This window comes from Mesorhizobium sp. B2-9-1 (assembly GCF_006439455.1).
Classification (GTDB): domain Bacteria; phylum Pseudomonadota; class Alphaproteobacteria; order Rhizobiales; family Rhizobiaceae; genus Mesorhizobium.
In genome coordinates, this window is record NZ_VFTP01000005.1 from 227108 (window position 1) to 314304 (window position 87197).

General features: G+C 64.4%; 88 protein-coding genes, 1 tRNA gene and 1 pseudogene (1 of these 90 cut by a window edge). 38 read left to right on the forward strand and 52 right to left on the reverse strand.

The genetic code is table 11. The features are described 5' to 3' along the window. The 11 genes from FJW05_RS13090 to FJW05_RS13140 all read right to left on the reverse strand — a co-directional run. On the reverse strand, positions 1-743 hold the 5' portion of the coding sequence (locus FJW05_RS13090) for an ABC transporter ATP-binding protein (RefSeq protein ID WP_140632506.1). 322 nt of this gene lie to the left of the window's left edge; the window shows 743 of its 1065 coding nt (coding positions 1-743); the start codon lies at positions 741-743; the stop codon falls past the left edge of the window. 16 nt (positions 744-759) lie between these two features. Further along, positions 760-1551, reverse strand: a complete 792-nt coding sequence (locus FJW05_RS13095) for an ABC transporter permease (RefSeq protein WP_140632509.1) — start codon at positions 1549-1551, stop codon at positions 760-762. Beyond that, on the reverse strand, positions 1548-2342 hold the full coding sequence (locus FJW05_RS13100; RefSeq protein WP_224524636.1) for an ABC transporter permease subunit: 795 nt from the start codon (positions 2340-2342) through the stop codon (positions 1548-1550). The genes FJW05_RS13095 and FJW05_RS13100 overlap by 4 nt, the downstream gene beginning before the upstream one ends. Positions 2343-2528: 186 nt before the next feature. Then, on the reverse strand, positions 2529-3635 hold the full coding sequence (locus tag FJW05_RS13105; protein WP_140541890.1) for an ABC transporter substrate-binding protein: 1107 nt from the start codon (positions 3633-3635) through the stop codon (positions 2529-2531). A 246-nt stretch (positions 3636-3881) separates the two neighbouring features. Beyond that, the gene (locus FJW05_RS13110) at positions 3882-5054 is read right to left on the reverse strand and encodes an iron-containing alcohol dehydrogenase (RefSeq protein ID WP_140632512.1); all 1173 of its coding nucleotides are present in this window, start codon (positions 5052-5054) and stop codon (positions 3882-3884) included. A gap of 17 nt (positions 5055-5071) precedes the next feature. Further along, positions 5072-6457, reverse strand: coding sequence for an aldehyde dehydrogenase family protein (locus tag FJW05_RS13115; protein WP_140632515.1), 1386 nt, complete (start codon positions 6455-6457; stop codon positions 5072-5074). Between the two features lie 19 nt (positions 6458-6476). Next, entirely contained in the window at positions 6477-6896 is a 420-nt protein-coding gene (locus FJW05_RS13120; protein WP_140632518.1) for a type II toxin-antitoxin system VapC family toxin, read from the reverse strand. Continuing rightward, positions 6886-7335, reverse strand: a complete 450-nt coding sequence (locus FJW05_RS13125; protein WP_181164932.1) for a helix-turn-helix transcriptional regulator — start codon at positions 7333-7335, stop codon at positions 6886-6888. Before FJW05_RS13125 ends, FJW05_RS13120 begins: the two co-directional genes overlap by 11 nt. 57 nt (positions 7336-7392) lie before the next feature. Further along, the gene (locus FJW05_RS13130; RefSeq protein WP_140632524.1) at positions 7393-8763 is read right to left on the reverse strand and encodes a glutamine synthetase family protein; all 1371 of its coding nucleotides are present in this window, start codon (positions 8761-8763) and stop codon (positions 7393-7395) included. Between the two features lie 87 nt (positions 8764-8850). After that, positions 8851-10386 (reverse strand): amino acid permease, encoded by a 1536-nt coding sequence (locus FJW05_RS13135; RefSeq protein ID WP_140632527.1) that lies wholly within the window; start codon positions 10384-10386, stop codon positions 8851-8853. Between the two features lie 23 nt (positions 10387-10409). Then, complete coding sequence (locus FJW05_RS13140; RefSeq protein ID WP_140632530.1) at positions 10410-11228, reverse strand: N-formylglutamate amidohydrolase; 819 nt, start codon at positions 11226-11228, stop codon at positions 10410-10412. 148 nt (positions 11229-11376) lie between these two features. On the opposite strand from FJW05_RS13140, the gene FJW05_RS13145 reads away from it, so the two are divergent. Then, positions 11377-12201: a MurR/RpiR family transcriptional regulator gene (locus tag FJW05_RS13145; protein WP_140632533.1), complete on the forward strand. Its 825-nt coding sequence runs from the start codon at positions 11377-11379 to the stop codon at positions 12199-12201. 83 nt (positions 12202-12284) lie between these two features. Here FJW05_RS13145 and FJW05_RS13150 read toward each other — a convergent pair whose 3' ends face one another. The 6 genes from FJW05_RS13150 to FJW05_RS13175 form a co-directional block, all read right to left on the reverse strand. Beyond that, a complete protein-coding gene (locus tag FJW05_RS13150; RefSeq protein WP_140632536.1) occupies positions 12285-12692 on the reverse strand; it encodes a GtrA family protein in 408 nt (135 codons plus the stop codon). After that, positions 12689-13507 (reverse strand): ChbG/HpnK family deacetylase, encoded by an 819-nt coding sequence (locus FJW05_RS13155; protein WP_140632539.1) that lies wholly within the window; start codon positions 13505-13507, stop codon positions 12689-12691. The genes FJW05_RS13150 and FJW05_RS13155 overlap by 4 nt, the downstream gene beginning before the upstream one ends. After that, on the reverse strand, positions 13504-14472 hold the full coding sequence (locus FJW05_RS13160) for a glycosyltransferase family 2 protein (protein ID WP_140632542.1): 969 nt from the start codon (positions 14470-14472) through the stop codon (positions 13504-13506). The genes FJW05_RS13155 and FJW05_RS13160 overlap by 4 nt, the downstream gene beginning before the upstream one ends. Continuing rightward, entirely contained in the window at positions 14465-15763 is a 1299-nt protein-coding gene (locus tag FJW05_RS13165) for a glycosyltransferase 87 family protein (protein WP_246673388.1), read from the reverse strand. The genes FJW05_RS13160 and FJW05_RS13165 overlap by 8 nt, the downstream gene beginning before the upstream one ends. 94 nt (positions 15764-15857) lie before the next feature. Further along, positions 15858-16895 (reverse strand): zinc-binding dehydrogenase, encoded by a 1038-nt coding sequence (locus FJW05_RS13170; RefSeq protein ID WP_140632545.1) that lies wholly within the window; start codon positions 16893-16895, stop codon positions 15858-15860. A 5-nt stretch (positions 16896-16900) separates the two neighbouring features. Then, positions 16901-18142, reverse strand: coding sequence for an acyl-CoA dehydrogenase family protein (locus FJW05_RS13175; protein WP_140632549.1), 1242 nt, complete (start codon positions 18140-18142; stop codon positions 16901-16903). Between the two features lie 118 nt (positions 18143-18260). Here FJW05_RS13175 and FJW05_RS13180 point away from each other — a divergent pair, with 118 nt between their 5' ends. The 7 genes from FJW05_RS13180 to FJW05_RS13205 all read left to right on the forward strand — a co-directional run bounded on the left by FJW05_RS13180 (position 18261) and on the right by FJW05_RS13205 (position 22629). Further along, complete coding sequence (locus tag FJW05_RS13180; protein ID WP_140632553.1) at positions 18261-19076, forward strand: SDR family oxidoreductase; 816 nt, start codon at positions 18261-18263, stop codon at positions 19074-19076. A gap of 45 nt (positions 19077-19121) precedes the next feature. Further along, positions 19122-19607 (forward strand): MaoC family dehydratase, encoded by a 486-nt coding sequence (locus tag FJW05_RS13185; protein WP_281405777.1) that lies wholly within the window; start codon positions 19122-19124, stop codon positions 19605-19607. After that, a complete protein-coding gene (locus FJW05_RS13190; RefSeq protein WP_140632556.1) occupies positions 19604-20641 on the forward strand; it encodes a phosphotransferase family protein in 1038 nt (345 codons plus the stop codon). Before FJW05_RS13185 ends, FJW05_RS13190 begins: the two co-directional genes overlap by 4 nt. 18 nt (positions 20642-20659) lie before the next feature. Next, positions 20660-21022 carry an SDR family NAD(P)-dependent oxidoreductase gene (locus FJW05_RS27915; protein ID WP_281405773.1) on the forward strand — a complete coding sequence of 121 codons (363 nt, stop codon included), beginning with the start codon at positions 20660-20662 and terminating at the stop codon, positions 21020-21022. Continuing rightward, positions 20932-21438: an SDR family oxidoreductase gene (locus tag FJW05_RS13195; protein WP_281405774.1), complete on the forward strand. Its 507-nt coding sequence runs from the start codon at positions 20932-20934 to the stop codon at positions 21436-21438. Before FJW05_RS27915 ends, FJW05_RS13195 begins: the two co-directional genes overlap by 91 nt. Positions 21439-21585: 147 nt before the next feature. Then, complete coding sequence (locus FJW05_RS13200; RefSeq protein WP_140632559.1) at positions 21586-22230, forward strand: TetR/AcrR family transcriptional regulator; 645 nt, start codon at positions 21586-21588, stop codon at positions 22228-22230. Between the two features lie 168 nt (positions 22231-22398). Then, complete coding sequence (locus FJW05_RS13205) at positions 22399-22629, forward strand: DUF680 domain-containing protein (protein ID WP_140632562.1); 231 nt, start codon at positions 22399-22401, stop codon at positions 22627-22629. An 89-nt stretch (positions 22630-22718) separates the two neighbouring features. On the opposite strand, the gene FJW05_RS13210 is transcribed toward FJW05_RS13205, so the two are convergent. The 5 genes from FJW05_RS13210 to FJW05_RS13230 all read right to left on the reverse strand — a co-directional run bounded on the left by FJW05_RS13210 (position 22719) and on the right by FJW05_RS13230 (position 28205). Further along, positions 22719-22943, reverse strand: coding sequence for a hypothetical protein (locus FJW05_RS13210; protein WP_140632565.1), 225 nt, complete (start codon positions 22941-22943; stop codon positions 22719-22721). A gap of 72 nt (positions 22944-23015) precedes the next feature. After that, the gene (locus FJW05_RS13215) at positions 23016-23600 is read right to left on the reverse strand and encodes a sarcosine oxidase subunit gamma (RefSeq protein WP_140632568.1); all 585 of its coding nucleotides are present in this window, start codon (positions 23598-23600) and stop codon (positions 23016-23018) included. Beyond that, positions 23593-26586, reverse strand: a complete 2994-nt coding sequence (locus FJW05_RS13220) for a sarcosine oxidase subunit alpha (protein WP_140632571.1) — start codon at positions 26584-26586, stop codon at positions 23593-23595. Before FJW05_RS13220 ends, FJW05_RS13215 begins: the two co-directional genes overlap by 8 nt. Continuing rightward, positions 26583-26879 (reverse strand): sarcosine oxidase subunit delta, encoded by a 297-nt coding sequence (locus tag FJW05_RS13225; protein WP_140541913.1) that lies wholly within the window; start codon positions 26877-26879, stop codon positions 26583-26585. Before FJW05_RS13225 ends, FJW05_RS13220 begins: the two co-directional genes overlap by 4 nt. A gap of 72 nt (positions 26880-26951) precedes the next feature. Further along, on the reverse strand, positions 26952-28205 hold the full coding sequence (locus FJW05_RS13230) for a sarcosine oxidase subunit beta (RefSeq protein ID WP_140632574.1): 1254 nt from the start codon (positions 28203-28205) through the stop codon (positions 26952-26954). Between the two features lie 282 nt (positions 28206-28487). On the opposite strand from FJW05_RS13230, the pseudogene FJW05_RS27920 reads away from it, so the two are divergent. The 7 genes and pseudogenes from FJW05_RS27920 to FJW05_RS13265 all read left to right on the forward strand — a co-directional run. After that, positions 28488-28673 (forward strand): annotated as a pseudogene (locus FJW05_RS27920) (DUF2568 domain-containing protein); the annotation flags it as partial. Between the two features lie 215 nt (positions 28674-28888). Beyond that, complete coding sequence (locus FJW05_RS13240) at positions 28889-29647, forward strand: SDR family oxidoreductase (protein WP_140541916.1); 759 nt, start codon at positions 28889-28891, stop codon at positions 29645-29647. Positions 29648-29757: 110 nt separating this feature from the next. Further along, the gene (locus FJW05_RS13245; RefSeq protein WP_140632577.1) at positions 29758-30144 is read left to right on the forward strand and encodes an SET domain-containing protein-lysine N-methyltransferase; all 387 of its coding nucleotides are present in this window, start codon (positions 29758-29760) and stop codon (positions 30142-30144) included. Positions 30145-30323: 179 nt separating this feature from the next. Further along, positions 30324-30590: a 30S ribosomal protein S21 gene (rpsU, locus tag FJW05_RS13250; protein WP_027165252.1), complete on the forward strand. Its 267-nt coding sequence runs from the start codon at positions 30324-30326 to the stop codon at positions 30588-30590. Positions 30591-30722: 132 nt separating this feature from the next. Then, a complete protein-coding gene (locus tag FJW05_RS13255) occupies positions 30723-31574 on the forward strand; it encodes a tetratricopeptide repeat protein (RefSeq protein ID WP_140541918.1) in 852 nt (283 codons plus the stop codon). A gap of 223 nt (positions 31575-31797) precedes the next feature. Further along, a complete protein-coding gene (locus tag FJW05_RS13260; protein WP_140632580.1) occupies positions 31798-32274 on the forward strand; it encodes a DUF992 domain-containing protein in 477 nt (158 codons plus the stop codon). A 224-nt stretch (positions 32275-32498) separates the two neighbouring features. Continuing rightward, positions 32499-33965, forward strand: a complete 1467-nt coding sequence (locus FJW05_RS13265) for an MFS transporter (RefSeq protein WP_246673390.1) — start codon at positions 32499-32501, stop codon at positions 33963-33965. 48 nt (positions 33966-34013) lie between these two features. On the opposite strand, the gene coaBC is transcribed toward FJW05_RS13265, so the two are convergent. The 3 genes from coaBC to ubiE form a co-directional block, all read right to left on the reverse strand. Next, positions 34014-35489: a bifunctional phosphopantothenoylcysteine decarboxylase/phosphopantothenate--cysteine ligase CoaBC gene (gene coaBC / locus FJW05_RS13270; RefSeq protein ID WP_210239095.1), complete on the reverse strand. Its 1476-nt coding sequence runs from the start codon at positions 35487-35489 to the stop codon at positions 34014-34016. Positions 35490-35561: 72 nt separating this feature from the next. Beyond that, on the reverse strand, positions 35562-37136 hold the full coding sequence (gene ubiB, locus FJW05_RS13275) for a 2-polyprenylphenol 6-hydroxylase (RefSeq protein WP_140632583.1): 1575 nt from the start codon (positions 37134-37136) through the stop codon (positions 35562-35564). Between the two features lie 43 nt (positions 37137-37179). Next, positions 37180-37956, reverse strand: coding sequence for a bifunctional demethylmenaquinone methyltransferase/2-methoxy-6-polyprenyl-1,4-benzoquinol methylase UbiE (gene ubiE / locus FJW05_RS13280; protein WP_140632586.1), 777 nt, complete (start codon positions 37954-37956; stop codon positions 37180-37182). A gap of 168 nt (positions 37957-38124) precedes the next feature. Between ubiE and FJW05_RS13285 the strand changes: the two genes are divergently transcribed. From FJW05_RS13285 to FJW05_RS13295, 3 genes are all read left to right on the forward strand, one after another. Further along, positions 38125-39099: an adenosine deaminase gene (locus FJW05_RS13285; RefSeq protein WP_140632589.1), complete on the forward strand. Its 975-nt coding sequence runs from the start codon at positions 38125-38127 to the stop codon at positions 39097-39099. 140 nt (positions 39100-39239) lie between these two features. After that, positions 39240-39869 (forward strand): uracil phosphoribosyltransferase, encoded by a 630-nt coding sequence (gene upp / locus FJW05_RS13290; RefSeq protein WP_027165262.1) that lies wholly within the window; start codon positions 39240-39242, stop codon positions 39867-39869. Positions 39870-40071: 202 nt separating this feature from the next. After that, the gene (locus FJW05_RS13295; RefSeq protein WP_140632592.1) at positions 40072-40638 is read left to right on the forward strand and encodes a TIGR02281 family clan AA aspartic protease; all 567 of its coding nucleotides are present in this window, start codon (positions 40072-40074) and stop codon (positions 40636-40638) included. 6 nt (positions 40639-40644) lie between these two features. Here the strand turns inward: FJW05_RS13295 and deoA are convergent, their stop codons facing one another. The 6 genes from deoA to FJW05_RS13325 form a co-directional block, all read right to left on the reverse strand. Continuing rightward, positions 40645-41961 (reverse strand): thymidine phosphorylase, encoded by a 1317-nt coding sequence (gene deoA / locus FJW05_RS13300; RefSeq protein WP_140632595.1) that lies wholly within the window; start codon positions 41959-41961, stop codon positions 40645-40647. After that, on the reverse strand, positions 41961-42764 hold the full coding sequence (locus FJW05_RS13305; RefSeq protein WP_140632598.1) for a purine-nucleoside phosphorylase: 804 nt from the start codon (positions 42762-42764) through the stop codon (positions 41961-41963). The genes deoA and FJW05_RS13305 overlap by 1 nt, the downstream gene beginning before the upstream one ends. Positions 42765-42777: 13 nt before the next feature. Continuing rightward, positions 42778-43170: a cytidine deaminase gene (cdd, locus tag FJW05_RS13310; protein ID WP_140632601.1), complete on the reverse strand. Its 393-nt coding sequence runs from the start codon at positions 43168-43170 to the stop codon at positions 42778-42780. 77 nt (positions 43171-43247) lie between these two features. Continuing rightward, positions 43248-44219 (reverse strand): ABC transporter permease, encoded by a 972-nt coding sequence (locus tag FJW05_RS13315; RefSeq protein WP_140632604.1) that lies wholly within the window; start codon positions 44217-44219, stop codon positions 43248-43250. 1 nt (position 44220) lies between these two features. After that, positions 44221-45360, reverse strand: coding sequence for an ABC transporter permease (locus tag FJW05_RS13320; protein ID WP_140632607.1), 1140 nt, complete (start codon positions 45358-45360; stop codon positions 44221-44223). Beyond that, positions 45357-46889, reverse strand: a complete 1533-nt coding sequence (locus tag FJW05_RS13325; RefSeq protein ID WP_140632610.1) for an ABC transporter ATP-binding protein — start codon at positions 46887-46889, stop codon at positions 45357-45359. The genes FJW05_RS13320 and FJW05_RS13325 overlap by 4 nt, the downstream gene beginning before the upstream one ends. Positions 46890-47143: 254 nt before the next feature. On the opposite strand from FJW05_RS13325, the gene FJW05_RS13330 reads away from it, so the two are divergent. Further along, on the forward strand, positions 47144-47353 hold the full coding sequence (locus FJW05_RS13330) for a SlyX family protein (RefSeq protein ID WP_140546338.1): 210 nt from the start codon (positions 47144-47146) through the stop codon (positions 47351-47353). A gap of 21 nt (positions 47354-47374) precedes the next feature. After that, positions 47375-47782, forward strand: coding sequence for a hypothetical protein (locus FJW05_RS13335; RefSeq protein ID WP_140632613.1), 408 nt, complete (start codon positions 47375-47377; stop codon positions 47780-47782). Here FJW05_RS13335 and FJW05_RS13340 read toward each other — a convergent pair. The 4 genes from FJW05_RS13340 to FJW05_RS13355 all read right to left on the reverse strand — a co-directional run bounded on the left by FJW05_RS13340 (position 47777) and on the right by FJW05_RS13355 (position 50638). Further along, positions 47777-48232: a GNAT family N-acetyltransferase gene (locus FJW05_RS13340; RefSeq protein ID WP_140632616.1), complete on the reverse strand. Its 456-nt coding sequence runs from the start codon at positions 48230-48232 to the stop codon at positions 47777-47779. The genes FJW05_RS13335 and FJW05_RS13340 overlap by 6 nt on opposite strands. A 67-nt stretch (positions 48233-48299) precedes the next feature. Continuing rightward, positions 48300-49289, reverse strand: a complete 990-nt coding sequence (locus tag FJW05_RS13345; RefSeq protein WP_140632619.1) for a BMP family ABC transporter substrate-binding protein — start codon at positions 49287-49289, stop codon at positions 48300-48302. Positions 49290-49525: 236 nt separating this feature from the next. Continuing rightward, positions 49526-49852 carry a hypothetical protein gene (locus FJW05_RS13350; RefSeq protein WP_140632622.1) on the reverse strand — a complete coding sequence of 109 codons (327 nt, stop codon included), beginning with the start codon at positions 49850-49852 and terminating at the stop codon, positions 49526-49528. Between the two features lie 84 nt (positions 49853-49936). After that, positions 49937-50638, reverse strand: coding sequence for a DUF2569 family protein (locus tag FJW05_RS13355; RefSeq protein WP_140632625.1), 702 nt, complete (start codon positions 50636-50638; stop codon positions 49937-49939). Positions 50639-51093: 455 nt separating this feature from the next. On the opposite strand from FJW05_RS13355, the gene FJW05_RS13360 reads away from it, so the two are divergent. Next, positions 51094-51183: transfer RNA gene (locus tag FJW05_RS13360), tRNA-Ser, on the forward strand. Positions 51184-51200: 17 nt separating this feature from the next. Here FJW05_RS13360 and FJW05_RS13365 read toward each other — a convergent pair. Then, complete coding sequence (locus FJW05_RS13365) at positions 51201-51431, reverse strand: KTSC domain-containing protein (RefSeq protein WP_140546332.1); 231 nt, start codon at positions 51429-51431, stop codon at positions 51201-51203. Between the two features lie 95 nt (positions 51432-51526). On the opposite strand from FJW05_RS13365, the gene FJW05_RS13370 reads away from it, so the two are divergent. The 3 genes from FJW05_RS13370 (at position 51527) to FJW05_RS13380 (ending at position 53902) form a co-directional block, all read left to right on the forward strand. After that, positions 51527-52138: an alpha-ketoglutarate-dependent dioxygenase AlkB gene (locus FJW05_RS13370; RefSeq protein ID WP_181164933.1), complete on the forward strand. Its 612-nt coding sequence runs from the start codon at positions 51527-51529 to the stop codon at positions 52136-52138. Positions 52139-52227: 89 nt separating this feature from the next. Beyond that, entirely contained in the window at positions 52228-52632 is a 405-nt protein-coding gene (locus FJW05_RS13375; RefSeq protein WP_246673392.1) for a hypothetical protein, read from the forward strand. A 79-nt stretch (positions 52633-52711) separates the two neighbouring features. Further along, a complete protein-coding gene (locus FJW05_RS13380; RefSeq protein ID WP_140546329.1) occupies positions 52712-53902 on the forward strand; it encodes an NADH-quinone oxidoreductase subunit D in 1191 nt (396 codons plus the stop codon). Positions 53903-53979: 77 nt separating this feature from the next. On the opposite strand, the gene FJW05_RS13385 is transcribed toward FJW05_RS13380, so the two are convergent. Continuing rightward, on the reverse strand, positions 53980-54414 hold the full coding sequence (locus FJW05_RS13385) for a hypothetical protein (protein ID WP_140546328.1): 435 nt from the start codon (positions 54412-54414) through the stop codon (positions 53980-53982). Between the two features lie 301 nt (positions 54415-54715). On the opposite strand from FJW05_RS13385, the gene FJW05_RS13390 reads away from it, so the two are divergent. Continuing rightward, positions 54716-54898, forward strand: a complete 183-nt coding sequence (locus FJW05_RS13390; RefSeq protein ID WP_095766249.1) for a hypothetical protein — start codon at positions 54716-54718, stop codon at positions 54896-54898. A gap of 41 nt (positions 54899-54939) precedes the next feature. Here FJW05_RS13390 and FJW05_RS13395 read toward each other — a convergent pair whose 3' ends face one another. From FJW05_RS13395 to FJW05_RS13405, 3 genes are read right to left on the reverse strand one after another with little or no spacing between them, the layout of a single operon-like run. Then, a complete protein-coding gene (locus tag FJW05_RS13395) occupies positions 54940-55731 on the reverse strand; it encodes an SIS domain-containing protein (RefSeq protein ID WP_095766248.1) in 792 nt (263 codons plus the stop codon). Between the two features lie 22 nt (positions 55732-55753). Then, positions 55754-56521, reverse strand: a complete 768-nt coding sequence (locus FJW05_RS13400) for a GntR family transcriptional regulator (protein ID WP_140632631.1) — start codon at positions 56519-56521, stop codon at positions 55754-55756. Beyond that, positions 56518-57390, reverse strand: a complete 873-nt coding sequence (locus tag FJW05_RS13405) for an ROK family protein (RefSeq protein WP_140632634.1) — start codon at positions 57388-57390, stop codon at positions 56518-56520. The genes FJW05_RS13400 and FJW05_RS13405 overlap by 4 nt, the downstream gene beginning before the upstream one ends. 283 nt (positions 57391-57673) lie before the next feature. Here FJW05_RS13405 and FJW05_RS13410 point away from each other — a divergent pair, with 283 nt between their 5' ends. From FJW05_RS13410 to FJW05_RS13420, 3 genes are read left to right on the forward strand one after another with little or no spacing between them, the layout of a single operon-like run. Continuing rightward, the gene (locus FJW05_RS13410) at positions 57674-58966 is read left to right on the forward strand and encodes a sugar ABC transporter substrate-binding protein (protein WP_140632637.1); all 1293 of its coding nucleotides are present in this window, start codon (positions 57674-57676) and stop codon (positions 58964-58966) included. Positions 58967-59003: 37 nt separating this feature from the next. Further along, complete coding sequence (locus FJW05_RS13415) at positions 59004-59894, forward strand: sugar ABC transporter permease (protein ID WP_140632640.1); 891 nt, start codon at positions 59004-59006, stop codon at positions 59892-59894. Further along, complete coding sequence (locus tag FJW05_RS13420; protein ID WP_140632643.1) at positions 59891-60751, forward strand: carbohydrate ABC transporter permease; 861 nt, start codon at positions 59891-59893, stop codon at positions 60749-60751. The genes FJW05_RS13415 and FJW05_RS13420 overlap by 4 nt, the downstream gene beginning before the upstream one ends. 21 nt (positions 60752-60772) lie before the next feature. On the opposite strand, the gene FJW05_RS13425 is transcribed toward FJW05_RS13420, so the two are convergent. After that, a complete protein-coding gene (locus tag FJW05_RS13425) occupies positions 60773-61420 on the reverse strand; it encodes a methyltransferase domain-containing protein (RefSeq protein WP_181164934.1) in 648 nt (215 codons plus the stop codon). A 7-nt stretch (positions 61421-61427) separates the two neighbouring features. On the opposite strand from FJW05_RS13425, the gene FJW05_RS13430 reads away from it, so the two are divergent. Then, the gene (locus tag FJW05_RS13430; RefSeq protein ID WP_246673394.1) at positions 61428-62267 is read left to right on the forward strand and encodes a TetR/AcrR family transcriptional regulator; all 840 of its coding nucleotides are present in this window, start codon (positions 61428-61430) and stop codon (positions 62265-62267) included. A 30-nt stretch (positions 62268-62297) separates the two neighbouring features. Here FJW05_RS13430 and FJW05_RS13435 read toward each other — a convergent pair whose 3' ends face one another. Next, positions 62298-63482 carry a Gfo/Idh/MocA family oxidoreductase gene (locus tag FJW05_RS13435; RefSeq protein ID WP_140632649.1) on the reverse strand — a complete coding sequence of 395 codons (1185 nt, stop codon included), beginning with the start codon at positions 63480-63482 and terminating at the stop codon, positions 62298-62300. A 192-nt stretch (positions 63483-63674) separates the two neighbouring features. Between FJW05_RS13435 and FJW05_RS13440 the strand changes: the two genes are divergently transcribed. The 9 genes from FJW05_RS13440 to FJW05_RS13480 all read left to right on the forward strand — a co-directional run bounded on the left by FJW05_RS13440 (position 63675) and on the right by FJW05_RS13480 (position 73459). Then, the gene (locus FJW05_RS13440) at positions 63675-64574 is read left to right on the forward strand and encodes a MurR/RpiR family transcriptional regulator (RefSeq protein ID WP_140632652.1); all 900 of its coding nucleotides are present in this window, start codon (positions 63675-63677) and stop codon (positions 64572-64574) included. A 196-nt stretch (positions 64575-64770) separates the two neighbouring features. Continuing rightward, on the forward strand, positions 64771-65553 hold the full coding sequence (locus FJW05_RS13445; RefSeq protein ID WP_140545498.1) for an SDR family oxidoreductase: 783 nt from the start codon (positions 64771-64773) through the stop codon (positions 65551-65553). An 8-nt stretch (positions 65554-65561) separates the two neighbouring features. Continuing rightward, entirely contained in the window at positions 65562-67076 is a 1515-nt protein-coding gene (locus FJW05_RS13450; protein WP_246673408.1) for a mannitol dehydrogenase family protein, read from the forward strand. Positions 67077-67095: 19 nt separating this feature from the next. Continuing rightward, positions 67096-68007, forward strand: a complete 912-nt coding sequence (locus tag FJW05_RS13455) for a sugar phosphate isomerase/epimerase (RefSeq protein ID WP_140632658.1) — start codon at positions 67096-67098, stop codon at positions 68005-68007. Positions 68008-68078: 71 nt separating this feature from the next. Continuing rightward, entirely contained in the window at positions 68079-69113 is a 1035-nt protein-coding gene (locus FJW05_RS13460) for an ABC transporter substrate-binding protein (protein WP_095766235.1), read from the forward strand. Positions 69114-69332: 219 nt separating this feature from the next. After that, positions 69333-70877 carry a sugar ABC transporter ATP-binding protein gene (locus tag FJW05_RS13465; RefSeq protein WP_140632738.1) on the forward strand — a complete coding sequence of 515 codons (1545 nt, stop codon included), beginning with the start codon at positions 69333-69335 and terminating at the stop codon, positions 70875-70877. After that, the gene (locus FJW05_RS13470; RefSeq protein WP_140632661.1) at positions 70874-71860 is read left to right on the forward strand and encodes an ABC transporter permease; all 987 of its coding nucleotides are present in this window, start codon (positions 70874-70876) and stop codon (positions 71858-71860) included. The genes FJW05_RS13465 and FJW05_RS13470 overlap by 4 nt, the downstream gene beginning before the upstream one ends. After that, on the forward strand, positions 71857-72843 hold the full coding sequence (locus FJW05_RS13475; RefSeq protein WP_140632664.1) for an ABC transporter permease: 987 nt from the start codon (positions 71857-71859) through the stop codon (positions 72841-72843). The genes FJW05_RS13470 and FJW05_RS13475 overlap by 4 nt, the downstream gene beginning before the upstream one ends. 112 nt (positions 72844-72955) lie before the next feature. Continuing rightward, positions 72956-73459 carry a hypothetical protein gene (locus FJW05_RS13480; protein WP_181164935.1) on the forward strand — a complete coding sequence of 168 codons (504 nt, stop codon included), beginning with the start codon at positions 72956-72958 and terminating at the stop codon, positions 73457-73459. 101 nt (positions 73460-73560) lie between these two features. Here the strand turns inward: FJW05_RS13480 and FJW05_RS13485 are convergent, their stop codons facing one another. The 10 genes from FJW05_RS13485 to FJW05_RS13530 all read right to left on the reverse strand — a co-directional run. Continuing rightward, the gene (locus FJW05_RS13485) at positions 73561-76230 is read right to left on the reverse strand and encodes a nitrate reductase (protein ID WP_140632667.1); all 2670 of its coding nucleotides are present in this window, start codon (positions 76228-76230) and stop codon (positions 73561-73563) included. A 4-nt stretch (positions 76231-76234) separates the two neighbouring features. After that, entirely contained in the window at positions 76235-76564 is a 330-nt protein-coding gene (gene nirD / locus FJW05_RS13490; protein WP_140632744.1) for a nitrite reductase small subunit NirD, read from the reverse strand. 5 nt (positions 76565-76569) lie between these two features. Next, complete coding sequence (nirB, locus tag FJW05_RS13495) at positions 76570-79020, reverse strand: nitrite reductase large subunit NirB (protein WP_140632670.1); 2451 nt, start codon at positions 79018-79020, stop codon at positions 76570-76572. A 16-nt stretch (positions 79021-79036) separates the two neighbouring features. Further along, entirely contained in the window at positions 79037-80338 is a 1302-nt protein-coding gene (locus FJW05_RS13500; RefSeq protein WP_140632673.1) for a nitrate/nitrite transporter, read from the reverse strand. A gap of 62 nt (positions 80339-80400) precedes the next feature. After that, positions 80401-80577 carry a twin-arginine translocation signal domain-containing protein gene (locus FJW05_RS13505; protein WP_140632676.1) on the reverse strand — a complete coding sequence of 59 codons (177 nt, stop codon included), beginning with the start codon at positions 80575-80577 and terminating at the stop codon, positions 80401-80403. 363 nt (positions 80578-80940) lie between these two features. Next, complete coding sequence (locus tag FJW05_RS13510) at positions 80941-82167, reverse strand: CmpA/NrtA family ABC transporter substrate-binding protein (RefSeq protein ID WP_181164938.1); 1227 nt, start codon at positions 82165-82167, stop codon at positions 80941-80943. A 2-nt stretch (positions 82168-82169) separates the two neighbouring features. After that, the gene (locus FJW05_RS13515) at positions 82170-82772 is read right to left on the reverse strand and encodes an ANTAR domain-containing response regulator (protein WP_140545508.1); all 603 of its coding nucleotides are present in this window, start codon (positions 82770-82772) and stop codon (positions 82170-82172) included. A 131-nt stretch (positions 82773-82903) separates the two neighbouring features. After that, a complete protein-coding gene (locus FJW05_RS13520) occupies positions 82904-84235 on the reverse strand; it encodes an HlyD family type I secretion periplasmic adaptor subunit (protein ID WP_140632682.1) in 1332 nt (443 codons plus the stop codon). Then, a complete protein-coding gene (locus tag FJW05_RS13525) occupies positions 84232-85956 on the reverse strand; it encodes a type I secretion system permease/ATPase (protein WP_210239096.1) in 1725 nt (574 codons plus the stop codon). Before FJW05_RS13525 ends, FJW05_RS13520 begins: the two co-directional genes overlap by 4 nt. A 37-nt stretch (positions 85957-85993) precedes the next feature. Next, positions 85994-87197, reverse strand: a 1204-nt coding sequence (locus FJW05_RS13530) for a VCBS domain-containing protein (RefSeq protein WP_210239097.1), incomplete at its 5' end; no start/stop codon positions are given.

Genomic DNA, 87197 nt, shown 5'->3' on the forward strand with positions numbered 1-87197 from the left:
TCGGTGACCTTGCCCTCCAGCACGTTGAGCGTGCCGACGAAATTGGCGACGAATTTGGTCGCCGGCCGATTGTAGATCTCGAACGGCGTGCCGACCTGCTCGGCCTTGCCGCCATACATCACCGCGATGCGGTCGGAAATCGACAGCGCCTCTTCCTGGTCATGCGTGACGAAGATGGTGGTGATGCCGAGCTTCTTCTGGATCGAGCGGATTTCCTCGCGCAGCGACACGCGCACCTTGGCGTCGAGCGCCGACAGCGGCTCGTCGAGCAAGAGCAGCTTCGGCTTCGGCGCAATCGCCCGCGCCAGCGCGATGCGCTGCTGCTGGCCGCCGGAAAGCTGGTAGGGATAGCGATCGGCCATCTGCGGCAGCTTGATGATGTCGAGCATCTCGGCGACCCGCCTGTCGGCATCGGCCTTCGGCATGCCACCGACCTTCAGCCCGAAGGCGATGTTCTGCGCCACCGTCAGGTTCGGGAACAGCGCGTAGGCCTGGAACACCATGCCGACATTGCGCTGGTTGGGCTTCAGCCTGGTGATGTCCTTGCCGCCGACGACGATCTTGCCGGCCGAGGGCTCCTCGAAACCGGCGACCATACGCAACACCGTGGTTTTGCCGCAGCCGGACGGCCCCAGGAAGGAGACGAATTCGCCCGGCTCGACGTCGAGATTGAAATCCTCCACCACGGTGGTGGCACCGAAGGATTTTCGAACGTGCTGGATGGAGAGGAATGGGTCGGCCATGGCGTGGTTCTCTCGATCAATTTGGGCGGTTCGCCGACTTCGGCGCGAAGCGGGACAGGATCTGGATCAGCGACATGCAGCCCCAGGTGATGGCGAAGGCGATGATCGCAAGTGCAGCCGGCTCATAGGCACGATTGGCGCCGATATTCTGCAGGTAAGGGCCGAATGCCGGCCGATTGAGCAGGCTTGCCATGGTGAATTCGCCGATGACGATGGCGAAGGTGAGGAAGGCACCCGACAGCACCGCGATCAGCACGTTGGGCAGGATGACGCGGGTGATGATCGTGCCCCATCCGGCGCCAAGGATTTGGGCTGCTTCCGTCAGCGTCCTGACATCGATGGTCCGAAGACCGGTGTCGACGGCGCGGTACATGTAGGGTAGCGCCAGCGTCGCATAGCCGATCACCAGCAACGCGCTTGCGCCGAGATCGCTGGCCAGGAACGGCAGCGGCGAATTCGAGCCGTACATACGGATATAGCCGAAGACGATGACGATCGCCGGAATGACCAGCGGCAGTAGCGTGATGAACTCGACGACCGGCCTGATTTGAGGCAATCGGAGACGGATCCAGTAGGCGGCCGGCACCACGATCAGCACGCCGAGGATGATGGTGAAGATCGCGGCGACCACCGAATACAGGAACGTCGCTTGGAAGCGCGGATCGCCGAGCACGACTTGATAGGCGTCGAAGGAATGGACGCCGCGCCGCATGCGCAGCGAAAACTCGAACGTCGCCAGCAGCGGAATGAAGAAATAGGCCGTGCCTATACCGAAGACGACCCAGGCCCAGAATTTGCCCGACTTCATTTCAGCCACCTCTCGGAACGGGTCCGGAACCAGATGTAGAAGACATTCGCCAGTCCGGTGATGACGATCATGCCGAAGGCGATCGCGTAGCCGAGTTGCGGGTTGTGCAGCACGTCGCCGTTGATCTGCGAATAGAGCTTGATGGGGACGATGTTGAGCTGCGGACCGGCGAACGCATAGGCCGTCGCGATCGCGCCGAAGGCATTGGCGAACAGAAGGATGACGGTGCCGAGGAAGCTCGGAAACAACACCGGTATCACCACCATGCGCCAGTACTGCCACTGGGTGGCGCCAAGCGTCGCGGCAGCCTCGTTCCATTCCTTCTTCAAGCCGTCGATCGCCGGCACGATGATCACCACCATCAGCGGGATCTGAAAGAAGAGATAGACCACGATCAGCCCCCACGTGGTCAGGAAATTGAATCCCAGCGCATAGATGTTGAGGTTGAATATGTCGCGCAGCAGCACCGTCACGATGCCGACGCGGCCGAGCGTTGCGATGAACGCGAAGGCAAGCGGCAAGCCGGCAAAATTCGAGGCGACGCCCGAGAAGGTCAGCGTCGCGGAGCGAACCCAGCTGGGCAGGCCGCCGCGCACGATGGCCACGGCAATCGCCAGTCCGGCGAAGGCGCCGACGATGGCCGACCAGAAGCTGATCTTGATCGAAACCCAATAGGAATTGGCGATCGAAGGATCGCTGACCAACTGCAGGACGTTGTCGAGCGTGAACCCGCCTTCCCCGGTCTGAAACGCGCCGATGACGAGATACAGCGTCGGCATGATCAGGAACATCAGGGCGAAGACGAAGAACGGCGCCACGCCGATCCATTGCGTCGGCAGGCGGAAAGCAGTCGCTTCGGTCGGCGGCGCGGGCTTGGTGGCAATAGACTGATTTGAAAGCGATAGATCGGTCATGCCCGGGCACCGTCTTCGAGGGAAACCCGGGCGGCCAGGCGGCCGCCCGGTGCATTTCAAGTCCTACTTGACGTTGGCGCCGACAGTGGCGTCCCAGTTCTTGCTGATGGCTTCCTTGGCCTTGCCCTGCTCGTCGAGCGTCGGGAAAGCCGCCGAGGCATAGGACTCAGCCGGCGGCAGCTTGGCCAGCACGTCCGCCGGGATCTTGCCGTTCTTGGCGAGATCGTTGAAACGGATCGGGTGGCAATAGCCCTTCAGCCAGCCGACCTGGCCTTCGTCGGAATAGAGGTACTCCATCCACAGCTTCGCGGCATTCGGATGCGGCGCGAAGGCGCTGATCGCCTGCACATAGACGCCGGCGACGACGCCGGTCTTAGGCACGATCACGTCGACGGGCGGGTTGCCCTTCAGCGTGTCGCGGCCGGCGAGCGCGTTGTAGTCCCAGTTGATCAGGATCGGCGTCTGGCCCTGAGCCAGGGTCGCCGGCTTGCCGACGACCGGAACGAAGTTGCCGGCGGCGTTGAGCTTCTTGAAGAACTCGAGGCCGGCTTTCCCGGCAGCTTCGCCAGCGGCGGCACCCGACGACAGGCCGGAGGCATAGACCGCCTGGATGGCCTGGTTCGACGCGCGCGGGTCACCGGCGAGCGCGACCGAATTGGCGAATTCCGGCTTCTGCAGGTCGGCCCAGTCGGTCGGCGATTCCTTGACCAGGTCCTTGTTCACCATGAACGACAGCACGCCGTAGTAATCGCCATACCAGGCACCATCGGCATCCTTGGCGCTGTCCGGGATCGAGTCCCAGGTCGACACCTTGTAAGGCATCAGCAGGCCGTCGGCCTTGGCGGTCGGGCCGAAGGACAGGCCGACGTCGATGACGTCGGGCGCCTGCGGACCCTTGTTGTCCTTATTGGCCTTGATCGCCTCGACCTCGTCGCCCGAGCCGGCGTCGGGATTGAGCTCGTTGATGGTGATCCCCGGATACTTAGCCTTGAAACCGTCGATCACTGCCCCGTAGCCACACCAGTCATGCGGAAGCGCGATGGTGGTGAGCTGGCCTTCAGCCTTCGCGGCCTTGACGAGATCGTCCAGCGAATCCGCGGACGAAATCACCGTCGACGCAAAGAGCGCCGCGGCCGAGAGGGAAAGCACTTTCCCCGTGAACTTGAACATGTGTTCTCTCCGTTGAACTGGCGCGTTTAAGCGCCTGCGATGCGGGTATCGTTTTCGTGTGACAGCCGGATGAAGGCTTTTTGAAACCCGATCCCCGCGGCGAAAAAAGTTAACTCTTTTTAACGGACTGTAGCAATTAGCCCGCGCTTAATTTTCCGGCTAATGGTTATTCACCTTGCCCTTTGCCTTCTCCCTTCCCCTTTGGAACGCCTCTTCAGTCAACTCTTCGGCATTGAAAGCCGGCTCTCAGACGGAGCCGGCGATCGCATTGTCGAGCAGCGTCAGCGCCGCCTTCTTGGTGAGCTTGACCGGGTTGCCGCCGGCGGTCGGGTCGACTACCGCCATGTCGGCGATCAGCGTCTTGCGCTTCTTGTCCATGTCGAGGCCCTTGATCAGGCCGGGCAACGCATGCGGCACCTTGAGCTCCTTGCGCAGCTTGACGATCGCCTTGGCGAAGCCGTCGAAGCCGCCCTTGATGCCGCAATAGGCGGCGAGCCTGGCGATACGGTCGTCGATCGCCTCGCGGTTGAAGGCCAGCACATAAGGCATGAACACGGCATTGGTCATGCCATGGTGGGTGTCGTAGAGCGCGCCGATCGGATGCGACAGCGAATGGATTGCGCCCAGCCCCTTCTGGAAGGCCGCGGCGCCCATGGCGGCGGCGCTCATCATATGGGCCCGGGCAACCAGATCCTTGCCGTTGGCGAAAGCCTTGGGCAGGTTCTCGAACACCAGCCTTATGCCTTCCACCGCGATGCCGTCGGCCATCGGATGGTAGCCCGGCGCGCAATAGGCTTCCAGGCAATGCGCGAGCGCATCCATGCCGGTGCCGGCGGTGATGAAGGACGGCATGCCGACCGACAGCTCCGGATCGGCAATGACGATCGCCGGCAAAAGCTTCGGATGGAAGATGACCTTCTTGGTGTGGGTCTCCTCGTTGGTGATGACGCCGGCGCGGCCGACCTCGGAGCCGGTTCCCGCCGTGGTCGGCACCGCGATGATCGGCGCGATCGCGTCCGAGTTGGCCCTGGTCCACCAGTCGCCGACATCCTCGAAATCCCATACCGGGCGCGTTTGCCCGGCCTGGAAGGCGATCAGCTTGCCGAGGTCGAGCGCCGAGCCGCCGCCGAAGGCGATGACGCCGTCATGCTTGCCCTTCTTGAACACGGCGATGCCTGCGGTGAGGTTGGACTCGACCGGATTCGGCTTCACCTCCGAAAACACGCCGTAGGGGACCTTGGCCTCGTCGAGGATTTTCAGCGTCGATGCGACGACCGGAAGTTTTGCCAGGCCCGGGTCGGTGACGAAGAGCGGGCGCTTGATGCCCGTGGCAGCCAGCACGTCCGGCAGTTCCTTGATACGCCCGGCGCCGAAACGGACGGTGGTGGGGTAGTTCCATTTGGAGATCAGCTTGGACATGTCTTGTCTTTCAAAAGTCAGATTGCTTCGCGCAGGTGATAGGATTTCGGCCGGGTCAGATTGTCATAGCCGATGGCCGAGAGCGCGGCGCCCTTGCCGGTGTCCTTGACGCCGGTCCAGACCAGCGCCGGGTCGAGATAGTCGCAGCGGTTCATGAACACCGTGCCGGTCTCAACGCGGTCGCCGATGGCCACCGCGCGCTCCGTGTCTCGCGTCCAGATCGAGGCGGTCAGCCCGTATGGGCTGTCGTTCATCAGCGCGATCGCCTCCTCGTCATTGCGCACCTTCATGATGCCGACGATCGGCCCAAAACTTTCCTCGCGCATGACGCTCATCTGGTGGTCGACCCCGGTCAGCACTTCCGGCGCCAGATAGGGCGAGCCTGGCCTGTCGTTCTCGACCTTCATGTTGATATGCGCCTTGGCGCCCTTGCGCAGCGCCTCGGCTTTCTGCTCGCGGATCAGGTCGGCGAAGCGTGGCTGCGCCATCGGCCCCATGGTCGTCGCCTGTTCCAGCGGATTGCCGACGACATAATTCCTGGTCTCGGCGACAAAACCCTCGACGAACTCGTCATAGATCTTTTCGTGCACATAGACGCGCTCGATACCGCAGCAGCACTGGCCGGAATTGAAGAAGGCGCCGTCGACCAGATTGGCGACCGCATGATCCATCTTGGCGTCGGGCAGCACATAGGCGGGGTCCTTGCCGCCGAGCTCGAGACCGAGCGTCATGAAGGTGCCGGCCGCGGCCTTCTCGATGGAGCGGCCGCCGCCGACCGAGCCGGTGAAATTGACATGGTCGATCTTGCCGGAGCTGAGCAGCTTCTCGGTCTGGGCGTGGTTCATGACCAGGTTCTGGAACAGCCCCTTTGGCAGGCCGGCCTTATCGAAAGCCTGCTGGAAGCGCTCGCCGACCAGCAACGTCTGCGCGGCATGCTTGAGGATAACGGCACTGCCCGCCATCAAGGCCGGCACGATCGTGTTGACCGCGGTGAGATACGGATAGTTCCAAGGCGCGATCACCAGGACGACCCCGAGCGGCACCTTCTTCACATAGCGGCGGAAGCCGTCCTTCGGGTTGGAAGCCAGCACCGGCTTCAGCGCGGCTTCGGCGATCTCGACCATATAGTTGGTGCGTTCCTTGACGCCGCCGAACTCGCCGCCATAGCGCACCGGCCGGCCCATCTGCCAGGCGATCTCGGGCACGATCTCGTCTGTCATCGCAACCAGGGCTTCCAGCATCGCCAACATGTATTTGCCGCGCTCGACGACCGGCGTCTCGGCCCATTTTTCTTGCGCCGCCCTCGCGCGCTCGACCGCCGCGTTGATCGCCTGGTAGCTCGCGACCGGCCGCTCGGCATAGATCGAGCCGTCGATGGGGGATTTGAGTTTCACGGTTTCCAATTAAACGCTCTCCAGTTTGTCAGCAGGCAATGGCTCGAACGTGGCCCTGGGCTGCATAAGCCAGAATGGCCCGGTCTCGCGTTATGATCGTCTGATCGCGCTCTCTTGCAGTGGCTATGAGCATCCGGTCGACGGGATCGTTGTGCACCGTGCCAGGAAGATGGGACGCAGCCACAAGGATGCGGGGAGTGACGCCTTCCACCGTAACGGCCGCCGTCTCCACGAACTCTTCGAACCAGCGTTCGGGAGTCCTGATGGAGGGCAGCCTGCCTTTTGAGACCAGCATTCCGATTTCCCAAGCCGACATGACCGAGACAGCGATCGTACAGGCGTTCTTTCGTGCACGGTTCACCGCTTCAATCGCCGTTTTGGTGACCGGCTGCCGCGCCGACGACCAAAGCACGAAGCAGGTATCAAGCAGCAGCCCGTCATCTGTCATACACTTTGCCCCAGTCGGGATCCGCGGGGGCGGTGTAGTCAACTTCGGGAAGCAGCTTCAGCGTTCCGGCCATGCATCCAAACAAAGGGTCTGCGCCTGGAGGCGGCACGACATAGTTTTCCTTCACGTCGGTATCGTTGTTGAAATCCACATGCCCCTCCATGAAACCCGGTTCGCTTTCCAGCGCAGGGCGAGGCTTTGCGTCCGCAGGGTCGGATGAAGAACCCAGGTGGACCAATATCTCGCTGACGGGCCGATCGAAAACTTCCGCGATCTTGCGTATTTCATCGACTTGCATACGCCGTTCGCCGTTGAAGGTTCGCGACAGCGCGCTGTAGTGCATGCCCAAGCGGACGGCCATGCTGCGAACCGTTAGTTTGCGCTCCCTCATCCTGCTCATGAACCACGCCTTGTCGATGCCAGGCCTGCTTTCCGACAACGTCGCCTCCATGTTGCGGTACTATAACCGCAACATATTGCGAAAATCACAACAACGTCAATACCTCTCAAAGCCCCTGTGCAGCTCCCAATCCGTGATGCGGCGGTCATATTCGAACTGCTCCCAGCGGGCGGTGTGCACATAGTGCTCGATCACGTCGTCGCCGAAGGCGTGCTTCAGCATCTTCGACTTGGCCAGCGTTTCGGTGGCGTCGCGCAAAGTCTTCGGAATCTCGGGCAGGCGCGAGGCCTGATAGGCGTCGCCGACGAACGGCTTCTGCAGCTCCAGCTTCTCGTCGATGCCGGCGAGGCCGGACGCGATCAGAGCGGCGAAGGCGAGATACGGATTGAGATCGGCGCCGCCGATGCGGCATTCCATGCGGATGCCCTTGGTGCCCTCGCCGCACAGCCGGAAGCCGGCGGTGCGGTTGTCCTCGCTCCACATGATCTTGGTCGGCGCGAAGGTTCCGGCCTGGAAGCGCTTGTAGGAATTGATGTAGGGCGCCAGGAACCAGGTGAATTCCTTCGCGTATTTGAGCTGGCCGGCCGCCCATTGCTGGCCGAGGCTCGACAGCGTCCAGTCGGCCTTCTTGTCGAAGAACAGCGGCGTCTTGCCGTCCGCGCTCCACAGCGAATTGTGGATGTGGCTGGAATTGCCGGCCAGCCCGTAATTGTACTTGGCCATGAAGGAGATGGCCTTGCCCTCGGAATCGGCGATCTCCTTGGCGCCGTTCTTCAGGATGACGTGGCGGTCGGCCATCTCGAGCGCCTCGGCATAGCGCACATTGATCTCTTCCTGGCCGGGACCCCACTCGCCCTTGGAATTCTCGATCGGAATGCCCGCCGCTTCCATCTCGTTGCGAAGCCGGCGCATGACGCCTTCTTCCTTGCTGGTGATGCCGATCTGGTAGTCGCCGATATAGGGCGAGGCGCTGTCGAGCCCCTGCCAGTGCTTCTTGCGCGCGGAATCGTAGGTTTCGCTGAACAGGTAGAATTCGAGCTCGGAGGCGAAATAGCCGATATAGCCGCGCTCCTGCAGGCGCTTGACCTGCTTCTTCAGGATCGCGCGCGGCGAGTGCGCCAAATCCTCGTGGTCGTGATGGTCGAGCACGTCGCAGATGACCAGCGCCGTCTTCTCCAGCCACGGAATGCGCCGCAGCGTCGACAGGTCCGGCTTCATGACGAAGTCGCCATAGCCCTTCGACCAGCTCGCCGCCTTGTAACCCGGCACCGGCTCCATATCGATGTCGCAGGCCAAGAGATAGTTGCAGCCATGCGTCTCGCCATACGCGGAATCGACGAAATACTGAGCCAGGAAGCGTTTGCCCGAGAGCCGGCCCTGCATGTCGACGATGCAGGCCAGCACCGTGTCGATCTCGCCGTTCGAGACCGCTTTCTTCAATTGATCGAACGAGAAATTCCCGGCCATTCCTTTGGCACTCCAGCGCTTGTCGATTGAAAGGGAGAAACAAAACCATGGCCGGCATTGCGCCGGCCATGATCATGAAGCGAAGTGTCAGTGGCCGGTCTCGCCGACCGCCACTTCGGCTGCCGCAATTTCCGCCTGACGGCGAGCAATATCGGCCCCGATCGGCGGGCCTTTGAACCGTTTGGATTCTATGCCGAACCACAGCACCGCGAGAAGGATGATCAAGCCGATGGCATAGTTGATCAAGATATCGAAGGGCGGCTGGATACCGGCATACATCAGGATCAGCACGCCGAGGATGGTGATGATCGCGAACGGCTTGGACCACATGCCCAGACGGAACGGACCGAATTCGGTCCAGCTCTTGCCTTCCGCAAAAAGGCCGGCCGCCACCGGCATCGCATAGGACACATAGAGGAACAGCGCGCAGCCGGCCGCCAAAGCCGCGAAAGCCGGCGAGTAAAGCGTCGCTGCGATCGAGAGGACGGCTCCAAGCCAGATCGCCGCCACCGGCGTGCGCCATGTCGGGCTGACGGTTTTCCACATGGAGGAGCCGGGCAAGCCGCCATCACGCGCGAAGGCGAATATCATGCGCGAGGTGGAGGTCAGTCCGGCCAGCGCGCAGATGTAGTTTGCTACCACGATCGCGATGGCGATGATGCTCTTCAACCAAAACGGCGCCGGCAGGTTGTTGAAGAGGTTGAACCAGGCGTTGCCACCATCCTTGGCGGTAGCGGCCAGGTCCCGGCTTGCCAGCACGAAGGAGACGGCCATGACGAAGCCGAAGATCAATGACCAGAGAACCGAATGGATCATGCCGCGCGGCACTGCCACCCGGGCGTTGTGGGTCTCCTCCGAGGTATGGGCGGAGGCGTCAAAACCGGTGATGGTGTATAGTGGATAGAGAAGACCGATCAGGAAGGCGACCAGCGCCGTCCGTGCAGTCGGCACATAGCCGCCACCCGCATCGCCCGTGTTGTTGACGAAGGTGGTCAGTCGCGAGAAATCCCAGCTCGCGCCCCAGATCAGGAACATCGCGGTCAACACCACCGCGACGACCAGGATGAGATAGCCCGAAAAGTCGGTCAACGCGGTGGTCAACTTGATGCCGAAATGGTTGAATAGCGCCTGCGTCACCGTGATGATCACGACCCCGATCACCTGCTCCTGATAACCCCAGGCCGACACATCGTGGCCGAACACACCGGCCCAGACGAGGTCCTTAAAGAGCGCATAGACGCCGACATTGACCGAGGCAACAACGAAGATCAGGCCAAGCAGGTTGATCCATGCCGTGGCCCAGCCCCAGCCACGCCCGCCAAGGATTGAGGACCAGTGGTAAAGACCGCCCGCGGTCGGATAGGCTGAGCCGATCTGGCCGAGGGAGGCGGCGACGACGAGCGCGAAGACGCCGCCGATGGCCCAGCCGATAGTCGCCTCGAAACCGCTGCCGGTGGCCATGGCCAGCGGGAACGAGGTGATGCCACCCGCCAGGATGCAAATGATCGAGAAGGAAATGGCAAAGTTGGAGAAGCCGCTCATGCGGCGAGCCAATTCCTGGGCGTATCCCATGCTGTGAAGGACTTTTACGTCCTCGGACTTGTCGAATTCTTCAGGTCTCATTTTGGAAGTCCCCTATCTGGTTCTTAGCTGGCCGATTGTACTGACTTTCCCATTGCGCGTTGTCGGGAGCCCCTGGCCTCGTCGGGCTCCAGATTCGAGAATATGCCGGTGAGCAGATCCGCCCATTTCCGCTGCCCGGTCTCGCCGGAGATTTCGTCGTTGCGGATTTCGATCATCGCGCAGGCAAGGCCGCGCGAACGCGCGTGCCGCTCCAGCGTGAAATAGACGCGGTCGGCCGGCGAATAGGGTTCGTTGACGCCGACGGTGACGCCGGAGAGCCGCTGCAGCGCCGATATCAGCGGCGCCGCCAACCGGCGATCCTCGTCATGGATGATGCCGATATGCCATGGCCGGCTCTTGCCCTTATAGACCGGCGTGAAGGAGTGCACCGACACCAGCCGCGTCTCCTGGCCGCGCGCCAACCGCTCGTCGATGATCTGGGCGATCGTATCGTGGAAAGGGCGCCAGGCCAGGTCGACGCGCGCGGCGCGCTGCTTGTCGGATAGATCTGTGTTGCCCGGGATGGCTGTCGTCTCGCTAATCGGCGGCACGAGGTCCGGCGCGTCGAGCGGCCGGTTGCAATCGATGACGAGCCGCGACACGCGGGTCTCGATCAAGGTGGCATCGAGCGCTTCGGCCATACGGCGGGCGACGGGAAGCGCGCCGGGGTCCCAGGCGATGTGGCGCGAAAGGTCCTCAGCCGGCAGGCCGAGCGTCCCGAATTCGGCGGGCAGGACGTTGGAAGCGTGGTCGCAGGTGAAGACGAAGGGGCTTGAACCGCCGGGGTTCGTCACCCTTACGGTTTCAGACGGTGCAAGGCTGGTGGGCCGTGCTCTCTCCATACTGCCGTCCCCTGGGGGGGGCGCTGTATCGAATGTTACGTATTTTGTCTCATTGCGTCCCTATGAATGATTTCATACAGTTTGACCGGCTTTGTCAAACGCGAATTCGGGAAAACGGCGGCGACGGGCGAACAGGCGGGGGAAAACCATGGTTTCCAGCATTGCCGAACTGATCTCGGACCGCATCGGGACGATGCCGGCCGGCGAGCGCCGCGCCGCCCAGACGCTGATTGCCAACTATCCCTTGACCGGGCTGAAGACAGTCGCCGAATTCTCGGCCGCGGCCGGCGTGTCCTCGCCGACGATCCTGCGCTTCGTCGCCAGGCTCGGCTTCCAGAACTACCCTGAATTCCAGTCGGCGCTGCAGGATGAGTTGGCGGCGCAATTGCAGTCGCCCGCTTCGCGCACGCTCAATCCAAGCTCGGCCGGCGGCGCCGTCTCGCCGATGCTCGAGGCAACGCTCGACAACATGCGCGAGACCTTCCGGCACCTCACCGACAGACAACTGGCAGACATTGCCACGAGACTTGCCGAGCGGCGCGGCAAGACCTTCCTGATCGGCGGCCGTTTCACCGATCCGCTGGCGCGCTACATGGCCGCTCACCTGGCCATCATCCAGCCGGATGTCTATCACCTCGCCGGCCAGGAGAGCATCTGGCGCGACCGGCTGATCGACATGGGCAAGCGCGACGTCCTGGTGATCTTCGACATCCGCCGCTACCAGGAAAGTCTCGTCCGCTTCGCCGAGAAGGCCCATCACCGCGGCGTGCAGATCATTCTCTTTACCGACCAGTGGCTTTCGCCGATCGCCCGCTTCGCCCGCCACGTGATCGCCGGGCGCACCGCCGTGCCCTCGGCCTGGGATTCGTCCGCCGCACTCTTCGTCGTCGTAGAAACGCTGATCGGCGCCGTGACGAGGCAATTGGAAGCCGCCGGCGCCAAGCGCATGCGAGACCTGGAGAGCTTGCGCTAGAGCGGGATGATTTCAGGTCGGACAAACCTGAAATCTGAATCCGTCTCTAAGCCGCCTAAATCAACGCGGGACCAGCCGAGCAGCTACTTTACGATCCTGCCCTCGATCGACCAGCGTGCTGCCAAAAAGTTCAGCACGGCGGCGACCACGACGCCGATGATCTTGGCCGGCCAGACGCCGACAGCCCCCGCAAGGGCGGCGATCGAGAGACTGGAAACGCCGAGCGAAATCAGCGCTCCGAGCGAGACGAAGCGCAGGAAGGAATGGTGCAGCCGGATGTCCGGGTCCCGCTCGAACGACCAGAAGCCGTTCGCCACGAAGGAGAAGAGCACCGCGACGAACCATGCGCCGACATTGGCGGCCAAAGCCGGCACCGCGAGCTTGAGCAGCACGAAGAATGCGGTGAGATCGATGCCGGTGTTGACCAGCCCGACCAAGGCGAAACGGACGATCTTGTTGCCGGTCGAACGACGCGGCTGGCCTGCGCTCATGCTTTGCCGTCCCTGACGCGCATTCCGGCCCGTACGAGGCTGGCGCCGAAATCCTCAGAACTCAGAACCGTGAACTCGACCTCACGCGCGCCCTGCATCGGGTCTCGCGCCCGTAAAATGTCATCGACTTGACCCGGATGGCACATGAACACCCCGTGTTCGGGCAAGGTGTCGACCGCGGCGCGCAGCGTCGGACCGAATTTTTGCGGCTGCCGCCAGTCATAGATGCCGCAGAGCGGCGTCATGACGCTGAAGCCCGCCCGTTGCATCGACCTGTTGAAGCCCGCGGCCAGAGCGGCGATCGCCGCGATCTTGGCCGCCGCGTCCAGGCCGGCAAGGCTGGGCGCGCCGCGCAGCGCCGGCTTGTGTGCGCTGCCTCCAAACCGGGCGAGCAACCAATTCCGTACCACGGGAAGAAAATGCACGTGCTGGTGCCCGTCGATGTGATCGGGCGGGCCGGCGAGCGCTTCGGTGAAGCGGTCGTACTGGGCGTCGAGCTCGGCATGAACGTCCCGCTCATCGATGCGCCCGCGCCGCACCGGCAGCGCAAGAGAGGCAAGCCCGGGCAACTTGCCTTCCGGCGCCAGGCTGGACGAACCGGTTGCGGCTATCTGATCGGTGAGGGTCAGGTGCAGCCCGATGGCGGCCCGTCGACGCAACGGCTTGATACGCGCCGCCGCCTCTTCCCATTCGGCAAACCCGGTCATGCAACTGGTCCCGGTCAGGCGGCCGCGCTCGATGAGGTCGAGGATCGCGCTCGATACCCCCGGCGCAAGCCCGTAATCATCGGCGATCAGGCGGATCGGCCGGGTCATTTGCCGGGAGCAACCTGCTCGGCGGCATTGCCATGCAGCACGTCGCGCACGATATAGACGGGCCGGTCCTTGCTTTCGCTGAGCGTGACCCAGACATACTCTCCGATCAGGCCGAGCAGCGCCAGGTTGAGGCCTCCAAAAAGCACGACGGCGACCATGATGCTGGGGTAGCCAGGCACGGCGATGCCATAGAACAGCACCTCGAAGAGCACCTTCACGCCATAGGCCAGGCCTGCGAATGCCGCGAGCAATCCGATCAGGCTGATGACGCGCAGCGGGATCACGGAAAACGAGGTGAACCCTTCAAGCGAGAACGCGATCAGGTTGAACCTTGTCCATTTCGACCTGCCGCTTGCGCGGTTTTCCGGCGAGTAAAGCACAGCCTTCTGGCGGAAGCCGGCCCAGGCGAACAGACCCTTGTTGAAGCGGCGCTTGTCGCGCACGCTGGTCAAGGCACGCGCCACCGCGCCGCGCATGACACGGAAATCTCCGGCATTCTCGGGAATATCGAAGCGCTGGCTGCTGTTGATCAGCCTGTAGAAAAGCCGCGCCAGCTGGCTGCGCCGCCAGCTCCCCTCGCGCCGGTCGTTCTGCGCGTAGACGACATCGATCTGCGGATGCTCGACCAGCTCGCCGATCATCCTCAGGCTGATATCCATGGAATGCTGGAGGTCGGAATCCATGATCAGGACCATGTCGCCACGGGAATGATCGAGCCCGGCGAGCACCGCCGCTTCCTTGCCGAAATTGCGGCTGAGCCGCACGATCTCCCAGGAGCCGGAGAGCGCGGCCGCGAACGTCTCGGCGCTGCCGTCGCGGCTGCCGTCGTCGACGAGTATCTTGCGGACCGTCATGCCGAAGCGCTCCGCCACAGCCACTTCCAGCCTGTCGAGCAGCCCAACAAACGCGATGGCGGATTCGGCCTCGTTGAAGAACGGCGCGATGATGTCGAGCATCTCAGCCATGCGCGACGGCTCCGGCGACAGGCGCCTTCTGTTTGTCTTGCGTCCAGAACCAGCCGACGAGCACGCAGGCAATTATGCTGATGCTGATCGGCCGGAACCATAGGTGGAAGAAATCGTGCAGTCGCAGGTCGACACTGGTCAGTCCGGTGACGAAGAGAAGCGTGGCCAAAAACCAGCACATGGCCCTGGCTCCCTTCTCCCGCCAAAGCAAGGCGATGGAGAGACCGGCAGGCACCGCCACCATGGCGTAGGTGTTCTGCTCGACCCGCGGATTGAAGACGCACATGTAGAATGCCGCGGCGAGGAAGATGGCGAGTCCGCTGATGTTGGCGTCCAGCCTGCGATCGAGCTGGAGCACCAGCCAAAGCGTGAGCAAACCCGCGACGACGCGCATGATCGTCGCGTCAAACTCGGAAATCGGGATGCCAAATCGCATGAAAGGCGCCGTGAAGTCGGCCGGAACGAAGGGGCCGGTCGGGTCCACCGTCATCGAAGTCAGAAGCCGGAAGAAATCATGATATTGCGCGTTGACGTAGTCGGTCGACGCAAAGCCATAGGGTATGGCGAGCGCAACGAGCACCGCCAGCACCAGCACCGGTATCAGCCGGGGACGCAGCGCCCCCGCCAGAAGCAGCATGATGATCGCGGTCGGCTTGGCAATGATCGCAAGCATGGCCCAGAAGAAGGTTTCGGCCCGGCGCCCCTCAACTGTCGACCGCGTGAGAAACCAGCACGCCCCTGTGAGCAGGATCGTCGCCTGGCCATTGCGAAGCGCTGCCAGCGCCACCGGCAAGGCGAGGAAGAGACCGAAGGACAGCAGCCATGTCTGCTCCTCGCCGCCAAGCTTGCGCACCTGACGCATCGCGGCAACGGTCAGGACGCCGAAGCCCAGCATGTGCCACAAAATATTGCCCAGATAGGGCCCGAGCTTCAGCAGAGGAACATAGAGGACGGCGAAGGCGGGAGCGTATAGATACCCCATGGCAACTTCGACCTGATACAGCGGCTGGCGATCCAGAAAAGCTTCACTGCCATGCCTGTAGATATGGACCACCGAACGCGCATCGGGCGACCATAGCGCCAGACCAAGCACAAGCAGAAACGACCCGGCCCAAAGCCAAAGCCCCAAACGGTCGAAAACCGGCTTGGTTACCATCATAGCGCACCCCGCGTTCCGACCAGGACGGCTTTCCCATCGCCGCCTGGTTTTCCACCGCCGGCGAGATATCACATCGAATGGAATAAAACATCCGAACGTGGCTGTTACCGGCGCAAGGCAAGGACGGCGCAACAGCGGCTTTTTTCCGCCGCCGTCTGGTCGATCACAGCTTTGTGTTCAAGGCATTGGTCTGGTCTGAACGGCTGCGGTCGGCGCTCGGATTGCCTCACGGCCTGATGAACACCTTTCCGTTTGGCTTGGCGAGCTCGGCCGGCAGCCTCGCCATCGCTTCGTCGAGCGGCACGACCGCGGTGACGTCGGTCGACCAGCGTCCATCGGAAAAGCGCTTCTGCGCTTCCAGCACCGCCGGGCCCAGCCTGTCGCGGAACTGGCGCATCCATTCGGCCAGCCAGAACCCTTCGACGCGCTTGTGCTGGAAGATCAGTTGGCCGGGCTCGCGGATCACCGTCGGCTCGGCGTCGAGCCTTCCATAGACGATCCAGCGCGCGCGTTTCGGCATGGCATTGAAGATGGTCGAAGCCAGCGGGCCGGTGACCGCGTCGAGGAACATGCGCGGCTGCTCGGCCTTCATCGCCTCGCGCAACGCCGCCTCGAAATCCGCCGCTTTCTCGTTGAGCACACGAGCGGCGCCGAGCTCCTTCAAAAGCGGGATCTGCTCGTCGCGACGCACGGTGACGATCGGCCGGAAACCTTCCTCCTTCGCCAACCCGATGATCAGCTTGCTGAGCTGGCTGGCGCCCGCGGTCATGATGAAGGATTTTTCGCCCTCCTCCTTGACGATGTCGAACATGGCCAAGGCCGTCAGCGGATTGACGATCATCGCGGCGCCGTCCTCATCGCGCACGGTGTCGAGAAGCGGAATGCAGGACGCGGCCTCGGCAACCGCATAATCCGCCCATGCGCCCCAGTTCGACACGCCGGTGGCGAAGGCGACGCGTTTCCCTGCAAGGCTCCTTGCATAGGGATCGTCACCCGTGGCGACGACGATGCCGACGCCTTCGAAGCCCGCCGGCCGGCCCTTTACCCGCGGCTGGCCGTACTGGCCCTTGATGAAGGCGATGTCGGACGGGTTGATCGAGGCGAGGCTGACCTTGATCAGCGCCTGCGACGGACCGGGTGCCGGCACCGCGATGCTGCCGGGCTGGAGGTAAGGCTCCATCGCCTCCAACGCGGCCGCCGAGGGCGTCCTGGTGTAACTGTCGCCGACAAGCAGCAAGCCCTGCATTTGCGAAGGAAGCGTCATGGCCGTCAGACCTTCTCCTGCGTGTATTTCTTCAGTTCCGTGCGCGCCACCTGCCGCCGGTGCACCGCGTCCGGCCCGTCGGCCAGCCGCAGCGTCCTCAAATGCGTCCACGAGCGGGCGAGCGGCGTGTCCTGGCTGATGCCTTGCGCGCCGAACATCTGCACCGCCTCGTCGGTGACTTTCAGCGCGACGCGCGGCGCCACCACCTTGATCTGGCTGATCCAGGGCGCGGCGGCGCGAGCGTCCCCCTGATCAATCATCCAGGCAGCCTTGAGGCATAAGAGCCTCGCCATCTCGATCTCCATCCGGCATTCGGCGATGATGTCGAAATTGCCGCCGAGCTTTGCCAGCGGCTGGCCGAAGGCCTCGCGCCGCACCGAGCGTTGGCACAGCATCTCCAGCGCCATCTCGGCCTGGCCGATCGCGCGCATGCAGTGATGGATGCGGCCAGGCCCCAGCCGCCCCTGCGCGATCTCGAACCCTCTGCCCTCGCCGAGGATCAGGTTCGCCGTCGGCACCCGAACATTGTCGAATCTCAGATGCATGTGGCCGTGCGGCGCGTCGTCATCGCCATAGACCTGCATGGGCCGCAGCTTGGCGATGCCCTTGCTGTCGGAGGGCACCAGGATCATCGAATGACGGCGATGTTGCGACTCCTCGTCCGAGCCGGTCCTGACCATGACGATATAGATGGCGCAGCGCGGATCGCCGGCTCCGGAAGCCCACCATTTCTCGCCGTTCAGCACATAGTCGTCGCCTTGCCGCTGGCAGCGCATCGAAATATTCGTCGCGTCAGAGGACGCGACGTCCGGCTCGGTCATCAAATAGGCCGAGCGGATTTTCCCCTCGAGCAGCGGCTCCAGCCAGTCGCGCTTGTGCGCTTCCGATCCGTAACGCTCCAGCACCTCCATGTTGCCGGTGTCGGGCGCCGAGCAGTTGAAGGTCTCGGCGCCGAGATGTGCCTTGCCCATCTCTTCGGCCAGATAGGCGTATTCGACGGTGGAAAGGCCGTAGCCGCGCTTGGAATCGGTGAGCCAGAAGTTCCACAGGCCGCGCTCGCGCGCTGTCTTCTTCAAGCCGTCCAGGATTTCCGTCTGCCTAGCCGTATAGGCCCAGCGGTCGCCATTCTTGCCGACTTCGGCGAGGAACTCTTCGCCGAGCGGCGCGATCTCGTCGCTCACCATCGCCGCCACGCGCTGATGGATTGGCTTCAGCCGCTCGGTCATGCCGAGATTCATGTCGGTCATCGCTTCCGGCCTTTCCGAAGATAAATCTTTACGCGTGGCAAGGATGACCGTACTTCGGCTAGCCTTGTCAACGCGAGTCCTTGGGCGAGTCCCGGCCGGCCGGATGCGGAGAAACACGATGAGCTATCTGGACAAGCTGTTCTCGGTCGCCGGCAAGACCGCGCTGGTGACCGGTGCGGCGACCGGCATCGGCCGCATGGTGGCGACCGGGCTGGTACGCGCCGGCGCGCAGGTGATGATCGCCTCGCGCAAGGGCGAGGATTGCGCGAAAGTCGCCAATGAATTGAACGCGCTTGGCGGCTCCGGCCATGCCGGGGGCTTTGCCGGCGACGTGTCCAGCGAAACGGGCATCGCCGCCTTGGTCGCCGAGGTCAAGGCGCGCACGGAGCGCCTGCACATCCTGGTCAACAATGCCGGCATTTCCTGGGGCGCGCCGCTGCAGGATTTCCCCTACCACGCCTGGGCCAAGGTGTTCGGCGTCAACGTCACCGCCGTCTTCCATTTGACGCGGGAGCTCTTGCCGCTTCTCGATGCCGCCGCGAGCGACGAGGATCCTGCCCGCGTCATCAATCTTGGCTCGGTGATAGGCACCCAGCCGCTGGCCGACGACGCCTATTCTTACGCCGCCTCGAAAGCGGCGGTGCATCATTTGACGCGCACGCTGGCGATCGAGTTCGCCGCCCGCCGCATCACCGTCAACGCCTTTGCGCCTGGGCCTTTCCAGAGCCGGATGACCGCGTTTGCCACCGCGACCGCGGAGCAGACGAAACATGTTGGTAACCATGTTCCGCTCGGCCGCATCGGCGTGGCGGATGACATTGCCGGCGCAACGCTTTATTTGTGCAGCCGAGCCGGAAGCTTTGTCACCGGCGCCATCCTGCCTATCGACGGCGGCCAGTCGGTGCAGCATGGCATGACTTTGTTCAAGGAATAAGGTGCCCGGTTCGAGGAATCGCGATCCGGGCGGGGTGCGGAGGACATCAGTGTGGAACCGATCAGTCTCGATACGCTTCTGGCAAGCGTCGGCAAGGAGGTCGGCGTCTCGCCCTGGCGAACGGTGACGCAGCGCATGATCGATCAGTTCGCCGATGCGACCGACGACCACCAGTTCATCCATTGCGATCCGGAGCGCGCCGAGCGCGAGACGCCGTTCGGCGGCACCATCGCGCATGGTTTCCTGTCGCTGTCGCTTTTGTCGGCAATGACCTTCGAGACCATGCCGCCACTGGAAAACACCAAGATGGGCGTCAACCACGGCTTCGACACGCTGCGTTTCCTGGCGCCGGTGAAGACGGGTTCGCGCATCCGCACCCGCTTCGTGCTCGCGGACGTCAAGGTCAGGCCGTCCGGCTGGGTGCAGACGGCACATGACGTGACCATCGAGATCGAGGGCTCGAAGAAGCCGGCGCTGACGGCGCGCTGGCTGACCTTGACGCTGATCGAGCGCCAACCCGAGAACGCATGAGCGGCGAGGCCGGTGCCATAGACCAGGCGGCGCTTGCGCCCTACCTCGAGGCGCATATCCCGGGTTTTGCCGGCCTGTCCGCGATTGAAAAATTCAAGTCCGGGCAGTCCAATCCGACCTATCTTTTGACCGCCGCCAGCGGCCGCTATGTGCTGCGCGCCAAGCCGCCGGGACAGTTGCTGAAATCCGCGCATCAGGTCGACCGGGAATTTCGGGTGATGCAGGCGCTCGCCGGCACGGCGGTGCCGGTGCCGCGCATGCTGCATCTGTCCGGCGAGGACTCCCCGATCGGCCGCATGTTCTACGTCATGGAATATCTCGACGGCCGCATCTTCTGGGATCCATCACTGCCGGACGCATCCGGCAATGACGAGCGCGCCGCGATCTACGATGCGATGAATGCGACGCTCGCCGACATGCACGACGTCGATTTCGACGCCGTCGGTCTTGGCGATTTCGGCCGGCCCGGCAGCTATTTCGAGCGCCAGCTCGCGCGCTGGACCAGCCAGTACAAGGCCTCCGAAACCGAAACCATAACCGACATGGACAGGCTGATTGCCTGGCTCGAAACGCATATGCCGGCCGATGACGGCCGTGTCTCGCTTGTCCATGGCGACTACCGGCTGGACAACATGATGTTCGCGCCGGGCGCGCCGAAGATCATCGCGCTGCTCGACTGGGAGCTGTCGACGCTCGGGCATCCCTTCGCCGACCTTGCCTATCAATGCATGCAATGGCGGCTGCCGCACGCCTCGGGCTTTCGCGGCCTCGGCGGCATCGACCGCGCCGCTGCCGGCCTGCCTTCCGAGGAGGCCTATGTCGCGGCCTACCGCAAACGACGCGACATCGAGAAGATCGACAACTGGACCTTCTTCCTCGCCTTCTCCTTCTTCCGGCTGGCGGCGATCTGCCAGGGCGTCTACCGCCGCGCGCTGGACGGCAACGCCTCCAATCCGGAAAAGGCAAGGACCTACGGCCAGGCGGTAAAACTGCTCGCCGCGCTCGCGGTGGAACTGATTGACGAGAACAGCTGAACGCGGAGGAGCCGGGCAATGGGCCGTTTCGATGGGATGACGGTGCTGATCACCGGCGCGACCGGTGGTCTCGGCAGCGGCGCGGCAAAGGCCTTCGCCGCGGAAGGGGCACGGCTCGTGCTGTCCGACCTCGACAAGTCTGCGCTTGGCGATTTCGCCGCAACGCTCGACGCCGAGACGGCTCACCTTGCCGGCAACATTGCCGACGAAAAACTCTCGGAGGGTTTGGTGGAGCTTGCCGTGCAAAAAAATTCGGCCGGCTCGATATCGCCGTCAACAATGCCGGCATTGTGCACTCCTTCGTACGCCTGCCGCAGGTCACCTCGGAGGAAGCGCGCCGCGTGGTGGAGGTCGACCTGCTCGGCGTCTTCTATGCCATGAAACATCAGATTCCTCAGTTGGAACGGCAATTCAGGGAAAGCGGCAAGGGCGGCGTCATCGTCAACATCGCCTCGGTCGCCGGCCTCTCAGGCGCGCCGAAGCTGTCGGTCTATGCCGCCGCCAAGCACGGCGTCGTCGGGCTGACGCGCTCGGCTGCCGTGGAATATGCCAGCAAGGGCATACGCATCAACGCGGTCTGCCCGGCCCACACCCGCACGGCGATGGTCGACGGCTTCGTGCGTTTCACCGGAGCGCCCGAAGCTGAAGCGCTGGCCGAGCTCGCGCGCGGCGTACCGATGAAGCGTGTCGGCGAGGTCGACGAGATCATCACCGGCATCCTGTTCCTCGCCGACCCGGCCAATTCCTTCATGACCGGCCACGCTCTGGCGCTCGACGGCGGCATTGGCGCCATCTGAGCAATTCCAGGAAAAGTGCCTTGGCGGTTTTCCATCCGGATTGCGTTAAAACGGAGAGCGTACGCAAGGGAATCGGGGGCGCTCTTGTCCGTTTCCGTACAGCGTATATAATTTCGTCAGGCAACCAATCACAAAGGCAGGCGCATATTGGCGTTGAGCGTTCAGAAACGCCGCGAAAAACAGAAGGCGGAGCTTCGCTCCGAACTGGTCGCGGCGGCTCACAAGCTGGTCCAGGAAGAAGGCTATGAGGGCCTGACCATCCGCAAGCTCGCCAAGCGGGTCGGCTACGCGCCGATGTCGGTCTATTCCTATTTCGCCGACAAGCAGGACATCCTGTTCGCGCTCGCCGAAGACGCCTTCGAAACGCTCGCCCGCCGCATTGAGGAGCATCCCGCCGACGATCCGATCGAGGCGCTCAAGGCGGTGATGACCGAATATGCCGCCTTCGGGCTCGGCAACCCAAATGAATACCGCACCGTCTTCATGACCGAGAAGACCAAGCTGCCCGAAGGACGCAGCTACGAGGAGATGGAAGAAGGCAATCCGGCCATGAAGGTGCTGATCAAACGCGTCGAGGCCTGCGTTGCCGCCGGCAGGCTCAAGGGCGACCCGCGCGCCATTGCCACCATGCTGTGGACCGTGGGCCACGGCACGATTTCGCTCTTGATCACCTTTCCCTTCTATCCATTCGGCGACGCCCAGGCGTATGTGAGGCGCATGTGCGATTTCACGCTGGCGGGGTTGCAGGCGCAGGATATTCCGCCACTGACCGCAACGCCCATCAACTGCTGATCTCTTTGATCATCGGCTCGCATCGCTTCGCCTGATTTGCGGCGGCGAATTGCTGTGTTCAAAAAAATTTGTCGTACGCGTACAGATTCCTCCTTGAATTCCGACTTCATTAACCGTATTTGTACGCTGTATCGTACGTGTACGAAAAAGATTGACTGGAGACGGAAAATGAAGAAGACCATCCTTGCACTCGCCACCGTGCTGGCTTTCTCGGGTACCGCTTTCGCTGGCGCAAGCCAGCCGGCCAAGCACGCCCCCGCGGCTTGCGCTCAGACCAACGCCAGCGTGAAGCTCGACTGCACCTCGACCGGTTCGGTCGAAAAGGCCGACGCCGCCAAGACGACGAAGAGCCCGCGGCTCGGCATCGATGTCAGCCCCTGGTTCGTGCCCGGCCTCTAGAGCACTGTTGGCAAGACTTCGAACGAAAACGGGCGGCATTTGGCCGCCCTTTTTCGTTTCTGCCCGCGCCCCTGAGGACCTGCTCGAGCCTATTTCTTGCGCGGTTTCGTTCCTGCGGCAGTCTTGGCCTTACTCTGCTTTGCCGGCCCGCCGGGGATGGAAGTGCCGGTGATCGATACCGGATCGCTGGCTGGAAATGTGTCCTCGAGGCCTTCCTCGAGTTCCTCTTCCTCGACCTCGTGGCGCCGCTCGTGCTCCAGCGAACGGACTGCAGCTGTCTTCTTGGATGACTTCGGCGCGGATTTGGACGGCATCGGCAATCTCCCTCGCAAGCCGCAGAAACGGCATGGACTGGCGATGGTTCCTTGGAACCGACGCCGCGAAGCTCAGTTCGCCGCGTCGCCTGCCGCTTCCGACAGCAGAGTAAAAACATAGTCCGAGAAGGAACGCCAGCATTCCACCCGGAACGCATCGGCCGCGCTGCGCAGCAGCACGATCTCGGATTTGCCGAGAATGGTGCGCGAGGCAGCACCGACCGGGAACGCCTCGAGCGATAGGTCCTGCGGGCAACCCGAATTGACCGTCGCCGCGGCCGCCGGCCCGACAACGGAGATCGCGACATTGCGGTGCGAGATGCCGACCGCCGAATGCAGCACCGTCACCTTGGCGCAGTCGGCGAGCGGATCCTTGCGCGCCTCGTCGATGATCATCCATTCGTCGGGCCCGAGCCACAGCGCCGTGCGCCCGTCCTTGGTCGCCGAAGTCTTGGGCTTTGTCGGCAGCGTGAGGCCGAGCGCCTTGGAAAGCGCGGCAAGCGAAGCTTGCGGCGCGCGCAGCGAGATGCGTTCGGCCGGCGGCAGCACCTCGACCTTGACGCCCGATGCCGACAGCGTGCGGCCGGCAAGCGCCGGCCGACGCTCGACGGAGGCGGACACAGCAGCGGCTTTTGTCTTGGCGGCGGCCTTAGCCATTGAGGCGTTCTCCCTTCTCGTCGACGAACACCATGCCGGTGACTTCCACCTCGATCGTGCCGTTCGGCATCGGCACGTAGAGCGTCTGGCCCATGCGGTCGCGGCCGCCGGCGACGAGCGCCAGCGCGATCGAGCGGCCGCAATTCTCCGACCAGTAGCTGGAGGTGACGTGGCCGATCATCTTCATCGGGATCGCCTGCTTCGGGTCCGCGACGATCTGCGCGCCCTCTTCCAGCACGACCTTCGGGTCCTTGGTCTTTAAGCCGACCAACTGCTTGCGGCCCTTGGCTACAAGGTCCGGCCGGGTCAGGCCGCGGATGCCGACGAAATCGGTCTTCTTCTTGCCGACCGCCCAGTCGAGCCCGGCATCGTTCGGCGTCACCGTGCCGTCAGTATCCTGGCCGACGATGATGTAGCCCTTTTCGGCGCGCAGCACGTGCATCGTCTCGGTACCGTAAGCAGTCGCGCCATGCTTCTGGCCTTCGGCCCACAACGCTTCCCAGACAGCCTCGCCGTAGTCGGCCGGCACGTTGACCTCGAAACCGCGCTCGCCGGTGAAGGACATGCGGAACAGCCTTGTCGGCACACCACAGATCTTGCCCTCGCGCACCGACATATGCGGCATCGCCTCGTCCGACATGTCGATGCCGTCGACCAGCGGCGCGATGATGTCGCGCGACTTGGGACCTTGCACGGCAATGACAGCCCATTGCTCGGTGATCGAGGTCAGCCAGACATTCAAGTGCGGGAACTCGGTCTGGAGGTAGTCCTCCATGTGGTTCATGACGCGCGGCGCGCCGCCGGTGGTCGTCGTTACGTGGAAGCGATCGGGCGCCAGCCTGCCGACGACGCCGTCGTCATAGATGAAGCCGTCTTCGCGCAGCATGATGCCATAGCGGCAGCGGCCGGTTTCCAGCTTCTCCCACGGATTGGTGTAAAGCAGTTCCATGAACTTCGCCGCGTCCGGACCGACCACCTCGATCTTGCCCAGCGTTGACGCGTCGAACAGGCCGGCGGCCTTGCGCACCGTGACGCATTCGCGGTCGACGGCGGCATGCATGTCCTCGCCCGCCTTGGGGAAATACCAGGCGCGCTTCCAGTGGCCGACATCCTCGAACACGGCACCATGCGACGCCGCCCAGCCATGCGTTGCCGTGCGCCGGGTCGGGTCGAACAAGGCGCCGCGCGCGTGGCCGACGATCGAGCCAAACGTCACCGGCGTGTAGGGCGCGCGGAAGGTGGTGAGGCCGACCTGCGGGATCGGCTTGCCGAGCGTCTCGGCGGCGATCGCCAGGCCGTGCATGTTCGACGTCTTGCCCTGGTCGGTCGCCATGCCGTTGGTGGTGAAGCGCTTGACGTGCTCGATCGAATGCATGCCTTCATGCACCGCCTGGCGGATATCCTTGGCGGTGACGTCGTTCTGGAAATCGACAAAGGCCTTGACCGTTGTGCCCGGGCCGGCGCCAGGCGCGGCGCCCAGCATGCCGCGCGACCAGCTCTCGCCGGCATCGACCTTCGGCTTGGCGCCCTTGCCAGCCTTGCCGCCGGCCTCCTTCGCTGCCTTCGCGCCGGCCGCATAGGCCTCGTCGACTGAAGCGGCCAGCCCGTCGGTGCCGCAGCAGGTGCCGACCGAGACGCAGTCCTGCGCATAGGTGCCGGGCACGAAGCGCTTGGTCGCGTCGTTGAAGGCGACCTTGCCGCGCGATTGCGAGAACAGATGCACCGACGGCGTCCAGCCGGCCGACATGAGGATCGCGTCGACCGGGATGGTGCGCTCGCCGCCGCCATTCTTCGGCTGCACGGTCATTGACGACACACGCAATTTGCCGCCGGCGCTGACCACCGCGCGGCCGAAATTGATCTCGATGCCGAGCGCCCTCGCCTCGTCGATCACCGCCCCCGACGGATTGTCGCGCAGGTCAATGATCGCCGCGATGTTGATGCCGGCCTTCTTGAGGTCGATCGCGGCGGCGTAGGCGGAATCGTTGGCCGTATAGACGCCGACATTCCTGCCTACCGCCACGCCATACTGGTTGAGGTAGATGCGCGCCGCTGAAGCAAGCATCACACCCGGACGGTCATTGTTGGCGAACACCATGTGGCGCTCGATGGCGCCGGTGGCGATCACGACGCGCTTGGCGCGAACCTGCCACAGGCGTTCTCGCGCAAGCTCCCGGCCCGGGCTCTTGAAATGGTCGCTGACCCGCTCGACCAGTCCGACGAAGTTCTGCGCGTAATAGCCGAAGGCAGTCGTGCGCGACAGCACGCGCACATTGTCCATCGCCTTGAGCTTGGCGATCGCCGCTTGCGCCCACGCATAGCCGTCGTGGCCGTCGATCCTGGCGCCGCTCTCGAAGCGAAGGCTGCCGCCGAATTCGGCCTGCTCGTCGGCGAGGATCACCCGCACGCCGGTTTCGGCCGCGGCAAGCGCGGCCGCGATGCCGGCCGCGCCGCCGCCCAGCACCAGCACCTCGCAATGCGCATAGCGCGCCGCATAGTGGTCGGGATCCGGCTTGTCCGGCGAAACGCCGAGGCCCGCGGCAGCGCGGATCTTCGGCTCGTAGAGATCCTTCCAGGCCCATTTCGGCCACATGAAGGTCTTGTAGTAGAAGCCGGCCGAAAACATCGGCGAGGCAATGTCGTTGAGGGCCCCGACATCAAAGGCAAGCGACGGCCAGCGGTTCTGCGAGTTGGCCGTCAGCCCGTCATAGAGCTCCTGCACTGTCGCCCGCACATTCGGCGTCTTGCGCGCATCGTCGCGCACGATCTGCACCAGCGCGTTGGGTTCTTCCGCGCCGGCCGACAGGAAGCCGCGCGGACGGTGATATTTGAACGAGCGGCCGACCAGGTGCACGCCGTTGGCGAGCAGCGCCGAGGCCAGCGTGTCGCCCTCGATGCCGATATACGGCTTGTCGTCGAAACTGAAGGAGGCGGTCTTCGCCTGACTGAGGCGACCGGCGCCGGAAATGCGGAAGGCGGCGTTCATTTTGAGGCTCCGGGCAGCTTCGCAGGCTTCGGCTCGCCGGCCTTGTAGGTCATGACGAACCTGTCGGTGACCGTGTCGCGCACCGCGTTGAAGAAGCGCGCGCAGCCATGGATGTGCCGCCAGCGCTCATAGATGACCCCCTTGGGATTGGCGCGGATGAAGAAGAATTTCTCGAAGTCGTCGTCGCTCTCGGCGGCAATGTTGGTCGGGCGCGCGATATGCGCCTCGCCGGCATTGCGGAACTCGAGTTCCGGGCGCTCTTCCTCGCAATAGGGGCAGCGGATGAGAAGCATCTGGGTTATCCTAAAACTTGCCGTGACCGGCGCACGCGCCGGCTAAGTGAAAGCAAATCGGCTGAGCCATCATCAGTGCGCCACAGCCGCCGCGGCGGCCTCGTCGATGAGACGTCCAGTGCGGAAGCGCTCGAGCGTGAAGGGCGCGTTGATCGGGTGCGGCTCGTCCTTGGCGATCGTGTGCGCGAAGACGTTGCCCGAGCCGGGCGTCGCCTTGAAGCCGCCGGTCCCCCAGCCGCAATTGACGTAGAGGCCCTGGACCGGCGTCTTCGCCAGGATCGGCGAACGGTCGGGGGTCACGTCGACGATGCCGCCCCAGGAGCGCAGCATTTTCATGCGGGTGAAGATCGGGAACATCTCGCAGATGGCGTCGAGCGTGTGCTGCAATATGTGCAGGCCGCCGGTCTGCGAATAGGAGACATACTGGTCGGTGCCGGCGCCGATCACCAGCTCGCCCTTGTCCGACTGCGAGATATAGGCGTGCACCGTGTTCGACATCACCACGCAGGGCACGACCGGCTTGACCGGCTCCGACACCAGCGCCTGCAGCGGATAGCTTTCGAGCGGCATGCGCACGCCCGCCATGTTCATGATGACGGAGGAATGGCCGGCGGCGACCACGCCGACCTTCTTGGCGCCGATGAAGCCGCGCGTCGTCTCCACGCCGCTGACCGCGCCATTGGCCGCGCGCTTGATGCCGGTGACCTCGCAGTTCTGGATGATGTGCACGCCGCGCGCCGAAGCCCCGCGCGCATAGCCCCAGGCGACCGCGTCGTGACGCGCCGTGCCGCCGCGGCGCTGCAGCGCGGCGCCCATCACCGGATAGCGCGCTTCCCTGGAGATGTTGAGCGGCGGGCAGAATTCCTTCGCCTCTTCCGGCGTCAGCCATTCATTGTCGATGCCGTTGAGGCGGTTGGCATGGATGTGGCGCTTGAACACCTGGATGTCATGCACATTGTGCGCCAGCATCATGACGCCGCGCGGCGAATACATGACGTTGTAGTTGAGCTCCTGGCTGAGCCCGTCCCACAGCTTCAGCGCATGGTCGTAGATGCCGGCGCTTTCGTCATAGAGGTAGTTGGAGCGGATGATGGTGGTGTTGCGGCCGGTGTTGCCGCCGCCGAGCCAGCCCTTTTCCAGCACCGCGATGTTGGTGATGCCGTGCTCGCTCGCCAGATAATAGGCCGTCGCCAGGCCGTGTCCGCCGGCGCCGACGATGATGACGTCGTATTCCTTCCTCGGCTCGGGCGACGTCCATTGCTCTTCCCAGCCTCTGTGGCCGCGCATCGCCTCGCGGGCAATGGCGAATACCGAGTATTTCTTCACGTTAAGCCTCGCGCCAGTAGCTTTCGCGGATTTGCGGCCGGGCATCCCTGCCCCGGCTTGCGAGGTGTATCACTAGCGAAACCGCGTCGCCATCCTTGCGCTGTTTGCGACGGCGCTTGCCGTTTTGCGCCACGGTCAAAAACGAAGCGTCTGCTCTGGCTTCCGTGGCTCCGTTCGGCGACACTCCTGCCGCGTGATGCTGGGGGGATGACAATGGGTAATGCCTGGTGGAATCTGACCCTGCGCTTCCTGCTGGAACTTGCAGCGCTGCTTGGACTCGGCATGGTCGGCTGGAGCTTTGCCGTCGGGTTCAGCCGTTGGATTCTTGCCGTCGCCTTGCCGCTCGTCGCGGCGGTGCTGTGGGGCACTTTCGCCGTGCTCAATGATCCGAGCCGGTCGGGTCGAGCTCCGGTGCCGGTGCCCGGCGCCCTCAGGCTGGCGCTGGAACTTGTCATCCTGTGCGGCGGCGCCGCGGGATTCTATCTGGCCGGTCACGCGGCCATTGGCATCGTCATGGCTCTGCTGATTGCCTTCAGCTACGCCTCTCGCTGGACCGGCTGGCTTGGCTGTTGCGGCAGTAAGGCAATGGCGCCTTTGCCGGTTTCGGGTGGCCGCCGTAATCCTCATCTGCGACCAAGCATCCAACCGCCGGCAAGCCCGGTACAAAGGAAGGATGCAAAGACATGTTCACGCTTACAAACCAGGTCGCCATCGTCACCGGCGCGAGCTCCGGCATCGGCCGCGCCACTGCCAAACTGTTTGCCGAGCAAGGCGCAACCCTGGTTGTCGCGGCCCGGCGTCAGGCCGAGCTCGACGCGCTCGTCGGCGAGATAGAAGCGGCCGGCGGCACGGCAGCCGCGCTTGCCGGCGATGTAAGGGACGAGGCCTACGCGAAGGCGCTCGTCGAATTCGCCGTCGCGAGATTTGGCGGCCTCGACATCGCCTTCAACAATGCCGGCGCCGTCGGCGTGATGGGGCCGGTGACCGACATGGCGCCAGCCACCTGGCACGAGACGATGGACACCAATCTGACCAGCGCCTACCTCGCCGCAAGGCACCAGATACCGGCCATGCTGGAGCGCGGCGGCGGCTCCCTGATCTTCACCTCGAGCTTCGTCGGCTACACCGCCGGCATGCCGGGCATGGCGGCCTACGCCGCTGCCAAGGCCGGACTGATCGGCCTGACGCAGGTGCTCGCTGCCGAATACGGTCCGCGAGGACTGCGCGTCAACGCGCTGCTACCCGGCGGCACCGACACGCCCGGCGCAACCACGACCACGCCCGAGGCGCGCGCTTTCGTCGAAGGCATTCATGCATTGAAGCGCATGGCGCAGCCGGAAGAGATCGCCCGCTCCGCGCTTTACCTTGCCTCGGATGCGTCGAGCTTCACCACCGGAACCGCGCTGTTTGCCGATGGCGGTGTCTCGATCAACCGGACGTGAGGAGATTTGACGGGGCATGCCGCTGCCGGCCAACCGAAAAAGTCGCGGGGCGGCCTTGCAATCCGCTCCGATTTGACGATTTTCGTTCCCGTCGAAATCGGACCGGAACGATGCTGCTGATCAGAACCTATGTTGCCCAGAGTGCCATCGAAGGGGTCGGGGTCTTCGCCGCCGAGCCGATCCGCAAGGGCGCTTCGATCTGGCGCCTCGATCCGGATTTCGACCGGCTGATCCCGCTGGAGAAATATGAAGCCGCATCTCTGCATCTCAAGGAACTGCTCGACCGCTACGCCTATCCGAGCCCGGACAAGCCCGGCTTCATGGTCTATGAGGTGGACAATGGCCGCTTCATGAATCACTCCGAGCGGCCGAATACCGATTTCTCGCAATATGGCGGCGCCACGGCCATTCGCGACATCGCTGCCGGCGAGGAAATCACCTGCGATTATGGTGAGTTTTTCGAGGACTTTGCGCGCCACCATCTGACGACCGCGTAGCGCGAGCAAACATGCGGGCGCAGCGCTCGGGTTTTTGATCGCCGTTTCGCGCAATCAAAGGTGGACATCCCAGCCTGATTCTGCTATCAGCCGCCACAATTCGCGGTGCAATTCGCCGCGGAGGCATGTCAGCTATGGCTGTTTGCCTAATGATTTCAAACCCGAAGACAGGATTGCCCGTGCAGGTACTCGTCCGCGACAACAACGTTGATCAGGCGCTTCGCGCGCTGAAGAAGAAGATGCAGCGCGAAGGTATTTTCCGCGAAATGAAGATGCGCGGTCACTACGAGAAGCCGTCCGAGAAGCGTGCCCGCGAGAAGGCCGAGGCCGTGCGCCGCGCCCGCAAGCTGGCCCGCAAGCGCGCCCAGCGCGAAGGCCTGCTGCCGATGACCCCGCGCCCGGCTCCGGCTGGTGCTGCCGGCGCATCGCGCTCGCCGCGCTCATAACGCCTATTTTTCGTCCTTTTCGAAGGATACCGAGGGTGGCGCGATGCGGAATCGCCGCCACCTTTTTGTTTATGTATTGGAGCCGGTTCGGAGAGGGAACGGACTGACGGCGCTGCGGCAGTGAGGACAAAGATGAACGCAATTACCGTGGAGCGCAAAACCGCTTTTCGCGGCTTCGCCCTGACGGCGGCCCTGCTTTCGGGTCTGACGCTCGCAGCATGCCAGACGACCCCGACGGGTGAGTTCAACTCGATCGACAAGGCGCAGGGGTCGAGCGAGAACATCTCCTCGCTTTCGGCGGTCATCCAGCGAAATCCGCAGGATCCCGATGGCTATAACGTGCGCGGCTCGGCCTATGGCCGCGGCGGCCAGTACCAGGCGGCGCTCAAGGACTTCAACCAGGCGATCCAGCTCAACCCGAACTTCTACCAGGCCTATTCGAACCGCGCGCTGATCCAGCGCTTCCTCGGCAATCAGGAAGCCGCTTTGGCCGACTACAACCGCTCGATCCAGATCAACGCCAACTACGACGCAGCCTATATTGGCCGCGGCAATCTCTACCGCAAGGCGGGCCGCACCCAGGATGCCTTCAACGACTTCCAGAAGGCGATCCAACTCGACACCACCGATGCCCGCGCCTACCACAATCGCGGCCTGATCTATCAGAGCCAGGGCCAGCACAAATTCGCCATCGAGGATTTCTCGACCGCGATCTCGCTGGCGCCGGACGCCGCCGAGCCCTACAACGGCCGCGGCCTCTCCTATCTGGCGACAGGCGACGAGGACAACGCCTTCTCCGACTTCAATATGGCCATCAAGCTCGACGGCAAGAACGCCGAGGCCTGGGCCAACCAGGCACTGATCTACGAAAAGCGCGGCGACAAGGGAAGGGCTGCCAAGTCCTACCGCGAGGCGATCCACCTCGACCCCAACTACCAGCCGGCCAAGGACGGCCTGTCGCGCACAGGCGGCAACGCCAGCTGATCGCAAGCCGACGCCGAAGGGACGACGTTTAAGCGTCGTTCGCGGTCGCCCGGTCGCCGTCGGCGGCCGCGATGTTGCGCTGCGGAGACGCCGATAGCGATCCGTTAACCGCCCAGGGCAATGCGTTAACCCTTGCCATGTTCGCGTCAAAGTTTCGGCGGAACGCTCCGTGCACCTCGATCGTTTAAGCCGGGGCCAAGATTTTCGCGAAAGGGACTTTCCAATGATCAAGACACTTGCCTGTGCCGCTGCCGCGCTTGCCGCCACGGTGCTCGCTTCTCCGGTCAGCGCCGGCACGCTCCGGCTCGGCACGCTCGATTGCACGATCGACGGCGGCGTCGGCTACGTCATCACGTCGAACAAGGGCGTCTCCTGCGTCTTCCGCCCCTCCCATCAGGGCCCGGCCGAAATTTATACCGGGATGATCTCCAAGCTCGGCGTCGACGTCGGCAAGACGCATCAGGGCCAGCTCGTCTGGGCGGTGCTTGCCGCCACCCGCAGCCATGATGCGGGCGATCTCGCTGGCAGCTATTACGGCGTCAACGCCGAGGCGAGCGTGGTGACCGGCGGCGGCGCCAACGTCCTGGTCGGCGGCTTGGACAGCGCCTTCATGCTGGAGCCGCTCAGCGTCCAGGCTCAGACCGGCCTCAACCTGGCCGTCACCGTGGCGTCGCTGGACCTCGTCCACTCCTACAAGTGAGCCTTCGGCTTTTCAATTCATCGCGCCGCACTCGGCCCGGAACATCTGTTCCGGGCCGAGTGCTTTGGAAAGCCGTATCCCTTCGGCGCCAATGGCTTGCCTCGAAATCCGCGAAAAAGCCTCTCGAGCTCAACTGCGCTTGAGGTTCTACAAGCCCTGCCGAACTGGACCTTGCCCCTCGTTCGCAACGCGGATGAGGTGCGCAAAACAAGCAGGAGATCGGCGTGACGGCAGCGAGCGGCAACAAGGTGGCCAGCAACAGGGTGGCCAGCAACAGGGTGGATTGGCGGACGCTGTGGGCGAGCGGCGATCTGGCGCGCTTCTGCTTCGTCAGCCTCGGCATCCTGCTGCATGCCACCAACGAGACGATGGTGGCGACGGTGATGCCGGCCATGGTCGGCGAACTGGCGGGCGTGCAGCTGGTCGGCTGGTCGCTGGCGATCTATGAGCTCGGCGCAATCGTCGCCGGCGCCGCTGCGGGCCGGCTGGTCAGTTATGTCGCCCTACGCTCCAACATGATGGTCGCCGCCCTGCTCTACGCGACCGGCGCGCTGATCTGCGCCACGGCGCCTTCCATGCCGTTGTTCCTCATCGGGCGTCTGGTCGAAGGGCTTGGCGGCGGCGCGCTGGTATCGCTGGCCTTCGTCTCGGTCGAGCGTCTGTTTCCACGCAACATCTGGCCGCAGCTCTTCGGCATCATGTCCGCAATCTGGGGCGTCGCAGCCTTCAGCGGCCCGATGCTTGGCGCTCTCATGACCGAATTCCTGTCGTGGCGCTGGGCTTTCGGCGTCTTCACCTTGGGTGGCGCGGCGATGGCGCTGGCAAGCTTCGTCGTGCTCGACACCCCCGAAGCGAGGAAGCCGCAGGCGAGCGGCGGCAAGGCACCGCCCTTCCCCTATCCCGCGCTTGCCTGTCTCGCCCTCAGCGTCGTGCTGATCGCCGCCGCCGGCATCGACGTCGCCCTGTTGCGCTCGTCGCTGCTCCTCTTCCTCGGCCTGACCGGCCTGGCGCTTTTCTTCCGCGTGGACGCGCTTAGACCGCAATCCCGGCTCTTCCCGTCGCCTCTGTTTTCATGGCGCTCGCCGCTTGGCAGCGGCATGACCATGGTTGCGGCTTTCTCCGTGGCGACCTGCACCTTCACCATTTACGGGCCGCTGCTTCTGACCACGCTGCACGGCATTCCGATCCTGACCACCGGCTACATCATCGCCGCAGAATCGATCGCCTGGTCGATCCTGTCGATCCTCATCGCCAATGCGCCGCTGGAGCGCGAGAGGCTGATCATCCTCGTCGGCGCGCTGATGATCGCCTCCGGCCTCGCCGGTTTCGCTTACACAATCCCGGCAGGCTCGATCCCGCTGATCCTGCTCTGCGCCCTTTTGCAAGGCGGCGGCTTTGGCGTTTGCTGGCCCTTCCTCACGCGCGTCATCGTCGCCTCGGCCCGCGACGGCGAGCAGACCATCGCCTCAGCCGCCGTGCCGACCATGCAGCGCATCGGCTATGCGGTAGGCGCAGCGCTCGCCGGCATCGTCGCCAATGGCAGCGGCTTCTCGGAAGGCCTGAACCGTGAAGCGGCCGCAGGCGTCGCCGGCTGGCTGTTTCTGGCCTTCGTGCCCCTCGGCGTGTTCGGCTGCCTGGCGGCATTGAGGATATTTTCGGCGACAAACCGGCCGAGATTGGCAGCGGGTTGACGGGGATGTCATGGCGGCCGCGGCCGAGGCGCCGGCTTGCCGCTCGGGTCAGACCTCAATAGTCTGCTGCAGCCGCTCCGCAATCAGCGCGGCGAGCCGCGCCGCCACCTCGTCCTTGCCCATTTCCGGCCATTCCTCGACGCCGGTCCTGGAGACGATGCGCACCTTGTTGCGGTCGCCGCCCATCACGCCGGATGGACCGATGCCGCTTTCGTGCGAGACATCGTTGGCAACGATGAAGTCCGCGCCCTTTTTCTTGAGCTTCGCCTCGGCATTGGCGATGAGGTCCTGTGTCTCGGCGGCAAAGCCGACGACGAGGCCCGGCCGCTGCACGTGATGGCCGATGCCCGCGAGGATGTCGGGGTTCTCGACCATCCGCAGCGAAGGCGGTCCCTTGCCCGCCACCTTCTTGATCTTCTCGCCGGCGGCGTTTTCCGTGCGCCAGTCGGCGACGGCGGCAACAAATACGGCGGCATCCGCCGGCAACAGGCTCTCGACCGCTTGCTTCATCTGCGCGGCCGTTTCGACGTGGGTGGTCGCGACACCGGCCGGATCGGCGAGGGTGACCGGGCCAGAGACAAGCCTGACATCGGCGCCGAGCTTAGCCAGCGCGGCCGCGATGGCATGGCCCTGCTTGCCTGAGGAGCGGTTGGCGATGTAGCGCACCGGATCGATCGGCTCATGCGTCGGACCGGAGGTGACGATGATCCGGCGCCCAGCAAGCGGCTTCGGCTTCTCGTCGAGTATCGCCTCGATCGCGGCGACGATCTCCAGCGGCTCGGCCATGCGGCCTTCGCCCGCTTCGTTGCTTTCGGCCATCTCGCCCTTGGCGGGACCGGCAAAGGCGACGCCGTCCTTCTGCAAGGTGGCCCGATTGCGCCGCGTTGCCGGATGCGCCCACATCTTCGGGTTCATCGCCGGCGCCATCAGCACCTTCTTGTCGGTGGCCAGAAGCACCGTCGAGGCAAGGTCGTTGGCATGACCGTTGGCGAGCTTCGCCATCAGGTCCGCGGTTGCCGGCGCAACGACCAGCAGGTCGGCCTCGCGCGACAGCCTGATATGGCCGACATCGTGCTCGTCCTTGCGGTCGAACAGCTCGGTGAAGACATGATCGGCCGAAAGCGCGCCGACCGACAGCGTGGTGACGAATTCCTGCGCGGCCGACGTCATCACCACCCGCACCGAGGCGCCGCGCTCGCGCAGCCGCCGGATCAGGTCGAGCGCCTTGTAGGCGGCAATGCCGCCGCCGATGATGAGCAGGATGCGCTTGCCGGAGAGGGAACCTCGCGAAACTGATTTGGCGGATGCAGCGACAACCGGCGCCGCCTGCTCCTTTGAGCCTGTCAGCGCACGCAGCCTTTCTTCGATCTGATCGATGCGGTCGGCCTGCCCTGCCCGGCCTTCGACCGCGGCGCGTATCATCGCCCGCGCCTGCTCCTCCATCGAGCAGCCATTTTCGGCCGCGAGTTGCCGGAGCAGGTCCTTGACCTCGTCATCCAGATTACGGATCGTGATGGTGGCCATGTGATTGCACTCGCTTTAGGTAGCGCTTGCAATGATAGCAATGCAATCAACCGGCGACAAGCCGGCTGGCGGTCAGAGCAATTTCCACGCTACGTAGATCAGCGTCAGCGCGATCACCCACAGCGCCACGCGGCCGGAGCGGGTGTGGCGCGCTTCCGCCCTGCCTATCGCGCGCGCGGTCGCTTCGTCGAAGCGCAGGCCGTTTTCCGCCATCAAATCGATCTCGCGCGACAGCCGCTCGGTGCGGGCCACAAGATCCGGCGCCTGCCTTGCCAGCGACACAAGGGCTCTGCCCGCGTCGCGCGCGTCGGTGAGCATGCCGCGCGGGCCGAGATTGCCCGCGATCCAGTCGCTGACCACAGGCTCGGACGTCTTCCACATGTTGAAGGCCGGATCGAGCGTGCGGGCGACGCCTTCGACCACCACCATGGTCTTCTGCAAAAGCACCAGCTCGGTCCGCGTCGCCATATCGAAGAGCTCGGTGACTTCGAATAGCAGCGTCAACAGCTTCGCCATCGAGATGGTCTCGGCCGACTGGCCGTGGATCGGCTCGCCGATGGCGCGGATCGCCTGCGCGAAGGCCGAGACATTGTGTTGGCGCGGCACGTAGCCCGCCTCGAAATGCACTTCGGCGACGCGCTGATAGTCGCGCACGATGAAGCCGTAGAGGATCTCTGCCAGGAAGCGGCGCTCCTTCTTGCCGAGCCGGCCGGCAATGCCGAGATCGACCGCGACGATTGTGCCGTTCGCCTCGACGAACAGATTTCCAGGATGCATGTCGGCATGGAAGAAGCCGTCGCGCAACGTGTGCCGCAGGAACGATTGGACCAGATTGGCGGCGATCGCCTTGAGGTCGTGGCCGGCGTCGGCAAGGCCGGCGAGATCGTTCATCTTGATGCCGTCGATCCACTCCATGGTGAGCACGTCGCGGCCGGTCCGCTCCCAGTCGACCGCCGGCACGCGAAAACCCGGATCGTCCTTGGTGTTCTCGCCGAGTTCGGAAAGCGCGGCTGCCTCGAGCCTCAGGTCCATCTCGATCTTGGTGGTCTGCGCCAGCGTCTGGGTCACCTCGACCGGACGCAGCCGGCGCGACGAGGGGATGTATTTCTCCTGCAGGCGGGCGGCAAGGAAATAGCTTTCGAGATCCTGGAAGAAGCGGTGCCGCACGCCGGGCCGGATAACTTTCACCGCCACCTGCGAAGCGCTACCCTCGCGCACGATTTCGGCGCCGTGCACCTGCGCGATAGAGGCCGCCGCCACCGGTTCGCCGAAGCGCGAATAGAGATCGTCGATCCTGCGCCCGAGCGAGGCTTCGATCGCATGGACCGCCGCCGCTTTCGGGAAGGTATGCATCTTGTCCTGCAAGAGCGCGAGGTCCAGCGCCATGTCGTTGCCGACGACATCCGGGCGTGTTGCCAGGAACTGGCCGAGCTTGACGTAGGAAGGTCCGAGCCGCACCACCGCCCGTGCCAGCCTGTCGCCCCGCTGATAGCTCAGCGCCCGGCGGCGGGTGAAAAGCCGCGCCACGCGCCAGCCGAATTTCGGCATGCCGGAGAGTTCTTCGCCCGGCAGCGCCGCGACGACGCCCTCGCGGACCAGCACCCAGCCGGCCCTGGCGAGCCTGAAGGCTGCGCCGACGCTGGTCATAGCCCTGCCTGTTTCAAAGCCGCCTGCTGCAAGGGGCCGCGCCTCAAAGCTTCCAGCCGGAATGAAGGGCGGCGATGCCGCCCGAATAGTTGCGGAAGGTGACGCGATCGAAGCCCGCGCGGGTGATCATTGCTGCGAAATTCTGCTGGTTGGGGAACTTGCGGATCGATTCGACGAGATAGGAATAGGGCTCGCCATCGCCGGTCACCGCCTTGCCGATTTTGGGGATGGCGTTGAACGACCAAGCCTCATAGACCTTGTCGAGCAGCGGCATGTCGACCTCGGAGAATTCGAGGCAGAGCAACCGTCCGCCCCGCTTCAGCACCCGATAGGCTTCGTCGAGAGCGACCTCGATGCGCGGCACGTTGCGAATGCCGAACGCTATCGTATAGGCATCGAAGCTGTCGTCCTCGAAAGGCAATTCCTCGGCATTGGCCTCGACGAAGTCGGTGTTCGCGGCAAGCCCCAGCTTTTCGGCGCGGTCGCGGCCAACGGTCAGCATCGAGCCGTTGATGTCGAGCACCGTGGCATGGGCCTGGCGCCGGCTGGCCTCCACGATGCGGAAGGCGACATCGCCGGTGCCGCCGGCAACGTCGAGCACCTTCCAGCCCATCTTTTTGGGAGGGTTCAGCCAGGCGACCATCGCGTCCTTCCACAACCGATGCAACCCGGCCGACATCAGGTCGTTCATCAGGTCGTATCGATTGGCCACCTTATGGAAGACGTCGTTGACCAGGGGCTGCTTCTCGCCTTCCCCGACCTTCCTGAAACCATAGGAGGTTTCCATGCCGCCCGCGGCCGTGGTTCTCTCAACTGACATTATTTTGATCCGCCATAAAACCGGCGGGACCATAGCCGATCGATGGTGCCGACGCTATTGTCCAAGGCGCGGTTTTCGGCCGCGCCTTCAAAACCCGGCAGGGAAAGGCCACGCATGATTTTCCGGCCAGAATCTGCGCGAGAGCAGCATATCGGACGGGATGACCGCATGATTTTGAAGGCCGAACTGCACTGCCACATCGAAGGGGCGGCGGCGCCCGAGCTCGTCGTCGCCCAGGCCCGCAAATACGGCAAGGACCCTTCGCCCTATATCCAGGACGGCTCATTTGTCTGGCAGGACTTCACCTCGTTTCTTGCGGCTTACGATTTCGCTTCCGACCTGTTTCGCACGGAGGAAGACTATGCCCGCCTCGCCGACTACTATCTGACCAGCCTCGCCCGCGACGGCGCCATCTATTCCGAGATATTCACCTCCCCGGACCATGCCAAGAAGGCCGGCCTGTCGCCAAAAGCCTATACGGATGCGCTGGGCGAAGGCATGACCCGCGCCAAGGCCAAGACCGGTATCGAGGGCCGCATGATCGTCACCGGCGTGCGCCATGTCGGGGTCGAGGCGATCGAGCAGGCGGCGCGCTTCGCGGCGCGCTGCGGCCATCCGCTGGTGACCGGTTTCGGCGTCGCCGGCGACGAACGCATCGGCGATTTCGAGGACTATGTGCGCGCCGTCGAGATCGCGCGCGAAGCGGGCCTCGGCATCACCATCCATGCCGGCGAGCTGATGGGCTGGGAAAGTGTGGCGGCGGCCCTGGACCACATCCGCCCTTCCCGCATCGGCCACGGCGTTCGCGCCATCGAGAATCCGGACCTGGTCCGCCGCATCGCCGCCGAAGGCGTGGTGCTGGAATGCTGCCCGGGCTCCAATGTCGCGCTGAAAGTATTCGACAGCTTCGCCGACCATCCCTTTCCGGCGCTGCGTGCAGCCGGCTGCAAGGTGACGCTCAACTCCGACGACCCGCCCTACTTCTGGACCTCGCTGAAGCGCGAATACGATATCGCCGCCGAGCATTTCGCCTTGAACGACAAGGCGCTCGCCGGGATCACCAGAACGGCCGTCGAAGCGGCCTTCGTGGACAAGAAGACCAAGGCGATGCTGCTAGGCCGCCTCGACGCCCGGGGCCGGTGAATGGTGAATGGTGAATGGTGAATGGTGAATGGTTGGTCTGCTGGCGCGCTTCGGCATGTCAAGGCAACCGCAGAACCGTCAGGACTCGCAAACCTGCTTACTATTCACTATTCACTATTCACCACACACTGGAGCACATCATGCAGGGCGTCACCGTCGTCGACCACCCCCTCGTCCAGCACAAGCTGACCATCATGCGCAAGAAGGAGACCTCGACGGCCGGCTTCCGGCGGCTGCTGCGCGAGATTTCGCTGCTGCTCGGCTATGAGGTGACCCGCAATCTCGAACTGACCACGACCATGATCGAGACGCCGATCGAGGAGATGGAGGCGCCGACGCTGGAAGGCAAGAAGCTGGTCTTTGCTTCGGTGCTGCGCGCCGGCAACGGCCTGCTCGAGGGCCTGCTCGATCTGGTGCCGGCTGCACGCGTCGCCCATATCGGCCTCTACCGCGACCACGAGACGCTTGAAGCGGTCGAGTATTTCTTCAAGGCGCCGAGCGATCTTGCCGACCGCCTGGTGATCGTCGTCGATCCGATGCTGGCGACCGCTAATTCCGCGATCGCCGCGATCGACAAGCTGAAGGGGCGCGGCGCCACCAACATCCGCTTCCTCTGCCTGCTTGCCGCCCCCGAAGGCATCGAGCGCTTCACCAAGGCGCATCCGGACGTGCCGATCTTCACCGCCTCGATCGACCGGCAGCTGAACGACAAGGGCTACATCATGCCCGGCCTCGGCGACGCCGGCGACCGCATGTACGGCACAAAGTGAGCGCCGTTCTTAACTGGCCGTTTACGCAAGCTTGCGGTTCCCGCACGCGTTAAAGTCGTACACACCATGTCGGGCTTAAGGATGCTGCTTCGCGAGCAATTCCAGGAAAAGTGTGAAGCGGTTTTCGTTCGGAATTGCTCCAAAACAAGGGATAGAGCGGGTCGACGTTTCCTTGAAACGGTGAAACGCTCCAGGGGCATCAATGCTGCGCAAGATTCTCATCCTCGGCATCTTTGCCGGAACCTCGGCTTCTATTCCGATCGTCTATCAGGCTAACCCGCATCTGATGGACGGCTTGCTGAAATCGACCGTCGCCCCGCAGCCGGCTGCGCCGGAGGCAGAACCGCAGGTCAATCTCGCCTCGGTTCCGGACAAGCCGGCGACGCCGGTGCCGCTCGGCCGTCAGGTGCTGGTCAATGCCGATGGGCGCGGCCACTTCACGTCGCAGTTCAAGCTCAATGGCCGCCAGATCGACGGCATGATCGACACCGGCGCGACGCTGGTCGCCATCAACACCTCGACGGCGCGCAGGATCGGCATCTCGCTCAATCCGTCCGACTTCAATCGACCGGTGAACACCGCCAACGGCGCGATCAAGGCCGCCGTGGTGACGGTCGACCGCCTGCAGATCGGCAAGATCTCGGTCGACAACGTCCAGGCGATGGTGCTCGACGACAGGGCGCTGCAGACCAATCTGATCGGCATGAGCTTCCTGCAGCGGCTGCAGAAATACCAGGTCCAGGACGGCTCGCTGCTGCTCGTGCAGTAAGTCCGATCAGCGCGGCAGTATCCGCCTCAACACGGTCTTCTCGGCAGGCGGCTTCGACGCGCCGATCGTATAGGCGGCACGCACAGCGGCAGCTGCTGCCGCAGCCTGTGCGTCGGTGCGGGCATGCACCAGCGCCAGTGCCTCGCCCGGGCGCAGCTCGGCGCCGACCGGCAACAGCCCGGTCAAGCCGACGGCATAATCGATCTTGTCGTCCGGACGGGTACGCCCGCCACCGAGCGTGACGACGGCAAGCCCGATATCGCGCGTCGCGATGCCGGTCACGAACCCGTCCTGTTCCGCCTTCACGGCCAGTTCGACCGGCGTAGTCGGCAAATATTTTTCCGCATTCTCGATGAAATCGCCGGGACCGCCAAGCGCCGACACCATTCGCGCGAAGACGGCCGCCGCACGGCCTCCGGCAAGCGCTTCGGTGGCGCGCCTGATGCCGTCCTGGTTGGACGATACGAGCCCCGCCGACTGCAGCATCTCGGCCGCCAGCGCCAGCGTCACCTCCTCCAGCCGCCGGTCACGATATCGCCCGGTGAGGAAATCGACGGCATTCTTCACCTCGACCGCGTTGCCGGCGGCCGAGGCCAGCGGCTCGCTCATGCCGGTCACCAGCGCTGAGGCCTTCAAGCCGGCGCCATTGGCGACCTCGACCAGGCTGTTCGCCAGGGCGACGGCATCGCGCGACTTCTCCATGAAGGCGCCGTTGCCGACCTTGACGTCGAGCACCAGCGAGCCCAGGCCCGCGGCAAGCTTCTTCGACAGGATCGACGCGGTGATCAGCGGCACCGATTCGACCGTTCCGGTCACGTCGCGGATCGCATAGAGCCTGTGGTCGGCCGGCGCGAGATCGGCGGTCTGGCCGATAATGGCGCAACCGGTCTCGAGCACCGTCTTGCGGAAAAGCGCCACATCCGGCTGACTGGCATAGCCGGGGATGGCATCCATCTTGTCCAGCGTGCCGCCGGTGTGGCCGAGCCCGCGGCCCGAGATCATCGGCACACAGGCGCCGCAGGCCGCGACGATCGGCGCCAGCATCAGCGAGACATTGTCGCCGACACCGCCCGTGGAATGCTTGTCGGTGACCGGGCCCGGCAGGTCGGACCAGTCGAGCACATCGCCGGAATCGCGCATCGCAATCGTCAGCGCCACCGCTTCCTCGCGGCTCATGCCGTTGAGGAACACGGCCATCGCGAAAGCGCCGACCTGGCCCTCGGAGATGGTGCCGGCCGTCAGCCCCGCGACGAAGGCCCCGATCTCGTCGGCCGAGAGTTTGTGGCCGTCGCGCTTGCGGCGGATGATCTCCTGCGGCAGCATCAGTCGGGCAAGCCGTCCTGGAAGACGCGCCGCAGGATCGTCGCCAGCCGCGCGCCGCCGATTGGCGCCATATCCTTGGTTTCCTGGTGCGAGAGCTCCGCTCCGGTCATGCCGGCCGCCAGGTTGGTGATGACCGAGCAGGCGGCGACCTTGAGCCCGAGGAAGCGGGCGAGGATGACTTCCGGCACGGTCGACATGCCGACCGCCGTCGCCCCCATGACGCGGGCCATGCGGATCTCGGCCGGCGTCTCGAAGCATGGTCCGGAAAACCACATATAGACGCCCTGATGCAGCGCAGTTCCCGTTGCCTTCGCCGCTTTCTCGATCGCGCCGCGCAAGCCGGCGTCATAGGCCTCGGTGAGGCCGACGAAGCGGCGGTCGCTCGGCTCGCCGATCAGCGGGTTGGAGCCGGCGAAATTGATGTGGTCGGTGATCAGCATCACCGAACCCGGCCCCATTTCAGGATCGACGGAGCCGGCAGCATTGGTGAGGATCAAATGCGAGATGCCGATGCCGGCAAGCACCTCCAGCGCCGGCCGCATCGCCGCGGCATTGCCATGCTCGTAATAATGCGCGCGTCCGGACAGCATCAGCACCGGCGTGCCGGCGAAATGGCCGGCAACCACCTCGCCGGCGTGGCCGGAAACACCGCTGCGCGGGAAGCCCGGCAGTTCGGCATAGGAGATGCGCCTGGCATCCTTGACCTGGTCGACCAGCCCGCCCAGGCCCGAGCCCAGCACGAGCGCCGCGGCCGGCGCCAGTCCGTCCAGCTTCTCGACCAGATGATCCAGCGCTTCCTTCATTTCAACCCGCTCCTCATTTCAAGATGTCGCCCCTGAAGCCGTAGGGCAGCATGTCGCCCATGGTCACCGTTTCGGCCACGCCGGCGTTGTCGCAGAGATAGAGCTTCGTGTCCGGCCGGCAGAATTCCGCCAGCCGCTGCCGGCAGCCGCCGCATGGCGAGCATTTGGCCATGCGTTCGGCGATCACCGCGATCTCAATGATCCTGCCGCCGCCGCCCATGATGTAATGGCCGAGCGCCGTGGTCTCGGCGCACCAGCCTTCCGGATAGGACGCCACTTCGATATTGGCGCCGGTGAAGACGCGCCCGTCCTCGGTGCGCAGCGCTGCTCCTACTGGGAACTTCGAATAGGGCGCATAGGCCTTTGCCATCGCCGTCTTCGCCGCCTCGAAAAGATCATGCGACATCCGGTTCTTCTCTCCCACGATCTTGTTCAAATACCGGTCGCCGCCGCACGAAAATCCCGCCGCTGCATTCTCCGACCTCAGCGTTCCTTCACATAGGGCACGCCGCCGGCACGCGGCGGGATGGCCTTGCCGATGAAGCCTGCGAGCAGAATGACGGTCAGCACATAGGGCAGCGCCTGCATGAATTGCACCGGCACCTTGCCGATGATCGGCAGCGGCGAGCCCTGCAGGCGGATCGCCGCAGCATCGAGGAAACCGAACAACAGGCAGGCGAACATGGCGTTGACCGGCTTCCATTTGGCGAAGATGAGCGCTGCCAGCGCGATATAGCCCTTGCCCGCAGTCATGTCCTTCACGAAGCCGCCATTCTGCACCATGGAAAGATACGCGCCGGCAACGCCCGTGAGGATGCCGGTGCAGATCAGCGCGCGGTAGCGCAGCCAGGCGACCGAGATGCCGGCGGTGTCGACCGCTGCCGGATTTTCGCCTACGGCGCGCATCCTGAGCCCGAAGCGGGTACGAAACAGCACCCACCAGGTGAACGGCACCATGGCGAAGGCGAAATAGACCAAGATCGAATGGCCGGAGATCAGCTCGACATAGATCGGGCCGATGATCGGCACGTCCTTGATCGCCTCGGCGCCGGGCCAGATGATCGCCTCGAAGCGTTCGGCCGGCTGCAGGGCCGGCGTGCGTCCGCCCTGTTGGAACCACGCCTGGCCGAGGATGATGGTCGATCCGGCAGCGATGAAATTGATCGCCACGCCGGACACGATCTGGTTGCCGCGATGCGTGATCGAGGCGAAGCCGTGCACCAGGGCGAAAGCGACCGAGATCAGCACGGCCGTGCCGAGGCCGATCAGCGCCGAATGGAAGACGGCGGCGGCCGAAGCGCCGGCAAAGGCGCCGACCAGCATCTTGCCTTCCAGGCCGATGTCGAAGATGCCGGCCCGTTCCGAATAAAGACCCGCCAGGCAAGCGAGCAGCAGCGGCACCGAAAGGCGGATGGTCGAATCCAGCACCTGGATGATGGCGTTGAACATATCCATCTCAGGCCCCCTTACCGTTCACTGCCTGCATGCCGACCGATTTCGGACTGACCGAGGCGAACAGCGCCTGGATGTAGGGCCTGAACATGTGTTCGAGCGCGCCGGCGAACAGGATGACCAACCCCTGGATGATGACGATCATGTCGCGGCTGATCGCCGGCATCTCGAAGGCAAGCTCCGCGCCGCCCTGGTAGAGCATGCCGAACAGGATCGCCGCCAGGACGATGCCGACCGGATGCAGCCTGCCCATCAACGCGACCGCGATGCCGACATAGCCGGCGCCGGACACGAAATCGATCGCGACATTGTGCTGGTCGCCCATCACCGGGTTGAGCGCCATCATGCCGGCAAGCGCGCCCGAGATCATCATCGCGGTGATGATGATGCGGGTTTCCGAAATGCCGGCATAGCGCGCCGCCTTCGGGCTGTGGCCATAGGTGCGCATTTCGTAGCCGAGCCTGGTGCGCCAGATCAAAAGCCAGACCAGGAAGGCCATGACGAGCGCCAGCAGAAAGCAGATGTTGAGCGGCGCCGAGCGGATCTTGGCGCCGAACAATTCGATGATCCAGTTGAGCTTCGGCAGTTCGGCGCCGGCGAGGAAATTGCGCGTCTGCGGCGCCTGCGACCCGGCCGGCTTCAGCGCACCGACCAAGAGATAGACCATCACCGAGGCGGCGATGAAGTTGAACATGATGGTGGTGATGACGATGTGCGAGCCGCGCTTAGCCTGCAGATAGGCCGGGATCAGCCCCCACAGCGCGCCGAATGCCGCCGCGGCCACGATCGCGATCGGAAAGATCGCCCACCAGGGCAGCACGCTGTCGAGGCTCAGGCAAACGAGCGCGATGCCGAGGCCGCCTATATAGGCCTGGCCCTCGGTGCCGATGTTGAACAGGCTGCAATGCGCCGCCACCGCCACCGACAGCCCGGTGAAGATGAAGGTCGTGGCATAGAACAGGGTGAACGCGATGCCCGTGCCCTTGCCGAAGGCGCCGTCGACCAGGATGACGGCGGCGCGGAACGGGTTTTCGCCGACCAGCATGACGACGAAGCCGGCAACGATGAAGGCGACCGACAGATTGATCAGCGGAATCAACCCATAGTCGGCCCAGGCCGGCAGCTTGGTGTAGGGCGTGCTCATTCGGCGGCCTCCTGGTGCTCGACGCCGGCCATCAGCAGCCCGAGCTCGCCTTCGGTCGCGTCCGGGCCGCGCTCGCCGACGACACGGCCGGCAAACATCACCAGGATGCGGTCGGACAGCGAGCGGATCTCGTCGAGCTCGACCGATACCACCAGCACGGCCTTGCCCTGGTCGCGCATGGCGATCAGCCGCTTGTGGATGAATTCGATGGCGCCGACGTCGACGCCGCGCGTCGGCTGGCCGACGATCAGCACGCCGGGATCTTGTTCCATCTCCCTGGCCAGCACGATCTTCTGCTGGTTGCCGCCGGAGAAGTTCGCCGTCTTCAGCCGCGGATTGCCGGGGCGGATGTCGTATTTCTCGATCTTGTCCTTCGCGTCGGCCATGATGGCATCGACGTCGAGGAACGGCCCCTTCAGGTAGCGCTCGTCGTCGTGATAGCCGAGGATCGAATTCTCGTTTTCCTCGAAGGCGAGCACCAGCCCGACATGGTGGCGGTCCTCGGGCACGTGGGCAAGCCCACGGTCGCGCAATTCGCCGGGATCGGCCTTGCCGGTGAGATCGATCGGCTTGCCTTCCAGCATCACCTCGCCGGAAACCGCATGCCGGATGCCGGAGATTGCCTCCAGCAGCTCGGACTGGCCGTTGCCGGCAACGCCGGCGATGCCGACGATCTCGCCGCCGCGCACGTCGAAGGAGACATTGTCGACCATGGTGACGCCGCGCGAATCCTTGACCGTCAGGTTCTTGACCGAGAGTTTTATCGCGCCGGCTTCCGACTGGCCCTTTTCGACCCTGAGAAGCACGCGCCTGCCGACCATCAGCTCGGCCAGTTCGCCGACCGTGGTTTCCTTGGTCACCCGGGTTGCCACCATCGTGCCCTGGCGCATCACCGAGACCGTGTCGGTGATCGCCATGATCTCGCGCAGCTTGTGCGTGATGAGGACGATGGTTTTTCCCTGCTCCTTCAATTGCTTGAGAATGCGGAAAAGGTGGTCGGCCTCGGCCGGCGTCAACACCCCCGTCGGCTCGTCGAGGATCAGGATCTCGGCGCCGCGGTAAAGCGCCTTGAGGATTTCGACACGCTGCTGCAGGCCGACCGGCAGCTCTTCGATGACGGCATCCGGATCGACCTCGAGGCCGTACTCGCGCTCCAGCCGGTCGAGTTCCGAGCGTGCCTTGGCGATGCTGCTCTTCAACAACACATCGTTTTCGGCGCCGAGGATGATGTTTTCCAGCACCGTGAAATTGTCGACCAGCATGAAGTGCTGGTGCACCATGCCGATGCCGAGCGCGATGGCGTCGTTGGAGGTGTTGATCGACACCGGCTTGCCGCCGACGTGGATCTCGCCGCTGTCGGCCTGATAGAAACCATAAAGGATCGACATCAGCGTCGACTTGCCGGCGCCGTTCTCGCCGACGATGCCGTGGATGGTGCCGCGCGCCACTTCCAGGTTGATGTCGCGGTTGGCGCGCACTGCGCCAAAGCTCTTGTTGATGCCTATGAGCTCGATTGCGGCTTGCGCCATGCAGCCTGTTCCCACTGTTATTTTTTATCGCTTGGTCAAAAGGCCTAGCATGATGCCCCGCTTATGCCAATCGGCGGTGCACTCTCGACAAATCGCAGCGCCCTTGTCAATTTCGAACCTGAGCAGGTTCCGCAAAACTGTCCACGGTTTTGCGATCAGACCTGCGGGAACCAATAGGGCCTAAGCAGATATATTCGGGCATCCACGAACATCTGCTGAGGCGGAGGCTTCACACTCGCAAGGGGTCGGTTTGCATGACCATGCCTGACGATCGGCTGACGGCGTTGGAAATCCGCGCCGCCGAGCAGGAGAACACCATCGAGGAACTGTCCGGGCAGATCGCCGAACAGTGGAAGGTGATCGAGCGCATGGAGCGCAAGCTCGCAGCGCTTACCGACCGGTTCCTGGAGTTGGAGGAGCAGACCGCCTCCGATGTTCCGGTGACCAAGCCGCCCCACTGGTGAGGAGCATGGGAAAAAACGGCCATGTCCGGTGAAAGCGACCGTGTCGCCAGGGCCGGCGACTATGTCTTTGGCCTGATGAACGACAGGGAACGCGCTCGCGCCGAGCGCGACCTCGAGATCGATCCCGCCTTTCGCGACACGGTGCTGCGGCTGGCCGAGCGCTTGCGCGCATTCGATCCCGCGGCACCTGAAGGGCGCGACAATCGCTGGGAGCTGGTCACGCGGCGCCTTGCCGAATTGCCGCAGATGCAGACACGCCTTGCCGGCGTCGCCGCCTCCGAGACGGAACCGCCGCCGGTGATGATCCATCGGCTTGAGCGCAAGTCCTACGGCGTCGGCCTGCATTCGCGTGGCGGCAGGCTTGGCTTTGTTATTGCGCTTGCCCTGCTGGCCGCCTTTGCGCTCGGCTATCTCGCCGGCACGCTATAGCTCACGCGACATCAGAAGCATCGGCGCGCCGTCCTGCTCGAAGGTCTCGACCGCCGTCCATCCAAGCGCCTCGTAGAAGCCGCGCGCCTGCCAGGTGTAGAGATAGAGCTTGCCGACACCGGCCGAGACGGCACGAGCTTCGACGGTTCTGACCAGCGCCGTGCCGACGCCGCTGCCGCGATATCCATCCTCGACGATCAGCCCAGCCAGCCATGGCGAGAAGTCGTGCGGCGAACTGATTTCGCTGCGGACGAGCAGGCAGCTCCCGATCAGCCGGCCACGGTCGCGCGCAACGAAGGCTGCCTCGGAGCCGTCGCCGGCGATCAGCCCGCGCAACCCGGCCATGTCCTCGTCGAGTGTCCGATCCGTGCCTTCGAAGAAAGCCGCTAGGCGAAGCCTCGCGATTGCTTCGACGTCGCCTTCCGCCATGGCCTCGATCGTCGGCCGCATAGTTCCATCTCCAAAGCGAAACCGCCGGGCGTTGGCCCGGCGGTTCAAACCTTGCTTCAGCCGCAGATCAATACGGGCAGGCGTTGTCGGTGGTGTAGTCGTGCACCTGGACCTTGCCCAAGATGATGTCGGCCTTGGCCTTTTCGACGGCCGCCTTCATCTCGTCGGTGACCAGCGCCTTGTTGTTGTCGTCCATGGCGTAATCGACGCCGCCTTCCTTGAGGCCGAGATTTTCGAGGCCGCCTTTGAAGGTGCCGTTCTTGCCATCCATGAAGGTGTTGTAGACGGCGACGTCGACCCGCTTCATCATCGAGGTCAGCACCTTGCCCGGCTGCAGGCCGTTCTGGTTGGAATCGACGCCGATGCCGAGCTTGCCGGCATCCGCTGCCGCCTGCAGCACGCCGACGCCGGTGCCGCCGGCAGCGGCGTAGACCACGTCGGCGCCCTGGTCGATCTGCGTCTTGGCGATCTCGCCGCCCTTGGCCGGGTCGTTCCAGGCGGCCGGCGTGTCGCCGGTCATGTTCTGGATGACGTCCGTCGCGCCGGCCGACTTGGCGCCGCCGACATAGCCACATTCGAACTTGCGGATCAGCGGGATGTCCATGCCGCCAACGAAGCCGACCTTCTTCGATTTCGAAGCCATCGCCGCCAGGATGCCGACGAGATAGGAGCCTTCGTTCTCCTTGAACACCAGCGAGCGGACATTGGGCAGGTCGACGGCATCGTCGATGATGGCGAAGTTGAGGTCGGTATATTCGGCTGCGACTTTCTTCAGCGCATCTTCCCAGGAAAAGCCGGCCATGACGATCGGGTTGCGGCCGTCCTCGGCGAAGCGGCGCAGCGCCTGCTCGCGCTGCGAGGCGTTGGAGACTTCGAATTCGACATAGGCGATGCCGGTTTCCTTCTTGAACTTCTCGGCGCCGTTATAGGCGGCCTCGTTGAAGGATTTGTCGAACTTGCCGCCCAGATCGTAGAGAATGGCGGGCTGCACGTCCGCGGCGAAAGCCGGAAGAACCATTGCAGTTGCGGCCAGAAGGCCGAGAACGATACGTTTCATGTGATCCACACCCTGTCGGTTATTTTTCCGTTATGCGCCGCCTGCCCGCCCGGTTCTCCGGCAGGCTTGCGGCGCCAGGCAGGAAGTGTTTTGCCCCTCCCGCTCGCGGTCAATCTGGCACGGCGCGAAACAAAATTCACGTGGAATTTTGACCTGTTGGAAAAAGCGGTTACCGGCGCAGGGCTCGGCGGTTTCGCCGTGGCCGACCGGCCGCAACAGCATCAAAACAAGGGCCTTCAGGGACTTGGGGCGAATTCCGCGCCGCGGCGCTTGCGCCGGTAGCCGATGGCGTAGAGCAGGAAGGCCAGCACCGCGAAAACAGCAAACCCTGGTTGCGCGAGCACCCAGGCGACGGCGCCGTCCCAGACCAGCGGGCTTGCCTTGGCGCGCACGAAAGTCTCGAAGGCCGCACGGGTATCGGGCGAGACCGCGAGCCAGCTTGCATTGAGCGGCGTCATCACCAGTGAGGAGGCTGCGACCGAGCGTGTCGTGTCAATCACCGCCATGATCACGGAGATCGACAGCGCAACCATGGCTGCCAGCCGAAAGATGAAACGCAACATCGACGCTCTCCCCGGGAAAGCTCCCGTCTACCCCGCAATCGACATAGAGCCTGCGTGGTTCCCGCGCAATCGCGACCTGTGAAATTAGCGAGCCCGCGCCGGTCTGCGCCGATTCACCCGCCAGACGGCCAAAATACCGCCGGCGATCGCGCCGACGATCAGGCCTCCCAGGCCGACAAAAGCCGCGAAAAATCCGCAGGCGCCCTCGAAGCAGCTCATATGCGTCAGGTCCGCTATCAGCGAACCGGCGAAGAAACCGGCGCAGGCGCCGATCGCGCCGCCAAGGATGATGCCGAGCAGCGCGGCAAGGATCGAGACGAAGACCGGCGGCCGTTCGGTCTCCGGATTGGCGTAGATCGTCTCGGCACCGGCCCCGTTGCGCAGCAGGTAGATGCAGAGCAGGCCGATGGCGATCTCGGCGACGGTGAAGCCCAGCGCCTCGGCCGAGAAGACGAAGTCGGACACGAGCAACACATAGGCCTGGCGCACCAGGAGCCAGATGATGATGGCGATCTGCCAGATCGTGTAATGGCGCGGGAAGCGGGCCGAGCGGTTGAAGGCAAGGCCAAGCAGGTACAGCCCCCACAGGATGGTGATGACGCCGCCGGTAAGGCCGCCATAGACCAGGAAGAACACGCTGTCGGGCAGGCTGAAGTCGCCGATCAGCCGCCAGGAGGAGATCAGCCCGTAGGCCGACAGCCCCATGACGATGACGAGCCACGCCACCGGGATGAGGGAAAGCCCGCCGTCCGGCCGCCCTGCGGGTTGCTGGTCGATCGATGCCATGTCGGGACGATGCCCCTCGCCCAGGCAATTCCGGGAAAGCCACCTCGCGGCTTTCCGGCGGGAATTGCAAAAAACCGAACCGGCAATCCAGGGAAAGCTCGCAACCGTCCACCGGGACTGCATGAAAACAAAGATTTGGCGCAGTCGACAGCCGGGCGGAGGCGAAGTCAAGCATCACCGGCGCGTCGCGATCGGCCTGTGCACATCATTCGAACGCATCGCCCCTGACCCTGTCTTTGCGCCCATACACGGCAAAAGCCGCGGCAATGCCAATATGGCTTGGCATTCGCTTTAGGATCGACTAGATGAGCCCCGCGCCTGTTTGCCTAGACGGCTAGCGGTGCCGGGAAGGGTTGCCTGCCGGTTGAAGGCACACCAGACATCCGTTGAGGACTTCCCAAGGGAGCATCTCCCCAACCCGCGCGGCGAAACCGACCGACGCGAGATGCCAAGACGGAGAGGTGGCCGAGTGGTTGAAGGCGCACGCCTGGAAAGTGTGTTTACGGGAAACCGTAACGCGGGTTCGAATCCCGCTCTCTCCGCCAGCCAACTTGATTGATTTCTATATTTTTTCGGAGCAGGCCGAGCCTTCATGCTCGACCAGGTGATATCTGAAACGGTCGCGCACGAATTCGTTGAAGAACTGTCCTTTTGAGAAGGCCGCCTTGAAAGCGGTGTAGACCTCGGGTCCTACGTCCTCATAGTCATAGCGCTTGCCGGTCGGGACGAACCATACCGAGAGGACCCGCCTCGACGGATCGTAATGGATAGTCCGGATCGCGGTGGAAGGCATGTGCCGTCTCCTGCTTCCAACGCTTAATCCTTCCTGCGCCGCGAGGTTCCGCCATGCCGGCTTGCACAAGGGGCCCGATTGCCTATCTGAGCCGCATGACATCATTGAAAAACCGAGCTGCCGGCGACGCTTTCCAGGGCGATCTCTTCGGTGCGCCTGAAAGCCAGCCGCCCATGCCCGTAGGCTTCTCCTACCTGCCGGACCTGATTACCCGCGACGAGGAACACGAGCTGGTCAGTCATATCCGGGGCCTGCCCTTCAAGCCGTTCGATTTTCACGGCCATCTTGCCAACAGGCAAATCGTCGGCTTCGGCTTGCGCTACGATTACGAACGCCGCCAGGTCGTGGAGGCGCCGCCCATACCGGACTTCCTGCTGCCGCTTCGCGCCAAGGTCGCCGCTTTCGCGTGCATCCCCGCAACAGAGTTCGCGCAAATGCTGATCAACGAATATCGCCCGGGCGCCGGCATAGGCTGGCATCAGGACAAGCCGCATTTCGAGCTGGTCGCCGGCGTTTCCCTGCTCGCGCCCTGCAGCTTCCGGCTGCGCCGCAAGAACGGCGCGGCATGGGACCGTGAAACGATCGAGGTCGAGCCCAGATCGCTCTACCTCATGGCAGGGCCGGCCAGGAACGAGTGGGAGCACAGCATCCCGCCAGTCGAACGCCATCGCTATTCGGTGACGTTGCGGACAATGCGGGCTCTTTAAGCAGCCGCGCCGGCGATTATCCGGGAACCATCGCGGGGCGCCAGGGTTGTGTCGTCAGGTTTTCCAGATGGAAAGGAAAGACGATGCGCATGTTGACGATGGTCCTGACGCTGTCGGCAATGGCATTGGCGCAACCCGCTTCCGCTCAACGCGCCGATCCGCAGCCGCCGCAAGCGACGCCGCCAGCCCAGGAGCCCATCCCCGGCCAGCCGCAGCCCGGCCAGTCCCAACCCGGCCAAGACGATGCCGCCCAGAACGTCACCAACATCGTCGTGGTGGCGATGGAGGACCTGCCCTCGGAAGTGAAGGCGCAGGCCGAAGCCATAGTCACCAGGACGACCGCCAAGGAACTGGCCAAGCTGCAGAACTCGGTCGACGCCTCGCCCGAGGCGACGTCGGTTCTGCATGCGAACGGACTGAATTCCTCGCAGGTCGTTGCCGCCAACATCGACGGTGACGGCACCCTGACGCTGATCATCCAGACGACGGCCTGACCTTTGGGGGCATGACCCAGCCGAACGGCGGCCGACGGGCCGCGGTTCGCCTTCGATCCTCACTCTTGCGGAGGCCGTCATGACCGAAGCCGCGGTCCGCAACTTCATGCTCAACTTCGGGCCGCAGCACCCGTCGGCGCATGGCGTGCTCAGGCTGGTGCTGGAACTGGACGGCGAGATCGTCGACCGCGCCGATCCGCATATCGGCCTGCTCCATCGCGGCACCGAAAAGCTGATCGAATACAAGAACTATCTGCAGGCCCTGCCTTATTTCGATCGGCTCGACTACGTCGCGCCGATGAATCAGGAGCATGCCTTCTGCCTTGCCGCTGAAAAGCTGCTCGAGCTGTCCGTCCCCCGGCGCGGCCAACTGATCCGCGTGCTGTTTTGCGAGATCGGGCGGCTCCTGTCGCATCTTCTCAACGTCACCACGCAGGCCATGGATATCGGTGCCCTGACGCCGCCGCTATGGGGTTTCGCCGAACGCGAGAAGTTGATGGTGTTTTATGAACGCGCCTCAGGCGCGCGTATGCACGCGAACTATTTCCGCGTCGGCGGCGTCCATCAGGACCTGCCGGAAAAGCTGCTCGACGACATCTGGGATTTCTGCGATCCGTTCCTGAAGGCCTGCGACAATCTCGAGGGCCTGCTCACCGACAACCGCATCTTCAAGCAGCGCAATGTCGATGTCGGCGTGATCTCGCTCGACGACGCCTGGGCCATGGGCTTCTCCGGCCCCATGGTACGCGGCTCGGGCGCCGCCTGGGACCTGCGCAAGGCGCAGCCCTATGAATGCTATCCCGAAATGGATTTCGACATCCCCATCGGCAAGCACGGCGACTGTTACGATCGCTATCTGGTGCGGATGGAAGAGATGCGGCAGTCGGTGCGGATCATGCGGCAGTGCCTGGAAAAGCTGCGCTCATCCGATGGCCAGGGTCCTGTCGCCGTGCCGAACCAGAAGATCACGCCGCCGCCGCGCGCCACCATGAAGCGCTCGATGGAAGCGACCATCCATCATTTCAAGCTTTATACCGAAGGCCACCGCGTGCCGCCCGGAGAGGTCTATGCCGCGGTCGAGGCGCCGAAAGGCGAGTTCGGCGTCTATCTGGTCTCGGACGGCAGCAACGTTCCCTATCGCTGCAAGATACGCGCGCCATCCTTCGCCCATCTCCAGGCGATGGATTTCCTGTCGCGCGGGCATATGGTGGCCGATGTCGCGGCGATCATCGGCTCGCTCGACATCGTCTTCGGCGAGATCGATCGCTGACGCGAAGGAGAGCCCGGCGCCTCTCCTTCGTCTCCGCCAACCGTCGAGCCCGACGCGATCCCGCCGACGGAACCGCTCTAACGCATGAACACCGCCCTCAGCCAGGCAAAGATGCCGGCGCCCGGGGAGATCGCCGCGCGCACGCGCGAGGCCGCCCAGCGGGCCGGCATGTTGGCGCCGACATGGCAATGGCAGACGACTTCATGCAGCTGCCAGTCGCTCATTTCGAAGAAGCGCTTGGCTTCGCCGTAAGTGTCGTCCCGCAGGCCTTGCGCGCGGAAGATCGGGTCCTCGAAAGCGATGGTTATCGCCGAGCCGTCGATACGCATTCTTTGGCGCACATCGGCAGAGGCGTATTCGGTGCCCGCCAGCGCCGTGAGGCGGCGGCCGGGATTTTGTTCAAGAAGCTGCGCCCAGCGCTCGAGGCGCTGGCCGCGATTGGCGATGAGAGCCGGTGCTTCGGCATGAACGTCGGCAACGGCGTTGATCTGATCAAGGGTTTGGTGCTTCACGGCCGTCTCCTGTGTCGGCAGATGGCCCCCGTCCACAACGGGATTTAAGGCGCCGACCGACGCCGGCAAGAGCCGAAACAGGCAGGTGGAATCATTTGATCATTGTCTGCCGCCGTCGCGCGCCGCGATCGTGTTGGAACCATCCGCGGGCGTGGCCGTTCTGCCAGCTTGCGCCGCCGATCGCTCCAGACGAAGCCTCCGAATGCAGCGGTCACCTCCATCAGTTCAGGTCGGGCAGGACATCCCGGTTTTTGGGATTCGCAGCAGGCCTTGCCAAGGCATCGAACGGAAGGAAAACGCGATGGCCATTCTCCCCAATCCGGACCCATCTCCCACGCCCGTGCCCACGCCGCCGCCCATCCCGGAACCGAAACCGGTGCGCGAGCCGGAGCCGGACCGGCTGCCCGACGAGGAGCCGATCCCCAATCCCGATGAGAATGACGCGCCGCCCAGGCATTCCGCAACCAGGCGGCGCCGGATTTGAACGGCTCGCGGGAGGCGCCTGATGCGCCTCCCGCCGCCTGATCATTCCCCGCGCATCGTCGCCTGGAAGGTCGGCAGGTGCTTCTTCTGCGCCTCGATCATGCGTTCGCGGTAGACGCCGTAGATGACGTCGGTGTCATGCAGCGTCACGCCCGCAATGGTCGGCGAGGCGAAGACCGGCAGCTCGATGCCGCGCTTCGACAATTGCTCGGCCGTGCGGGCAAGCAGCTCATGCGCCATGATCATCGCCAGCACCGTCGACGAGCCCGACACCGGGCGGCTCCAGCCTTCGATCGGCACCACCGCGTCCTCGATCGGCGAGCAGGTGTCGATGACGAGGTCGGCGGCGTCCGCCAGCCGCTTGCCGGAGGAATGCGTGGCCGGCTTGTCGAGATTGTTCTTGCTGGTGACCGCGACGACGAAGATGCCGCGCTTCTTGGCATAGAGCGCGGTGTCGATGCCGGAGGAATTGCGGCCGCTATGGCCGAAGATGATGATGGAATCGCCCTTGTTCAGCGGCTGATGGTCGAGGAACTTCTCGGCATATTTCTCGGTCCGCTCCAGCCACAAAAGCTCGCGCACGCCGCCTGCGCCGAGCACGTTGTGCCACATCACGCGCGGGTCGGTCAGCGGATTGAAGCCGACGAAGCTGCCATAGCGCGGGAACATCTCCTGCGCCGGCAGCACCGAATGGCCCGAACCGTAGAGATGGACCAGCCCGCCATTTTGCAGCGTGTCGGCAAAGCGGCTCGCCGCCTGGCCGAAGGCTTCTTCATTGGCCTTCGATGCCTGCTCGATGAGGGCGGCGAGACGGGGAATGTAGAGATCGGACACTTCGGTACTCCTGTTGATCGTGTCAGCTTCTGGTGTTTGGAAGGCGGCCGGCGCGCAGCGTCGAGCGTATCTCGTAGCGGTCGCCGCGCATGACCGAGACGGTGAATTCGAACGGGCCGCGCTCGTCGATGGTGATGCGCTCGACGACGAAGGCGGGACTGCCCGCGGGCAGGTCGAGCAGCTCGGCATCGGCGGCGCTGACCGCGCCGACGCGGTAGTTCTCGCGCGCCTCGACCGGCACGATGCCGTACTGACGCTCCAACGCCTCATAGAGCGAGCCCTTGAGCAGGCCGGCATCGAGAAAGCCCGGCACGCGCGCGGCCGCCAGTTGCGCCGTCTGGATGCCGATCGGCTCGTTGTTGCCGAGCCTCAACCGCCGGATCCGCACGACAGGATCGCCCTCCTCGATCTCCAGCGCGCCGGCCGCCGCCGCACTCGCCGTCGTCAGGCTGCAGTCGAGCAGGCGCGAGCCGGCGACCACGCCGATATTGCCCATCTCCTGGGTGAAGGAGGTGAGCTCGCGCGTGCCGGCGACCAGTGTCGCCGAGCGCACGAAGGTGCCCCTTCCATGCTCGCGCCTGAGCAGTCCGCTTTCCTCAAGATTGCGCAGCGCGTGGCGAAGCGTGATGCGGCTGACGCCGAACAGCGCGCAGAGCCTGTCCTCGGCCGGGATCTGGTCGCCGGTCGCCCACTCGCCGCTCTTGACGATGGCGCGGATCGCCTCCTCGACCTGGTACCAGAGCGGCTCCGGTCGCCTGCGGTCCGGCTGCTGAAAGCTCGCTTCGCTCATCGGATCTGCCTCCACCCGCTTCCCGCCTGTCCGGCAAGCGCAGCACCGATCAGGCCGGCGCGGGAGCCGAATTTTCCAGGCCTAAGTTCGATGCCGCGCAGATGCGGCGGCAATTGACGCCGTAGCGCCGCAAGCAATGGCGGCGCAATCACATCCAGCGCATCGGCCAGGCCGCCCGAGACCAGGATGACGCCTGGATCGAGCAACCCGACCGCGCCAGCGAGCGCCGTGCCGAGCTGGCGCGCCGGCACCTCGAGCAGGGTCTGTGCGGCAAGCTGGCCTGCTTTGGCGGCGGCGATCAGCTGGCGGCTGTCGGCCAGTCCGATCTGTGCGGCAAGGGCGTCCAGCGCACGGCCGGAGGCGACACGTTCCAGCCAGCCACTGCGATCCTCGCCATGGTCCCTGACGTCGGCGCAGGCCCAGCCGAAGGAACAGGCGCCGCCATGCGCGCCGGCGACGATGCGGCCATTGGCCAGCACCGCCGAGCCGATGCCGGTGCCGATGGCCAGCAGGATCGCGTCGGAGACACCCTCGGCCGCGCCTTTCGCCGCTTCCGCGAGCAGCGCGATCTGCGCGTCATTGCCGACCGCCACGCGAAGGTCGGGAAACAGCGCCGCGATGTCGACGCCGTCGAGCCAGGGCAGATTCGGTATCCAGCGGCATGCGGAGCCCTCGACAAGTCCCGGCACGGCAAGCCCGAGCGCTTCGGCCTCGCCTGCGGCCGCAAGCGTGCGGACGCGCGTCACGAACGCGTCGAGGCTCGCCGGCGCCGGCTCGGGGACCTGTCGCGCCAGGCCGTCGATGTCGCCGTTATGGACGGCGGCGCGCAGATTGGTGCCGCCGAGATCGATGGCGAGGACCCGTGTCATGTATCGCGGCTCCGGTCAGCGTTTTTTCAGATGTCATTATAACGACATGATGTCGTCCGCAAGAGCCGAAAAGACGTTGACGGCTACCCATCGATCGGCGGTCGGCCCAGGAACTACATCTTATCTTGCTGATTTTATGTACGTTATCTGAATGGATCGACGTCATCTAGTTTTTCATCTGCAAACGTGCTCCCAACGTTTCGCATGCAAAGGGGCTTGCGCCTTTGCTCAAACTTGTCATAACGTCATCCACGCTGGTCATGGCTTTATGTGGAGGACGCCGATGTCGCTTGCCTGGATCTCGAAGCTTGGATTCGCCGCGGGACTTATTGCGCTGCCCGCGACCGGCTGGGCGCAATCGGTCAACATCTCCTACCTGACGCATTGGTCGCCGGAGACGGTGGCGCTGCTCGAAGCGGCGGCCAAGGATTTTTCCAAGGAGCACCAGGATGTCGCCGTCACCGTGCGTGCGGTTCCGTTCGGCGATCTCTTGACCACGCTGCGCTCGCAGGGCGGCTCGTCCGATGGTCCGACGATCGGCGGCATCTACGATCTGTGGCTGCCGGAACTGGCAAAGGACAAGCTCGTCGCCCCCGCTCCCGATGCGGTGGCAGCCGAGGTGAAAAGCGCCTGGCCGGCGGGCGTCGTCAGCGCCGCCTCGGTCGGCGGCACGCTCTACGGTATTCCGAACGAGATCGACGTCTACGCGCTGAACTACAACAAGGCGCTGTTCAAGGAAGCGGGCATCGCCGCCCCGCCCAAGACCTGGGCCGAACTCAAGGATGCCGCCGCGAAGCTGACCGACAAGGCCAAGGGCCAGCAGGGCTTCGGCATGATCAACTCATGGGCGGCGGGCGTGGTCCATCCTTTCGCCTCGCTGCTCGTCTCCAATGGTGGCAACCTGGTCAAGGACGGCAAGCCGGCGCTGGACAGTCCCCAGGCCGGCGAAACCTTCGCGCTCTATGAAGACTTGATAAAGTCCGGCGCGAGCAATCCGGCGATGGCAACGGCAGACGCCAACACCACGGGTCCGTTCCTTGACAATTTCGTCTCCGGCAAGACCGGCATGATCATCATGGCCAACTGGTGGGAAAGCGCGCTGAAGACCGGCATGGGCGACAAGTTCGCAAACATCGCCACCGCTCCCATCCCCGTCGGCCCAAGCGGCGACAAGCCGCATTCGATCTCCTATTCCTGGATGACCGTCGTCAACGCCAAGGCCGGCGAGGCCGAGCAGAAGGCAGCCTGGGAGTTCCTCGCCTGGCTGAATAGCCCGAAGTCGGGCAAGAACGGCGCCTCGGCCATGTCCGACATATTGATGTCGATGGGCATCCTGCCGTCACGCACTTCCGACATCGAGGCGCACAAGGACAAGCTCGGCTCCGAATTCCTGTCCGGCTACGTCTCGGTGCTTGCCGATGCGCGCCCCTTCCCTGTCGTGCTCGGCGGCCAGGAATTCTCGGAATCGCTGCAGCAGACGCTCGAGGCGTTGCAGTATGGCCAGGTCTCGGCCAAGGATGCGCAGGCGAATGCGCAGACCGACGCCACGTCGATCCTGGAGCGCGCGGCGAAATAGAGTCGGGTTTCAGCCCGGCATGTTTTGGGTCCGATGAATGGCCAAAGCTTTTCGTGCCTCGGCGGGCATCATGCTTGCGCCCGCCGTGACATTGATCGGCGTGTTCGTGCTGCTGCCGATGCTGCTGACCGTGTGGCTGTCCTTCCAGGACTGGTCGACGCAGACGCCCTTTTCCGAGGCAAGCTTCGTCGGGCTTGGCAATTTCCACGAGATTTTCGGCCCCACCTCGGTCGGCCGCGATTTCAAGACGGCCCTGCTCAACACCGCGATCTACACCGCGCTGTCCGTCGTTCTCATCCTGCCGCTGTCGGTCGCCTTCGGCCTGATGGTCTACCAGCGCGAGGTCGCCGGCGGCACGGCGCTGCGCACGGTGCTGTTTTCCACCTACATGGTGCCGATGATCGCGGTGGCGCTGGTCTGGTCGAAGCTTTATTCGCCGAGCGAGGGACCGTTCAACCAGCTGCTCGGCCTGGCCGGCATCGGTCCGCAGCCCTGGCTCTCCTCGCCGCGCTCGGCGCTGGTCTCCATCGTCTTCCTCAATGTCTGGCAGCAGGTCGGCTATTTCACGGTGCTCGCCATCGCCGGCCTGACGCAGATCCCGGGCAGCCTCTATGAGGCGGCGACGCTCGACGGCGCCAACGGACGCGAGCAGTTCCGCTTCATAACCCTGCCCTTGCTTCGCCGCACGCTTCTGTTCAGCGCGGTCATTGCCATCATCAATGCGGTGCAGGTGTTCGAGCCGGTGGCGCTGATCACGCAAGGCGGACCGGTCGGCTCGACCAACGTGCTGACCTACCACATCCGCCGCGTCGGCATCGAACGCGCGCAGGGCGGGCTGGGCTCCGCCATGGCGGTGATGCTGATGCTGTCGCTGATCGTTTGCGTCTCGGCGCTGTTTGCCTTCGTCAACCGCAAGGACAGCGAATGAGCGCTCCAACCCGATCGCTCACCCGCAAACGCCCATCGGGCCGCCAAGCGCTGCTCGCGACCGCAATGCTTCTGGTCGCCGTCGCATCCGCCTTCCCGCTGGCCTGGATGGTACTGTCCAGCCTGAAGACGCCGGCCGAGACCATGCAGGTGCCGCCGGTCTGGCTCCCGCATACGCCGACCTTGGAGGCCTATGAAAAGGTCGCCGGCGTTATCAATCTTGGGCGCTCGATGTGGAATTCGCTTTTCATCGCCTCGGTCACCACCGCCGGCATCCTGGTCACCAGCATGATGGCCGGCTACGCCTTCGCCAAATATTCCTTCCCGGGCCGCTCGCTGCTCTTCTCGCTGCTGATCGCCACGATGTTCCTGCCGCCGATCGTGACGCTGATCCCACTCTACCGCATGGTCGGCTCGATCGGGCTGAACGCCAGCCTCGCCGGCATCATCGTGCCCAACCTCGCCAACGCGTTCGGCATCTTCCTGATGCGCCAGTTCATCGCCGGCGTGCCGGACGAGCTGATCGACGCCGCGCGCATGGACGGCGCCTCCGAGCTGCTCATCCTCTACAAGATCGTGGCGCCGAGCGTAGCACCCGCGATCGCAGCGCTTGCGCTCTTCGCCTTCGTCTATCACTGGAACAGCTATCTCTGGCCGCTCACCGTGCTGCAGGGCAATGCCGACGCCTATCCGATCGTTATCAGCCTGAGCCGACTGCTCAGCTACAACCGCGGCGCCGTCAACACCGGCCTGGTGATGGCCGGTGCAACGCTCGCCGTGCTGCCGCCGCTGGTGCTCTTCGTCTTCCTGCAGCGCTTCTTCGTCGATTCGATCGTTGGCTCGGCAATCAAGGGGTAGCCATCAGCACGACCGCAGTGTTCATGATTTGATGCCCCGCAGGTAATGCAGGCCGAGCCAGTTGAGCGGGCCGCCTTCTATGCGCTCGAACCCGGCTGCCGCCAGCGGTTCGCGAAGGCGGTGCAGGTCGAATTGGCCATGCGGGCCGTGCTTTGCCGACAGGTGTCTGCGCTCGCCCACCGGTCCGGCGTAATCGATCAGCAGCAGCCGCCCGCCGGGGGGCAGAACGCGCGCGGCCTCACGCAGGCAGAAGCCGTGCCTTGCCTCCGGCACCATATGCAGCACCGTCGTGAAGGTGACGACATCGAAGCGACCTTCTTCGAACGGTAGCTTGGCCGCATCGGCATGGTGAAACGCGATGTCGAGACCCGCCCGGCTCGCCTTGCGGCGGGCGGCGGCAAGCATCTTTTCGGAGACGTCGACCCCAACCACCGATCCACCGGGCTGCACGCGGCGCCAGGCCGAAATCGCCTGGGTGCCGGTGCCACATCCGACGTCCAGCAAGTGGAAGCCCGGCGCCAGGCCGGCCAGATCGAGCATAGCCTCGCGATAGGCCTTGTCGCGCCCACGGGTTAATATGAACACCAGCAGATCATAGAGGCGCGGAAAGCCGATACCCCTGTTGGCCTCATGGCCGATTGCGGCCCCTGCGTGTGCTTCGCTTCGCATATGGTGCATGTTCGTCACGTCCTTTGTTCAGCAGCGCAAGGTCCGGCCGATACCGGCACAGCGACCGCGGCTGGCGCAGTTTCGAAACAGCTCGTATGATAATGGACAGCTTGTTCGGGACTTTCGACGGAAGAAGCGGGTGGAACGTTCGTTACCGGACAATCCGAGCCCGCTGTCCCGGAAAAGTCGCCCAATCCGTGACGGCAAAGGAGCGAAACCAATGCCCCGGGAAATCGACCGGAGGGCCGCCCGCACCCGCAAAGCTCTCCACGAGGCGCTGCTGGCGCTGATGTTGCGCAAAGGCTACGAGGCCCTTTCGGTGCAGGACATTATCGACGAAGCCGATGTCGGCCGCTCGACATTCTATGCGCATTATACCGGCAAGGAGGACTTGCTGCGCAGCGGCTTCCAGATGCTTCGGGAGGAGCTCAAAGAGGCGCAGTCGGTGGCGCCCGCTGGAGCCGAAGCATCGCACGACGATCCGCTAGGTTTCAGCACGGCCATGTTCGAGCATGCGGCCCGATATACCGACCATTACCGCACGATGATCGGCGGGCGGGGCGGCGCCGTGACGGAGAACGAAATTCGCCTTGCGCTGTCGGAAATGGTGCGGCAGGAACTGCCCCCTACTCTTCATGGCGATGCCATCCCGCGCGACTTCGTCGTGCAATTCATCGTCGGCGCCTTCCTCACCACGCTGAATTGGTGGTTCGAGCGAAAGCCGAAATTGTCTCCGTCCCAGGTCGACGCCATGTTCCGGCGCCTGGCGCTCGAGGGGCTTTCACACCTGATGGGCGACGAGCGCCGGCAGGTCGATCTCCCGGCTGCAAGCCGCGATACCGATTGATCGGTCTCAAGGACGCAAGAGACGCAGCGCTTATCCAAACCGCGCCGCCGTCCAAGCCCCTCCCGCCGCGCTCGACTCCACCGCGGCGGCGACAAACTTCACGCCGCGCGCGCCGTCGACCACGTCGGGTACCTGCGCCGCGCGCCCGGCGTCTACGGCAGCACCCGAGCGGTGTGCGCGAATAATGTCGGCGGCGTCGCGGTAGAAATTGGCGAAGGCCTCGATATAGCCTTCGGGATGGGCCGCCGGCATGCGCGAGACGCGCCGGGCTTCCGCCGTCGAGCCATGGCCGCCGCGCACCAGCGTACGGGTTTCCTCGCCATAGGGCGAGAAGCGCAGTTCCTCCGGCCGCGATCCAAACCATTCGAGCCCGGCCTTCTCGCCATAGATGCGTACCGAAAGGTCATTGTAGTGGCCGGGCGAGGTCTGGCTGGCGAGGATCGTGCCGCGCGCCCCGCCCGCCCAGCGCAGCAGCACATGCGCGTTGTCGTCGAGCCGCCGTCCCGGCACGGCGGTGAAGAGGTCGGCCGAAACCGCCTCGGCCTCGAAGCCGGAGACGAAGCTTGCCAGGTTGAAGGCATGCACGCCGATGTCGGCGAGCACCGCCGACTGCCCGGCGCGCGCCGGATCGGTGCGCCATTCCGCCTGCTTCTGGCCCTCGGCGTCGATTGGCCTGGTCAGCCAGTCCTGGATGTAGGCGCCATGCACCGAAACGATGCGGCCGAGCTCGCCCGCCGCCACCATTTCGCGCGCCTGGCGGACCATGGCGTAGCCGGTATTGTTGAGCGTGACGACAAAACGGCGCTGCTTCGCTTTTGTCAGCGCAACCAGCGCCTTGGCCTCGGCAAGCGTCGTCGACAGCGGCTTGTCGCAGATCACGTCGATGCCGGCCTCGAGGAAGGCGGTCGCGACCGGCGCGTGCAGATGGTTGGGCGTGACGATGACCACCGCCTCGATGCCATCGGCCCGCGCCGCTTCGGCCGTCGCCATGGCGCGGTAGTCGGCATAACTGCGCTCACGCGCGATGCCGATCTCCGCGGCGGAGGCTGCGGCATTTTCCGGATCCGAGGACAGCGCGCCGGCGACCAGCGCGATCTGGTCGTCGAGCCGCATCGCCAGCCGGTGCACGGCGCCGATGAAGGCGTTGCGGCCGCCTCCGACCATGCCGACCCGGAGACGTTGACGCGAGATACCGTCAGCGGTTGCATAGACCATGACTGCGATTCTCCCAAGCTTCGGCATGCCGGCCGGCGCGGATGTTTTCGAAATGATATTTCTATTTTTTGTTTTGTAAAACGATTGTGCCGCGTTAGCTTTTTAACCCTAGGACCAGGCGATCGGGCGCATCCGGGAGGACGGGGATCGGACGACGCATCCAATGGTTGGGATCACGATGAGGCATATCCTATGAGCGGCCATCGCGGAGCGGCTGAAGAACCGTCCACAGATCGTCTGGAGACGGCGGCAAGAAAACGGAGCCGTTCGCTGGCAGCGCTTGGCTACACGAAACCGCAAACCTACGAGGAATTGCGGGCGGTGCTTGCGTCGGGAACCGTGCATTTTCCGAAGCGGCTTCGCCAGGTGGCGATCTTCCTCTGGCAGCATCCGAGCGAAGTGGCGTTGGGCACGATCGCGCAAGTGGCGGACCAGGCCGGCGTGCAGCCTTCAACCCTGGTGCGCTTCGCGCAGATCTTCGGCTATTCCGGCTTTTCCGATTTCCAGCTCCTGTTCAAGGACCGCATGAAGGGCTCCTGGCCGGACACGCAAGGCGGCCAGGACAAGGCCGCGGAGCCGAACGCCAACCTGCATTTCCTCAACGGCATGGTCGGTGCCTGCCAGATCTCGCTCGGCCGCATCGGCAATGATTTCGATATCGCGGCTTTCGAGACGATGGTCGATCGCCTGGCGGCGGCCGAGTTGATCTACGTCATCGGCAGCAAGCGCGCCTTCCCCGTCACCACCTATCTGTCGCTGACGCTCTCGCAGCAGGGCGTGCGCAATGTACTGGTCGACAATGTCGGCTCGACGGCGCTCGACCAGGTCGGCTGCATCACGCCGCGCGACGCGGTGCTGGCCGTCTCCTTCAGTCCCTACAATTCGATCACGCCCGATCTCGTCGCCGTGGCGCATGAGCGCAAGGCCTGCATCCTCACCATTACCGACAGCACGTTTTCGCCGCTGGCAAAACTCTCCGACACCTGGCTTGAAGTGGTCGAGCAGGACTTTGGCGGTTTCCGCTCGCTTGCCGCCTCGCTTGCGGTCGGCATGGCGTTGGTCCACGGCGTCGTCGCGCAGCGGACAGGCTGACAAGAGCAATTCCTGGAAAAGTGTGAGCGGTTAAGTTCGGCGTCTTCGCCGTAACCTTCCATCCGGAATTGCGAAAGACAAGGAGATAGAGCGGTTCACCGGTTCCATGAAAACGATGAACCGCTCTAGCACGATTGACTAAAGAGAACCATCGTTCCATATTTTAGAAAATGGAAACTTTGTTCCGGGAGGAGGAATGGAGGTTCGTCTCGACGGCAAGGTGGTGCTGGTCACCGGCGCGACGCAAGGCATCGGCCGGGCGATCGCCGAGACGCTTGCGCGCTCCGGCGCCGCCGGCTTGCTGATCACCGGGCGGGACCAGAAGCGCGGCGATGCTGCCGCCGCCGAACTCTCGGCCATGGGCACTCCCGCCGCCTTCGCTGCTGCCGATCTCGCCGACCCCGAGGCCCCGGCGCGGCTGGCGCAAGCCTGCATCGACCACTTCAGTCGTATCGACGGCCTAGTCAACGCCGCCGGCCTGACCGACCGCGCTTCTTTCGTCGATGGCACGCTCGACGATTGGGCATCGCTGTTTGCCGTCAACGCCCGCGCGCCCTTCTTCCTGATGCAGGCGGCAATCGCCGATATGAAGAAACGCGGACAGGGCGGCTCGATCGTCAACATCCTGTCGATCAACGCGCATTGCGGCTCGCCGGAGCTTGCCGTCTATTCCGCCACCAAGGGCGCGCTGGCGACGCTGACCAAGAACGCCGCCAATGCGCACCGCTTCGACCGCATCCGCGTCAACGGCATCAATGTCGGCTGGACCGACACGCCGGCCGAACGGATCATGCAGGCCGAGACGCTCGGCCACGGTCCGGGCTGGCTCGACGCGGCCAATGCGACACAACCCTTCGGCCGGCTGTTCTCCGTGACCGACATCGCCAATCTTGCCGTCTTCCTGCTTTCCGACGCGGCCGGCCCGATGACCGGCGCGCTGATCGACCAGGAGCAATGGGTGATCGGAGCCAACCGGTGAACGCCGAGATGCTCAGCCCTGCCCTGCTCGGCCGCTTGCCATCGGAGGTTCGCAAGCCGGCTTACGATCGCGCTGCGCTGAAGCCCGGGATCGCTCATATCGGCGTCGGCGCCTTTCACCGCTGCCATCAGGCCGAATACACCGACGATCTTCTGGCGAAGGATTTCGATCGCTGGGGGCTGGTCGGCATCAACATCCGCCTTCCCTTGCTGGCCGACACGCTGGGGCGCCAGGACGGCCTCTACACGCGGCTGATCCGCCAGAACGACGAGGTCGAAGCGCGCGTCATCGGCAGCATCATGCGCGTCGTCGACAGCCAGGACAGCGCGGCGCCGGCGCTGGATGTGCTCGCCTCGCCCGACATCGAGACGGTCACCATGACGGTGACCGAGAAAGGCTATTGCCATATCCCGTCGAGCGGCGCGCTCGACCTCGACCATCCCGATATCGTGCACGACCTCGCCATTCCCGAGGCGCCGCGCAGCGTGCCCGGCATCCTGGCGCGCGCGCTGGAATTGCGCATGGCCACGCATGGCAGGCCGGTGACGCTGCTCTCCTGCGACAACATCCCGACCAACGGCATCATCCTCGGCAATGTCGTACGCACGTTCGCCGAACGGCGCGGCAGCAAGCTGGCGGACTGGATCGAAGCCAATGTCGCCTTCCCGTCGGCCATGGTCGATCGCATCGCGCCGGCGACGACCGAGGTCGATATCGACTCCGTCGAGCAGCGCTTCGGCTACAGCGACGGCGCCGTCGTCGTCGGCGAGCGCTTCCGCCAATGGGTGATCGAGAACCGCTTCGCCGGCCGCGTCCCGCGCTGGGACCTTGTCGGCGCGACCTTCGTCGACGACGTCACGCCATTCGAGCACCTCAAGATGCGTGTGCTGAACGGTGCCCAGACGACGCTCAGCTATCTCGGGGTCTTGGGCGGGTTCGAGCACACTTCGGACGCCATCGCCGATCCGCTTCTGTCCCGTTTCGTCCGGCGCATGCTGACGGAGGAAATGCTGCCGACGCTGACGCCCGTGCCCGGCATAGCGCCGACGGCCTACATCGAGCAGAGCCTGTCGCGCCTCACCAACACCGCAATCCGTCACCGCAACCATCAGATCGCCACCGACGGCTCGCAGAAAATCGTGCAGCGCCTGCTCAACCCGATCCGCGACCGGCTGGCGAAGGGCGAGGGCATTGCGCTCCTCTCGGTGCCGGTCGCCGGCTGGATGGCTTATCTGATCAAAGCTTCTGCCCGCTTCGGCCGCGCCTGGCAGGTGTCCGATCCGTTTGCCGACAAGATCGCCGCCATCGCCGATCGCATCGGTGCGGACACCAAACCGCTCGTCGATTCGATCCTCGCCATCGACGCTATCTTCGACCCGGCCTTGGCCGCCAACGCCAAATTCCGTACCCATGTCGTCGCCGGGCTCGATGGTTTGCTTTCGGGCGATCCGATGGGCTTTGTCGGACAGGTCTGCGCTGGGTCAACCGATGCGCGGTTGAAGCAGCCGGCGCGATCTGCATAGTTAGCAACCGGGAGGGACCATGAAGCTTGGACTGCTGACAGCACCATTCCCCGACACGCCGCTCGGCGAAGTCGCCGATTGGGCGCGCTCGGCCGGCTTCGAGGCGCTGGAAATCGCCTGCTGGCCGAAGACCTCCGGGGCGAGCCGCCGCTATGCCGGCACCAGCCATATTGACGTGGACGTCCCGGCCGCTGAGGCCAAGGACGTCGCCGCTGAGCTCGCCGGCAAGGGCCTGACCATCTCGGGTCTCGGCTTCTATCCCAATCCGCTCCATCCCGACCAAGCGCATCGCGAAGCGGTGATCGATCATCTGAGGAAGGTGATCGTGCTTGCGAGCCGCATGGGCGTGCCGCTCGTCAACACCTTCTGCGGCGGCGACGCTTCGAAGACTATCGATGCCAACTGGGAAGACGCGCAGAAAGTCTGGCCGGCTATCATCGCCCACGCCCGCGAGCATAGCGTAAAACTCGCGTTCGAGAACTGCCCGATGATCTTCAGCTATGACGAATGGCCGGGCGGGCACAACATCGCCTACTCGCCCTATGTCTGGCGCCGCATCCTGGAAGCCTGGGGCGGCGACGTCGGTATGAATTTCGATCCTTCGCATCTCGTCTGGCAGATGATCGACAAGGAGCGCTTCATCCGCGAGTTCGGCGCAAACATGCTGCATGTGCACGCCAAGGATCTGATGATTGATCATGATGGTTTGTACGAGCGCGGAATCCTTTCGGCTGGCATAGGCTGGCAGGTGCCGCGCATGCCGGGGCTTGGGGACATCGACTGGAGCAGGGTTTTTTCGGGGCTCTACCGGGCCGGCTATGACGGGCCGGTCGTCATCGAGCATGAGGACCGGCGCTTCGAGGGGACGGATGAAAAGGTCAAGCGCGGCTTCCTGCTGGCCCGCGACGTGCTGCGTCCTTTCATCAAATGACGAAAAGCTTGGCTCCGACTGAATCAGAGCCTGGAACTGAACTGAAAAAATCAATGTGGAGGAGTACTGAAATGAAAAGACATCTGACCGTGGCCTCGCTCCTTGCCGGCGCCGCGCTGCTTGCCTCGGTGGGCGCCTCGGCCGCCGCCGGCAAGTACACGATCGGCATTTCCAACACCGTGCAGGGCAATGGCTGGCGCGAGGAAATGATCTGCGCGATGAAGGCGCAGGCGCTCGCATCCGGCGAGGTGGCGAAGCTCAACATCGCCCACCGCAACACCGACGCCGCCGGCCAGCTCGAGGACATCCGCAACCTGATCAGCGCCAAGGTCGACGCCATCGTCGTCAACCCGGCCGATCCGGCAGGCATCAAGGCCGGCCTCGAGGAAGCCACCAAGGCCGGCATCGTCGTCGTCGCCGTCGACCAGGCGGTGACAGAGCCGTCCGCCTACATCATCTCCAACAACCAGGAACAATATGCCTATCTCGGCGCCAAGTGGCTGTTCCAGCAGATGGGCGGCAAGGGCGAGGTGCTCTACATGCGCGGCGCCGCCGGCGCTTCGGCCGACTCGGATCGCGACAAAGGCTTCAAGAAGGCGCTCGCCGAATTCCCCGACGTGAAGGTCGCGCAGGAGGTCTTCACCGGCTGGCAGCAGGATCAGGCCAAGCAGCAGATCCTCTCCTTCCTCGCCACCGGCACCCCGATCAACGGCATCTGGACCTCGGGCATCGACAACGTCATCGTCGACGCGCTGGTCGAGCAGCAGGCGCCGATGGTGCCTGTGGTCGGCGCCGACAATGCCGGCTTCGTCGGTCAGTTGAGCTCGGTCAAGGGCCTGGTGGGCGCGGCCGTCACCAATCCCGGCTCGATCGGCGGCGCCGGCGTGACGCTGGCGCTCCAGATCCTGGACGGCAAGAAGCCGGCGCAGCAGACCGTCCTGGTCGAGCCGCAGCTCTGGGAAAACGCCACCGACGAAGGCAAGGCCAAGCTGAAGAGCGTCGTCGACCCCTCGCTCAGCCCCGAATGGCCGGTCTCGATCTCGATCCCGGATTGGACGACTTACACCAAGGATCAGATCATCGCCTGCAAGGGTCCGGGCGAGTAAGAGACGAGACGCCTCTGCCTTCTCCCCTTGTGGGAGAAGGTGGATCGGCGCATAGCGCCGAGGCGGATGAGGGGTGTTCCAGGGGACGCCAACGTCTCACTCCGCTGGAACACCCCGCGCCTTCGGCGACACCTTCTCCCACAAGGGGAGAAGGAGGAGGTCAGCCGCCGCCTGCATTAGTTTCTGGAACGAGAATCACACGATTTGACAACAAACCCGTTGCCGCAAAGCCCTCTCCTCGACGCCACCGGCGTAGCGAAGAACTATGGTGCGGTTGCCGCGCTGCGCAACGCCTCTTTGTCCGTGTTGCCGGGCGAGGTGCACGCGCTGATGGGCGCCAATGGCGCCGGCAAGTCGACACTGGTGAAGATCCTGACGGGGGCGATCAAAGCGGATGCCGGGCGTATCCTGATCCGCGGCCAGCAGCTCGATGTCCGCTCGCCCGCCGCCGCCCGCCGCGCCGGCCTGCTGCCGGTCTACCAGGAACCTTCGCTGATCCCCGATCTCGATGTCCTGTCCAATCTGCGGCTCACCGGCACGCCGGTCGAGCCGTTCCGCGCCTGGGTGCGCGAGCTCGGCATTCCCGACCTCGACATCCGCGAGACGGCGCGTCATATCCCCTTGGCCATCCTGCGCGTGCTCGACCTGGCGCGCGCGCTCGCCGTCGAGCCCGACGTGCTTCTTCTCGACGAGATGACTGCCGCGCTACCGGCGAATCTCGCCGAGAAGGTGCTTGCGGTCGTGCGCCGCCAGGGCGAGGCCGGCCGCTCCGTCATCTTCATCTCGCACCGTTTCGTCGAGATCTCCGCGCTCTGCGACCGCGCCACCGTGCTGCGCGACGGCGCAACCGTCGGTGTCGTCGACATCGAGCCCGGCATCGAGGAAAGAATAGTCGAGATGATGCTCGGCACCCGCATCGAGAAGACGCGCGTCGCCGCGCGCGCGGCGAATGAAGCGGCAGTCGCCGGCGGCGGTCGTCCGCGATTGTCGGTCCGCAACCTGCAGCTTGGCACCAAGCTCAACGATGTCTCCTTCGATCTCGCCAATGGCGAGGTCGCCGGCGTCTTTGCGCTCGAGGGCCAGGGCCAGGACGAGCTCTTCGCCGCGCTTGCCGGCTCGATCCGTCCGACCGGCGGCAGCATCGACGTCGACGGCGCGCCGGTCAAATTCTCGCATCCGAGCGACGCCATCCAGGCCGGCATCGCCTATGTGCCGGGCGACCGCGCCGAGGCCTTGGCCATGCAGCGCTCGGTGCGCGAGAACATCGCGCTGCCCTTTAGCGCGGCGGCGCGCAAATGGGGCCCGATCCGCATGCGCCGAGAGCAGGTGGTGGTTTCCAGCGCCATCGGTAGGTTGCAGATCGACACCCGCGCCCAAGGCGAAGTGCAGCGCCTGTCCGGCGGCAACCAGCAGAAGGTGACCATCGCCCGCTGGATCGCCGCCAACGCCCGCACCATCCTTTGCTTCGACGCGACGCGCGGCATCGATGTCGGCACCAAGCAGGAGATCTATAAGCTGCTGCGCGAGCTCGCCGGTCAGGGTAAGTCGGTGCTGTTCTACACATCCGAGATGGAAGAGGTGCAGCGTGTCTGCGACCGCGTCATCGTCATCTTCGGCGGCCGCGTCGTCGACACTTTCCCGGTCGAAGAAGCCGACGAAGCGGCATTGATGCGGGCGGCCTACGGCCTGCCGCGCGGCGCCAGGGCGGATGTCGGCATCCTTGCGGAGGTCAAACCGGGTTCCAGCGCCGAGGCCGCGTCATGAGCCGCTTCTTGCGCAACCAGGGCTGGGTGGCAGGCCTGTTCGCCCTGCTGATCTTTGTCTTCGTCGTCACCAAGCTGATCCAGCCGGGCTATGGCAGCGGCGATTTCGGTTCGCTGGCGCGGGCGGTTCTGCCTTACGCCTTTGCCGTTGCGGCCCAGACCGTCGTCGTCATCGCCGGCGGCATCGATCTGTCGGTCGCCGCCATGATGGCGCTGACCAGCGTGACCGCCGCCTCGATGATGAACGGCGCCAGCGAGGAATATGCATTGTTCGTCGTGCCCTTCGTGCTGGCCATGGGGTTGGTGCTCGGCGCTCTGAACGGCGTTCTCATCGTCGTCACCCGCGTGCCAGACATCGTAGTCACCTTGGCCATGTTGTTCGTGCTCCAAGGCGCGGCGCTGCTTGTGCTTGGTGCTCCCGGCGGCGCCGCCGCCGAGTGGCTGAAGGCAAGCGTCGTCGGCACCGCGCCCATCCCTAGCCTGCCGGACTGGGCCGACGCCTGGGTTCCGAAAGCCCTGGTGCTCCTCGTCATCTGCCTCTGCATCGTGTGGATTCCGCTCAGGCGCTCGCGGCTTGGCCTCTCCATCTATGCCATCGGCAGCGACGAGCTCGCCGCCTTTCGCAGCGGCGTGCCGGTAGCGCGAACCAGGATCGTCGCCTATGCGCTCTCCGGCCTGTTCGCCGCGATGGGCGGATTGTCTCTCACCATCAGCACCGGCATCGGCGCGCCCATTCCCGGGCCTTATCTGCTCGCCAGCGTCGCCGCCGTGGTGCTGGGCGGCGTCGCGCTCGGCGGCGGCAAGGGCGGCCTGCTCGGGCCGATCATCGCCGTCTTCGTGCTGCGGCTGGTGCGCACCGACCTGACGCTTCTGGCCATCGATCCGAACGTGACCGCCATCATCGAAGGCGCGATCATGGTCGCGGTCGTGATGTTCGGCGCCTTCATCACCATCCGCGGCCGTCCGGTGGGAGCAACGCCATGACCGACATCGCGACCATGCCCCAGCCCGTCTCGTTCGGGCGCCGCTTGAAGCGCTTCATGGCGGACCGGCCGCTCATTCCGCTGATCATTCTTTTGATCGTCCTCGTGGCGATCCTGCAGGTCCTGCGTCCGGGCATCGTCAACGAGCGCTGGATCGCCAACACGGCGAAATTCGCCATCCCGCTGGCGATCCTGGCCGGCTGCCAGACCATGACGATGCTGACCGGCGGCATCGACCTCTCGGTCGGCACCGTGGCGACGATGAGCGCCTTCATCATGGCGACGCAAATCGTCAACCAGGATCCCGCGGTGGCTTTCCTGCTGGCCATGCTGCCCGCCGTGCTGATCGGCCTCGTCAATGGCATCGGCGTCGGCGTGTTTCTAGTGCATCCGCTGATCATGACGCTGGGCACCAGCCTGATAGGTACCGGCTTCCTGCAGGTCTATCAGCGCACCGTCATCGCGTCCGGTGCCAGGATTCCCGATTTCCTCAACTGGCTGGGCACCGGCCTTACCTACGGCTTTCCCAACGCGCTCTTCCTGTTCGTGCCGGTGGCGGTGCTGATCGTCTTCATGCTGAACCGCACCGGCTTCGGCCGCCTGCTTTACGCCGTCGGCGATAATGAACGCGCCGCGCGCCTGTCAGGCGTCCGCTACTGGCAGGTGATCACCGCGCTCTACGTCCTCTCCAGCCTGCTCGCCGGCATCACCGGCCTGCTCTATATCGGCCTGATCAAGGCGCCCTCGCTGTCGCTCGCCGAGCCACTGGTGCTGCCATCCGTGGCGGCAGCCGTCATCGGCGGCACCTCGATCTTCGGCGGTCGCGGCGGCTACACCGGCACCATCGTCGGCGCGCTGATCTTGACCGTACTGACGACGCTGCTCACCATCCTGCAGATGCCCGAAGGCGGCCGCCGCATTTTGTTCGGCTTCATCGTGCTGTTCGTGACGGCGGCGTATTTGAGGATCATCGAGGATCGGTAGTATTTTGAGCTAAGGCATGTCGCGCAAAAGTGTGCAGCGGTTTTGCGGCAACGACATGCATAAAATAAGGATTAAGGCGGCTCATCCCTGTCGCATCGGAGAGGCACCCCTTATGGCCGAGCGTTCGCGTGCTGCTGCAAACAGTCCCGCCGACGATGATCCTCGTCTTGCGTTCATCTATCAGGAGGCGGTGAGAGGTCTCACCCATCAGCAGACCGTGGTGGAGAACATGAGCACCCGCGCCGGGAGCCTGATCTTCGCCACGGCATTCGCGAACTCGCTGCTCGGCGGCGCGGCCCTTTCCGACGGGCTTGGGCTTTGGGAATGGATTGCGGTGTCCCTGCTGTTCAGCATCGGCGGGCTCATCGTCTTCATGCTTTGGCCTTATCACCAATACTCATTCCGCTTCGATCCGGAAGAATTGCTGCATCAATATGTCGATGGCGATGGGCCGGCATCGATGTCGGCGATGCACCGCGCCCTTGCTCTTCGCATCAAGGCGGACATGGCCGCCAACTGGCGAATCATCCAGCGCCTGCGCGTGGCTCTGCAGATCGCGCTGCTCTTTCTGCTGCTCGACATTCTGGCCTGGCTCTTGGCGATTGCGGGCGTCTGAGCCAAAACCGCGCTGTCGCCTTATGCGGGACCAGGACAGGAAGACATCGAGCGAGGGTCGAAGCAGAACATTTGCAAGCCGGCGACGGCGGCACGCATGCGTTACTCGGCGGCCTGCACACGGCTTGAGTCGATGATCGCCCTGATCTCCGAACGGCATGACCCGCAATTGGTGCCCGCGCGCAGCGTCGAACCGATCGCCTCCAGGCTGTCGCATCCCGAGGCGACCGCCGAAGCGAGCTGGTTGGCGCCGACATGGAAGCAGGCGCACACCACGCGCCCGATGGCAGGCATGGGCACGGGCGAGCGACCGGACAGAAGCGCGTGCCGGTCTGCAGCCGAGAGCGGCTGGCGCGTGGCGAGCAACGACACCAGCCAGTCCCGCATCGGCAACTGGTCCGGAGCGGCGACCAGCAAGGCTTCGGCCATGGCCCCGCCTTCGTCGATGGCGGCGGCGCGATAGGCGAGCCCGCGACGGTCGGTGTATTCCAGGAGCTGATCCCGTCGCTGCGCGCCGAGCAGCTTGCGCGCCAGCAGGATGCCCTGGTCCGGCGGCTCGGTCCCGGTGAGTTCGTAGACCCATCCGCCCTCGACAGCATGCCGGCTCCAATGGACGAAACCCGTCGGCCTGAGATCGCGCCGCGTGATGAGCACGCCGGCCCAGCCAGTCTCTTCGCGCACGATCCTGACCGGGACATGCTTGAGCTCCGGCTGGCCGGAATGCGGATCGGTGACCGGTGAGGACAAGAGGCCGGCTGCCGCCCTGGCCGCGAACTGGCCGCTCCAATGCATGGGCATGAAGGCATGGCCGCGCCGCTGCGCGTCGGCCACGCGCACCCTGGCGCGGACGAAGCCGAAGCGGGTTGAAAGATGAGCGAGGTCTCCGCCCTTGAGACGATACGCGGCCGCGTCCGCCGGATGAAGGTCGACCGCGGGCTCCGGCGCGTTCGCCATCAAACGCGGCACGTTTCCGGTGCGCGTCATGGTGTGCCACTGGTCGCGCAGCCGGCCCGTGTTCAAGGCGAGCGGATAGTCGGCATCGACCGTGAAGGCCGTCGCCTCCTGCCGCACCGGCACAAAACGCGCGCGGCCGTCCGGCGTCGGGAAACCACCTTCGGCGAACAATCGTATCTGCTGCTCGCCTCGCTCCGGTGCGGGCCAATGACGCGGCGCGAAAGCGTAATAATCTTCGTCGCTGAGATCAGCCACGCGACCAAGGTCGAACAGGCGCTTGCCGTCGTTCTCGAAGGCGGACAGCGCGGCGTGCTCGCGGAAGATCGCGGCCGGCGTCCGGTAGGCGAAGGCCTCGCCAAAACCCATGCGCGCGGCAACCTCGCAGATGATGCGCCAGTCGGCTTTCGCCTCGCCGGGCGGCGGCAGGAACGGCCGCTGGCGCGAGAGACGCCGTTCCGAATTGGTGACGGTGCCGTCCTTCTCGCCCCAGGCGGCGGCCGGCAGCAGCACGTCGGCATAGCGCGTGGTGTCGGTGCGGGTCACATCCGAGACCGCGACGAAATCGCATTTGGACAACGCAGCGCGCACACGCGAAGCGTCGGGCATCGAGACGGCGGGATTGGTGCCCATGACCCACAAGGCCTTGATGCGACCGTCCGCGACCGCCTCGAACATGTCCACAGCCTTCAAGCCGCCGCGCCGCGCGACGTTTGGCGCATTCCAGAAGCGGGAAACCCGGTCGATATTGGCCTCGTCCCCGAAATCCATATGCGCGGCGAGCTGGTTGGCAAGCCCTCCGACCTCGCGCCCGCCCATGGCGTTCGGCTGTCCGGTGACCGAGAACGGCCCCATGCCGGGCTTGCCGATACGGCCGGTGGCGAGATGACAGTTGATGATGGCGTTGACCTTGTCGGTCCCATGCGCTGACTGGTTGACGCCCTGGCTGTAGACGGTGACCGTCCGCTCGGTCTCGGCGAAGAGATCGTAGAAGGCCTGGACGTCGGCTGCCGCCAGTCCGCAGCCTTTCGCGACGCGCGCGATCGACGGCGCATCGGCGCCGGCGAGCGAAGCTGCCGCATCGAAGCCCGTTGTATGGTCGCGGATGAAACCGGCATCGGTCTTTCCGGCCTGCGCGAGATGCGCCAGCAGCCCGTTGAACAAGAGCACATCCGTGCCGGGATCGAGCGCCAGATGCAGGTCGCACTCGTCGGCGGTTGCGGTACGGCGCGGGTCGATGACGACGATCCTGGTCCCGCGTGCGCTCCGCGCCGCGAGCATGCGCTGGTAGAGCACCGGATGGCACCATGCGGTGTTGGAGCCGGTGAGCACGATGAGATCGGCGCGCTCGAAATCCTCATAGACGCCCGGAACGATGTCCTCGCCGAAAGCGCGGCGGTGGCCGGCGACGGACGAGGCCATGCAGAGCCGCGAGTTGGTGTCGATATTGCCCGAGCCGATGAAGCCCTTCATCAGCTTGTTGGCAACGTAATAGTCCTCGGTGAGCAACTGGCCCGAGACGTAGAACGCGACCGAGTCCGGGCCGTGCTCGGCGACAGCCTGCGAGAATTTCGCGGCCGCGAGGTCGAGCGCTTCGTCCCAGCTCGCCGGCTTGCCGAGAATTTCCGGCCGCAGCAAACGGCCTTCGAGGCCGAGCGTCTCGCCAAGGGCGGAACCTTTCGAGCAGAGCCGGCCGAAATTCGCCGGATGATCGGGGTCGCCGCGGACGGTCGTCGTACCGTCCGCGGCGACCTCGGCGAGCACGCCACAGCCCACCCCGCAATAGGGGCAGGTGGTCCTCACCTCGCGTGCTTCTTGCATGCCTTCAGGCCGCTTTCGAGGCCAGCGCTTCGAGCGCGATGAACAACCGTTCGCCCTCGACCTTGACCGGAATAGTCCGGACCGAGCCTTCGTCGGCGCCAACCGCCTTGCCTGTCTCCAGCGAGATCACCCAATTGTGCAGCGGGCAGGTCACCGCAGCACCATGGACGATGCCCTGGCTGAGCGGCCCGCCCTTGTGCGGGCAATGGTCGTCGATGGCAAAGACCAGGTCGTCTGCCGTGCGGAAGATGGCGATCTTGCCTTGCGGTGTCGCAACGCAACGCGCCCCGCGCAGCGGAATATCGGTGATGGAGCCGATGGCGATCCAGTTCATATTGGTCACTCCGCCGCCTCCGCGAACCCGACCGACGCCATCGGCCTGAACTCGTGCTTGTCCTTGCCGGAGACGCGCTCCGACCACGGATCGACCTGTGCGAATTTCTGGCTGAAGACGAAGCGGTCGAAGAGGGTCCTGCGGCGCTCGGCATCGTCCAGGATCTGCTTCTTGATCTCGGCGGTGCCGATCCGCTTGGCCCATTTGTAGATGCGCTCCAGATAGCGGGCCTGCTCGCGGTACATCTGCACGAGCGCCACGATCGTCTCCAGCGCCTCGTCCTCGGTCTTGACCAGGCCGAGCACTTCCGTGCCCTTGATGTCGAGGCCGGCGGCACCGGCGAAGTGAATTTCGTAGCCAGAATCGACGCACACCACGCCGACATCCTTGCAGGTCGCTTCCGCGCAGTTGCGCGGGCATCCAGACACCGCCATCTTCACCTTGGCCGGCGTCCAGGAACCCCACATGAACTTCTCGATACGGATGCCGAGCCCCGTCGAATCCTGCGTGCCGAAGCGGCACCAGTCCGAGCCGACACAGGTCTTCACCGTGCGCAGGCCCTTGGCATAGGCATGGCCGGAGACGAAGCCCGCCTTGCCGAGATCGGCCCATACCGCCGGCAGGTCTTCCTTGCGGATGCCAAGCATGTCGATGCGCTGGCCGCCCGTGACCTTGACCATCGGGATATCGAACTTGTCGACCACGTCGGCGATGGCGCGCAATTCGCCGGAGCTGGTGACGCCGCCCCACATGCGCGGCACCACCGAATAGGTGCCGTCCTTCTGGATGTTGGCGTGCACGCGCTCGTTGATGAAGCGCGACTGGTAGTCGTCGGCATATTGATCCGGCCAGTCGCAGACGAGATAGTAATTGAGCGCCGGCCGGCACTTGGCGCAGCCGCAGGAGGTCTTCCACTCCAGCTCCTGCATAACCGCGGGGATCGTCTTCAGGCCCTTTGCCTTGATCAGGCGCCGCACGTCGTCATGGCCAAGGCTCGTGCAGCCGCACATGGGCTGCACCGCCGCCGGATTGTATGCGTCACCCAGCGTGAGCTTCAGCAGCTGCTCGACGAGACCCGTGCACGAGCCGCATGAGGCCGAGGCCTTGGTGTGGGCGCGCACGTCGTCGAGGCCGGTCAGCCCCTTGGCCGTGATCGCGCCGGTGATCTTGCCCTTGCAGACGCCGTTGCAGCCGCAGATTTCCGCATCATCCGCCAGTGCCGCAACGGCCGCCAAAGGGTCCGAGGAAACGCCCCCCTGGAACGCCTGGCCGAAGATCAGCGTGTCGCGCATCTCAGAGATGTCGGTCGCCTTCTTCTTGAGATCGTTGAACCACGCGCCGTCTGCCGTCTCGCCGAACAAGACGGTGCCGATGATGCGGTTGTCCTGCAGCACGACGCGCTTGTAGATGCCGGCCGAGGCGTCGCGCAGGATGATCTCCTCGCGGTCGTCGCCGTCGGCGAAGTCGCCCAGCGAATAAAGGTCAATGCCGGTGACCTTGAGCTTGGTCGGCGTGTCGGAGTGGACGAAGCGCCTGTCCTCAGTGTCCGTCAGTTTGGCTGCCGCCACCCGAGCCATCTCGTAGAGGGGCGCGACCAGCCCGTAGACATGGCCGCCGACCTCGGCGCATTCGCCGAGCGCCATGATGGCGGGGTCGGAAGTCCGCATGCGGTCGTCGACGACGATGCCGCGATTGACCTCGAGCCCGGCCTCCTTGGCTAAAGCGGTGCTCGGCCGGATGCCGACCGCCATCACCACCAGCGTCGCCGGAATGATCGTGCCGTCCATGAGCTCGACACCCTCCACCTTGCCGTTGCCGAGAATGGCCTTGGTGTTGGCCTTGGTCACGACCTTGATGCCGCGCGCCTCGACGGCTTTCTGCAGCAGATAGCCGGCGGCCGGGTCGAGCTGGCGCTCCATCAGCGTCGGCATGACGTGCAGCACGGTGACGTCCATGCCGCGCTCCTTCAGCCCGGCCGCTGCTTCGAGGCCGAGCAGACCGCCGCCGATGACGACCGCCTTGGCGCGCGATTGCGCGGCAACCAGCATGGCGTTGACGTCGTCGAGATCGCGGTAGCTGAGCACGCCGGGCAATTCCTTGCCCGGAACCGGGATGATGAAGGGAACCGATCCGGTGGCGATAACGAGGCCGTCGTAGCTCTCGGTGACGCCGTGGTCCGAGGTGACGGTCTTGGCCTCCCTGTCGATGGCGACGATCCGGTGACCCTTGTAGAGGGTGATGCCGTGCTTGATGTACCAGCCGTCGCCATGGATGACGATCTCCTCGAACGCCTTCTCGCCCGAAAGCACCGGCGACAGCATGATGCGGTCGTAGTTCACGCGCGGCTCGGCGTTGAAGATGGTGACGGCGTAGCGGTCGGGCGCGGCCTCCAGCAGGTGCTCGAGCATCCTGCCCGGCGCCATGCCGTTGCCGATGATGACGAGTTTCTCGGTCATGTCGGTCAGCTCCGATCTATTCGGCGGCGTAGGATAGGGACGGGCTCTTGACCTCGGCGGCGCGCTCCATCCGGCGGATGGTGACGTGCATCCAGACCAGGCAGGAGACGACGATGAGGAAGAGCAGCATGAAGCAGCTCGACCAGACCCCGGTGAGATCGTTCAGCGCGCCGAAGGCGATCGGCAGGATGAAGCCGCCGAGCCCGCCGATCATGCCGACGACGCCGCCGACCGCGCCGACGCTCTGCGGATAATAGGCCGGGATGTGCTTGTAGACGGCGGCCTTGCCGAGGCTCATGAAGAAGCCGAGCACGCAGGCGACGCCGATGAAGGCGAGCGGGCCGATCTCGAAATGGAAAGGGATCGGCCCGCTGATGCCGCGCACGACATAGTCTGCCGAGGGGAGAGACAGAACGAATGTCGCGACGGCACAGACGCTGAAGGTCCAGTAGAGCACGGTGCGGGCGCCGATGCGGTCGGAAAGCACGCCGCCATAGGCGCGGAAGATGCTGGCGGGGATCGAATAGGCGGCGCCGATCATGCCGGCGGTGGCGATGCCGAAGCCGTAGACGCCGATCAGGTAGCGCGGCAGCCAGAGCGACAGCGCCACGAACGCGCCGAAGGAGAAGAAATAGTAGAACGCGAGGCGCCAGACCCGCAGGTTCTTCAGCGGTGCGAATTCCTGCCAGAAGCTTCTTGCCGGCGCCGCCTTGCCGGCGCGGCGCTCGCGGATGACCGGGTCGTCGCCGGTGGTGAACCAGAAGATGGCGGCCATGACGACCAGCGCCGCGGCCCAGATCAACGCCACTGACTGCCAGCCCCAGGCGAGCAGCACGAAGGGCGCCAGGAACTTGGTGACAGCGGCGCCGACATTGCCGACGCCGAAAATGCCGAGCGCGGTGCCTTGTTTTCCGGCCGCGAAGAAGCGCGAGACATAGGCGACGCCGACGGCGAAGGAACCGCCGGCAAGCCCGACGCCGAGGGCCGCAAGCAGCATTTGACCGTAGGTGTGGGCGAAAGCGAGCAGGAAGGTCGCGACCGCGGCCGCCAGCATGGTCGCCGTGTAGACCAGACGGCCGCCATAGCGGTCGGTCCAGATGCCGAGCACCATGCGCACGAGCGAGCCCGTCAGGATCGGCGTGCCGACGAGCAGGCCGAACTCGGTCTCGTTCAGGCCGAGCTCCTGCTTGATGCGCACGCCGATGATGGAAAAGATCGTCCACACCGCAAAGCACACGGTGAAGGCGATGGTGGACATCACGAGCGCCTGCCTTGAAGCACTGTCCTGGCTTGGCGCGGCTGGGAGATTTGCGGTCATCTTGGGCTCCGGTTTGCGGCGTGGGAGGCGCCGCGCTTGTTGTGTCGATCAGAGGCGCGGTATCAGCGGGGCGAGCCCGGGACTTGCGCGGTCACTTGCGGGCTTTTGCCTTCGGTTTCGTGATTGGCGGGAAACAGCAGGAGCGCGGCAGCAAAGAGCGACGCGGTCAGCGCGCTGCTCACCAGGAAATCGCGACGGGTGAAATCCTTGAGCAATGTTGTTGCGATCCGTTTCGTCATCGTCGTCTCCGCTCGGCGCCGGCTGGATCGGCACCATCGATTTGCGTGGTCGGGTCCAAAAGCGAAAAAAGCCGCCGTCCAAGCCTCGCGCGTCCGTACATCCGGGATCGCGTGGTGACCTGAGCGGCAGCTTTGCCTGTGGCGCCCGCCATTGGACGCCTGTTCCATTGCCCGCGAACGGGCTCGATTATTTCAAAGCACGAAGCGTGCCAGTTTTGCGCCGAAAGAGAATTTTAAGGAAAATCAACGCGATCCGTGAATCGGGCGCTGGTCTGGCTGATCGGGAGCGCGGTCAAACATTGATCAATGGCACAGGCATTGCGCATAAATTTTGTGCAATGCACAAGAATGGCGCGCAAATGATCAGGCGCGCCGCTGGCCGGCAATATAGGCGTCTATCCGGTCCGGATCGAAGATCTGGCCGTCGAAAAATCCGTCCGGGCCAAGGACAAGACTCGCGCCGGCCGAGCCGACCGGCGTCGCTGTCTTCAGCGCCCCTTCGACCTTGGCATTGGCGCCCGGCAGCGCCACGCCGAGCGGCTTCAGCGCCGAGCGATAGAGATCGGGCCGGTAGCAGTCCCGGGCGACGGCGAGGTTTTGCGGCGTATGCGGCAACTGTCCCCAGCGCACCATCTGCGTGTAGAACCAGAGCGCATGGCTCTTCCAGGGAAAGTTGGCCGCCTTGTCGAAGGGCAGGAAGAAATCCTCGACGCGCCGTGCCGCGCCCCCGCCAAGTTGAAGCTGCCCGGTCAGGGCCGGCATCTGGATCGCCTCCGGCTGGCCGAGAAAAGCCGGTCTTGCTATCAGCGCTGCCAGCTCGCCGCGGTGTGCCGGGTCCTGGCACCAGCGGGCGGAGTGATGCAGCGCCCTCAGCAGCGCCGCCAGCGCGTCCGGGTTCTCCTCCGCCCAGACTTTGCGCACCCCGATCACCTTTTCCGGGCTGTTGCGCCACAGCAGCGCCTTCACGGTGACGATGTGGCCGGTGCCTGCCGCGACGGCGGCGCTGTTCCAGGGCTCGCCGACGCAACAGCCGTCGATGCGGCCGGCGGCCAATGCATCGGCCATGAAGGGCGGCGGCACGATAACGATCTCGATGTCGCGGTCGGGATCGACGCCGCAGGCGGCGAGCCAGTAGCGCAGCTCATAATTGTGCCCGGAATGCGGATGCACGACGGCGAAACGCAGCGGTTCGCGACCGGCGGCCGCCCGCTCGCGCATCAGTGCGACGAGCGCCGCTCCGGCGCGCGCCGGATCGAGGTCCGCCGCGGCACCATGCGCCGCCATGCCTTGCCACACCGCATTGGAAACAGTGATGCAATTGCCGCCGAGCCCGAGCGAGAACGGCACGATGGTCTCGGAAGCAAGCGGCGTGAGGCCGAGGCTGCAGGCGAGCGGCATCGGCCCGAGCATATGGGCGACATCAAAGTGGCCGATGGCGATGCGGTCGCGGATGTTGGCCCAGGAGGTCTCGCGATGCAGCTTGAGCTCGATGCCCTCGCGCGCGGCAAAGCCCATCTCGCCGGCTGCGACCAGGACGGCGCTGTCGAGGAGCGGCATGAAGCCGGCGGTGATCTGATGCGCTGCCGACATGCTCATTCGCCCTCCAGCGGTCCCAGCAATCCCGCCGCCGTCACTAGGCTCTGGGCGATGTCGGCGATCTTGCGGTTCTGGTTCATGGCGGTCTTGCGCAGCAGCGCATAGGCCGCCTCCTCGCTTAAGCCCCGCGACTTCATCAATATGCCCTTGGCCCGGTCGATGACCTTGCGGTTCTCGAGCTCGCTGCGCGCCTCCTCCAGTTCGCGCGCCATGCGCGAGAAGGCATTGAAGCGGCTGATCGCCATGTCGAGGATCGGCTTGATGCGTTCCTTCTTCAGCCCGTCGACCACATAGGCGGACACGCCGGCATCGACGGCCGCTTCGATCGAGGCCTGGTCGGAGCGGTCCACAAACATCGCGATCGGCCGCTTCACCACGCGCGATAGCTGGAACATGTTCTCCAGCATGTCGCGGTTGGGATTTTCGAGATCGATGACGATGACGTCCGGCTCGATCTCGGCGATGCGCCGGGCGATGCCGGCGACGTCATGGACCACCGTGACGTGGCGATGGCCGGCGTCCCGCAATCCGGCCTCGATGATCGAGGCACGGATGCGGTTCTCGTCGATAACAAGGATGGTCAACGAACCGGTGGACATGCGCCTATTGTGCAGGCCGGGCGGGATTGCGCAATGCGGCAATCGACTGGGGCGGATCGCAACCGCCCTCAAGACGTGAACTGCGACCCGCCCAATCCTGCGTTGCCGTTAGGGGAGGTTGGCCGCCTTTCTCACTCCTCTCTGAAGGCGTGAGCAAAACTGTCGGCGACCGGCTGGAAGAGATACTCGAGCATGGTTCGCTTGCCGGTGACAACGGAGACCTCCACCGGCATTCCCGGATATAGCTTCACCTGCGGAAGCTTCTTAAGCTCATCGGCGCCCACCTCGACGGTCCCCCGGAAAAAAGTCGCGCCGCTGCGCTCGTCGATCTCTGCGTCGGCCGAAACCCGGGTAAGGGCGCCCTTCACCGTGGGCGTGGTTCTCTGCTTATAGGCGACCAGCCGCACCGTCGCCGGCAGACCGGGGCGAACGACATCGATATCCAGGGGCTGAATCTTGACGTCCAGCACCATCTTGTCCTGATCGGGGACCAGATCGAGAATAATCCCGCCGGGTGGTACAACTCCGCCCGGCGTGAAATACCGAAGGTTCATTACCGCCCCGTCTTCCGGCGCAACGACATCCCGGCGCGCCGCGCGCGCGTCGGTCTTCTGAAGCGCCTTTTCGAGCTCGGAGCGTTTGGTCTGGACGTCACGAAGGTCCTCGGCAGCCTTCTTGACATAGGAGAGCCGGCCATTGTCGATCTGTGCGTCCGCCTCGGCGATCTGCTGCCGCAGGCTTTCTATGTTCCCACGGTTCGACTCAGCCTCGCCTTGTGCTGCGATGATCTGCCGTTCGAGCTGGAGCACGCGGGACTTCACCCCATAGCCTTTCTTGAGAAGCGTGCGGGCGTCCGCCAACTCTTCCCGCAGAGACGGCAACTGGATCTCGAAGGCCGCAACTCTCGCAGCGAGCGCCGACATCTGGGCATGGTACTGGGCTATCCGCTGCTGCCAGACCTCGACCTCCGACGCCTGAACCTTGGCCTGGTCCTGGAAGATACGCTCCTGACCGGCAAGGGCCTCGGCGACGGTCGGTTCGCTTCGCCGGGCCGACAGGTCCGCCGAAAAAGGAATTGTCTTCAGGCCGTCGCGCTGCGCGATCAGACGGGCTTCGCCGGCGAGCGCCGCATCGAGTTCACCGCGCACGGCATCGCGGTCGGATTCCGCGTCGAGCCCGTCGAGGCGAACCAGTATCTGGCCCTGCCTGACCTGGTCTCCTTCCCGGACCAGGATTTCCCGGATGATGCCGCCTTCCAGGTGCTGTACGGTCTTGCGGTTGCTGTCGACCTTCACCACCCCGGGTGCGACCGCCGCGCTCGTCAGCGGCGCGGTGGCTGCCCAGAGGCCGAAGCCACCGAACAGCAGGCCGATGACGGTCAGGCCGCCGAAGACATGGGCGCTCACCGCCGGCCAGGCGGGCGGTGGCGGCGGCATTTCCAACGACAAGGTGGCTTCAGTCACGATCCGGTCCTTTCGGAGCTCACGACTCGGACCTGCGGCGCAGCCGACTGCTGCTCGGGGCGGCGCAGTTGCGCAAGCACGCCGTCGCGCGGGCCGAACATCTGCGACTGGCCATCGTTCAGCACCAGGACGCAGTCGACGTTCACCATCAGCGACGGGCGGTGGGCGACGATCACAACGGTCGAACCTGCCTCCTTCATCGCGGCAATCGCCTGGTTCAGGGCTTCCTCGCCGACGGCATCGAGATTGGAGTTCGGCTCGTCCAGCACCACAAGCGCCGGACGGCGGTAGAGCGCCCTGGCAAGGCCGATGCGCTGGCGCTGCCCCCCGGAGAGCACCGAACCCTGTTCGCCGATCTCGGTATCGTAGCCATTTGGGAGCCTGAGGATCATCTCGTGCACGCCCGCCATCCGGGCGGCGGCCACGATCTCGGCCGGATCGCCTTGCTCCATGCGGGCAATGTTCTCGCGGACGGTTCCGGGAAAGAGTTCGACGTCCTGGGGGAGATAGCCCACATAGGAGCCGAAATCGGCGCGGTTCCAGGCAAACACGTCGACACTGTCGAGCCGAACCCGCCCCTGCTGTGGCGAAAGCATGCCGACGATCAGGCGGGCAAGCGTCGACTTGCCGGCGGCCGACGGCCCGATCACCGCAAGCACCTGGCCCGGCGGCACGGCGAAGGAGAGGTTCCTGAGCACGGGCTCCTTTGCGCCAGCCGGCATATATGTGACGGCGTCGACCGAGAGCTGTCCCTGGGGACGCGGCAATTCCATCCCCGGCGGGCGCAGCGACGGAGTCTCGAACAGCCGGTCCAGCCGGCGCCAGGCCTCGCGCGCGGCGGTGGTCTGCTTCCAGGTGGCGATAGCCTGCTCGACCGGCGCGAGCGCGCGCGACATAATGATCGACGCCGCGATCATGGCGCCGGGCGAGACTTCGTGGCGCAGCGACAGCCAGGCGCCGAGCCCCAGCACCGCGACCTGTAGGAACATCCGGAACGGCTTGGTGAATGCATTGATCAGGCCGGCCCAGTCGCTGGCGGTTGTCTGCAGCGCGAGCACGGACGCATTGGCCGCGTCCCAACGCCGGGCGAGCACCCCGCCCATGCCCATCCCGTCGATGACTTCGGCATTGCGGAAACCGGCATCCGCCGCCTGGTAGGCGCGCGCGGAAGCGGCGTTGGCCTGCTTGAGCGTGTTGGCCGTCAGCGCATTGTTGGCAAGGGCGAGGCCGAACAGAACGATCGCGCCGCCCAGCGCCAGAAGTCCGAGCAGGGGATGCAGCAGGAAGACGAAGCCAAGATAGAGCGGCATCCATGGCGCGTCGAACAGCGCCATGATGCCGCCGCCGCCAAGATAGCCGCGCAGCGTGGCGAGGTCGCGCAGCGCCTCGGTGCGGTAAGATGAGCCGCGCAACGCGTTCTCAAGCCCACGGCCCAGTACCTGCGGCGACAGCACGCGGTCGATCCAGGTGCCGAGCTGCACCAGCAGCCGCGAGCGGAAGAATTCGAGCGCGCCCATTGCAGCCAGCGCCGCTGTCGTAATCAGCGTCAGATAGACGAGCGTTTCCACGCTGCGTCCCGTCAGCACGCGATCATAGACCTGCAGCATGTAGATCGAGGTCGAGAGCACGAGCAGGTTGATGACGAAGCTGAACCCCGCTACCGCGGCGAAACCGCCGCGGCAGCGGGAGAGAGCAAGCTTGAGCGCAGAATGGTCCTGCATCATCTTATCTGCCGCCCTCTGTCACTTTTCATGGTTGTCAGGCGCTCAGGTTGAAGTCGTTGGCAGTGAGCGTGGATACCCCCATCAGATGGATTTCAATGATGTGGGCTCCGCCCGCCACACTCTCGGCCGAGGTTCCGGTATTGGCATAAACGATCGTGTTGCCACTCCCGTCGCTCTGCCAGGCAACGGTATGAGCGGCCAGATTTCCACCCGAGACCGTGCCGGTTGCCGTTAGGCCAAGGGCGCTCGCAAAGTCGATGAAGTCGTGACCCGTTGCCGCCGTCCCGTGCTGGAAATCGAGAATGGTGTCGAAGGCAGAGTGCGTTGAATCGCTTATCGCTTCGAATCTGAAATGATCATCCCCGGCTCCGCCGCTCAACCAGTCTGCGCCGCCGAGGCCCTTGACCGTATCGTTGCCGCTTCCGCCGAAGATGTAGTCGACGCCGCTGGAGCCTGTCAGCCCGTCGGCGCCGGCACGACCGTCCGCGATGTTGGGATTCGTGCTGCTGAGAACGATTCCGTCATCCCCGTTTCCGCCGCTGCCGTTGCCGATCCAGACATTGAAAGTTTGCGGCGACGAGGAAGCGGCATGGTTGTCGGTCGCGGTGACTGTGAGCGTCCCGGTCAGTGTCTGCCCCGTAGGCACGTTGACAATCAGCGAGCCGTTGCTGGCAACGGAGACCGAGCCATTGCTGTTGAGGCCGGGCGTGAAAGTGCTCGTGAATGTGACGGTGTCCTGAGCATCGGGATCGGTCGAAACAAACGAGCCTAGGGTCGGAGCCTGTCCATCCGGCAATGGCGTCGAGCTTGGGACGAATACCGGGGCGCTCGGGGCATGGTTGGTCAAGGGCTCGTCGGCACCGTTCACCGTAATGTCGATGACGTGGTCCGTGCCATCTACCGACGTTACATGGATCTGATCATGCGGATGGTCCGCGGAGTTCAGAGCCTGAACGTTGGCGGCGCCATTGTTGAGCGTATAAACCCAGTTGCCGGCGGCATCGATGGTCAATGACCCGTATGTGCCCGCGATCGGGTTGCTGCCGTTGTGCACCTGGAACGAACTCTGGCCTGCGTCAGGGTCGTTGACGGTCAGAGCACCGTTTACGGTCAGCACAGCGTCCTCTGTCACCGAACCGCTGCTCGTGCCGGTGATCACCGCCGCGTCGTTGGTGCCGTCGATATGGATGGTGACGGTGCGGGTGTCGGTGCTGCCGTGGCCGTCGTCCACTTTCACC

What these genes read in the sequence shown, in the direction of transcription:
- FJW05_RS13095 (WP_140632509.1), bottom strand. Translation starts at nt 1,551, where the DNA reads ATGAAGTCGGGCAAATTCTGGGCCTGGGTCGTCTTCGGTATAGGCACG.
- FJW05_RS13100 (WP_224524636.1), bottom strand. Translation starts at nt 2,342, where the DNA reads ATGTTCCTGATCATGCCGACGCTGTATCTCGTCATCGGCGCGTTTCAG.
- FJW05_RS13105 (WP_140541890.1), bottom strand. Translation starts at nt 3,635, where the DNA reads ATGTTCAAGTTCACGGGGAAAGTGCTTTCCCTCTCGGCCGCGGCGCTC.
- FJW05_RS13110 (WP_140632512.1), bottom strand. Translation starts at nt 5,054, where the DNA reads ATGTCCAAGCTGATCTCCAAATGGAACTACCCCACCACCGTCCGTTTC.
- FJW05_RS13120 (WP_140632518.1), bottom strand. Translation starts at nt 6,896, where the DNA reads ATGACAGATGACGGGCTGCTGCTTGATACCTGCTTCGTGCTTTGGTCG.
- FJW05_RS13130 (WP_140632524.1), bottom strand. Translation starts at nt 8,763, where the DNA reads ATGGCCGGGAATTTCTCGTTCGATCAATTGAAGAAAGCGGTCTCGAAC.
- FJW05_RS13135 (WP_140632527.1), bottom strand. Translation starts at nt 10,386, where the DNA reads ATGAGACCTGAAGAATTCGACAAGTCCGAGGACGTAAAAGTCCTTCAC.
- FJW05_RS13140 (WP_140632530.1), bottom strand. Translation starts at nt 11,228, where the DNA reads ATGGAGAGAGCACGGCCCACCAGCCTTGCACCGTCTGAAACCGTAAGG.
- FJW05_RS13145 (WP_140632533.1), top strand. Translation starts at nt 11,377, where the DNA reads ATGGTTTCCAGCATTGCCGAACTGATCTCGGACCGCATCGGGACGATG.
- FJW05_RS13150 (WP_140632536.1), bottom strand. Translation starts at nt 12,692, where the DNA reads ATGAGCGCAGGCCAGCCGCGTCGTTCGACCGGCAACAAGATCGTCCGT.
- FJW05_RS13155 (WP_140632539.1), bottom strand. Translation starts at nt 13,507, where the DNA reads ATGACCCGGCCGATCCGCCTGATCGCCGATGATTACGGGCTTGCGCCG.
- FJW05_RS13160 (WP_140632542.1), bottom strand. Translation starts at nt 14,472, where the DNA reads ATGGCTGAGATGCTCGACATCATCGCGCCGTTCTTCAACGAGGCCGAA.
- FJW05_RS13170 (WP_140632545.1), bottom strand. Translation starts at nt 16,895, where the DNA reads ATGACGCTTCCTTCGCAAATGCAGGGCTTGCTGCTTGTCGGCGACAGT.
- FJW05_RS13175 (WP_140632549.1), bottom strand. Translation starts at nt 18,142, where the DNA reads ATGACCGACATGAATCTCGGCATGACCGAGCGGCTGAAGCCAATCCAT.
- FJW05_RS13180 (WP_140632553.1), top strand. Translation starts at nt 18,261, where the DNA reads ATGAGCTATCTGGACAAGCTGTTCTCGGTCGCCGGCAAGACCGCGCTG.
- FJW05_RS13190 (WP_140632556.1), top strand. Translation starts at nt 19,604, where the DNA reads ATGAGCGGCGAGGCCGGTGCCATAGACCAGGCGGCGCTTGCGCCCTAC.
- FJW05_RS27915 (WP_281405773.1), top strand. Translation starts at nt 20,660, where the DNA reads ATGGGCCGTTTCGATGGGATGACGGTGCTGATCACCGGCGCGACCGGT.
- FJW05_RS13205 (WP_140632562.1), top strand. Translation starts at nt 22,399, where the DNA reads ATGAAGAAGACCATCCTTGCACTCGCCACCGTGCTGGCTTTCTCGGGT.
- FJW05_RS13210 (WP_140632565.1), bottom strand. Translation starts at nt 22,943, where the DNA reads ATGCCGTCCAAATCCGCGCCGAAGTCATCCAAGAAGACAGCTGCAGTC.
- FJW05_RS13215 (WP_140632568.1), bottom strand. Translation starts at nt 23,600, where the DNA reads ATGGCTAAGGCCGCCGCCAAGACAAAAGCCGCTGCTGTGTCCGCCTCC.
- FJW05_RS13220 (WP_140632571.1), bottom strand. Translation starts at nt 26,586, where the DNA reads ATGAACGCCGCCTTCCGCATTTCCGGCGCCGGTCGCCTCAGTCAGGCG.
- FJW05_RS13225 (WP_140541913.1), bottom strand. Translation starts at nt 26,879, where the DNA reads ATGCTTCTCATCCGCTGCCCCTATTGCGAGGAAGAGCGCCCGGAACTC.
- FJW05_RS13240 (WP_140541916.1), top strand. Translation starts at nt 28,889, where the DNA reads ATGTTCACGCTTACAAACCAGGTCGCCATCGTCACCGGCGCGAGCTCC.
- FJW05_RS13245 (WP_140632577.1), top strand. Translation starts at nt 29,758, where the DNA reads ATGCTGCTGATCAGAACCTATGTTGCCCAGAGTGCCATCGAAGGGGTC.
- FJW05_RS13255 (WP_140541918.1), top strand. Translation starts at nt 30,723, where the DNA reads ATGAACGCAATTACCGTGGAGCGCAAAACCGCTTTTCGCGGCTTCGCC.
- FJW05_RS13260 (WP_140632580.1), top strand. Translation starts at nt 31,798, where the DNA reads ATGATCAAGACACTTGCCTGTGCCGCTGCCGCGCTTGCCGCCACGGTG.
- coaBC (WP_210239095.1), bottom strand. Translation starts at nt 35,489, where the DNA reads ATGGCCACCATCACGATCCGTAATCTGGATGACGAGGTCAAGGACCTG.
- ubiB (WP_140632583.1), bottom strand. Translation starts at nt 37,136, where the DNA reads ATGACCAGCGTCGGCGCAGCCTTCAGGCTCGCCAGGGCCGGCTGGGTG.
- ubiE (WP_140632586.1), bottom strand. Translation starts at nt 37,956, where the DNA reads ATGTCAGTTGAGAGAACCACGGCCGCGGGCGGCATGGAAACCTCCTAT.
- FJW05_RS13285 (WP_140632589.1), top strand. Translation starts at nt 38,125, where the DNA reads ATGATTTTGAAGGCCGAACTGCACTGCCACATCGAAGGGGCGGCGGCG.
- upp (WP_027165262.1), top strand. Translation starts at nt 39,240, where the DNA reads ATGCAGGGCGTCACCGTCGTCGACCACCCCCTCGTCCAGCACAAGCTG.
- FJW05_RS13295 (WP_140632592.1), top strand. Translation starts at nt 40,072, where the DNA reads ATGCTGCGCAAGATTCTCATCCTCGGCATCTTTGCCGGAACCTCGGCT.
- deoA (WP_140632595.1), bottom strand. Translation starts at nt 41,961, where the DNA reads ATGCTGCCGCAGGAGATCATCCGCCGCAAGCGCGACGGCCACAAACTC.
- FJW05_RS13305 (WP_140632598.1), bottom strand. Translation starts at nt 42,764, where the DNA reads ATGAAGGAAGCGCTGGATCATCTGGTCGAGAAGCTGGACGGACTGGCG.
- cdd (WP_140632601.1), bottom strand. Translation starts at nt 43,170, where the DNA reads ATGTCGCATGATCTTTTCGAGGCGGCGAAGACGGCGATGGCAAAGGCC.
- FJW05_RS13315 (WP_140632604.1), bottom strand. Translation starts at nt 44,219, where the DNA reads ATGGATATGTTCAACGCCATCATCCAGGTGCTGGATTCGACCATCCGC.
- FJW05_RS13320 (WP_140632607.1), bottom strand. Translation starts at nt 45,360, where the DNA reads ATGAGCACGCCCTACACCAAGCTGCCGGCCTGGGCCGACTATGGGTTG.
- FJW05_RS13325 (WP_140632610.1), bottom strand. Translation starts at nt 46,889, where the DNA reads ATGGCGCAAGCCGCAATCGAGCTCATAGGCATCAACAAGAGCTTTGGC.
- FJW05_RS13330 (WP_140546338.1), top strand. Translation starts at nt 47,144, where the DNA reads ATGACCATGCCTGACGATCGGCTGACGGCGTTGGAAATCCGCGCCGCC.
- FJW05_RS13335 (WP_140632613.1), top strand. Translation starts at nt 47,375, where the DNA reads ATGTCCGGTGAAAGCGACCGTGTCGCCAGGGCCGGCGACTATGTCTTT.
- FJW05_RS13340 (WP_140632616.1), bottom strand. Translation starts at nt 48,232, where the DNA reads ATGCGGCCGACGATCGAGGCCATGGCGGAAGGCGACGTCGAAGCAATC.
- FJW05_RS13345 (WP_140632619.1), bottom strand. Translation starts at nt 49,289, where the DNA reads ATGAAACGTATCGTTCTCGGCCTTCTGGCCGCAACTGCAATGGTTCTT.
- FJW05_RS13350 (WP_140632622.1), bottom strand. Translation starts at nt 49,852, where the DNA reads ATGTTGCGTTTCATCTTTCGGCTGGCAGCCATGGTTGCGCTGTCGATC.
- FJW05_RS13355 (WP_140632625.1), bottom strand. Translation starts at nt 50,638, where the DNA reads ATGGCATCGATCGACCAGCAACCCGCAGGGCGGCCGGACGGCGGGCTT.
- FJW05_RS13365 (WP_140546332.1), bottom strand. Translation starts at nt 51,431, where the DNA reads ATGCCTTCCACCGCGATCCGGACTATCCATTACGATCCGTCGAGGCGG.
- FJW05_RS13370 (WP_181164933.1), top strand. Translation starts at nt 51,527, where the DNA reads ATGACATCATTGAAAAACCGAGCTGCCGGCGACGCTTTCCAGGGCGAT.
- FJW05_RS13375 (WP_246673392.1), top strand. Translation starts at nt 52,228, where the DNA reads ATGTTGACGATGGTCCTGACGCTGTCGGCAATGGCATTGGCGCAACCC.
- FJW05_RS13380 (WP_140546329.1), top strand. Translation starts at nt 52,712, where the DNA reads ATGACCGAAGCCGCGGTCCGCAACTTCATGCTCAACTTCGGGCCGCAG.
- FJW05_RS13390 (WP_095766249.1), top strand. Translation starts at nt 54,716, where the DNA reads ATGGCCATTCTCCCCAATCCGGACCCATCTCCCACGCCCGTGCCCACG.
- FJW05_RS13400 (WP_140632631.1), bottom strand. Translation starts at nt 56,521, where the DNA reads ATGAGCGAAGCGAGCTTTCAGCAGCCGGACCGCAGGCGACCGGAGCCG.
- FJW05_RS13405 (WP_140632634.1), bottom strand. Translation starts at nt 57,390, where the DNA reads ATGACACGGGTCCTCGCCATCGATCTCGGCGGCACCAATCTGCGCGCC.
- FJW05_RS13410 (WP_140632637.1), top strand. Translation starts at nt 57,674, where the DNA reads ATGTCGCTTGCCTGGATCTCGAAGCTTGGATTCGCCGCGGGACTTATT.
- FJW05_RS13415 (WP_140632640.1), top strand. Translation starts at nt 59,004, where the DNA reads ATGGCCAAAGCTTTTCGTGCCTCGGCGGGCATCATGCTTGCGCCCGCC.
- FJW05_RS13420 (WP_140632643.1), top strand. Translation starts at nt 59,891, where the DNA reads ATGAGCGCTCCAACCCGATCGCTCACCCGCAAACGCCCATCGGGCCGC.
- FJW05_RS13425 (WP_181164934.1), bottom strand. Translation starts at nt 61,420, where the DNA reads ATGCGAAGCGAAGCACACGCAGGGGCCGCAATCGGCCATGAGGCCAAC.
- FJW05_RS13430 (WP_246673394.1), top strand. Translation starts at nt 61,428, where the DNA reads ATGTTCGTCACGTCCTTTGTTCAGCAGCGCAAGGTCCGGCCGATACCG.
- FJW05_RS13435 (WP_140632649.1), bottom strand. Translation starts at nt 63,482, where the DNA reads ATGGTCTATGCAACCGCTGACGGTATCTCGCGTCAACGTCTCCGGGTC.
- FJW05_RS13440 (WP_140632652.1), top strand. Translation starts at nt 63,675, where the DNA reads ATGAGCGGCCATCGCGGAGCGGCTGAAGAACCGTCCACAGATCGTCTG.
- FJW05_RS13445 (WP_140545498.1), top strand. Translation starts at nt 64,771, where the DNA reads ATGGAGGTTCGTCTCGACGGCAAGGTGGTGCTGGTCACCGGCGCGACG.
- FJW05_RS13450 (WP_246673408.1), top strand. Translation starts at nt 65,562, where the DNA reads ATGCTCAGCCCTGCCCTGCTCGGCCGCTTGCCATCGGAGGTTCGCAAG.
- FJW05_RS13455 (WP_140632658.1), top strand. Translation starts at nt 67,096, where the DNA reads ATGAAGCTTGGACTGCTGACAGCACCATTCCCCGACACGCCGCTCGGC.
- FJW05_RS13460 (WP_095766235.1), top strand. Translation starts at nt 68,079, where the DNA reads ATGAAAAGACATCTGACCGTGGCCTCGCTCCTTGCCGGCGCCGCGCTG.
- FJW05_RS13470 (WP_140632661.1), top strand. Translation starts at nt 70,874, where the DNA reads ATGAGCCGCTTCTTGCGCAACCAGGGCTGGGTGGCAGGCCTGTTCGCC.
- FJW05_RS13475 (WP_140632664.1), top strand. Translation starts at nt 71,857, where the DNA reads ATGACCGACATCGCGACCATGCCCCAGCCCGTCTCGTTCGGGCGCCGC.
- FJW05_RS13480 (WP_181164935.1), top strand. Translation starts at nt 72,956, where the DNA reads ATGGCCGAGCGTTCGCGTGCTGCTGCAAACAGTCCCGCCGACGATGAT.
- FJW05_RS13485 (WP_140632667.1), bottom strand. Translation starts at nt 76,230, where the DNA reads ATGCAAGAAGCACGCGAGGTGAGGACCACCTGCCCCTATTGCGGGGTG.
- nirD (WP_140632744.1), bottom strand. Translation starts at nt 76,564, where the DNA reads ATGAACTGGATCGCCATCGGCTCCATCACCGATATTCCGCTGCGCGGG.
- nirB (WP_140632670.1), bottom strand. Translation starts at nt 79,020, where the DNA reads ATGACCGAGAAACTCGTCATCATCGGCAACGGCATGGCGCCGGGCAGG.
- FJW05_RS13500 (WP_140632673.1), bottom strand. Translation starts at nt 80,338, where the DNA reads ATGACCGCAAATCTCCCAGCCGCGCCAAGCCAGGACAGTGCTTCAAGG.
- FJW05_RS13505 (WP_140632676.1), bottom strand. Translation starts at nt 80,577, where the DNA reads ATGACGAAACGGATCGCAACAACATTGCTCAAGGATTTCACCCGTCGC.
- FJW05_RS13510 (WP_181164938.1), bottom strand. Translation starts at nt 82,167, where the DNA reads ATGTCGGCAGCGCATCAGATCACCGCCGGCTTCATGCCGCTCCTCGAC.
- FJW05_RS13515 (WP_140545508.1), bottom strand. Translation starts at nt 82,772, where the DNA reads ATGTCCACCGGTTCGTTGACCATCCTTGTTATCGACGAGAACCGCATC.
- FJW05_RS13525 (WP_210239096.1), bottom strand. Translation starts at nt 85,956, where the DNA reads ATGCAGGACCATTCTGCGCTCAAGCTTGCTCTCTCCCGCTGCCGCGGC.